Genomic DNA, 115343 nt, shown 5'->3' with positions numbered 1-115343 from the left:
TTATGTCTTGGTTACTGGTTTGATATAACGCAAATTTGCCGCCACTGTTACGAGCAATTGCTGTTAAGCGGCTGATATTAAGAGTGGGAATGACGATTTGCCCCTGTGAGTCTTTCAAAAAGCCGCCTTCAGGTAACTTAATGGGGGCGCCTTGTTCAGTGCCAACGCCGTAGACATTTAAGCGGTAGCTCGATTGAGCAGTAAAGCGACTAATGTCATCGTGATCGAGTTGATCAATGCCATCGGTTACCAAAATAATGTCACCGTCTAAATACCCAGCTTGCTTTAGTAAATCATCGGCTTTTTCAAGGCCATCAATCACGTTTGACCCTTTGCTTGGCATAATATCTGGACTCAAACTTGGAATTAGATTCGCTAACGTGCTGGCATCATTAGTTAAAGGCGAAATAGTAAATGCTGACCCTGCATAGGCCACAAGTGCAGTATCACCCTCTTTAAATAGCTCAATCATATCAAGTGCTTTAAAACGCGCTTGTACTAATCGGCTGGGGGCTATGTCGGTACTGAACATTGAGTACGACATATCCATGACGATAACGCGTGCATTTTTTGCTTGAAACACGGGCACCTGTTTTTTCTCAAAGCTTGGACCGGCCGAAAAAACAATCGCAAGCAGGGTAAATAGCGCCACCAACCAGAGTGGTTGTTTTTGTTTGTTGTGACTTTCGCTCATAACAAATTGTGCAAGGTGCGGTGCAATTAAATCAGCTGGAGCATGCTTTTTATTTCGTACAAATAGCACGCTAAAAATAATCAATGCAGGCAGCAATAACCAAAGTAGGGTAGGGCGAATAAACTCAAAATCCATGCTTAGACCTCCCGTTTAAATTGGCGAATAAAATTAACAAGCAAGGCAAGTGCAATAATGCCCAACGCTGCAAGTAAGGGTAAATAAAACAAGGAGACTTGCGGGCGGAATGTTTGTTCATCACTGCTGATAGGCTCCAGTTTATCGAGCTCTTTATAGATTTGCTGAAGCCCTGCGACATCCTTCGCTCTAAAGTAGAGACCACCGGTTTGTTCTGCAATGCGTTTTAGTAAGCCTTCATCTAGATTACCACCACTCATTCCGCCCATGTTAAATAAGCTAAAACCGCGAGGGTTATCGGAACCTACGCCTATGGTGTAGACTTTTATTCCCTCTTCACGGGCAAGTAACAGCGCGTCATCAGGGTCAAGGTTGCCAGCAGTGTTTTGGCCATCTGTTAACAACACCACAATACGGTTACTTTCGTCTTTATTGGCAAACCGTTTTACCGACAGCCCTAAAGCATCACCAATCGCTGTGGCACGGCCAACTAACCCAATTTGGGCTTCGCTGAGCATTTGGCTTACTGTTTTTACATCGCGGGTTAGTGGGGTTTGTAAAAAGGCGGTATCACCAAATAAGATCAGTCCTAAGCGGTCGCCTTGGCGTTGCTCTATAAAGTCACTGAGTACCGCTTTTACCATGGTCAGTCGATCAACATATTGTCCTTGATACGCCATATCTTGCTCTGTCATCGAACCTGATAAATCAACTGCCAGCATGATATCGCGGCCTTCATTTGGTAAGGTAATTGGTTCATCAAGCCATGTTGGATTGGCAATAGCGATAACCAATAGCGCCCAAATTATCCACTCGACAATCGATACCTTGCGGCCGTGGTCTTGTACGGCTTGATTATTAAGGCCTAACTTAGCAAATCCAGGGATACGCAAACGCAAGTTACCTTGTTGCTTTAGCGGCTTTAAGCGGCTTAATAACCAAGGTAAAGGTAATAAAATAAAGCACCATGGCCAGCTAAACTCAAACATTAATAGGCTCCTTGAGTTTAAAGTTATTGATGGCATGGCGTAATTTTACACCCAGCTTGGCATGGTTATTGTTTGGTTGATAAAGTTGCATTAATTCATCATAGCTAAAGGTGTCGCCGCTAAGCTGTGACAAACTCTGTGACCATTGTGCCACAGGCTGAGCAGCTAATTGTTCTGTGTAGTAGTGACGTGTTAAGCGTTTTAAAATGATATGCAGCGCTTGAACGTCGTCATCTTCGAGTGTGCGACTTAGTTCAATAGCCTGTTTTTTGGCTTTTTTAAATTGGTTATTTTTATATAACTGCACCAAGCCAATAATCAAAAGCACACAGACTATTGAGATTATTAGCCACCAAATAGGCGCAAGTGGCCACCACGCAACCTCTGCGGGTGCAATGACATCATGTAAGCCATCGAGCGGATTTGTTTGCATTGTTACTTTCTCACTAATTGCAGCTCAAGCGGTGTGGCTGCACTGAATGAAATTAAACTCAGCCCCGATTTCTGTAAGCGTTTTAGTCTTTGAGTAAAAGAGTGCTCGGCTGATTTTGCGAAGCGTTCACGGAATTGTTTGTCCATTAATGGTAGGGCTAAATCTTGGCCATTAGCAGACACGGTGACGGTTTGCTTAAATGCTGGCAGCTGATGCTCAAACGGGTCACTGATATGACAACCAATTAGTTCGCAGTGTCTACTGAGCATTTCAAGCTGTTTAAAGCTTGCTTCATCAAGAGCATTAAAGTCTGAGACAATATACACAAGGCTTCCTGGCTTTGCTAAGTGATTTAATCGTTTGAGATTATCGCTGAATAAGCTGGAAGCTGTTTTGTCGATATTGTTAAGTGCGTTGCTGTGAATATCGCATAAATTATGGCAAAGCTTTAATACTGCTTTTTCACGTGATGTAGGTTTTAGCTCATGATGACTGTGTTGGTTGAACACCAAACCACCTATGCGGTCACCTCGTTGGCAGGCCGACCATGCTACCAGCGCACTGATATGCGCAGCTTGCACCGACTTTAATAATAACCGAGAGCCAAATAGCATCGAGTTTGAAAAGTCAGTAAAGACAAAAACAGGACGCTCTTTTTCTTCTTGAAACAGCTTTGTGTGGGTTTCGCCAGTACGTGCTGTTACACGCCAGTCGATAGAGCGTATATCATCACCAGCTTGGTAATGGCGCACTTCGGCAAATTCCATCCCACGCCCCTTATGAGGCGCAAGATATTGCCCAGCTAAGCTGTTTTTGATTTTTACTTTGGGCGCAAGTTCAAGCAAGCGAGCCTTAGCTTTGTAATACATCAACTCTTTGAGTGATAAATTAACGCCTTGACTATGACTTGCAGCTAACCACGCCGCTGTATCAAATTGGCTCGACATAGTTTATGGCACTGCAACCAATTCTAGGATGCGACTGATAACGTCATCCTTACTAATACCATCGGCTTGGGCTTCGTAGCTCAAAATGATGCGATGACGTAACACATTGTGAAGAACCGCTTGGATATCATCGGGGGCAACAAAGTCGCGACCTTCAAGCCATGCATGTGCACGGGCACATTTATCAAGCGCGATTGTGGCACGCGGACTGGCACCGTATTCAATCCAGCGGCCAAGTTGTTCATCAAGTTCTGATGCTTCACGGGTTGCAACAATTAATTGCACTAAGTACTTTTCAAGCGGTTCAGCAAGGTATAAGCCTAAAATTGCTTTTCGGGCGGCAAATAATTCGCTTTGGCTAATTTGCTCTGTACCCGCTTGTTGTTCAGAAATTGCTTCGCCACGCGTCAGACGCAAAATATCAAGCTCATGCTCAGCGCCCGGGTAATCAATGCTTAAGTGTAATAAAAAGCGGTCTAGTTGTGCTTCTGGCAGAGGGTAAGTCCCTTCTTGCTCTAATGGGTTTTGCGTTGCCATCACCATAAACAAGTCTGACAACGGGTAAGTGTTTTTGCCAACGGTTACTTGGCGTTCTGCCATCGCTTCGAGCAATGCAGACTGCACTTTTGCAGGAGCACGGTTAATTTCATCAGCCAAAATCAGGTTATGGAATAACGGCCCTTTTTCAAAGACGAATTCGCTTGTTTGCTGACGATAGATATCGGTGCCTGTGACATCTGCTGGTAACAAGTCAGGGGTAAATTGAACCCGTTGGAAACTGCCTTCAACGCCTTTAGCTAGCGCGTTAACAGCACGCGTTTTAGCAAGTCCTGGCGGGCCTTCAACCAATAAATGACCATCCGCTAAAATAGCGATTAACAGTGCTTGAGTTAATTGAGGTTGGCCGATAATTTGCGTGTCTAAGTATGATTTTAATTGTGAAAATGCGTTAACTGCCATAATAAAAAGACTGTCCTAAAAGCGTGAGTCAAAGTTCATTTTTGTGAAGCGCCAATAAACACTATTCAGTGCCGATAAATTATCCAAGCGATACTGTGATTGGGGCGCTATCAACAAGTTATAAGGATTCAAAAGTCATAACACAAGTGTTAGACAGAAAATCCTAAAATAGTTCGTTATTTTTTAAGGATTTTTAGCCTAGCATATAAATGGTGCTATTTTTTGTAAATAGGTCGAAAAAAGCCTATGGTTGGTAACTTACTATTGGCATTCATACACGGGTTGTTTTAGAATCAGGAAAAACAAACAGGTCAGACCTGTCAGCGGGAGAGCATAAATGTCTGAGCAAAACATACTTAAAACAGCAAAGGGCGATCGTATCGCTATCGTTAGCGGCTTACGAACGCCATTCGCAAAACAAGCCACAGCATTCCATCATGTACCAGCCCTTGATATGGGCAAGTTAGTTGTCAACGAAATGCTTGAGCGCCTTAACTTCGATAAATCTGAAATTGATCAATTGGTATTTGGGCAAGTAGTGCAAATGCCAGAAGCCCCTAATATTGCCCGCGAAATAGTGCTTGGTACCGGTATGCCTGTCTCTGTTGATGCGTATTCGGTATCACGTGCGTGTGCAACAAGTTTCCAAGCAATTGCCAACGTAGCCGAGTCAATTATGGCGGGGTCTGTGCAGGTTGGTATTGCTGGCGGTGCTGATTCATCGTCTGTATTACCAATCGGTGTGAGCAAAAAATTAGCGGGCAGCTTAGTTGATTTAAACAAGGCGCGTACGTTCGGGCAGCGTTTAAAAATATTCTCTAAATTGCGTTTAAAAGACTTAATGCCGGTACCGCCAGCCGTTGCGGAATACTCTACAGGTTTATCTATGGGTCAAACAGCTGAGCAAATGGCTAAAACGCATAACATTAGCCGTGCTGACCAAGATGCACTTGCACACCGTTCACACACGCTTGCGAGCCAAGCATGGGCCGACGGTAAATTAAAAGACGAAGTGATGACGGCACACGTTGCACCGTATAAGAGTTTCATCGAGCAAGATAACAATATTCGTCATAACTCAAGTATTGAAGGTTACGCTAAATTAAAACCAGCCTTCGATCGCCAACACGGTTCAGTGACGGCGGCAAACTCAACGCCATTAACTGATGGGGCCGCTGCGGTGCTTATGATGAGCGAAAGCAAAGCAAAAGCACTGGGTTACAATATTTTAGGCTATGTCCGTAGCTTTGCGTTTTCGGCAATCGGTGTGCACGAAGACATGCTTATGGGCCCAGCCCATTCAACACCCATCGCGCTTGACCGTGCGGGCATCACATTAGCTGATTTAGATTTAATTGAAATGCACGAAGCATTTGCAGCGCAAACACTGGCAAATATGAAAATGTTTGCATCAGATAAGTTTGCCCAAGAAAAGCTGGGTCGCAGCAAAGCGATCGGCGAAATTAACATGGACAAGTTCAATGTGTTAGGTGGCTCACTTGCTTACGGTCACCCATTTGCGGCAACAGGTGCGCGCCTGATCACGCAAAGCTTACATGAACTTAATCGTCGCGGTGGCGGCCTTGCTTTAACGACTGCCTGTGCAGCGGGTGGCTTAGGTGCAGCCTTTGTATTGGAGAGTGCGTAATGACAGATTCAGTATTTAGTTTATCGGTAGGTGATGACGGTGTTGGCGTTGTGACAATTGATGTGCCGGGTGAAAAAATGAACACCCTGCGCAGTAGTTTCGCAGAAGATTTAAAAACACTATTAAAAGACGCACAACAACAAGCTGTTAAAGGCATGGTATTTATTAGTGGTAAAAGCGATAACTTTATTGCCGGTGCCGACATTAAAATGCTTGATAGTGCAAACAGTCGTGAAGATGCATTAGCGCTGAGCGAGATGTGTCAGCAAGCGTTTTTCGATATGAAAAAACTACCATTCCCAACAGTCAGTGCCATTCATGGTGCGGCGCTTGGTGGGGGATTAGAGTTTGCATTAGCGTGTGATTATCGTGTCTGTTCAGACAGCGACATCACGAAGCTGGGTTTACCCGAAGTACAACTAGGCTTATTACCTGGGGGTGGGGGTACTCAGCGCTTACCTAAATTAGTTGGCCTGCAAAAAGCGCTCGAATGGATGCTAACAGGTAAACAAGTACGTGCAAAACAAGCGAAAAAAACAGGCTTGGTAAATGATTGTGTACCGCACAGTGTATTACTTGAAGTTGCAAAAGAGTTTGCCCTTAAAGGGAAAGCGAAAGTAAGCAAGCCTAAATTAGACCGTTTGAGCCAATTGTTAGAGTCAAACCCGTTTGGCCGCAATATTATTTTCAAAAAAGCCCAAGAAAATGTGCTTAAGAAAACAGGCGGTCATTACCCTGCGCCTTTAGCAATTATTAAAGCCGTGCGTGCGAGTGTTGAACTTGATCAATTAAAAGCATACAAAACAGAAGCAGAAGGCTTTGCAACGCTTGTTATGAGCGACGAGTCTAAAGCGTTGCGTGGTATTTTCTTTGCAACCACTGAAATGAAAAAAGAGTGGCGTAATGATGACGCACCAGCCATTAGTAAAGCCGCAGTTCTTGGCGGCGGATTGATGGGCGCGGGTATTGCCCACGTAAGTGCTGTTAAAGCGGGTGTGCCTGTGCGTATTAAAGATGTGGCTGAAAAGGGCATTAGTAATGCAATGAACTACAGCTACAAGATTTTAGACAAAAAGCAAAAGCGCCGTATTTTATCAAAAGCCGAGCTGCAACAAACCATGAGCCGTATTACAGGCACGACAGATTACAGCGGCTTTAAACACATTGATATTGTTATTGAAGCTGTGTTTGAAGATTTGGCACTTAAGCAAGGTATGGTGGCCGATGTTGAGCGTGAGTGCCAAGACACCACGATTTTTGCAAGTAATACATCGTCATTACCGATTGCACATATTGCCGCTAATGCTGCACGCCCAGAGAATGTAATAGGATTGCACTACTTCTCACCTGTAGAAAAAATGCCATTGGTTGAAATAATTCCTCACGCTGGCACGTCTGAAGACACCATTGCGCGCGTTGTTAATTTTGCTCGTAAGCAAGGTAAAACGCCGATTGTGGTGAAAGACATGGCGGGTTTTTACGTAAACCGTATTTTAGCGCCGTATGTAAACGAAGCGGCTAATTTACTGCTTGCGGGTGAACCTATTGAGAAGATTGACCAAGCGCTTGTTGAGTTTGGTTTCCCTGTGGGTCCATTAGCTTTACTTGATGAAGTTGGCATTGATATTGGCTCTAAAATTGCGCCAATTTTAGAAAAAGAATTGGGTGAGCGTTTTAAAGCCCCTGATGCCTTTAATCGTTTAATCGATTCTAAACGTTTAGGTCGTAAAACGGGACGTGGTTTTTATCTTTACGACAAGAAAGATAAAAAAGTGGATGAGTCAGTTTACGAGTTATTGGGTGTGACTCCTTCGCCACGTCTAAATAAAAGCGAAATAGCCAAACGCTGTGTGGCACAAATGCTAAATGAAGCGGTGCGTTGTTTAGATGATGGCATTATTGCCAGCCCACGTGACGGGGATATTGGGGCTATTTTTGGTATCGGCTTCCCACCGTTCTTAGGCGGCCCATTTAGCTATATGGATAAGCTAGGGGCGGCGCAAGTGAGCTCTGAAATGGCAACATTTGCAAACTATAACCCTATTTTTACGCCATGCGATACATTAAAGGCAATGGCTGAGAATAAGGGGCGTTTTTATCAAAGTGCTGAAGAGTCTGTTGTTGAACAACAGGAATCACACCTAGACCCTGTCGAAGTAACGAAAGAAGTGGTTGAAGATGAGCAAGCCTCAGAAGAGCCAAATGCTGAAACAACTAAAAGTTAAGCTGCGTAGTTAACGAGTGACTTTATACTAAAAGTCCTGTTCCTATTGAACAGGGCTTTTTTGTTGCTGTATTGGCTATAAGTTGTATTTAAAGTAGGGGAGTGATTTGCTATAACAGACTTTATTTAGCAAACGACTAATCACCATGACTCTCACCACTGCGCGATTAACTTTAAGACCTTTAAATGCCGATGACTGGCCATTATTTTATGCATTACACAACGATATTGATGTGATTGAAAAGTGCTTTGATAAACCCTCTGAAGCACACGTACGCGCTAAGTTTAATGAACGCTTAAAGCCTTGGTCACCAGGTGGCAATACGCCGTTGTGTTTGGTGATAGTCGAAACCTGCACGGGCAAAGAAGTCGGGGTGACAGGGTTTACGTCATCCACTGTGCCAAATCGCCAAGAAGTAGGCTATTTGCTACTGCCAAACTTTCATGGCCGTGGTTATGCTACTGAGTCATTAAAAGCGGTGCTTGATTATGCTATTCGCGAACACCGCGTTTGTGAATTTAAAGCCGTGGTCACTGAGGGCAATGTCGGTTCAGAAAAAGTGCTGGAGAAATGTGGTTTTCAGTTAATTGAAAAACAGCCTGATGCTTATATGATAGGGGGTATTTTGTATACCGATCATCATTTTTATTTGAATCGCACTGATCACACCCTGTGATCAGTGCTGATGTAACTAGCGAAGAGGTTAAAGGTGCAACTCAATCGCTTTTCTGTCTTTTTCAGGCATGTTTGCGACCACTAGATTAAACGAATTATCAATCATACGTTCAATCTCCCCTTGTGGTACTGTGCCATCTAAAATAACGGTATTCCATAAACGTTTATTCATGTGATAACCCGGGACCACGGATGGGAAAATATCTCGCAATGCTTGGGCTTCATCAGGATCGCATTTTAAATTTAACCACCAAACAAGGTTACCTTCATCGTCAATTTGGCCTTCTTTTCCCTCTACGAGAGTGGCAAACATTTTATGGTTAACCTTATAAACATCGACATCTTGGCCAAATGGTTGGGTGATCATCACCAATGGCTTTTTCATTAAATATTCGTGTACTGTGTGTTGATTCATGATCCAATCCTTGAAGTCATTTTTCGTAGTTATAAACATAGCAGAATTTTTAAGTTTGGAGATATCTATTTTTATAATTTGCTGAAAACTAGGATAAATAATGCGGGTGATGGAAAACTGCAAATTTTTATTGAACAAAAGCCATTACGTGGTAAATTTCTGTCATCAAAAAACGATAGGAATACACCCATGCCTAAGGCAAGTGAAGTAAAAAAAGGCGCAGCGATTGAATACAATGGCCGTGTTTTAGTAGTAAAAGATATCCAGCGTTCTGTGCCGCAAGGTCGAGCTGGTGGTAGCTTATACCGTATGCGTTTATACGATGTTGTTACTGGCGGTAAAGTCGATGAGACGTTTAAAGACAGTGACATGTTAAAGCTTGCTGATTTGACGCGTCGTGAAGCAATGTTTTCTTATATTGATGGCGAAGAATATGTGTTCATGGACAATGAAGATTACACGCCTTATAACCTTAATAAAGACGCAATTAGCGAAGAAATTTTATTCGTTAACGAAGAAACACAAGGTGTGCATGTCATTGTGATTGATGGCGCGCCTGTTGGTATCGATTTACCTTCAAGTGTAGAACTTGTTGTTGAAGAAACTGACCCTTCGATTAAAGGTGCCTCTGCGAGTGCACGCTCGAAGCCTGCGCGTTTAACTACTGGGTTAACGATTCAAGTACCAGAGCACATTTCAACGGGCGATCGTATTCGTATTAATACTGCTGAACATAAGTTTATGGGTCGAGCAGAAAAATAATTATCAGATCATCTGTAAAAGCCGACGTTATGTCGGCTTTTTTGTTAAGTTAAAATTAGGGCTAAGTTCACTTTAAACATCAGCCTATGTTCCTTTTTTTAGGCTAAAAGGCATTGAAAAAAGACAGGAAAACGCGCATCATGGTTTACTTAACTTATTGCTTTTTAAGGTTCTGCCCTAATAAGCAAAGACGATAATAACGACTAGTAGTAGATTGCATGTTAAACCACGGATTGGAAAACAGAGAGTACGTTAAACTCCCAGAAGGTGTTGATATTGCTATAACACCAGCAGGTGTTGTGGCGCGTAGTTACGCTTATATTATCGATCTTATTATTCGTGGCTTGATCCTGCTTGCCATAGCAACGCTCTTTTCTTTTTTTGGAGACGCAGGCGAAGGCCTTGTTCTTATTGCCTACTTTCTTATATCTTGGGGATACAACATCCTTTTTGAAATGGAAAATGGTCAGACCCCCGGTAAAAAACGCCTCAAAATACGTGTAGTACAAGACAACGGTTTGCCAGCGAGCTTTTCGCAAATAGTGGTACGCAACTTATTACGTCCTGCAGATATGCTGCCTATTGGTTATTTTTTAGGACTCATCGTGATGATGTTTAATACGCGATTCAAACGGATCGGCGATTGGGCAGCAGGCACCTTAGTTATTTATGATGATGAGCTGCAAGAGCGCCCATTACTGCCCAAAGGTGATGTGAGCATTCCTGCTGTCAGCTTGACGACCGAAGAGCAATTAGCGGTGCTTGCTTTTGCTGAACGACACAATGAGTTATCCGCTGCCAGACACCTGGAGATTGCCACTATACTTGCTGAGCCTTTAGCCAGTAATGAAACCGATATTGAGGAGCAATTAGCCAGTTATGCCCGTTATTTTGCTGGGCAACTACACGATAATCATGACCACTCACACGTGGAGAGTCAGCAATGAAACAAACCCAATTTGTAAAATCGAACACACAAAGCTGGGATGAATTCAAAGCGTTATGTGAAATGGAACGTTCAGAGTCGTTGCCCATTCATTTTCCAAATCTGTATCGCAAGATCTGTAATGATTTAGCCATCGCTCAAAGCCGTCAATACAGCCCCATACTCGTTGAACAAATAAATCGTTTAGTGCAGTTAGGCCAAAAACGTTTGTATTTGTCTCGTAGCAATCAGTTTTCTGAGCTATGGCATGTCGCACGAACAGCGTTTCCTCGGGCTCTGTATGAAAACCGTGTGATGTTAGCTGTTAATTTGCTGGCTTTTTGGGGCTTAGCTTTAATTGCCTTTATTTGGGTAAGACTGGACCCAGATGCAGCGTATACTTTTCTAGGGCAAGGTACGTTGCTAAACATAGAAAAAATGTATGACCCAAGTGGAAGTGTGCAATCTGCTGAGCGGGGGGCATCACAAGATTTATTAATGTTTGGGGTGTATATCTACAACAATATAGGGATCGCATTTCAAATGTTTGCAGGGGGAGTGTTGTTTTGTGTAGGAGCTGCATTTTTCTTGTTATTCAACAGTTTTTATTTCGGGGCCATTGCCGCACATATTGTAAATGTTGGGTTTGAAGGACCGTTTTTCTCGTTTGTTATCACCCATGGCTCTTTTGAACTGACAGCGATTATCATTGCCTCTGCAGCAGGGTGCCGAATTGGCTACGCACTCCTTAACCCTGGCCAATTCACGCGTGCTTATGCCATAAAACAAGCCGCACAAAAAGCTTTGCCCTTAATTGTAGGGGCCTTTTTAATGCTGGTGATAGCTGCTTTCATAGAAGCGTTTTGGTCTCCGCGCGATATTGCGAATGAAATAAAATATACAGTGGGCAGTGGGTGTTGGGCTTATGTGCTGTATCGTCTCTATAAGGGAATGCGTTATGGAGCTTAATCGCCTGAGTTTTAACCCTCGTAAACGTGATGCTTACGAAACCTTTGATTTAACAGTGTTATTAGTTAAATCGCACTTTTTTTCTTTGTTTTTTATGTATTTATGCATGGCCTTACCACTATTTATAATTGTGGGCGTGTTACTTAATTGGAGCTGGAGTGCTTTTTTAATATGGTGGCTTAAACCTTTATTCGAGCGCCCGATACTCGATTACATGTCAAAGGCGGTTTTTAATCAACCGGTCTCGATTAGCCACAGTTTAAAGTCGTTAAAGCAATTAAAGTTGGCAGAGATGCTAGTGCATTTAAGTGTCTTAAGGTTCAGTCCTAATCGTGCTTTCTTAGCGCCAGTTGAACAACTAGAGCAACTGTCTAAAGAACGAAAAGCGAAGCGTAAACAGCTGTTGTTCGCTTCAACAAAACCCAAACAAACACTTTGGATGCTATTTTGTGTCCACTTTGAATTTATTTTGTTGATGGGGTTTTCTGCATTAACGATTGCATTAGTGCCGTATTCATTTACTGCTGAAGAAGCGATGTATCAGATTTTTGAGGCCCCTGAGTGGTTAGAAATTGCCTTTAATGCTTTATATATAGTAAGTATTGCACTCGTTGCGCCTTTATTTGTCACGGGGGGCTTTTTAGCTTATTTACATCGTCGAGTTGAGCTTGAAGGGTGGGATATTGAGCTTGCTTTTAAAAATATTCGCGCACGTCTAAGCGGTGTATTGTGTTCACTGGCACTGCTTTTCTTATCCAGTGTTACTATTGCACCGTCCGCCAGTTACGCCGATGAAATTGATAAACAACTGGTAAAAGAGCAAGTCACAGCGCTTTATAATGAACCTAATGTGATAGAGACAGAAACAACGTGGACGCCTATTTTTGAACCCAAAAAAGCCTCATCGAGTGACTTATCATGGTTATTTAATATTTTTAAAGCCATAGGGCAGGTTTTTGGTGTGTTGGGATGGGTGTTAGTGGCGTTATTAGTCATTTGGTTAGTCTATTACTTAATGAAAAAACGCGGTTTTTTTGCCAATTTAAGCCTGCCTGAACGTGCCAGACATAAAGAAGAGCCCGTGATCCCCAGTTTGTTTGCTGAAATTAAAGCACAGGATTTACCTACAGATTTAATTGCCTCGGCATTGCGTTGTTTTAATGCAGGGCAACACCGTTTAGCGCTGGCTTATTTGTTACATTACTCGCTTAGTTGGGCGCAGCAGCAACATCAAGTGAGATTACATCGCTCAATGACTGAGCGTGAATGTAAGCGTGCGATAGATGCCAAAGTACCGACGCATATACACGATATTTTTACGCGCTTGTTTACAGCATGGGTGAGTGTTGCTTGGGGGCACCAAACACCCGATCTTGATTTTATTGCTCTTACAGAGGAAATAAAAGCAATGACAGCCAGCAAGGAGGAAAGTACTCATGAAGCTTAAATATGTACTGATTGCTGGTTTGGTATTGCTTGGTTTTATTATTGTTGCGGGGGTTGCGTCGCTGGAGTGGGAGAAAAAAGAATTCGAAATAGGTTTTCACTCTGATGTGGCTAAAGATAATTTCACCATGGCGCAGCGATTGTTAAACGCAAATGGCATTAAATGGCTTAAAGATAAACACCTCGCTGCACATGCCGATAGCGAACAAATACGCATTGACCCACACACTATTTTAATTGTCGATGAAGCGGTGCTTGCCGATTCGTATCAATTAGATCAGCAGCTCGCTGAATGGGTGGCTGAAGGTGGGCGATTGGTGTATGTATTAAATCGACAGCGCGATGAGTTGGCACTTGATAATACATTGTTTTTTAATCAACTAGGGATCACCGTTTCAGCGAAAGACAGTGCCTTTGACTATGACTTTGCAATGCTTAAAGAAGGGTCTAAAAACAGCACCTTGGCTATAAATGAAGACACCGTGTTAGCGCTTGAACTAAGCCGTGCATTTACGATTGAACATTGCCCAGGTGTCAGCACAAACACAGAACAGGGCGATACTGTTATGTGTGACCTCGCTTTTGGGCAAGGCCGCGTTATTGTAATGCCGTCATTGGCACCATTTACAAACTATCGATTACGCCACCTTGACCATGGCAGCCTCCTACTTTGGCTTAGCAAAGGGGCTGATAAAATGACGTATGTTCCTTATTTAACATACCCTAATTGGCTGGCAAAAATATGGCACTGGAGCTGGCAGTTTGTTGTGAGCCTTTTATTATTGGTTGTGTTTACAGTGTGGCATATCAGTAGTCGAATTGGTCGAGCCTATGCCCCTGACTTCGATATTAAAACCAGTTTTAATGCGCATATTCGTGCAGTGGCTAATTTCTACATGCAACACGGACACGAAGCGTATTTATGGACAGCGCTTCGTAAAGACTTTAATGCCAAAGTAGAGATGCGAGTCCCTAATTTTAAAATGTTAAGTGATGATAAACAGGCACAAATTATTGCTAATTTAACGCACTTCGACAAACAACAAGTGACTCAGCTGCTTGTAAGTGAATTACCCACGTCACGCGAGCAACGATTAGAATATATCAAACGATTTAAACAATTAAGGAATGCATTATGAGCACGGAACTGGAAAATAAACGCATGAGCTTGATAGATGCCGCGGAGGCTGTAAAACAAGTAAAGCAAAACATTTCACGTGTCCTCGTTGGTCAAGATGCCATTGTTGAAGATGTGCTAACCGTTTTATTTGCAGGTGGTCACGTACTGCTTGAAGGTGTGCCTGGGCTTGGCAAAACGTTACTGGTTAGGGCATTGGCAAAAAGCTTAAACGTGGATTTTTCGCGCGTACAGTTTACGCCTGATTTAATGCCATCAGATGTTGTTGGTCATAGCTTATATGATATGAAATCGGGTGAATTCAATATTAAAAAAGGACCCGCCTTTACCAATATTTTATTGGCAGACGAAATTAACCGTGCACCCGCAAAAACCCAGTCTTCATTACTTGAAGTAATGCAGGAGCAACAAATAACGATTGATGGTGAATCGCTTTCTATCGATTCTCCTTTTATGGTTTTAGCAACACAAAACCCGCTCGATCAAGAAGGGACTTACCCGTTGCCTGAAGCGGAATTAGACCGATTTATGATGAAAGTTGAATTGGGTTTTCCTTCGCATGAAGCGGAAGTGGAGTTGTTAAAACTTAACACCAAAGTGGTGTCGAATGAATCAACGGTTGAGCAACTGCCAGCAGTACTTGATGCCGCGCGTATTAGTGATATTAAGCAGCTATGTGCAGATAGGCTAGTTGACGAAAAAATTCTTAACTATGCTGTCGATATTGTTCGTAATTCACGAACTTGGCAAGGTGTATTGCACGGCGCAGGTTTACGAGCATCAATAAACCTGATTAAGGCTGCAAAAGTAATGGCATTGATGAATGGGCGCGATTTTGTGATCCCAGATGATGTAAAATCAGTCGCCCCTAATATTTTAAGACACCGTTTGATCTTATCGGCTGATTTAGAGTTAGAAGGGGTGTCGTACGACGAAGTGATCAATGCCATATTAGCCAGTGTTGAAGCACCTCGATCATGATTCGAATTAAGCTTAGACCTGCCAAACGCCTTGTTTTACTGCTATGTGCAGTCGTGCTGATGGTGCTTGTCTGTGCTATAGCTGAGCTTGGAAGCGTAATAATGACGGCGTTATTATTGGTGCCTGTCGTGATTATATGGATTGACTTAATGGTGTCAAAGTCGCAGCCGCTGTTATCAACAGAATTGTCGACGAGCCAAAATATGGCATTGTATCGTTGGCAGCCAGTTCAGCTTACTATCAATAACACCGCTAAGCAGCCCCAGCTTCTCGATGCTAGTCTGCATTTAAGTCAGGCCATAGAGCTTGCTGAGCCGCAACAGACGGTATTTTTAAAAGCGATGCAGCAAGCACAGCTGAGCTTTAATATTCGTGCTCATAAACGCGGTGACGCTGACATAACCGCTATTGAGCTCAGAGTTGGCTCGTCTTTTGGGCTGTGGCAATCTAGCTGGTTAGTCAAGCAAGAGACTCGGTTAAAAGTGTACCCTGATTTTAGTCGTGTAACCTCAAAGCAACACCTTAATGGCGTAACCAATAAGCCAATTAATGGCTTAAAGTTAACCAAAAAGCGGGGTGAAGGTATTGAGTTTCATCAATTAAGGGAATACCGGCAAGGTGATAGTGTTAGGCAAATTGACTGGCAAGCGACCAGTAAACGTCGTAAATTAATTTCTCGTGAATACCAAGAAGAGCAGAATCAGCATGTGATTGTGATGCTTGATGCATCTAAAAAGATGGCGATTGAAGCAAACGAAGGCACTCACTTTGATCATGCATTAAATGCACTTTTATTGCTCGCTCACACCGTTTTAAAACAAGGTGACTGGTTCAGTATGCAAAGTTTCAATCAAGCCTTGCGTTGGTTACCAGATGTTAAAGGGGCGCAGAATGTCTCGCGGGTGATGAATCATTTTTATGATTTATACCCCGATAATAGCAGCAGTGACTATTTAGTCGCGGTTAATCAACTTATTGCTAAGCGAACTAAACGCTCTTTAGTGCTCTTGGTGACAACGTTAGATGAGCAGAGTATTGATGAATTGCTCCCAGCCATAAAAATGCTGCAAAAGCACCACCTTGTAGCGCTTATCAATATAAATAACCGTGCAGTGGCTGAGGTACTCGATGAGCCAATCGAGAAGTATGAAGATGCAACTAGTTATTGTGCGGCACTTGCTTTACTTAATGCACACAAAGCCAATATGGCAAAGCTTAAAAAGCAAGGTGTCATCGCTATTGATTGTAAGCCTACGCAACTACTGCCACATGTGTTGAATACGTATTTAAATGTGAAGCACTCAGGTGCTCTCTAGCAGGTAATAAAAAAGGCATTGAATTCAATGCCTTTTTTACGTTTGTAACGATTATTTTTGCTTGTCTATTGCTTCGTTGATTTTATATTGAAAGTAAATCACGTTGAAGAAAAAGGTTAAAATACCATTTAGTTTGACAGGCTCATCACTGCTTTCGTTAATTAACTCAGTTAAAGAAGTACGCAGTGAAAAGATAAGAATGATCGCGACAACAAAAGAAATAAGCGACACAACCCCCCCAAGTTCGGGGCTAACTCCCGCAATCGATAAAATAATATTCACCGCGTATAAACCAACATAGCCGTAAATTAAACCTTGGCTAACTTGATGTTTAGCGAGTGAATTTGCAAGATTTGTGCGATTTACTAGCCAATAAACACTGTAAATGCCCAGTGTAAAAACACTTAAAAAGAACACGCCCCAGGCAGAGAAACGGTCAAAGTTTAAGATTGGTTTATTACCACTGCTGTTTGCATCTGTTAGGGTAGCTTCGGGCGCTTGGTATAGATTGCTGGTTTCATTAGACATAATATATCCTCATATTTTATTGTTTTTTCCTTAGGTGCCACAGGCACGTTCCTATATTATATCCTCGACTTTATTCTGTATATCATTTCACGCATTTTTTAGCGCTTTGCAATTGATAGTAATAGAATATAACCCGTCTTTATAGTGGCTATTACAGCTTCATGGTTTAAACCTGTGCTTAAATTATATACACTGCGCGCTGTTTTTAATGAGGTGCTGTGTGCTGCTAATTCTACTGAGTTGTTTATTTGTATTGGTGATGTATTTAGAGTCGCTTTCGAAGGGAATGCCTGTAAAACGTTGGATGTTTTTAGGGGGCGTACTTGGGCCCATTGCTTGGTGTTTGTTTAATGTGCACTACCACCGTGCTTTTGTTCGCCATGTTGGCCGTCAGGCATGTGGTTGGCGCCCTTAATTAACGTTTACACTCCTGATTAAACTTGGAGCTGACTTAGTGAGTTGGCTTTTCAAAAATGCCGTAAATTCAGGGTGTGACAATGGTTTTGAGTAATAATAACCTTGCACCGTTTGACACTTTAATTCTTTTAACATATCTACTTGTTTAGCTTGTTCAACCCCTTCGGCAACAACATGTAACTCTAGGTTGTGTGCGATCGTAACGATTGAGTCAACCATGTTCCGACCCCGCTCAGTTTGCATATCATCAATAAATGCTTTATCAACTTTAAGCGTGTTTAGTGGAAACTGTTTTAGATAGGCGAGGGATGAATAACCGGTGCCAAAGTCATCCATCGCTAAGTGAATGCCTCTGGCACTTAATGAGCGCATGACTGCAATGGCTTCTTGCGGATCATCCATTACGGTGCCTTCGGTAATTTCGAGTTCGAGAAAATAAGAGGGCAACTCGTTCTTTTGTAATATTAAATCAATGCGAGTGGTTAAGTCGGGTAAACTAAACTGCTTTGCGGATAAGTTCACCGCCACACGGCCATTAAAGAGGCCTTGATCTATCCAGTTTTTCACATCGCGACAGGCTTTATTTAAGACCACTTCACCAATTTCAATAATTTGCCCTGTTTCTTCGGCAATCGGAATAAAGACGCCCGGGCTTATAATCCCCTTTTTAGGAGTGATAAAGCGGACGAGTGCTTCCATGCCATCGAGTTTACCGGTGTGAATATTCATTTTCGGTTGGTAATAGACTTCGAAATGATCCTCTTTTAATCCGTAGCGCATTAAGTTTTCAATTTGTAAGCGCTTTACCGCCTCACGGTTCATTGTGTCATTAAAGAATAAGTAGCTGTTGCCTTTTTTCTTTGCGTGATACATCGCAGTATCGGCATTTTTTAGCAATAGCTCGGGGGTATTACCGTCTTCTGGAAACAGCACGATTCCGACACTTGAGGTAATTACCAGCTCATGGCCTGCCATATTAAAAGGGGTGGCAATTGCGGCTAAAAATAGTTTAGCCATCCGTGTGATGGTATGAATGTCGTTAGTGCCCGACATAACCAGTGCAAATTCATCACCACCCAATCGATAAAACACATCTTTCTCGCGAGTGAGTTTATTTAAACGCATTGCCAGTTTTGCTAGGAGACTGTCACCTAGTTGATGACCTAATGAGTCATTAATTTTTTTAAAGTTGTCTAGGTCAAACACTAAAAGAGCATGGTGATTGTCTTGCTTTGCGAGTTTTTTTAAATTGGTGAAAAATAAGTTTCGGTTAGGCAAGCCGGTCGTCCGGTCTCTGTTTGATAGGTTATGTAATTGAGACTCCGCTTTTTTACGCTCGGTTTGATCAGAATAAACAACCACGTAATTACAAATTTGATTATGCTCATTTTTAATTTCATCAATTGAAATTTCAATGGGTAATAATTGACGTTGAGCATTTTTAAGTTTGACTTCTTGTTGCCAATGTTCGGTGGCTTTTACGGTGGCTTTAATTTCGTCGACATAACTTTGGTCGTAGCCAAGCAGTGCAAAATCTTTCTTTAAATACTGTTCACGGCTGCCGCCAAACAGAGTTAAAAAGCTCGGGTTTAAATCAACAAGCTTAAAGTTTTTGTCGTAGATAGCAATTGCATCAGTCAGCGATTCAACACATTTAGCAAATAGGTTTAAACGGGCTTCTGTTGATTTTAGCTGTGAAATATCTCTGACAGTGCCTGTCATTCGTAAGGGGTTTAGATTGGTATCTTTTTCGATAATTTTTCCACGGTCTAATACCCAGTGCCAGCGATCAAAACTATCTTTAATTCGGTAACTAGCCTCGAAAAATGCAGTGTGTTCTGCAAAATGTCTTTTGAGTGCATTTTCAACGTGTGGTAAATCATGTGGGTGAATAAGGTCTCGATTAGGAGGGAAGCCGTTGGCGTTATTCGTATCTGTGGTGTATTTATCGTTGATACGTATTACTTCGCCCGTTTTTATGTTCCAGTCCCATAGGGTATCACCACTGCCTTCTACGGTACTTTTTAGTCGATGTTCAGAGATTCGCAGCTGATGTCGAGAACGCTTTAGTTTGTAAATGACAAATAGCAAATATGGCAGCAAGAGCATCATAATTGTGCTTGGGATCAGCAACAGTGTACTTTGCTCAAGCTCTATCGGGCTTGCAGAAGCAGAAAAAACATCCGCCATACTCATTATTAAAAAAGTAGAAATCATTTTTATTATTTTTATCATTAATGAAATACCTTAATTCGCACCAGATAATTTAATCTAAGCTCACGAACGAGTCAAAGAGAATGAGAAAAAAGGTTGGCTTTTGCTGGTTTTTTGAGCTTTGGCTCACTTAAAAGTTCGATTCTAGGCCGATTTTCAGAAAAGATCTCAATAATATATTGCTGCATATCCTCAAGACTCAGCGCATCAAGCTCAGCGATCAGTTGTTGCTGCATATTAAACTCAGTATCGCGGTTACCAATTGCCAGCCATAAACGTTGTGAGCGAAGTCGTAAGTTTTTGTCTTTTTCTGCAATATGTGTGACGAGTCCCGCTTTTGTTTGAAGCCATTGCTGCTCATCAACAGTGGGGATCTGTGCGACAAAATTACTAATAAATTGCTGGTGGCGTTTGAGTATCTCATCAGCGTTGTGTTTAGGCGATTGCACATAAAACGCAATGCCAGCGCGTGTGTTGAATGGGGCATAACCAGCACCCACTAAATAGCCAAGCTGCTGTTTTGTTCTTAGCTCGTTAAAGTAGTCTTGATTGATAAGATGATTAAGCACCATCATTTTAACTTTTTCTGTGGTGTCATCGGTTAATGCTTGGTAATAAAGCACCATCGCGTGGTCGTTGCAATTGAGTGTGATACGTTGGTGTTCTACTTCGGTAACATCGTTTAGTGGCCGTGTTAAATCGATAATAGTGGTACTGCCAGCGAGGTGATCAACGATTTGCTTTTGAAATTTAAGTGCATCGCTTCGCTGCCAATTGCCATGTAAAAATGACTCAACATGCAAGGCTTTAAAAAACTCAGTTCTAAAGCAGTTGAATTGGTGGAAACTGGTATCTTTTAGCGCCTGAGCAAGTGCATTGGGCTCAGGGTTCCACGGCATAATTTGCGCACCTAAAATACTGAATAGCTCACTGACGGGTTTGTTTTGATTACTGTTACGCCAATGCCTAACAAGCTGTTTTTTATACTCGGCAAAGCGTTTTGCGCAAATATCGACATTAAACAGTGCTTCGAGTAATTCGTTAACTAAGGTGAGCTGACTTGAAGATAAACCGGCGGTGTGCAGTGTAAGCCCACCCTGATGCGAGGTTAAATGATAGCTCAGCCCAGCCAGTTCGGCTGGATAAAACTGCTCTGCCACACTGTCCATAAAAAGGTCTGCAAACAGGCGCGTTAGCGCCATGTGTTTTACGTCTTTAATTGCGTAGTGAGAATCCATCGCTAAATAAAAATGCCCTTTAGCAACGCGGAAAGTCGCGTCTTGCTTAAACCAAAAATCAAACCCTTCTTGTTTCACAAGTAGTTCAGGCGCTTTTTTGGGAGTGTCTAGCGGTAACAGTTCAACCTCTTTGGTTAAATAAGGGTTAGCGCAAGGCAGACACATTTCAGGTAAGGGCGTGTTTATTTCACTTAATGCTTCTAACCAGCATGGCGATATATCTTCGATTTTATAAGGTGTATTGTACCAAGCGGTAGTATGTTCTGGCTCAACATCGGGGTGAATGAGCACCAATCGCATATTATCTGGGGTTAACCATTGCATCGCAATTTCATGGGCGCAACGATTAAAGCCTTCCATTAAATAATCGCCTTGTACGTAATTTTCTTCATCGTAATGCTGCATGTTAATGCTTAAATTACTAACCCAGTCGATGAGGCGTGCTTTTTCTTGGTTATCAAAGGCAATTTGTAACAGGTTCTTTTTATCTTGATAAAGCCTGGGAAGTTTGGCGCAGTTTTGATTAATTAAACAGATATACTCAAATACCATTTCGACAATATCTTCATAGTATTCAATACCTTCATCTGTAAGAGCTACGCTGATATTAAAATCTTTAAAGTTACTGCCATTAATACCGCCACCAGCAGAAAGAGCATTGATCCAACCTTGTTCTTTTAAAATTGAATACAACGAGCCCTTGCCCTCATAGCCAAGCAAGTGAGCAATAAAACTAACCGTTTTATGGCGATAAAAATCATCAATGTTGGGCATAGCAAAACTGATGATGAGCTTTTGCATATGTTTGTGCGGTTCAATGTGTAAAACTTTGCCCAAATCTTGTTTGCGATAAAGGGGAGGCTCGATGATCTCTTTACTCTTTGCTTGCCCTTTAATATCGCTAAAATACTGCTTAACCCAGTCAGTCATCGTGGCAATATCGGCGTTACTGCAAATAACTAAAGTCATCCATTGTGCTTGGTAATGACGGTTGAAAAATGCGCGCAGTTCTTCGCTAATACAGCCCTCACGGTCTGCTAATGTGTGTTGATTACCCACCGAAAACTTAGCAAAAGGGTGTGCTGGGTTTACCGTTTCTTTATGCGCTTGATAAATACGGCGTCCGTCGTCTTTAATTTTTAATTTAAATTCAGCGTCAATTGCATTGCGCTCTTTGGTGGTTTCTTTTGGACTGAGTAAGGGGGCAATAAAAAAACGACTAAATTGCGCGAGTGCATCTGAAAACTGTTGATTATTGATGTCAAAAAAGTAGCAAGAATGCTCGGTGCCAGTCCAGGCGTTCGTGCTGCCACCTGATTGTGAAACAAAGTTCGAAAAGGCACCAGACTCGGGATATAAATCAGTCCCTAAAAAAAGCATATGCTCTAAAAAATGAGCCAGACCTTGCCTATCAAGGGGATCGTCGAAGTGACCCGCATTAACAGCCATAGAAGCCGCTGATTTTGTTGACTCTAAGTCTTGCACTAAAAGCACTTTTAGACCATTGTCCAGTGTTAGGGGCTGGTATGTTCTGTTATCATTGCGGCTGATATTCAAAAGATTCTCCTGAAAGAATGCGTTAATGTCCTAACAACAGATGATAATCTCAGGAACGCTAAAGGCACAGCAACGAAAATCTACCTGAATATCATAAGCGGATGTTTAATCTATCTTGTGATGATATTCTAATATAGCTAACAATCAAGCAAACTGGCTACTGTTTTATATTCTTTAATTGGTTGATTTTTTATGAAAACAATCTTAATCATGCGCCATGGCGAAGCAACGCCTATGCAAGCAGATGATGCAGCAAGACAATTGACGCCAACGGGTCAACAAGAAGCCAGTAGGATGGGGAAGTGGTTAGCATGTCATTATAAACCAGACGCTTTGTTGGTAAGTCCGTACTTACGTGCCCAGCAAACGGCTGAGAATGCAACACACAATATTCCGTTACTCTACAAAGAAACGTGTCGCGACATTACTCCCGACGGTGTACCACAAGTGGCTACTGATTATTTAGAAACGTTAATCGCGATGCATCCACAGTGTAATACTTGGCTAGTCGTCGCTCACATGCCGATCGTGAGTTATTTAGTTGATCAATTGAGCCCTGGTAATATGCCTATTTTTAATACGGGTGCTGTAGCGGTCATTGAATATGATGAAACGAAACAGCGAAGCCACTACTTAAGTATTCACTCGCCAAATAACGTCGTAATATAGCAGTATGTCTGTTAAATTACTGTCACTGTTAACTATTTAATACATACTATGACAATTGAACGATTACAAACAGGTGCGCGAATGAGCCGCATCGTTAAGCATAACGGCACGGTGTACTTATGTGGGCAGGTGTGCGCTGATGCAGAAAAAGGCATTGCTGAACAAACGCAAACTATGCTCGATAAAGTTGAAACTCTGCTAATTGAAGCCGGTAGCAGCAAAGAGCATATGTTAAGCGCCACCCTCTATCTTAAAAGCATGGAATACTTTGCCGATATGAATGCTGTGTGGGATGCATGGGTACCTGAAGGCCATGCCCCCGCGCGTGCCTGTGTTGAAGCTAAAATGGCGCGTGACGCGCTACTTGTTGAGATTTCAGTTGTTGCAGCCGTTAAGTAACGAGCAACGAATCAACAAGATGATTGCTGATTTTAACCAGCAGTCATCTCGTCAAATTAGTACTTTGCCTGCTTGGCATTTTTGTGATAATGAGGTGGATGCCAATGAATGCGCTGACCTTGTTCTGCAAGGAGTCAAGCGAGCGACCACCTCATCACTGTATTGGTTTGAAGCTAATAACGAGGCGCTCCCTCGGGTTGGTGACTTGGCTATTTTTACGAACTGGCAAGGGCGGCCGCTTGGCATTATTGAAACCACCTCTGTTGTTATCACCCCTTATAATCAAATTACCGAAGCGTATGCCGCGTTAGAAGGCGAGGGCGATAAAAGCCTTCGTTATTGGCAACAAGTGCATTGGCCATACTACCAGCGAGAATTACACGGCACAGCTTATTCACGTCATCCTGAGATGCCCTTAGTGTGCGAGCAATTTCAGTTAGTTTTTAAGGAGTCATCATGAGTTCAAATCCCGTTGTGCTTATTACTGGTGGTGGGCGTGGTATTGGCGCAGCAACAGCTAAACTATTTGCCAAGCATGGCTATGATGTGTGCATTAACTATAAATCAGACCAACAAAGCGCCGAACAAGTTGCCAAAGAAATCGAAAAGCAAGGGGTTAAAGCGCACACCTTTCAGGCAGATGTGGCTGATGAGCAACAAGTAATGGCTATGTTTGCTGCACTTGATAGCACGGTGTCACGCTTAGATATACTGGTTAACAATGCTGCGATGATGAAGCCACAAATGTCACTTTTAGAAATGGACGCGGCGCGTATTAATGCTATTTTGAGCTGTAATGTGACAGGGGCATTTTTATGTGCGCGAGAAGCTATAAAGCGAATGCACAAAGGCAGTATTGTTAATGTGTCATCGGGGGCTTCACGGACAGGTTCAGCGAATGAGTATTTAGATTATGCTGCCTCAAAAGGCGCACTTGATACCTTTACCATAGGCCTTGCAAAAGAAGTCGCCAGTATGGGAATTCGTGTTAATGCTGTAAGGCCCGGCTTAATTTACACTGACATGCACCGTGATGGTGGTGAAGCTAATCGCGTAGACCGCTTAAAAAGTAAATTACCACTCGGGCGAGGCGGTGAGGCTGATGAGGTCGCCAAAGCCATTTATTTTTTGGCCTCAGAGCATGCATCGTTTACCACAGGCAGTTTTGTGGATGTATCTGGTGGGCTGTAGTGAGTCCCTTATTGTTTAATAAGGGACTGTATTCAGTAACACGTTATGTGGTTTTTGGACAGGACGGTTGTTAAACCGCTAAGGTGTGCAGGTAGTCAATGTTTTTAGGTTGCTGTCTTTTTGATTAAAGACGTGGCAAGTTCGAAAACTATCCTTAACCGTAATGTGCAAAGTTGAACCATCGCCACCTGGAGGTGGATTACCACCGTAGTGGGGCCCTTTTGAAATAGCACAGTTACTATTATCCCAAAACATGGCTAATGAGGTGTCACTCGAATTACGGATTAAATTTTGCCAAAATTGAACGTTGCCATGTTTAGCAGGAAACTGCACACCTTCTTCAAGTATACATGCCCCAAAGCCATTTATAGAAAACAATAATACAGCCATAGCGAATATGTTTTTTAGTCGATTGATTGTCAGATATTTCATGTTTGAACTCCATTAGCTAAATGTTGCATAGTCACTTTTGCACTGGCCTAAGGCAGAGTTTTCTCGCAAGCTTTTATTCACACTTTGCAATTGCGCTCTATCTTCGGCAGCTAAACTGATAACAGTGTTACAAAGGTGACAACTAAACCGCTGGCCTTGGCATAGTGCATCTAGTTGAATCGTGATCTTTGCGCTATGACAATGCGGACAGTTGATGGTATTAATGAGCAGCATAATATTTCCTTTGTAAGTAGCGCCTTAATGTTAAGGCGCTAGCAGTGATTATTTCTTTTCCTTATCGCTACTATCCGTAACCATAATTGGCTGAATTGCAGCGGTATAAGCTTGAATAATTGTCGTCACGCCTTCTGGAAGAGGCAGTTGTCCAGCATTGACTGCTACTGTGTACTTTGCTGAATTAGATTTCTCATAGTGTTCTTTATCGGATGATGCAGATTCACTTGTTGATTTTATTGATCCTTCAACGGATGCTGTGAAGCCCATGTAATTAAACCCAGCTGTCACTTTGGCACCAGCTTCATTGCTGGAGCTACTCGTTGCCTCAGTATCGTGTGAGTAGGAGCTTTTAACTTCCATCTCAAAGTTCACATCAACATTTTTAACGGCTAACGAATTTAACGGTAAAATAGTTAATAACGGCAGGTTCAATACTGAAGTTGCTGGGTCTTTTGCTTCCCCTGTATTTTCGTCAATAACAGGTCGCGTTACTTCAAGTTTAACCATAATAGGCTTTCGGATACCTGTGTCTTTATCGGCCTCACTTACAGGTTGAAAACAGGTTTCAAGCAAAAAGCGGGTCTGTGATATTGCCATATTTGCGTTGGCATCTGCTGCTGCGTTTAAAGGAGCCCCAATCAGCGACTTCATTGGTAGTCCAGAAAACTGTTGTGCCATACTTACTAATGCATTTTCCATAATACTATCCTTTTATAAGTATTCATTTATCCGGGGATTTGCGCTCTTAGTGAACGCTCGTAACCTTCAATGAGTTTTTGAAGGCCTTCAGGAGTTTCATCTCCTTGAAGCTTGATTTCGATTTCCACATTGGCGTTATGTTTCTCTTTTGATTTTGAGAAAATATTGCCACTCGACTGTGCTGGAAATGCGACAAATAATTCATTCTGATCGTTAGCAGTAACTTCGAGGCTGGCTTTAATATTGACTTCTTGGACTCGGGTGGAGCTGATAGGTGTAAGTGTGATTAGTGGGACATCGACATAACTAATTTTAGGACCATTTTGGTCTTTATCAGGAAATGCCATTTGCATTGTTTTTGGCTTTAATACCCGTTTAACTTCACTATTCGAAGTTAGATTCTCATTGTGATTTTTTAAAATATTGATAGCTGATTCAGTATCATCAGAATCAATAAAGCTTTTAATTTTTTGAATAGACTCATCATCAAGATCAGTCGTGTTACTGGTAGGAATTTCAATTATTTCAAAAAACTTATTGATGTGCTTTATGCCCTGAGCTTCAACTTCATTTGTGGCTTGTTTAATGCTTGAATGTAGCTCGTGGATTAGCGATCTAAATTTAATCATTTTTTATATTCCGTTAGTGACTGACTGTGTTACAACAGTTATAGGCACTAAAGGAAAATAAATTAATAGGAGCTGATCTTATGACTGTTTTGAAATGGCGATTCGTTTTCGGACCGTCGAAATTGTCCGTTGGCTTATACCAAACAATCTGATCAGTTCGTCATTGTCCATACCATTTTTTATTGAATCTTCGTATGCGATTTTCCGTAGGAGACTAAATATTCCCCAGCGATTTGGAATTTCAATATAACCTGATGAATCAGCTAAAGAACATAGCTTTTCATAGCGCGCATCAGTTAGCTGTATCGCTAGGTTTTCCTCTAATTTAGATTTATGTTTACCTAAATAAATCTTTCTACCACCGTATTCTCCAATAAATTCATAGAATTCCTTGGCAGTAAATGACTCAACTAGTTCGGAAAGGAAAAACGGTAATCTAGCCAGTATTTCAATTTTATACTCTTCATAAAAAGTGTATAACTCGCTCATATGATTAAGTTTATTTGTATATATCACACCAAAAATTTCGTAATGCATCCTTTGCAACTCCAGCTAATTAGGCGTACTTGAGAGAAGTAAGCTTTGAATTTATTGGTTTTTCTATTTGTAGTTATCAATCAGTCAGAAGCACATAAGAACAATTCATATGGAATTTTAACATTTAATTAATATTATTTACTCTTTTTGTTTACTTTTAGTGTAGTAGATGCAGTATTAAACGATGCTGAAAATGCAATTAGCGAGGAGTAAAGGGCTTTCCCCAGTTGATTCTAGTAGTGTAATAATAACGAGAGTTAGACATGGACTAGTTTAGAAGGATGCTTAACCAAACAGTAAAACTTATAACGCTCAGTGTGGTTGATATGACGACAGCACTTGCGAGCGTTGCTTGATGTTGTTTTATTTGGTTAGCTATTAAATACGCATTCACTCCTAATGGCGACGCACTGAGCAATACCAGTACAGTCATCAAAGAGTGTTCAAGGTTGAAAACCTGAGTTGCAAAAAAGTACACACTACACGGTAAGACTACGAGCTTAATGATGGTTGCGATAAGGGATGCTTGCCAGTTATCTGCCACCTTATAAAACGCTAAATTTGCGCCTAACACAAACAGTGCGCAGGCAATAGCTGGCTTGGCAAGTAAGCTCAAACCATTCACCAAATCGTGATAAAGCGTTACACCCAATAAGTTAATCGCAAGGCCGCTGCTTATACTTAGAACCACAGGATTCAGTAACATATTTTTCGCGAAGGCTCGCCATGAAAAGGTTTGCTGCGATTTTGCACTCAATAGAAAAGTCAGTGTAAACAGTAAAGCGCTGTGAAAGGTAATGATCATAAACACAATCCCAACCATTTGCTGCCCAAGTGCGGCGATAATAATTGGTAGCCCGACTAGTACGGTATTAGAGTAGCTACTACCAAGCGCAAACACGGCATGGCGAGATGCGGCTGATTGCTTATAAATTACATAGCGATCAAGCAAATACCCGAGTGCGTAGATTGCTAATACAGGAATATAAAAGCTTAAAAATCCAGCAATACTAACGCTACTATGTAAATCTGCTTGCGCCATATTGACAAATAAAAATGCAGGAACGCTAATATAAAAAGTAAATTTACTGAGGCCTGCGATGTGTTCTTTCGATAAAAATCGGCTACGACTACTAATGTAGCCACTTAGCACGATAAAAATCAGTGGAAAGATGATCGAAAAAATATGCACTTGTGGCCTTATTAAAAGTGACGTTAACGTCGGAATTCGTCACTTTGTGGAAGGTTAATTAAAATAAGTACTGCGCCTTTACCGCCAAATTCAAGCGGGGCTTGGTGCATAGCAATAACATCGGGATGTTGCACTAAATACTGCGGTACTTTGTGTTTTAAAATACGCTCACCAATCCCATGCACGATACACGCGCAGTAGTAATGTTGTTTTTTACATTCGTGAATCAGTCCTGCAAGCTCATCTTTGGCAAGTTCTTTATTTAACCCATGTAAATCAAGGGTTAGCTCAGGTACGTAGTCACCACGACGCAGTTGTTTTGCCAAGTAGGAATCATGTCCTGGTTTGACATAGCTTACAGTGCCGTGCGTATCAATATCTGGCACATATTCGTCTGAAAAGAAAAATTCTGACTGATGTTGCTTTTTTTGCTGGGAAAATTGCTTCGCTTGTGACACTTTAGGCTTGTTAGTAAATCGGATAGTGTCTTGTTTAAATGCTTTGGCACCACTGATACTCTGACGAAATAAGTCTATATCGTCAGTGCTGATGTGATTGTTGTCGTGGGGATCTTTTTTCATGGCGGCAGTCTAAACAAAAAAACGCTAAAAATCGAGTAAAAAGCAATTGAAAAGACGGTACAATACGCGTCAGAACAGACTTTGAAAGTTAAGGAACATACATGAACCATTTCCAAATAGAAGACGCAATTTTAGACGAGGCAATTGCTGAACTTTCAACGTTGCACGATTGGTTACGTTGGACAACCAGTCAATTCGCGAGCAGTGGTATTTTCTTTGGCCACGGCACAGATAACGCATGGGATGAAGCTGTCAGCTTATTGCTACCAGCACTAAGTTTACCTGTTGATGCACCTAAAGAGCTAATGCATGCGCGTTTAACGAGCACTGAAAAAAATCGTTTAGCTGCATTAATCGCTGAACGTATTAACGATTGCACGCCAGTGCCTTATTTAACAAATATTGCCTGGTTTGCCGGCATGCCATTTTATGTTGATGAGCGTGTATTGATTCCGCGTTCACCTTTTGCTGAGCTAATTAACAACCGGTTTGCTCCTTGGCTTGAAGAGCCTGAGTCGGTAACCCGCATTCTTGATTTATGCACAGGCTCTGCATGTATCGCCATTGCGCTTGCACAAGCTTTTGAAGACGCGCAAGTTGATGCCGTCGATATTTCGTATGAAGCCTTAGAAGTTGCTGATATTAATATTAGTGATTACATGCTTAATGAGCGTGTATTACCTATTCAGTCAGACGTATTTAGCGGTGTGCCAGGACAAAAATATGACCTGATCGTTGCCAACCCGCCTTATGTTGATGCTGAAGACATGGCCGACTTACCGCGCGAATTCCACCATGAGCCAGAGCTTGGTTTAGCATCGGGCCATGATGGCCTTGACGTCACTCGTACCATTTTAGCTGAAGCAGCAGAGCATCTAACTGATAACGGTTTGTTATTTGTCGAAGTTGGTAACTCTATGGTACATATGGATGCACTGTACCCAGGCGCGCCGTTTGAATGGATTGAATTCGAACAAGGTGGCTTAGGCGTATTTGTGATAAGCAAACAACAGCTTGTTAATTATTTCGCCGATTAATAGCGAATTTAAAAGCCGAGCCTTAGGGCTCGGTCTCAGTAGCCAGGAATGAGGAAAGTTAATGGCAGGTAATAGCATAGGACAGTTATTTAAGGTGTCCACCTTTGGTGAGAGCCACGGCGTTGCATTAGGCGGCGTTGTTGATGGCACACCAGCAGGCCTCGAAATTAGTGAGGCCGATTTACAAATTGACTTAGATCGTCGTAAACCAGGGCAAAGTCGTTATACAACACAGCGCCGTGAAAGTGACGAAGTCAAAATTCTTTCAGGTGTATTTGAAGGTAAAACCACAGGCACAAGTATTGGTTTACTGATTGAAAACACCGATCAACGTTCAAAAGACTACGGTAAAATCGCTGACGTATTTCGCCCAGGTCATGGTGATTACACCTACTGGCATAAATACGGTATCCGCGATTATCGTGGCGGTGGTCGCTCATCAGCTCGAGAAACCGCGATTCGAGTGGCGGCAGGAGCGATTGCTAAAAAATATTTAAAGCAATTTCATGGTATTGAAGTACGTGCATGTTTAAGTCAGCTTGGGCCTATTAAAGCCGAAAACTATAACTGGGATGAAGTAGAAAACAATGCGTTTTTCTTCCCCGATACCAGTAAATTAGACGCGCTTGATGAGTACATGCGTGAGCTTAAAAAGCAGGGTGATTCGGTAGGCGCTAAAGTGAAAGTAGTCGCTAAGAATGTGCCTGTTGGCTTAGGTGAGCCAGTATTTGATCGTCTTGATGCTGAGCTTGCGCACTCACTAATGAGCATCAACGCGGTAAAAGGTGTTGAGATTGGTGATGGCTTTGATGTCGTTGAGCAAAAAGGCTCAGAGCACCGTGATGAGCTGACCCCAGATGGTTTTACATCAAATCACGCGGGGGGAGTGCTTGCGGGTATCTCGACAGGACAAGATATTATTGCGTCTATCGCGCTTAAACCAACGTCAAGTATTACGATTCCGGGTAACAGTATAAATACTAGCAACGAAGCCGTTGAAATGATCACCAAAGGTCGTCACGACCCGTGTGTGGGTATTCGTGCAATCCCCATCGCCGAGGCGATGATGGCGATTACCTTAATGGACCATTTATTACGCCAGCGTGGCCAAAACCCCCATGTTAGCCACGAGCACGGGCCAATCAAAGGCTCAATCTAAAAGTATCTATTTAGAAAAAGTAATGAGCGCGATAGCTTTCAAGCCATCGCGCTTTTTTGTGTTTTAATTTAAAATTTTAACAGAGGCAATAAGCTGTTTTTTTGATCAGTCCATTCTGCAAGTTGATAATTCCCGTAGTGCTTTATAGGCGATAAGTCACTAATAGAAACATCATTTAAAAAAGTGTGATTACTGGTTAATACCACCCAGTCAGAGCCCAGAGGTTTTAAGCCACGCCCTTGATAGCTGTACTTTATTAACGTTTTATCAAAATGCTGGCTGTGGGCTTGTAATACGGGCAATAAATCGATGTGGTTATTGGAAATATGCACGATCAGCACGCCATTCTCATTGAGTCTTTGCCAATAGAGCGACATAGCTTCTCGAGTGAGTAAGTGCGCGGGAATAACATCACTTGAAAAAGCATCAATGATTAACACATCAAATGTTTCTTGATGATTTTTTTGAAGCGCAATTCGACCATCACCTATGGTTACTCTCACATTGGCTTTACTGCTATTTAAATAAGAAAAATAATTCTTTGCCATGTCATGCACTGCAGGATTGAGTTCAAAAAAATGGAGGCGGTCACCTTGACCCACAAACTTTGCGAGTACACCAGCTCCTAAACCAATGACACCTATGTTTAATGCGCCCTGTTGTTTTAAAATCGTGAGAGATTTAGCAACACCCGTATGTTGATGATAATAACTTTGACCAAGGAATTGATTATTATCAAGTGGCTCTGCGCCATGGATGGTTGTGCCATCTATTAAGCGCCTTTCTTTTATTGTATTGGTATGAATATCTTTTACTGTGAGGTAACCGTAAAAATTGCGGCTCGTAGCAACATTATACTGATTAAAGTTTACGGCTAAGAAACAATAGCATGAGAGCCATACAACAGCGGTTGCAACGAGGGTGTACTTAATGTGTTTATTACCTGTTTGGGTTTTAAATTGGCAATAGCAAATAAAGCTAAAAATAACAGCTAACCCCAGTAGATACTCATCAAGTTGCACGAAAAGTAAAGGAGCAATCATGGTACTGCTAAGTGAACCTAGCACACCTCCTAGGGCAATATAAAAGTAAAAAGTGGTTAATTGAGCGTTATCAGGGGCTGTACTTCTTAGTTCACCATGACACACCATGCAGGCGGTTAATAAGATAGCGCAATACATAATGAGTTGAGCTAGTGCGCTAAATTGGCTGCCAAAATAAAACATTAACAGTCCAGCAAACACTGCAAATACAAACGTATACGCCCACACATAACGCTGATAATTTACTTTATTGGCAAACGTATAACTAAAAGTGAGTAAGTAAATCACCAGTGGCAAGGACCAAAGTAATGGCATTGGTGGAATATTAGTACTGATCATATGTGTTGTTGACACTAACATCGCGGTACTTAAGGCACTCAAAATAATCCAGATTGATTTTCCTTGTGATAGCTTTGCACGATTCGCTAACTGAGCTTTTCGGGCTACTTTAAGGTCTTTTTTTAGCAAAAACGCCATTATTAATAGTAATAAGGCACAGTAGCAGAGTAGCCCAAAAAGCCAATATGACTTTTGCTGCTCTAGCGAAAACAGTAATTCAAATATAAATGGGTAACTCATTAACGCCATTAAAGAGCCTAGGTTTGAAATAGAATACCAATGGTACGGAACATGTCTTGCAAAGGCTTGGATATACCAACGCTGTAAAAGCACACTGGTTGCGCTAAGTAGCATAAAAATAGGGCCTATTTCTCGCAATAAATGCACAAATACAGCGAGAGTTGGAGGCCAATCAGTGAAGTGAAAAATTTCGTTTTGTAAGTAAATAACCAGTGTTGCAATGATAACCAATAACAGGTGAGTAACTACTTGTAATGTAATCGTGTACCGACTGATATAGTGTGCATAAAAATAACCAAGCAATAGCATTGTTTGATAAAACACTAAGCTGGCTGACCAGACAGAGGCACCTCCACCAAAGTGAGGTAAAAGTTGCTTTGAGAGCAGAGGCTGAATTTGAAAAAGTAAAAAAGCACTGATGAAAATAGTGGCGATTGATAAAAGTTTATACATTGTTTTTGTTACCTATTGAAAGATGAAAAAACAATCTATGAGTTTGAGTAAAGCCACAATGGAGTAATGCTTGAGTTTCTCTTAAGAAAACCTTAACCTTTGATTCGTCAATATTTATTGGAGCAGTAAGTGGCGAGTTATCGAGTCGGTAAATTTGTGATTGATGAAAGCAGATGTTTAATTTCATCGCAAGAATATGAGCAAGTTGTCGAGCCCAAAGTCATGGATGTATTACATACCCTTTATATTCATCAGGGGAAGGTCGTAAGCCAAGAAATGATCTTCGCTGCGGTTTGGCCTAATTCAATATTTAATCCAAGCTCAGTACAGCGTTGTATTGCGTTATTACGAAAAGCCTTAAAAGAAGATGCCAAGAACCCTCAATTTATAATTACTCATCCAAAACGGGGTTATAGCTTGGAGCAGGTTGAATTGAGCCAATCAACTAAAGCAACTAAAGCAAAAACGCAATGGTTGCCGTTGCTACTCGTGGTACTCGTTTTTACAGGCGTTGTAGTTTGGCAAATGATTGCTGATAAGCAAGCGCATCCAAGTTTTAGTCAATTAATGCCACTGACGTCAAGCGAACTGAATGAATCTAATTTATCTTTATCGCATAATGGTAACCACTTAGCCTTTGTTCGAGGTGATAAAGGCAACCAACATATCTGGTTAAAGGAATTAGCTACAGGTCGAGAAGCAAGGCTCACGAAGTTTGCTGCAAGTTATTTTGCCTTAGGGTGGTCTTCACAAGACAATGCGTTGGCGTTTGTCGAAGCGAGTGAGCATAATCAGTCACTCCAAACTTTATCGCTTGATTTATCGTCATTTGTGGCACGTGAGAAAACGACTGTCAATCGCTTTACCGAGACGACACTGACGAGCCATCATATTTATTGGGGAGCTGGAGAAGTACTCTATTTTATCGAGAAAAATAAACAAAGTAATGACACCCAACTGGTTTCACTGGATATAAACAGTAAACAAAAAAAGCGCTTACTAGCGGCTTCTGAGCAAGATTGGTTACTTGTTCATGCGTTATCAAATGATGGTAGTAAAGTCGCGTTAGGTTTTGAGGCAGGACAAAATAAATACCGTATCGATGTGCTTGAGCTTGCTAGTAATACAGTGAAAACCATTGCAGTAATAGAAAACGGTATTCAAGGTTTGAGTTGGCATCCAAACAATCAAGCGTTATTAATAAGCCAACGTAACCAACTTATAAGTTTAGGTCTTGAAGGTGAGCTGCAGCTTATTCCGTTTAATAATTATCAAATAATTCGCGATGCCCAGTACACTTCATCTGCTGAGTCAATTTTAATGGAATTAGTGAATGTGGATGTTGATATTGTCAGTCAAACACGAACAGATCCAAATACACTTACAAAGCGGGTGGATACTTCCTCGGTTGACTTTCTGCCAGTGTTTTCACCTGATTCAACAAAATTTGTATTTGAGTCACATCGCTTTGGACTAAAACAATTATTTTTGTATGAAAATGAAAAACAGAAATTAGTCTTCGCAAATCCAGATAACGAAGAGCTGTTTGGTACTGTATGGCATAAAAATGGTCAGCAAGTATTCACTGCAAGCAAAGATACCTTATATAAAATTGATATTGTCAGTGGGACCTATGAAGCTATTCCACATCCTCATCACTCATTTTATTTACGCGAAATGTATCATAATGAAGAATCCATTTTAGTCTCTTACCGCGCAAAAGATGGGGTTACATTTCACCCAGCTAAGTTTGATTTAAATGATCTATCGCTGACGCCATTTTCTGGTTCTGGTAAACGCTTGAGTTGCTACGGTATGGACTTAGATGATAAAGACCAGATTTATTTTTCAAATAGTAATGAAGTTTTTCGCGTAAATTCTGACGGTGATATTGAGTTAATATGGCAGTCTCAACAAGATGAAATTATTGGAATTGCAGTTGAAAAGCAGCAATTAGCTATCACCTTAGAACAGCCGCATAGTATCAAATATCAAACGATTGATTTAGTTTCATCTGATATTGAAAGTTGGCAATTAACAGCCCCAAAACAGCATATGCTGATTAATGCGTCACACGATTTGAATGAGTTTTTATACTTAACCGACCCTAAACGTACGCGCAAATTAGTCAAACTACTTTAATATGTTCTATCAGAGACTTAAGTTGCTCAAGGCTGACGGGGTTATGAGCATGATTACCATGCAAAAGCACTATATCAATCACTGGTAAGAGGGGGAGTGTTTCATCGGTGATTTCTTCTACGCTCTTTTGCATACTAATGCGTGCCATGCTCCCTATTGCGAGATTTTGCTCAATTAAACCATGTAAAGCCCCCACAGAGCCGCAGCAGGCGATAATATTAAAGTGTCGCTCTGCTTTCAGTAGACCTTCGATGCTGGCTTGGTGAAATTTACAGTCGCGTTGAAATAAGGCCAGTGGTAAGGGGGTTGCAGGGTTTAATTTAAAAGACGGACTTTTCACCCACACTCCTTGGCTTGATTGTATTAGGTAACCTTCCTCTGAGTTCGGTGAACGGGTCGCAATCACTAAATCAAGTTGACCTTGGTCAAGCTTAGCCCTTAACTCACTGCTAGGTGCGCAGCTAATTTGTATATCCAGCGCAGTATTTAACGTGCGCAGTGAATTCACGAGTCGCGGTAAAATTGAATGGGCGTAATCATCAGGGCAGCCAATACGAATTCGACGGTTTCCAGTGCCTGCTTGAAGTTGCTTAAAGGCCTCATCGTGAAGATTGATTAACTGCTTTGCATAACTTGCTAATTGATGACCTTGTTGGGTAAGCACTAACTGGCGTCCTTGCTTCTCAAATAAAGAACTCCCTGTGTCTTGTTCTAGTTTTTTCATCTGCATACTTACCGCAGATTGGGTTCGGCAAATCTGTGCGGCTGCGCGGGTAAAACTGCCCGTGTCTACAAAAGCACAAAAAGTTCGTAAGGCATCAATATCCATGATGTATCAGTTTCTCTTATGGGTTGTATAAAAACAATTGGCGAGTAATTCGCCTTTTGCTGCTCTATAGTGGGGTTATACCATTTTGCAAAAATACTTAATCATTTAGAGTGATTAAACCAGTCGCTACCTGCGTTAAAAATTTCTGATTTAGAACAACTAAATAACTAAATTTTTGCCTTGTTATCAACGCGGTTTTATTGCCTCAAAATAGACTACTTAATTAAGCAGAATGGTATTAATCTAATCGTTAAGGGATGAAAAATGCAATTATTTATTGGTAATAAAAATTATTCGAGTTGGTCATTAAGAGCGTGGTATTTATTAAGTAAATTCAATATATCATTTACCGAGCAGCAACTTGTTTTAGATACTCCAGACTTTTATGACAGATTAAAAACGAAATTTCCTGTACAAAAAGTCCCTGCATTAATCGACGGTGATATAGCTGTGTGGGATTCACTCGCGATTTGTGAATACATCAACGATGCTTATCTAAATGGCAGAGCATGGCCTGAAAACTTAAATAAAAGAGCTCACGCAAGAAGTGTGGCTGCAGAAATGCATAGTGGCTTTCTCGCACTCAGAAATGAAATGCCCATGAATATTCGAGCTAAAAGACATGTTGAGCTGTCAGAACACGCAAAGAAAGACATTGCGCGCATTGATGAGATATTTTCGATGCGACCACAATCGTCGTCCAATACATGGCTGTATGGTGAGTTTTCAATTGTTGATGCGATGTTTGCGCCCGTGGTACTGCGCTTTAAAACTTACCAAGTAACATTATCAAGCCCTGCACAAGCTTATTGTGACCAGGTACTATCGTGTCCTGTTTTGAATAATTGGATTGCACACGCACTGCAAGAAACAGATATTGTTACAAGTGATGAGGCAGGAGAGGATATTATTTAATCACCGCGCACAAAGCGATAATTTTATGCTTTGTGCCTTTTTCGCAACTTTGTGTTGGTGCATGTGTGTAATTTATATACAAAAGAACGAGTTTAATTGTAAGCTCTTCACTCTATAATGGAACGGTTGCTCTTTATTTAAACACCTCATTACTCGCCTTTTTCCGTTCCTGCGTAGGTATATAATTATGAGCACATTCGGTGCAAAGTTATTAAATCAAGATATGTCAATTGCACGCTACTTTTGTCGGTTCAACTCTATGCAAGTTGAGCAAGCATTTACTCAAAGTAAGCTTGAGCAAGATAAAAAAACTGCACAGTTTCTTGCCTGTATCACCGCCATTATGATTATGCTGGTGACCTATTCCGATAAAATGATAATTCAACCCAGCTTTTGGCCCGGTATTGCATTATTTAGCCGGACTATTTCTGTTGCAGTTTGTGTGATCACTGCACTTGGGGTGTGCTATATCCGGACGCCACAGCAATTATCGCAAGCGGTGGCTGCGTTTATGACATTCTTATTTTTTAGTATGCAATTTATGGTGTTCACCTTTGAGCGCCATTATGTCCTGCATATGTTTTTTGATGTGATTATTTTGATCACTATGTATTTCTCTACTTTATTGTCATTAAAGAATGCCACCTTAATCGGTGTGTCTTACAGTGCATTTGCAATTACCGTTATTTATTTTAATAAAGATGTAAGTAGCCATACTTTTTATATGGTTGGGTTGGCACATGTATCCGCTAATTTTGCAGGGGTCGTTATGTCGGCTCATGAGCATTTAATGCGTCGGCAGCTTTTTGTTCGTAACACTCAGCTAAGTCAACTTGCAGATGAAATGAAAAGACAGGCATTTAAAGATGCGCTCACACAGCTGCCTAACCGGCGTGCGTTTGATAACAATTATGAGGGATATCAAAAATTAATTAAGCAGCAAAATAAAACGAAACATGTGTGTGTCGTTTTAGCTGATATTGATTACTTTAAACGCGTAAACGATACCCATGGACATGAAATGGGGGATACCGTGCTTAAGCACTTTTCGACTTTTTTAACGAACTCTCTGCGCAGTGCTGATGATGTCTATCGATTTGGTGGTGAAGAGTTTGTCATTGTACTGCCGCTTTGTTCATTAAAAGATGCCACTGCGCTTATAAACGGCATGATAGCAAGGTTAAATGCCGAGGAGTTTAAATTAGGTAGTTGCTCTTTATCGATACAAGCAAGTTTTGGTCTGACCATCATGCGTGAGGAGCAGCAAAAATCAGTGATATCACGAGCTGATTTGGCTTTGTATCAAGCTAAGGAAGGCGGAAGAAATCAATTGGTTATTAAAATTTAATCGATACCAAGGTGCGTTTAATTTAGTCAATAAATTGTAATTATCCAAAGATACTTGTATATATTATCTGTACTTCTTTTTTCTTATATTCATTCAATAAAGAGAGCATGCAAGGAGATGCATAATGCTATCACGCCATAAAAAAGGCTATAAAATATCAATTAGAGCGAGTGTTCTCTTAGTCTTTGCGCTTGCCAGTCTTTTAACGGGAATTGTGGCGATTAGCTTGCATTATTACTTCAGTGAAAAGTTAGTATTGCACACCAAAGCTCAGCAATTTAAGCAAACAAGCCAGCAGATTGCTGATCATATCACACGTATAAATCAGCGTGCAGATAACACCCTCAGCGTGATGGTTCATGACACACGCCTATTTTCACAAAGCCAAGGTAACTATGAGATTTTTCGAAATGTACTCATAGAGGTGCTGAGCCGCCACACAGATTTTTATTCACTTATTTTAGGGCGTGCGAATGGTGATTTTCTCCAAGTTATTAATCTAAAAGGGTATGCAAATTTACCCGCCAGCTTGAATATAAAAGATGAGTATAAATGGCTGGTCATTAAAGTATCGGGGGAAGGTGAAGAGCGTCGTAAGTCGATGTTATTTTTAGACTCACAACTGACAGTCCGTAAAGCAGAAGAACAACAAACCGATTTTGATCCACGAACGCGAATATGGTTTCAAGACGCAGAAAGTGGGGTTGTTACCAAATCTGAACCGTACATGTTTAATGTTTACCACGTACCGGGTTATACCTATTCGATTAAGTCAGATGATACCGGCGATGTGCTTGCGGTGGATATAGCAAGTTCGAGTTTAAGTGCGTATTTAACTGAGCAACAGACTAAAATGCAGTTTTTGGTTTCCGCCGAAATGTATGTCTATCAGGGTAGTGGTGACATTATTGCCAGCAGTAGAACGCAAAGCCATCAGCATACCTTTGACGATTTATCAGCGCTTATTAAGCTTGATGACCAAAAAACAGGCCTTGCAAATAAGCGTCATCAGTTTGGCAAAATGCTGGATGTACACGAAAATGGGATAGAAAAATACATGTTTGTCGTGCCCTTACCATTAAGCGGTGACATGCAAGCTGACAATGAAGATTTCTTCACTGTATTGGTAGCAAAAGAAGATGTACTTGCGGTCATTCGCGAGAAAATTCGGATTTCTATTTTAATAACGAGTTTATGTTTATTACTGCTACTGCCAATATCGTGGTTTTTTGCATCATCAATTGTGAATCCAATTTTAAAGCTTGTTGGTGAGAACAAAAAAATTCAGCAGCGCGAGTATAAAAATGTGTCGACTCTGTCAAGTAGCATTCTCGAAATTCATTATTTAGCCAATTCAATGGTTGATATGAGCCGCTCTATAGAGAAACACGAAAACTCACAAAAAGCACTCATGGAATCGTTTGTTGAACTTATAGCCCAAGCGATTGATGATAAATCACCTTATACAGCAGGGCATTGTGAGCGTGTTCCTGAGCTTGGCATTTGGCTTGCGAATGCTGCATCTGATTCAACAGATCCCGCCTTTGCAGAGTTTGCATTTGAAAACGAAGATGAAAAACGTGAGTTTAGACTGGCAGCGTGGTTACATGACTGTGGTAAAATTACTACGCCAGAACACATTGTAGACAAAGGCACCAAACTAGAAACCATTTATAATCGTATTCATGAAATCCGTACACGTTTTGAAGTGTTACTGCGCGACGCTAAAATAAACTACTACGAAAAGCTGCTTGAAAACCCAACACACAGGGAGACACTGCAACAGCAGTTAGACGCTGAAACAGACAAATTACATGCTGACTTTGCTTTCATTGCTACTTGCAATGTGGGAAGTGAGTTTATGGATGATGAGCAACTTGAACGCTTAAAAGACGTTGCGTGTATTAAGTGGCATCGGCATTTCGATGCAACGCTCGGTTTATCGCCTCTAGAAGAAATGCGCTTTGCAGATTTAAAGGGACAATCTTTACCTGTTGAAGAAACGCTGTTAAGTGATAAACCCAGTGACCTAATTACGCACCACAAGGCTGTGGAATACGATGCTAATTTAGGTATAAAAATGTCGGTTCCTGAATACAAGTATAATTTAGGTGAGTTATATAACTTACAAATTAGAAGTGGAACACTTACCGCAGAAGACCGATTTAAAATTAATGAACACGTTATCAGCACGATTCGTATGCTTAATAATGTGCCATTCCCCGAAGAGCTAGCCCGTGTGCCGCGCTATGCATCGACCCACCACGAAACCTTAAAAGGCACGGGGTATCCGCGTAAATTATCAGCGGATGACTTATCGATACCTGAACGAGTGTTAGTACTTGCTGATATTTTTGAAGCACTCACTGCAGCAGATAGGCCATATAAAAAGGCCAAACCATTGAGTGTTGCTATTGATATTTTAGCTAAAATGGTCGATGACGATCATATTGATCGTGACGTATTTAAACTGTTTTTAAGTTCAGGTATTTACCTTGAATACGCAAAACGCTATTTGAGCCCTGAACAAATAGATAACGTCGATATCGCAAAATACCTCTAACCGAGAGGGGTTGTTTTTACTTTAGGCTGAAAAGTCCGTACAATTCGCCTCGTTTTTGGTGCGTTGTTGTAACGCTTTTAACGAGATGAATGTAAGCCAGTATGCATCAGATTGCCGATTTAATCGCTATTTTTGACAGCACTTTTTATCAAAGCCATAACACGCGCTTAATTAAAGGTGCTGACGAGCCTATTTACCTGCCTGCAGATGAGCAAACGACTTATCATCAAATTGTCTTTGCGCATGGTTTTTACGCCAGTGCACTCCACGAAATTGCCCATTGGCTGGTGGCAGGTGAAAAACGCCGCTTACTTGAAGATTATGGCTATTGGTATTGTCCTGATGGTCGTGATAAACATCAGCAAGCTGAGTTTGAAGCGGTAGAAGTTAAACCCCAAGCAATAGAATGGGCGCTTAGCGCTGCGGCAGGGTTTGACTTTAATGTTTCGGTCGATAATTTAAATGGCGAACAAACGTGTCGTTTTGCTTTTCAGCAGCGTGTTCACCAGCACCTATTAAGTTTACTAGCGTCTGGTTTTAATCAACGAACTTACGCACTACTAAAAGCACTCAGTGATTTTTATAAGACCCCGTGGCCACTGACAAGTGCACAATTTGTATGGCAACATCCAGGAGAGTTATCTGATGCAGTTTAAGTTAGGTTTAATTGTAAACCCTGTTGCAGGGCTTGGTGGCAGTGTAGCTCTTAAAGGCAGTGATGGTGCTGATACAGCAGCGAAAGCCATGGCACTCGGCGCAGAACCCAAAGCAAATTTACGCACCCGTGCAGCACTTGAAGCATTACTTGCGTATCAAGACTCGCTCATTATATACACCGTTAATGGTGAAATGGGGGAGCGAACAGCCACCCAATTAGGCTTTAATACCCAGGTTATTTATCACAGTGGCGACGTTACGACGCCGGATGACACCGAGCAAGCTGCAAAGCGTCTCGTAGAACAAGGCGTAGACCTTATTTTATTTGCAGGCGGTGACGGAACAGCCCGAAATATTTGTCATGCTGTTGGTGACACTACACCCGTGTTGGGCATTCCCGCAGGCTGTAAAATTCATTCAGGTGTGTATGCTATTACCCCAAAAGCTGCGGGCCGAGTGGTTGAAATGCTTGTAAAAGGTGAGTTGGTGAGCTTAGGCGATGCAGACGTGATGGATATCGACGAAGCCGCATTTCGCGAAGGCACCGTAAAAGCAAAACGGTATGGTGAAATGCAAGTGCCAAGCGAAGTACGTTACGTGCAAGCGGTTAAAAATGGGGGTAAAGAAACCGACGAGTTAGTGCTTGCTGATATTGCGGCTTATGTGGTGTCTGACATGGATGAAGAGACTTTATACGTCATGGGCAGCGGCTCAACAGTTGCTGCCATTATGGAAGAAATGGGCCTAGAGAATACCTTACTCGGTGTTGATTTAGTGGCAGACCAAGCGCTGATTGCTCAGGATTTAACTGCACAGCAATTACTGGAGCTAACACACGGTAAACCGACTAAATTAGTGATCACCCTGATCGGTGGTCAGGGCCATATTTTTGGTCGTGGAAATCAACAGCTCAGTCCAGCACTTATTCGTGCTATCGGTCGCGATAATATTATTGTGGTCGCAACCAAAACAAAATTACAGGCCTTGAATGGCCGCCCATTGATTGCCGATACTGGCGACAGTGAGTTAGACGATGAATTAAGTGGTTATATTCGAGTAACCACAGGTTTTAATGACCATATAATGTATGCAGTAGGTCATCAAGATGGGCTGCACCCAGAGGAGAGATAACCATGAGTTTAGTAAATTATATTGATGCAGCGCAGCAATATTTTGATGATTTAGTTGATAAAGCAACCGATGATGAGTTATTTGCTGGTGGCTATTTACGAGGCCATTTTGATTTGGCGGTAGGGTATGCGCAAGTTGAAGAATTAAACTTATCAACCGACGAGCTTAATAATCAAGTCGAGTCGAGCCTGGTTAAAGCATACCGTAATGGTGAGCTTAACGAAGATGATAAAGCATTAGTGGTTCGTTTATGGGATGAAGTAAAAGCATTAGCCTAATCGGTGTTGATGTTATTTAAATAAGCGGCTTTGGCCGCTTTTTTTATATAGTTGAAGTACCCAAATCAGATAGCTTAGTTAACTTAAAATTTACCTCTTAACGCGGATGCGATAAGGTAAGCAAGAAATTTTTCTAGGGAATTCGAAAATGAATAATAACAATGATGTGCAGGCACCAAGCGGAGCAATCGCACGTTTTTTAAATACCATTGAAAGGGTAGGCAATAAGCTTCCTGATCCGGCCATTATCTTTTTAGTGGCCATGTTACTTATTTGGCTGCTGTCGTGGCTTTTTTCGGGCATGACATTTGACGCCATAGACCCACGAACAGGCGAGGCCATTGTTGTCCATAATTTGTTGGCGGGTGATTCCTTAGCCACCTTTTTATCGTCGATGGTAAAAACCTTTACAGGCTTTGCTCCTTTAGGTGTTGTGCTTGTTGCAATGTTAGGTGTTGGGGTTGCTGAGCATTCAGGCTTTATCAATACGGGCTTAAAGCTAATGCTAAAAGTCACTCCTAAGCAGCTATTGACCCCGTCTATTATTTTAGTGGCGATTGTTAGCCACACCGCAACTGATGCTGGCTACGTGTTAGTTATCCCGCTTGCGGGGGTTATTTTTTATGCGATGGGTCGTCATCCTCTTGCGGGTATTGCTGCGGCTTTTGCGGGCGTGAGTGGGGGCTTTAGTGCCAATTTCATTCCATCAGGTATCGATCCATTACTGCAAAGCTTTACCCAAAGTGCTGCCCAAATTATTAACCCTGATATGGCGATTAACCCGTTAAATAACTGGTTTTTCACCTCGGCTTCAAGCTTATTCATTATTTTATTAGGCTGGTACATTACCGATAAAATTATTGAACCACGTTTACAAAATACCCCACTTGATGGTGACACCGAAGACTTACCCGCTTTTGATGAAGCGCGTAGCGATGAAAAGCGTGCGTTTTATATTGCAAGCACAGTGATGGTAGCAGGCCTTGCTTTACTTTGGTTTGTATCCGCTCCCGCAGACTCAGCTATGCGCAGCCCCGATGGCTCGCTGACTAACTTCCGTTCACCTTTGATGCAGTCTATCGTGCCACTAATTTTCCTACTGTTCTGGATACCTGGTGCAGTTTATGGCTTTGTGGTTGGCACGTTCAAAAGCTCTAAAGACATGATTGATGCGATGAGTAAAGCAATGGGCGGCATGGCGTATTACATAGTAATGGCGTTTTTCTGTGCGCTATTTATCGCGGCCTTTAGTAAATCAAACCTAGGGGCATTACTGGCAATTGAAGGTGCACAGCTGTTAAAAGCCATGCAATTACCCAGTTCTGTAACCGTGATTGGTATTATTTTCTTAACTGCGTTCGTAAACTTGTTTGTGGGTTCAAGCTCGGCAAAATGGGCATTACTTGGGCCTATTTTTGTGCCTATGTTAATGCAATTAGGCATATCGCCAGACTTAACCCAAGCAGCGTACCGTGTGGGTGATTCAAGCTCAAACATTATCACCCCGTTAATGCCTTACTTCCCATTGGTTGTCGTGTACTGCCAGAAGTATGTTAAAGGCACAGGTATCGGCACCTTAATTGCCATGATGCTGCCGTACTCTATCGCGTTCCTAATCGGCTGGAGTATCTTCTTACTAGCATATTGGGGCTTAGGCATCCCACTCGGCCTACAGTCAAGCTACGTGTACCCAGCGGGATCATAACCATAAAAATAACAAAGCCTCAGCCATCCAACTGAGGCTTTTTTGATGTAACCTATTAGTAGAGGAAATCGTGTGAAATTTAATGTTGAGTGGCAATAGCTTTGGAAAAAACTTACTAAGACTTTTTAATTTTAATACCTGTTATTTTTATGTTTATCATCCGCTACTTCCAAAGTGGGATGAGTATTGAGATCACATTTGAACACATTACTGTTTATCAATTACCCTTTTTCTTCTTTTGCATTTTTTTAGGTTCGCTTTTCTTGGCATTTTTAGTATCAACCTTAATTAAATATACAGCGGTTGAAATCGGTGATGGTTACCTCAAGGGAAGGAATTATTGGTTTATTAAAAAACGTATTCCAATCAAGTTTATATCGAAGCTTTACTTATTTCGAGACAACGGTATTGAAGCCGTCGTGGCAGATGCAGGGCAGTATGGCAAAGTTTATATTTCTACCCATACCGAAAATTAGATGAATTGATTAAATACCTTGAAGATAACAGTGAATTGATGGCAGGTAGTTAAGCCGTGATTTTAAAAACTGAATGGTGATAGCTGACAGCTTTACTTCAGACACAAAAAAACCTTGTCACTCTCATGACAAGGTTTTTTTAGTCGTTAGCTTTAAACGCTTAGTTTGCTGTGAAGCTTACTGGACGACGCTCTTTACGAGGGCCGCTACGTTTTTCACCACGGTCTTTGTCTTTGAAGCTACGCTTTTTATCACTGCGCTCACCTGCTGGGCGTTCGCTGCGCTCTGGGCGCTCAGAAGCGGCTTCAGCTTTGGTGAGTGTCATTCCCATTGGGCGTTTACAAATAAACACTTTTTGGAAGTGATCAAGCACATCTTTAGGCATGTTTTGCGGTAATTGTACCGTACTGTGACTGTCGTGCAGACGAATGTCACCAATAAACTTGCTTGAGATATCGGCTTCGTTAGCAATCGCACCAACGATATTTTTAACTTGTACACCGTGCTCACGACCTACTTCGATACGGTATGTATCCATAGGACCCATGCTGCGGCTGTTACGTTCACGCGGCTCACGCGGTTTACGTTCGCGAGCAGGGCGATCACCACGGTCAGCACGTTCGTTACGACGGCGATCACCACCGCGTTCTGTACGTTCGCCACGCGGTTGAACTTTAACTTCTTCAACCTTGATTGGTGATTGTTGCTGCGCTAAACACAGTAAGGCACCTGCTAAGTCTTCGAAGCTTAGTTCAAGCTTTTCAGCCATGTTGGCCGCTACTTGGTTAAAGAACGTGATGTCTTTATTTTCAAGTGCAATAGTCAACTTGTCTTGCAATGCTTTGATGCGTTTTTCTTCAACAACTTTCGCTGTTGGTAAATCTACTTGTGCAATTTCAGACTTCGTATGACGAATGATATTTTTAAGTAAATAACGCTCGTTGTGTTTTACGAAAAGAATCGCTTTACCTGAACGACCCGCACGACCTGTACGGCCAATACGGTGAACGTAGGCTTCAGAGTCTTGTGGAATATCGTAGTTAATTACCAAGCTTAAACGGTCAACATCTAGACCACGTGCTGCAACGTCGGTTGCAATTACGATATCAAGTAAACCACTTTTCAAACGCTCTACAGTGCGTTCACGTGCTTGTTGGTTCATGTCACCATTAAGTGGTGCGGCAGAGAAACCTTCGCGCTCAAGTAATTCAGCTAATTGTACTGTGTCATTACGTGTACGTACGAAAACAATCGCACCATCGTATTCTTCAGCTTCTAAGAAGCGCACGATCGCTTTGTTTTTGTGTACGTGTGCATTCCAAAATACTTGTTCAACAGTCGATACTGTTGAGTTACGCGCTGAAATATGAACTTGCTCAGGCTCGTTCATGTATTTGCTGCTGATATTTTGGATTTGCTTAGGCATGGTTGCAGAGAAAAGACATGTTTGCTTTTCACGCGGTGTTTTTTCCATGATGCTTTCTACATCATCAATGAAACCCATGCGTAACATTTCGTCCGCTTCATCAAGAACAAGGGCTTGTAAGCTCTCGAATTTGATTGTGCCACGGTTAATGTGGTCGATTAAGCGGCCTGGCGTTGCAACAATGATTTGCGCGCCACGACGAAGTGCACTTAATTGGATGCTGTAGCTTTGGCCACCATAAAGGGCTAAAACTTCTACACCACGAGTATGCTTAGCATATTGTTCGAATGCCTCAGCTACTTGGATCGCAAGTTCACGCGTAGGCGTTAGAACAAGGATCTGTGGCTGTTTCACAGACGGGTCAATATTATTTAGTAATGGCAGTGCAAATGCTGCTGTTTTACCTGTACCCGTTTGCGCTAGTCCCAGTACGTCCTTTCTTTCTAGCAATAACGGTATACATTGAGCTTGGATTTCAGATGGAGTCTTGTAACCTAGCTCTTCAACTGCTTTTAAAATTGCAGGAGAAAGATTTAAAGATTCAAACGTGACTGGTTCTGACATTAATACGCCTCAACGAATTTAAAGAGGCGCGCATTGTATAGGAAATACAATGCAATTGCTTGTATAAATTACAACTAATTTGTATGTGGTTGATGTTGGTCATAATTTAATCAGTTGTAATTTGCCAAAATCAACCATGTTTACAATTTATTGATATAACCCTAAATTTTCTTTAGCGTATGCTTCGAATTCTGTGAAGCCACCAATGTGAGTTTGGTCAATAAAAATTTGTGGAACGGTTGGGCAAGGTTTGCCAGCAGACTTTTCTAAATCTGCTTTGCTGATACCTTCTTTAATGATATCGATGTAGCGAAATTTAAAATCCTCACGCTCGTTCGCTAGTTTTTCTGCTACGTCTTTTGCGCGTACACAGTATGGGCAGCCCTCACGGCCAAAAATTACAGTCAACATATCGCTCTCCTCGATGTAAGTGTGTTGGTCTGGTTATCATATTAACGAATTAGATTCATAAAAACAGTGCATAAAATCGATTACTCTATTCTGTTTTTTCTCTGAGTGCCTCTTAAGTCACTTTCGTGTTCGTATGCGCAGCCCAAGTTCTGTGGAATACCCCATAGAATGAGCTGTAATCGCGAGTTGCTCATTAATAACATAATACGTTGGGTAGGCACTGACTTTGTAATCTTGTCCTGTATACCGTGTCCCTAATAAAACGGGCATCGTTAAGTCTAGTGAATCTGTAAACTGCGTTATCTCGTCAATATTTTCATAATCAAGGGCAATGGCAATCGCATTCAGTTCGCCTTGTTGATAGGCTTTTTCGAGATTAGGCATACTGTAGCGACAAATACTGCACCAAGGGGCAAAAAAATACAGCACTGTGTTTGTGCCTTTTAAATCGGCAATGGTGACGCGTTGCTGTGGATTGTCGAGTGTCGCTAAATTGAAATAGGGGGCGGGAGTGTGGTCTGTTGGTAATAAATTTCGTTGCTGAAATAGCGTAACGACATACAAGATGATAGCCATCAACAGCAAGTTTTTAGTCAAAGCGACTATTTTTTTTAAAACTGAGGGTATTTTTTTCATTTTTATTTTGTACGTGCTTAGCCCTTTAAAATCAACTTATTCAGACCAGAATAAGCCTCAATAAATTTCAAAAATAGAAAAAAATTGCAATTTTTTTTGTAAAAAATCTTGAAAAGATTTTGCTTGCCCATAAATCGTTTAGTGAGGACGCCTGATGGGTCCCAAACAAACCAAAGTAATTGAAATTTATATAATTAATTTAACTTTGTTAGCACTTGTTCAAAAGAAGAGTACTAACAAAATATCGCTTAAATATGAGGATATTATTATGCGTACAGTAGACTTATCACCACTTTATCGTTCATTCATTGGCTTCGATCATTTAGCATCATTAATGGATGCGGCAGCACGCACAGACAAGCAGCCAAGTTTTCCTCCATACAACATCGAAGCATTAGATAAAGACAAATACCGTATCACTATGGCCGTTGCCGGTTTTAGTGAAAGTGAACTGACCATTGAGTCAGAAAACAATACATTAAAAGTCAGCGGCACAAAAGCTGACAAAGAAGACAATGCAGAGCGTAAGTTTATCCATCAAGGAATTGCTGAGCGCAACTTTGAACGTAAGTTCCAACTAGGTGACCACGTTAAAGTACTCGGTGCAGACCTTGAAAATGGACTTTTAAGCATTGATTTACAGCGTGAAATTCCTGAAGCACTCAAACCACGTAAAATTGAAATTGGCAGTGGTAAATTGCTTGAGAATAAGTAATTAAGCTGTAATCAGCATTGTTTCCCCTTGTTATTTGTTAGAAGTAGGCCGCCTCATTTGAGGCGGCCTTTTTTATAATTTCTCTAAATTATCGACGCACCACTTTGCGCGTTTGAGAGTGGCTTGTTGCTGCGATTCGTCTTGTTTATACCAGGTGTTATAAATCATGCCTATACGCGGATTTTTGCTAAGCAATTGTTCGTGCTCTAGCATGAAGTTCCAATATAAACTATTGAAAGGGCACGCATCATCGGTGGCTTTTTCTTTCACGTTGTAATGGCAATCCTTACAATAGTCACTCATTTTATTAATGTAATTACCGCTTGCGGCATACGGTTTAGTGGCAATTAAGCCGCCGTCTGCAAATTGACTCATGCCGCGAGTGTTGGGCATTTCAACCCATTCGATAGCATCAATATAAATACCTAAATACCAAGCATCGACTTCATTTGGGTTTATGGCTGTAAGCAAACAAAAGTTACCCGTTATCATCAAACGTTGAATATGATGAGCATAGGCGGTGTCTAAACTTTGCTTAATTGCATGGTGCATACATTTCATTTTAGTGTTTGCGTGCCAAAAATAGTCGGGCAGGGCACGCTTTGCGTCAAGGGCATTTTTGTTGGCGTAGTCAGGCATATTTTGCCAGTAAATACCACGCACATATTCGCGCCAGCCCAGAATTTGTCTAATGAACCCTTCAACTTGGGCAATATCAATTTTTTGCTGCTGTTTTTCAAAAGCCTCAATCACGCGCTTAATAACCTGCATTGGGTGCAGCATTTTAGTGTTGAGAGCAAACGACAAGCGGCTGTGATATAACGACCATTGGTGCTCAGATTGACAGGTCATCGCATCTTGAAATTGCCCAAAGTGAACTAACAAATGATCGCAAAAAAAATCAAGAAGCTGCTTTGCTTCATAACGTGTTGTTGGCCAAAGTATCGAATGATCGCACTCTCCAAATGTCGTTATGTTATGTTTTTTTATGCGTGAAAGAATATCCTTAACATCGTGCCCAAAGCACAGTGGTTCAGGAATTGCGTTGAGATCATGTTGTTTTAACTTGTTTCTATTTTGTTGATCAAAGTTCCACTTGCCTCCGACCGGTTCATTGTTTTCGTCCATTAATATATTGAATCGTTTACGCATTGCGCGATAAAAGAATTCCATTTTTACATGCTTGTCTTTTTTAAAGTGTTGGCATATATCATTAAAGGGAAGTAAAAAATGCTCTGTGTCGTATGCGGTAATCGCACACTCACTGTTTTCTGAGAATGCCTGTAATTGCTGTTTGAGTCGGTATTCATCGGGATACTGGTATTCAATGCGTTTACATTGGTAGTGTTTCGCTAAACGGGTAAGAAGGGCGGGTAATGATTCGTCATCTTCTGTGTCATCTAAGGTAAGATGTAGCACATTAAACCCCGCGCTTTTTAGCGCCTTTGCAAAGTGTTCCATTGCTAAGAAAAAGGCGGCAATTTTTTGTGTATGATGTTTTACGTAATCGGTTTCTTGTTTTAGCTCAGCGATGACATAAAGAGTGGTGTGCTGGTCTTCGTCTTTATACCAGCTGTGGCTAGCATTGAGTTGATCGCCAAAAATAAATCGCAAAGTAGAGTAATGCACAATAGTAAACCCATGATAATTGATTTAAATTACTACGTAATACCGCTGAATTTAGATCGTGTTGGCCCACAACATGCTTACAGAAACACAGGATAAACAACAGGGACGATATTATGAAACCACGCTTCTTTACTTTATTTACACTGGTTTGTTTAGGGGTCACTTTGAGCAAGGCGGCCAACGCGGCAATTTATCAATGTGAAAAAAATGGCATTGTTGAGTTTAGCCAACAACCTTGCGGCAAAGATGCAAAGTTGATCACCGTTAAAGAGCAAAACCCCACATTATTAGGCTCGCCAAAACCTGTTTCTGAATCAAGCGATGTAACAGCAGAGATTGATAACTATATTCGATTAAAGCAAATAGACGCCAAAATTGCAGAACACAATAATAAAATAGACTCTTACTCAGAACGGATGAACAATGAAATTGCGGCATTAAGCAGTCAAGCCGATGCGCAACTGCACAATTTGGTCGGAGCAAAAAAAGAAGCCGCCATAGCTAAACAGATGTCTGCCGTTTCAGAACGTTATAATTTATTGATCAACAATGAGCAGCGTAATATAGACAGGTTAAGCACAGAAAAAAGCCAGTTAGTTTTGCAAAGTAACGATACAGAAAAGAATGAAATTGACCATTTTATTCGTAGTGAACAGATTAAACGTGAAATCGCAGAGCACAAAGACAAAATTGACCGTTATCATGTTGAACTAAATCAACAAATTAAGCGCCTTGAGCAACAAGCCTCTACCAGACCGACTAATCTAGTCGATGCGAGTAGCGACCAGGCTTTATCAGACAAAATGTCTGCGGTGACCAGTAAATTTAATACACTCATTGCTGTTGAGCAGCGCCAAATCGATAGACTGAATAATGAACTTACTCAACATTAATTAGTGTCAGCCCTCAACTACGAACTAAGTCGAGTAGCGCAACGTGTATTGATTGAAATTACATTACTGTAAGCAAACAAATAGCTTTTAACAATGTTGGAAAATATACGAATTGCCTGTGACCACGCTTGTTTTAGGTGGCTGTTTAAGCCTCTTTGATGGGACTCCAGCGTGTCGAAAAATGCGTCACACAAATGGTCTATATCGTGACTTGATACATTCAAAAAGCTTAGGTTATTTGCTATATATTGAATGAAAGGCATCACCAAAGGTAAGTCATCAAGGTGTGACACAACCTTGTTAAGCGCACAAAATAGTATATAGCTTCGTTTGCTAACACTCTCTTCGCTTGGCATCGTCATTGTTAGATTACGCTGGCTCAAATTGTGGTAAAAGGTGTGCGTAAATTGATGGAAATCAGGTTTTAGCAGTTCAACATTCTGTTGTAAAAGCCTTTTTTGAAAAATAGATAGACTCATAGGAAAATCGCTTAATAGCCAACACTATAGTTTGTTCTTCTTATAGTGTTAACTATAGACCTATTTTTTCGGAAATAGGAAATTTTATGACAAGGTTGTCATTATTTTTTTTCGTAAAAAATTGTCCAACTAATTCATGCCCGAAGGTTGCTAATTGAGCGCTACATGCTTATAATAGCCGCCATTGACTTGATGTGCTTGCCACTCAAGCAAACGATATTAAGTAATTTACTTGATATCCATTGGCGCGGGATGGAGCAGCCTGGTAGCTCGTCGGGCTCATAACCCGAAGGTCGTCGGTTCAAATCCGGCTCCCGCAACCAAATTCATGTTAAAACATCGTAAGTTGTCTTTAACATGCACAGTAATTTTTTACTGTATGAAGTCGCGCATTCTGGGTAATGCGCGTTTTGCGTTTAGGCTATTTAGTTTAATTTAGTTAGGTAATTGACCGCAACCAAGCTTGGCCCTAGGCCACACAGTTTTATGCTTTAGGTGTGACGCCCCGCTTGGTTCGGGGCGTTGTTGTATCTGATCTAGCATGATTTTATGAATCATTATTAAACTCAGTATTTCAGGGCTATATGCCCTTTTTTTGTTTGTATGGAGGATTTTCGTGACAAAACTTGAGCAAGATTTAGTAGCCATGCTCTCACCAGCCGTTGAAATGTTAGGCTTTGAGTTACATGGTCTTGAGTTTGTGCAAGCTGGTCGCCACTCTACATTACGTGTTTACATCGATCATGATGCAGGGATCACGGTAGACAATTGTGCCGACGTAAGTCGTCAAGTTAGCGCAATCTTAGATGTCGAAGACCCAATTACAAACGAATACGATTTGGAAGTGTCGTCTCCTGGTGTTGATCGTCCATTATTCAAACAAGATCACTACGAGAAGGCACAAGGAGAAGAAGTACGCGTGCGTACTAAGCTTCCACAAGATGGTCGCCGTAATTTTAAAGGCGATTTAGTATCAGTTAGCAGTGATATGATCACACTTTCAGCAGATGGGACTGAGCATATGATTATGCTAAGTAACATTGAACGTGCGAACATCATCGCAAAGTTTTAATTCGAGTGCGAAGGAATAGGGCAAGCGAGGCATAACCCATGGCAAAAGAAATATTATTGGTTGCTGAAGCCGTCTCCAATGAGAAAGCGGTTCCAAAAGAAAAGATTTTTGAAGCGTTAGAGTTCGCATTAGCGACTGCAACAAAGAAAAAACACGATGGTGAAATTGACGTTCGCGTATCAATTGACCGTAAAACAGGTAATTACGATACATTCCGTCGCTGGAAAATCGCTCCTGTGCAAGAAGATGGTTCACTTGAGCACCCATATAGCGAAATCACGCTTGAAGCGGCACAAGTTGAAGACCCTGAATTGCAAATGGGTGATTACGTAGAAGAACAAATTGAGTCAATTAAGTTTGACCGTATTACAACACAAATGGCTAAGCAAGTTATCGTACAAAAAGTACGTGAAGCTGAGCGTGCACTTGTTGTTGAAGAATACAAAGACCAACAAGGTGAGTTAGTAACGGGTGTTGTTAAAAAAGCAACGCGTGATGCTATCGTACTTGACCTTGGTAACAATGCAGAAGCGGTTATTTACCGTGACGACATGCTACCGCGTGAAAACTTCCGTCCGGGCGACCGTATTCGTGGTCTTCTTTACGAAGTTAAACCTGAAGCGCGTGGCGCACAGTTATTCGTAACGCGTTCTAAGCCTGAAATGCTCATGGAGCTATTCCGCATTGAGGTGCCAGAAATTGGCGAAGAAATGATTGAATTACGTGCAGCAGCGCGTGATCCAGGTTCACGTGCGAAAATCGCTGTTAAGTCAAATGACAAACGTATTGACCCAGTAGGTGCCTGTGTAGGTATGCGTGGTGCGCGTGTTCAAGCGGTGTCTACTGAACTTGGTGGTGAGCGTGTTGATATCGTACTTTACGATGATAACCCAGCGCAATTCGTAATTAACGCGATGGCACCTGCTGAGGTAGCATCTATCGTGATGGACGAAGACACACACTCAATGGATATCGCTGTTGAAGCTGATAACCTAGCGCAAGCAATTGGTCGAAATGGTCAAAACGTTCGTCTTGCTAGCCAGTTAACTGGCTGGGAATTAAACGTAATGACGGTTGATGAAATGCGTGCGAAAAATGAAGCTGAGTCAGACAAGTTAATCAACTTATTTACTGAGTACCTAGATATCGATGATGAGTTTGCAACATTATTAATCAACGAAGGTTTCTCAACCCTTGAAGAAGTTGCTTACGTACCAGCATCAGAGTTTTTAGAAATTGATGGCTTAGACGAAGAAACAGTTGATGTTTTACGTTCACGTGCGAAAGACGCACTGACAACCAAAGCACTTAAAACTGAAGAAAGCCTAGAAGGTGCAGAACCTGCAGAGGACTTATTAGCCCTTGAAGGTTTAGAGCGTCACCTTGCATTCGTTATGGCAAGTAAAGGTGTTATAACATTAGAAGATTTAGCCGAGCAAGGTATCGACGAGTTAGTTGATATCACTGAGCTTTCAGAAGAAGAAGCTGGCAAACTAATTATGGCTGCGCGTAACATTTGTTGGTTCGCAGACGAGTAATTTATTAACGGAGGTATTACACACTATGGCAGAAGTAAATGTTGAAAAACTAGCCGGAGATATTGGTACAACTGTTGATAAGTTACTACAGCAGCTTGAGCAAGCCGGTATTTCTAAAAAAGCAGGTGATATGGTGAGCGAGGCTGAAAAGTCAACGTTACTTGATCACCTTAGCAAGCAGCATGGCGGCACGGGCTCGGAAGGCCCTGCTCGCATGACTTTGCAACGTAAAAGCAAGAGCACACTGAGTGTGACTGGTTCTACAGGTAAAGCAAAGTCTGTACAAGTAGAAGTACGTAAAACACGTACTTATGTTAAGAAAAGCGCCATTGAGCAACAGCAAGAAGAAGAGCGTTTAGCTGCAGAAGAAGCTGCACGTAAAGCAGCAGAGCTTAAAGCCCAGCAAGAAGCTGAGGAGCTAAAAGCGAAACAAGAGGCAGAACGTAAAGCGAAAGAAGAAGCTGAGCGTAAAGCCAAAGAAGAGGCTAAACGCAAAGCTGAAGCTGAGCGTAAAGCGAAACAGAAGCAGATGACCCCAGAACAAAGTGCTAAGTCTGAAAAAGATCGCGCCGAAGCTGAGCGTCTGCAAAAAGAAGCAGAAGAGGCCGCATTGAGAAAAGCTGAAGAAGAAGCGAAACGTCAAGCAGAAGAGGCAAGAAAGCTAGCTGAAGAAAATGAAGCTCGCTGGAAGAAAGAAGAAGAAGAGCGTAAGCAGCGTGAAGAAAGCGCTGATCACCACCTTACGACTTCAACTTATGCACGTGAAGCAGAAGATGAGTCTGATGCTCGTGAAGAGCAAACTGCTCGCCGTGCTAAGAAAAAGAAAAAAGGTCCAGCAAAAGAAAAATTTGTTGCACCTAAAGGTAAAAAAGGCAAGCTTAAAGCGCCTACATCGTTACAGCATGGTTTCCAAAAACCAACCGCAGACGTTAAAAATGAAGTTCGTATCAGTGAAACTATCACTGTTGCTGAACTTGCATCGCGTATGGCTGTTAAAGGTGCCGAAGTTGTTAAAACAATGATGAAAATGGGTGACATGGTTACCATCAACCAAGTGATCGACCAAGAAACAGCACAGCTTGTTGCTGAAGAAATGGGACACAAGGTTATCATTGTTAAAGAAAATGAATTAGAAGAGAAAGTGCTAAACGACCGTAACGAAGAAGGCAAAGCGCTTCCTCGTGCACCGGTTGTGACAGTAATGGGTCACGTTGACCATGGTAAAACGTCAACACTTGACTACATTCGTTCAGCGAAAGTGGCATCAGGTGAAGCGGGTGGTATCACTCAGCACATTGGTGCTTATCATGTTGAAACAAATGGCAACATGATCACGTTCTTAGACACACCAGGTCACGCCGCATTTACCTCAATGCGTGCTCGTGGTGCAAAAGCCACTGATATCGTAATCCTTGTTGTTGCAGCAGATGATGGTGTAATGCCACAAACTAAAGAAGCGGTTCAGCATGCGCGTGCAGCTGGCGTGCCTCTAATCATCGCTGTAAACAAAATGGACAAAGAAGGCGCAGATCCAGATCGCGTTAAAAACGAATTAGCACAGCTAGACGTTATTCCTGAAGAGTGGGGTGGCGACACGCAATTCGTCCATATCTCTGCAAAAACAGGTTTAGGCATTGATGACTTACTTGAAGCGGTATTAATGCAAGCTGAGATCTTAGAACTAACTGCACCATCAGAAGGGATGGCTGCGGGTGTTGTAATCGAATCACGCTTAGATAAAGGCCGTGGTCCAGTTGCATCTATCTTAGTTCAATCTGGTACGCTTAACCAAGGCGATATCGTACTATGTGGCCTTGAATACGGCCGTGTACGTGCAATGAAAGATGAGAACGGTAAAGACATTAAGTCTGCGGGCCCATCTATTCCTGTAGAGATTCTAGGTCTTTCTGGTATCCCTGCTGCAGGTGATGAAGCAACGGTGGTTAAAGACGAGCGTAAAGCCCGTGAAGTTGCTTTATATCGTCAAGGTAAGTTCCGTGAAGTGAAACTAGCGCGTCAACAAAAAGCGAAGCTTGAAAACATGTTTACTAACATGACTGAAGGCGATGTTTCTGAAGTTAACGTGGTACTTAAAGCGGACGTACAAGGTTCAATTGAAGCAATTGCTGATTCATTAACTAAACTATCTACTGATGAAGTTAAAGTGAAGATTGTTGGTTCAGGCGTAGGTGGTATCACCGAAACTGACGCAACACTTGCAGCAGCCTCTAATGCAATCGTTGTAGGCTTTAACGTTCGTGCCGATGCATCAGCACGTAAAGTGATTGAATCAGAAAACCTAGACCTACGTTACTACAGCGTAATCTACAGCCTGATCGAAGAAGTTAAACAAGCCATGTCTGGTATGCTTGCACCAGAATTTAAGCAAGAGATCATTGGTCTTGCTGAAGTTCGTGACGTGTTTAAGTCACCTAAGATTGGTGCTATCGCTGGTTGTATGGTGACCGAAGGTATCGTTAAGCGTAGCGCACCTATCCGTGTACTTCGTGATAACGTGGTTATCTATGAAGGTGAGCTTGAATCATTACGTCGCTTTAAAGATGACGTAGCGGAGGTTCGTAACGGTATGGAATGTGGTATCGGCGTTAAGAACTATAACGATGTTAAAGTTGGCGACCAAATCGAGGTGTTCGAGACGGTTGAAGTACAACGTTCACTTTAATTTCGTCTAAGTCACTATTATAAATGGGGGCTAAGCCCCCATTTGTGTATTCGTAATTAAATTAACTTATTTATATATATCAATAAGTTAAAATTTTAGAGTGAAGTATAATGAGAGAATTTTCTCGCACTGATCGTGTTGCACAGCAAATTCAAAAAGAGATTGCTGTTATTCTTCAACGCGAAATTAAAGACCCGCGCTTAGGTATGGTAACGGTGTCTGCAGTTGAGGTATCTCGCGATCTTTCGTACGCAAAAGTATTTATTACAGTATTCAATACTGATGATGAAGATAAAGCCAAGCAGAGCGCTAAAATCCTGAATGAAGCAACGGGTTATATTCGTTCTTTATTAGGTAAACGCATTCGTGCGCGCATTATGCCAGAGTTACGTTTTGTCATTGATAACTCACTGATGGAAGGTATGCGTATTTCAAATTTAGTGGACTCGGTTATTCGTGAAGATAATGCAAAGCATGTCAACGAAGATGATAGCGAAGAAGGTACTAAAGACTAATGGCTAGACGCAGTAAAGGCCGTGCAATTGACGGCATTTTATTACTTAACAAGCCGCAAGGTATCTCGTCTAATAAAGCATTGCAGCAAGCAAAGGGCATTTACTTTGCACAGAAGGCTGGGCACACCGGCGCGCTCGATCCGCTTGCAACAGGCATGCTGCCGATTTGTTTTGGTGAAGCAACTAAGTTTACCCAGTTTTTGTTAGACACGGACAAAACGTATGTCGTACGCGCTAAACTTGGGGAACGTACAACCACCTCAGATTCGGATGGCGAAGTTGTTGAAACGCGTCCAGTAGCGGTAACTCGTGCTCAACTCGAGCAAGAGATCGCAAGTTTTTTAGGTGAGTCGGACCAATACCCATCAATGTACTCAGCATTAAAATATCAAGGCCAGCCTTTATATAAATATGCACGCGAGGGCATTGAGGTACCGCGTAAATGCCGAAAAATTAATGTGTTTAGTTTAACGCTTGATGAGTTTGATGAAGCAAATAACGAAGTGCAAATGACCGCCCATGTATCGAAAGGGACGTATATTCGCACTATTGTGGATGACCTTGGTGAAAAGTTAGGGTGTGGCGCACACGTTATTATGTTGCACCGAAGTGCTGTTGGTCATTATCCGAGTGATAAAATGGTGACGCTTGAGCAACTTGAAGAAAAATTGCAACAAGCTAAAGCCGATGACGTTGCACCGTCTACTTATTTAGATGCGCTTTTGTTACCCATGGATACCGCGTTGGTTGACTTACCTGTGATTGAAATTAGTAAAGAACAAGGTATGGCATTTAGCCATGGTCAAACCGTGGTGATTGGTAAGCCCGTGCCTGATGGTGTGGTGAAAGTAATGGCTGATGGTATATTCATTGGCACAGGCGAGCGTCATAAAGACGGTCACCTAAAATCAAAGCGTGGTTTATCGAATCAACTGCCTGAGTAAAGATTACCTTGTAGTTATTGCTAAAGCTGGTAGAATACGCCCGCTCAATCGTTTTGGCTGAATTAGTGATCGGCTAAGACACAATTTAAATTAATTTTTGGAGTTACTATGTCACTAAGCAATCAAGAAAAAGTTGAAATCATTGCTAAATTTGCACGCGCTGAAGGCGACACTGGTTCACCTGAAGTACAAGTTGCACTTCTAACGTTCGATATCAACAAGCTTCAAGGTCACTTTGCTGATCACAAGCACGATTTCCACTCACGTCGTGGTCTTCTTCGCAAAGTAAGCCAACGCCGTAAACTGCTTGATTACCTTAAAGGTAAAGACATTGCACGTTACACTGCGTTAATCCAAGAGCTTGGCCTACGTCGCTAAGAACTAGATTACAAGAAAAGGGGCTATATAGCCCCTTTTTTTGTGCGCGTATGAAAGGTATACTAGCGCACAACTTAGTAGCACAGGTTGCTAAGTGTTTGAAAAATCATCATTGCCAATTGTAGTACTTAATTGATTTTACTTAAGGTTAATTAAGTACTGTAATTGGTACTTTGATGGACTATTTTTACCAATTCAGAGATGCAGCCTACGGGCTAATTTTTCTGAGTTGCTTCTACATTTAAAGGACATTTTTAAGTGCAAGCAATAATTAAAGAATTTCAACTAGGTCAACACACTGTGACACTAGAAACAGGTGCTATCGCTCGTCAAGCTGACGGCGCTGTACTTGCAAGCATTGGCGACACTTCAGTACTTGTTACTGTTGTTGGTAAGCGTGATGCACAACCAGGTCAAGACTTTTTCCCACTAACAGTTAACTACCAAGAGCGTATGTACGCTGCGGGTCGTATCCCTGGTGGTTTCCTTAAGCGTGAAGGTCGTCCTAACGATGGCGAAACACTTATTGCACGTTTAATTGACCGTCCAATTCGTCCACTTTTCCCGAATGGCTTCGTAAATGAAGTACAAGTTATCGCGACAGTTGTTTCTGTAAACCCTGAAATCCAACCTGATATGGTTGCAATGATTGGTACATCAGCAGCGCTTGCAATTTCTGGTATTCCATTTAATGGTCCTATCGGTGCATCACGTGTTGGTTTCATCAACGGCGAATACGTTCTAAACCCAACGTTAAAAGAACTTGAAGAAAGCCAACTTGATTTAGTGGTTGCGGGCACAGACAACGCGGTATTAATGGTTGAGTCTGAAGCGAACGTGCTATCTGAAGATGTTATGTTAGGCGCTGTTGTATATGGTCATGAGCAATCTCAAGCTATCATCAATGCAATCAATGAGTTCAAAGCAGAAGCGGGCAAGCCTACATGGGATTGGACTGCACCAGAAAAGAACGTTGCACTTGAAGAGAAAGTGGCTGAACTTGCTGCTGATAAAGTGGGTGAAGCATACCGCATCACTGACAAAGTAGCGCGTAAAGAAGCGTTAGGCGCAGCTAAAGACGCTGTTATTGAAGCGCTTTCTGCTGAGCTTGCTGAAGACGAAACACTTGATACTCAAGAAGTAAGTAAAGTATTTGGTTCTTTAGAGAAGAAAATTGTTCGTGGCCGTATCACTGCCGGTGAAAAACGTATCGATGGTCGTGAACCAGATATGATCCGTGCACTAGACGTAATGACGGGTGTATTACCGCGTACTCACGGTTCTGCTATCTTCACACGTGGTGAAACACAAGCACTTGTTACTGCAACGCTTGGTACAGAACGTGATTCACAGTTAATTGATGATTTAACGGGCACGCACAAAAACCACTTTATGCTTAACTACAATTTCCCTCCGTTCTGCGTAGGTGAAACAGGTTTTGTTGGTTCACCTAAGCGTCGTGAAATCGGCCACGGTAACCTAGCTAAGCGTGGTATCCAAGCTGTAATGCCAACACTAACTGAGTTCCCTTACTCAATCCGTGTTGTATCTGAGATCACCGAGTCTAACGGTTCATCTTCAATGGCGTCTGTATGTGGTACTTCTCTTGCGTTAATGAACGCGGGTGTGCCTATTAAAGCCTCTGTTGCAGGTATTGCGATGGGTCTTGTTAAAGAAGAAGAAAACTTTGTTGTTCTTTCTGACATCTTAGGTGATGAAGATCACTTAGGTGACATGGACTTTAAAGTTGCGGGTACTTCAGACGGTATCACTGCACTTCAAATGGATATCAAAATCGAAGGTATCACACAAGAAATCATGCAAATCGCGCTTAAACAAGCAAAAGCTGCACGTTTACACATCTTAGGTGTAATGGACGAAGCGATTTCTGCTCCTTCTGAAGAGTTATCTCAGTTCGCTCCGCGTATCTACACGATGCAAATTCCGGCGAAGAAAATTGCTGAAGTAATTGGTAAAGGTGGCGCAACGATTCGTCAACTTACTGAAGAAACAGGCACAACGATTGAAATCGAAGACGATGGTACAATCAAAATTGCAGCAACTGACGGCATTAGCGCAAATAATGCAATCAAGCGCATTGAGCAATTAACAGCAGAACTTGAAGTAGGCACAATCTACACAGGTAAAGTTGTTCGTATCGTTGATTTTGGTGCATTCGTTAATATCCTTCCGGGTAAAGATGGCCTAGTGCATATTTCTCAAATCAGCACTGAGCGCGTAAACAACGTTACTGATCACTTAAGCGAAGGCCAAGAAGTACAAGTAAAAGTACTTGAGGTTGACCGCCAAGGTCGCGTACGTTTAAGTATCAAAGAAGCGATGGCACCGGCTGCTGAAGAAACAGCAGAAGCGCCTAAAGACGCTGAATAAGGTTTGATTTTCCAGTAATTTACTGGATACAAGAAAAAGGGGCTGTTTAGCCCCTTTTTTTATGCTTTAATGAAACTCAATCGCTTCAACTTTGTCTACAGAGAATTCAGGTATTAAGGACTTTAATGATTTTTAAACACTTAGCATTGACAGCTGTGGCTATTTTTTCTTTAAGTGCATGTCAAACAACTTCTCAGCCTGAGTCAGTCCCTATTGTTAATGTGCCGTTCACCGCACCATTAGCGTCTGATTTTCGAAATGAAATTACCATAGCCCGTTATTCAGAGCTGCTTAATCGCACCGATTTAAGTGCAGAACAACAAGCAAAACTTTATTATGATCGCGGTGTGTTATTTGACAGTTTGGGCATGTCGACATTAGCGCGTATAGACTTTAATCGGGCCATTAAACTAAAGCCTGATTTAGCAGAAGTGTATAACTTTTTAGGTATTCATCACACGCTTATGCAACAGTATGAGCAGGCGTATGAGCTTTTTGACTCGGCGCTGGAACTCAATGAACAGCATGAATATGCTTATTTAAACCGCGGAATTGCGTTGTATTATGGAAATCGTCCATTATTAGCGCAAGACGACTTACAGCAGTTTTTAGACCGCTCACCCAGTGACCCTTATCGTGTTTTATGGCTTTACCTAGCACAAGCAGACGCTGACAAGCAGCAAGCGCTGATTGATTTAAAAGCCAATTCACAAGGGGTTGACGAATCCCAATGGGGTTATCAATTACTTGCATTGTATTTAGGCGAAATCAGTGAGTTTGAATTCTTATCAGGTATTATTGAAGGGGTTACTTCTGAGCAAGAGTACGCGCATCGTTTGTGCGAGGCGTATTTCTATTTAGCTAAATTACATCAAGCAGCAGGTAATGATTACATTGCGGCTGATTATTTTAGGCTTGCCCTTGCAACAAATGTGCATGAGTTTGTTGAATATAAATATGCGCGTCTAGAGCTTGAGTTAATGGCTGGTGAAGACGCGAGCTAATGTTTACCTGATAGGCGGGTTATTACTGAGCTTGAGCACTCTCTCAAGCTCGGTATCTGACTTCACGCCTTCGTATCTTTATTATTTTAATAAAACCCCAACACGTGCTGTGGCCATTTACTATTTGGCTCCCACTGTTGTAAGTTCAAACCTTACCCTTGTTGATAATGTTCAATTACGGCAACTCGCTGAACTAGGTGAGTTAGATGCTCACTACCAACTTGCATTACGCTTTCTACAACAAGGTAACCCTGCGGCAGCTAAGCTGTGGTGGCAATCCGAGTTTGATAATTATGCTGTGAACCAACAACAAGCCTTAGCAGACAACTTGATTGCTCAGCAGCAGTGGCAGTCAATTGAGTGGTTGTGGCAAACGAATCGTTTGCCACAAGGCGATGCGAGGCAAGCTTGGTTGTTACGCCAGCGCTCGGATGCAGAGTATATAAAGGCCGATTTTGCAAAACGTCACGATTTTTCACTGTCATTACACACAGTGAGTGTCATGCCACAGTGTAAATTTAATGTGTTGATGTTGACTGATCATCATGCAGGAATTAATGCACTGAAATCATTTAAACGTTTTTACCAAGCTAAACCAGAGCCAGAGAAGAATAGTTTTTGCTTTAGTGAAATTGTCTACGTTGGCGATCAGTTTTCTTGCCGTAATCATGATATGGCACTTCAGTGTAATTGGGAAAACGCTGTTGCATACAATTGGCCTGCAGGCTTTGACTTTATCGTAATGATGTCAGAGTCGGGCGCGGCAAATGTGGTTGGGGGGATTATGCATATTAATTCTCAACAGAGCTATAAAGTGTTTTTGCATGAGCTAATGCACTTTAATGGTTTTGAGGATGAATACCCACTTCCAGAGAAAAAACAGCAGTGGTTGTGTAAACTGCAGGGTAAAGTAGCGCCTAATTTATTCATTGCCAATGATGTATTGCCACCAAGTGGTTGGCAGAAGAGCCGCGCATGCCAGAATTCAATGGCGTATAAACCCAGCCCTAATTGGTCAATTATGCAATACCAAACAATGGCGTTATCACAGCAATACAGACAACTTTGGCAAAAACAAATTAACCAGCCCTTAACAAAGCCGATAAGGTTTATTGATTACTTCACGTTTTTAGGTGTAAAGCCAACGATAACAACAGCTTCAAGCTTGGATAAATTTTCTGACTAATCGTAGAATTATTGCTATTTTAACATACAAAGCGGTTAAAAAATGTGCGAATAGGCTGCTCTCCTATAGACAAAATAGCACCTGATCAGTATAACTATACGCACTGTAAGCTTTTTTTGAAGCCAACTTTTAACCATCCAAATGAACAGTACGCACCTAACTATAACTAGCAGCGGTATTGATATTCTTATGACACAAAAAGGCTCCTTATTATGACTTTGCTCTGGATACCCCTGTTATCCTTAATCGGCAGTGTTATTTCATCCTGCACTTCAAAACTAACGCGAAATCAAAGTACGGCTTTGACCATGTTAGCGCCTTTGATTGCCCTTGGAATTGTATTCTCGTTTACGCCTGCAGTTTTTTCTGGCGAAATAATCCGTTATAGCGCGGACTGGATCCCGCTACTCAACATGCAAGTTTCATTTAGGCTTGACGGCCTAACCTTGCTGTTTCTGTATATGATATTAGGCATTGGTGTCTTGGTCATATTCTATGCTCGCTATTACCTGAGCAAAGATGACTCTTTACCGAAGTTGTACTGCTATCTAATGCTATTCATGACAGCCATGGTTGGCATTGTCATGTCAAATAACGTGATTCAATTATGGCTATTTTGGGAGCTAACCAGCATTAGCTCGTTTTTACTAATTAGCTATTGGTGGGATAAGTCAGAAGCACGTAAAGGTGCGCGCATGGCATTGGCAATTACTGGTGCAGGTGGTTTAGCGTTATTAGCGGGTTTATTACTCATCGGCGATATTGTTGGTAGTTATAATTTAGATGTTATTTTAGCCAGTAAGACACTGATTCAATCGCATGATTTATATGAAGTGGCATTGGTACTTGTGCTGTTGGGGGCGTTTACTAAATCGGCGCAATTCCCATTCCATTTTTGGTTACCGCATGCCATGGCAGCGCCAACACCTGTGAGTGCGTATTTACACTCGGCAACCATGGTTAAAGCAGGGATCTTTTTACTCGCCCGTTTTTATCCTGCCTTATCAGGAACCGATACGTGGTTTATTTTGGTTGCTATGACAGGGTTATCAACGTTGCTTGTTGGTGCTTACGTTGCGCTCTTTAAGCATGATCTAAAAGGGCTGCTTGCCTACTCAACAATTAGTCATTTGGGCCTTATTACCTTATTGCTTGGTTTAGATACAGAGCTTGCGACTGTGGCCGCTATTTTTCATATTATTAACCATGCGACATTTAAAGCGTCTTTATTTATGGCCACCGGTATTATTGACCATGAAACGGGCACGCGCGATATGCGTAAACTCAATGGTATGTGGCGTTTTATGCCATATACCGCCACATTAGCAATGGTCGCAGCAGCGGCAATGGCGGGTGTGCCACTACTGAACGGCTTTTTATCGAAAGAGATGTTTTTTGCAGAAACACTGCATCAACAAGTGCTTGGTTCAATGTCATGGTTAATCCCTGTTTTAGCGACCGTTGCAGGTGCGCTCTCAGTCGCTTATTCGGCGCGATTTATTCATGATGTCTTTTTTAATGGTGACCCAATTGATTTGCCAAAAACGCCTCATGAACCGCCGCGCTATATGCGAGTACCAATCGAAATATTAGTCGTAGTGTGCATATTAGTCGGTATGTTCCCGCATTTTGCGGTCAGCGATATTTTGGCTTCAGCGTCATTTGCAGTTTTAGGTGATGCGGCGCCAGCCTATAAGCTGTCTGTTTGGCATGGTTTAAACCTTCCGCTGTTAATGAGCTTTATTGCGACCTGTTGCGGTATCATCATTTATGTGCAGCGCAAACACCTGTTCCATTTCCAAGCATCGCTCCCCACGCTGAATGCTAAAAAAGGATTCGACCTTGGCTTGTACAGTGTTATTAAGTGGTCGCAACAGAAAGTTAATCGTATCGAAAATGGCTCGCTGCAACGCTATGCTTTTGTGATGATTGCGGTGGTTCTTTTATGTGCAGGTTGGCCACTGTTTGAAATGCGCCAACTAGCAGGGGCAAGTGAACTAACGCCGATTGATTTTCATAATGCGATAGGGGCTGGCTTATTAATTATTGGTGCGCTGGCAACTGTTATTTGGCATCGCTCTCGTATGATTTCACTGATCATGATTTCAATCGTGGGCTTAATGGTATCGGTCGCATTTACTCGATTCTCGGCACCTGACTTAGCATTAACTCAATTAACGGTTGAAGTAGTGACTGTTATTCTACTGATGCTTGCGCTGTTTTTCTTACCACAGCGCACACCAAAAGAATCAAGCTCATTACGCATGTTACGTGACCTAGGTATATCCTCTGCATTTGGTGTTGTTATAGCGAGTATCTGTTATGCACTCCTAACTAGACCGCTTGAGTCTATTTCAGACTTTTTTGTGGCAAATGCAAAAACAGGCGGTGGGGGAACCAACGTTGTAAATGTGATCCTTGTTGATTTTAGGGGATTCGATACATTAGGTGAAATCACCGTGTTAGGTATCGCTGCACTGGGTATTTATAAACTATTAATTAACTTGCCATTATTTATGCCAGCAAGTGATAGTGAAGGGCGACCTTGGGCACGTGAACGATACCCCATTTTACTTGCCAGTATTTCACAAAGCTTATTACCGCTTGCGTTATTGGTGTCTGCGTACATTTTCTTGCGTGGTCATAACTTACCAGGAGGCGGTTTTATAGCGGGGTTAGTGACTGCGATTGCCTTTATTTTGCAATATATGGCTAACGGTTCTAACTGGATTGCGGCACGTTTTGATGTGAATTACCGTAAGATTATCGCTTCCGGTATTGCCATTGCCTTATTCACGGGGTTAGGAAGTTGGGTGTTTGGGCGTCCATTCTTAACAACATGGTTTGATTATTTTGATATACCGCTAGTCGGCAAGACAGAACTTGCCAGTGCTATCATGTTTGATTTAGGTGTGTATTTAACTGTTGTAGGTGCAACGCTGATGATTTTAGCAAGTTTAGGAAAACTCACTGCTGATACACCCAAGCAAGAGGTAAATATTTAATGGAAGTATTGTACGCATCATGCGTGGGCGTGCTTGTCGCGTGTGGAATTTACTTAATTTTAAGAGCACGAACCTTTCCGGTGGTGCTTGGTTTAACCATGTTATCGTACGCGGTAAACCTATTTTTATTCTCATCAGGCCGTTTAACCATCAATAGAGCGGCTGTGCTTGGCAGTGGCAGTGAATATGCCGATCCGTTACCGCAAGCGTTAGTATTAACGGCCATTGTTATTGGCTTTGCAATGACGGCCTTTGTGGTGATTTTATCTATTCGTGGTCGCGCAGATTTAGGTAACGACCATGTAGACGGACACCTGGTTAAATCGTCGAAGGAGCAAAAATGATCCAGCATTTAGCTTCATTGCCTATTTTAATCCCTATGCTAACAGGCGTTATACTTTTAATGCCGCCCTGTGGGAAAAACCTCTATATTCGCCGTGTTATGTCGGTGATTATGGCTGTGATCACCGTGCTCATTAGCGCTGGTTTATTAGTGTATGTGAATGATACTACGCCACTTGTGTATGCTATTGGCGATTGGTCAGCACCGTTTGGCATTGTATTAGTGGCCGACAGATTAGCGACATTGTTAGTGCTTTTAACCAGTTTACTGGGGGCTGTTGTTGTACTTTATAGCTGTGCCGGAGATGACAAAAAAGGCAGTTTTTTCCACCCATTAGTGCACTTTTTGATCTTAGGTGTGAATGGCGCGTTCTTAACGGGAGATGTCTTTAACCTGTTCGTCTTTTTTGAAGTATTGCTCATCGCTTCATACTCATTATTAATGCATGCTGGCGACAAACACAACACCCGAGCTGCGTTGCAATATGTGAGTTTAAATTTAATTGGTTCAAGCGTGTTCCTGATAGCATTAGGCGTGCTCTACGGTGTACTAGGCACATTGAATATTGCTGATTTAGCCCAAAAAGTGCCTTTGCTTACAGGGGATGATGTTTATTTAGCAAAAATAGGTGGTTTGTTGCTTATTGTCGTGTTTGCGTTAAAAGGTGCGTTATTACCGCTGCACCTATGGCTGCCGAACACCTACGCAAGCGCATTACCGGTTGTGGCTGCACTCTTTGCTATTATGACTAAAGTGGGTGTATACGCCATGCTGCGTGTATACACCGTTATTTTTGGTGATAATGCAGGCGAGCTTGCGCACATGGCTCAACCTTGGTTATGGGGTTTAGCACTTGCTACCATTGTAATGGGGGCCATTGGTGTCCTTGCCAGCCAAGATTTTAGAAAACTGGTGGCTAACTTAGTCATCGTATCAGTCGGTACGTTAGTGGCACTTGTTGCGCTTCAAAATGTAGCGGCAACTGCGGCATTACTGTATTACTTAGTGCATTCGACTATCGTGTGCGCCGTGTTGTTTTTACTTGCTGACTTGGTCGCGCTTCAGCGTGGTAAAGTTGCAGACCGTTTAGTTGCAGGACGCGCTGTCGCTCAGCCATTTTTGTTGGGGATTAGTTTTGTGATAGCCGCGCTTACTGTTGTGGGTATGCCACCGCTGTCGGGCTTTGTGGGTAAAATTTGGATTTTAAAGAGTACCCTAGATAGCGAAAAAGCCATGTTATTTTGGCCTATTTACCTTTTAGCGAGTTTGGCTGTTTTGGTGGCTATTTCTCGTGCAGGTACAAGCTTGTTTTGGGATCATAAACACAAAGACAGCGATGCAATAAAAGGCGTCAATGCACACCCACTGAAAGTGATTGCATTAATGACGCTATTAATTTGCTCGCCGTTGATGGTTATTTTTGCTGGGCCAGTGTCTGAATTTATGTTGGCGACCTCAGAGCAACTGTTCGACATAAACAGTGGTATCAATGATGTTTTACATGGAGGCCAGTAAATGCGGTTAGAAGCTCGTTTTCGTTGGCTACCTACGCCATTTCGCAGCGTATTATTATTTATTGTGTGGCTGCTATTAAATAATAGCGTGTCACCTGGGCACCTATTGTTGGCTGCTTTCTTTGCTATCACGATCCCGTGGATTACTTTTCCATTTCGTGACCCGCAACCGTTAATTGTAAGACCGGGGCTGGCATTTAGACATTTATTGTTAGTTTTATACGATATTGTCACAGCCAATTTGCAAGTTGCACTTTTAATTTTGGGACCAACTAAAAAGTTGCGTCCGGGGTTTGTTAAAGTGCCTCTCGATTTAAGTCATGAAATGCCAATCACAATTTTGGCAAGCACCGTGTCGCTAACCCCAGGTACGGTAAGTGCTGAGGTGTATCCTATTCCTGAATCACTTGCGGAAGGGGAAGAAGTACAGCAACGCTATTTGTTAATTCATGTCTTGGACTTAGCAGATGAACAGGTGTTAATTAATACGATTAAGCAGCGCTACGAAGCACCGCTTAAGGAGATTTTTCGATGCTAGATACGGTTTTTTTAATTGTTTACGCCATGATCGCAATATCGTTATTGCTTAACTTGTGGCGTTTGATTGCGGGGCCATCAGTGCCTGATCGCATTTTGGCTCTTGATACTATGTTTATCAACACCATCGCATTGATCATTCTGTATGGGATGAGCATGGATACAGGGCTTTATTTTGAAGCGGCTTTACTTATCGCCATGTTGGGCTTTGTGAGCACCGTAGCTGTATGTAAGTACCTGCTACGCGGCGATATTATTGAATAAGGTAACAGATGATGAGTGAGTGGATTGTATCAATCTTATTATTAATTGGTGGTTGCTTTATTTTAATAGGCTCAATAGGGTTAGTTAAAATGCCTGATTTCTTCATGCGTTTACATGGGCCAACGAAAGCAACAACATTAGGTATGGCATCGTTACTCATTGCTGCCATGGTTTATTTTACTTACACCCACGATGGCGTGAGCGTAAAAGAAATTTTAATTTCTATCTTTTTATTAATTACTGCACCTATCAGTGGCTACATGCTCATTAAGTCGGCAATACATCACAAGCTACGGGCTAAAGAAGGCACGAAGGGCTTAGATAATATTGAAGACGATTAATATCTGAGCACACAGCATTGTGTGATCTGCGATGGTGGCTTTTATTGCGCTCGTAGATCGCATAAAATGCCCCGTCATTAAGCACACTAGGTAAATATGTCATTATGCGAGTAGCACTTGGAGTAGAGTACAACGGCGCACGTTATAGTGGTTGGCAGCGCCAGTCACATGTTAATAGCGTACAACAAGAAGTAGAAACTGCGTTGTCGCGCATTTGTAATCACCCCGTTGAAATAGTCTGTGCTGGCCGAACTGATGCTGGAGTGCATGGCACTGGGCAAGTCGTGCACTTTGATACACACGCAGAACGTGAAATGGTCGCGTTTACGATGGGCATGAATACCTTACTGCCTAAAGATATTTCGATACGTTTTGCAAAGCCTGTTGATGAAGATTTTCATGCTCGCTTTAGTGCGACGGCGCGTCGATATCGTTATGTGATTTACAATTACACTTATCGTGGCGCAATTATGAGCGAAGGGGTGACGCACTTTCATCACCCACTAGATGAAACTAAAATGCAAGCAGCCTGTCAGTATTTAATAGGTGAGCATGACTTTACTTCGTTTCGCGCACTGCATTGCCAAGCGAATACGGCAAATAGAACGATTCATCACTTGTCTGTAAAACGTCAGGGTGACTATGTCGTTATTGACATTAAAGCCAATGCATTTTTGCACCATATGGTGAGAAATATCACGGGCTGTTTAATGGATATTGGCTTACATAAGCATGAGCCAGTGTGGTTAAAAGAATTACTTGATTTAAAAGAGCGTGCAAAGGCAAGTGCCACTGCAAAAGCGGCGGGACTGTATTTAGTGGACGTGGATTACCCTGAGCATTTTGGTATTCCTAAAACCCCATTAGGACCTTTGTTCTTACCTGATTCAGATAGTTAACTGCGAATGGCTCACTACTAAGACCAGTTTTTTATATCGTCTGCGGGTAATTCATGTTTTAATTGAAAAAATCTGTCTGCTTATTTCTTGTGTAAATTACTAAGTGGTATTTCACTTTAGCAGACTGCGACACAGAACAGTATTAAGAGAGTTGCAAATGAGTTGGTTAGAAAAAATCTTACCTAAAACGACTAAATCGTCAGGTCGTAAAGAAATCCCTGAAGGGGTTTGGGCTAAGTGTACAGACTGTGATTCAATTTTATATAAAGCAGAATTAGAAAAAGCACTCAATGTATGCCCTAAATGCGATCACCACATGCGTTTAAGTGGTCGTAAGCGTCTTGAAAACTTTTTAGATGACGCTGACCGCCAAGAAATTGGTGCACAGCATGAACCAAAGGACGTTTTAAAGTTTAAAGACTCTAAAAAGTATTCAGATCGTATCACGCAGGCGCAAAAAGTAAGCGGTGAAAAAGACGCACTTGTTGCAATGAAAGGCCGTTTAAAAGGTATTCCAGTCGCTGCTGTTGCATTTGAGTTCTCATTTATGGGTGGTTCAATGGCGTCGGTTGTAGGTGCACGCTTTGTTGATGCTGTTGACCAATGTTTAGAGCACAACATGCCGCTTATCTGTTTCTCTGCATCGGGCGGTGCGCGTATGCAAGAAGCATTAATGTCATTAATGCAAATGGCTAAAACAAGTGCAGCTTTAGCTAAAATGAGCGAAAAAGGCTTGCCATTTATTTCAGTATTAACAGACCCAACGATGGGCGGTGTATCTGCATCACTTGCCATGTTAGGTGACGTTAATGTCGCTGAGCCAAAAGCATTAATTGGTTTTGCAGGCCCGCGCGTTATTGAGCAAACAGTACGTGAAACGCTTCCTGAAGGTTTCCAACGCAGTGAATTCTTGTTAGAGCACGGTGCAATTGACATGATAGTTGACCGCCGTGAAATGCGTGACACCCTTGCTCGCATCCTCGCAAAATTTATGAACTTGCCTTCTACCGAACAAGAGCATAGAGTAGCGTAAATTTCAGCTTAACTGATTACACGCTATGACAGAAATCCTTCCTAGCCAATCATCGAGCCTTGATGATTGGCTTTGTTATTTAGAAAGTATCCACCCTGCAAATATTGAGATGGGCTTAGAGCGCGTTGCACGCGTTGCTAATCAAGTCGATTTACTCAATAGCCCTAGTAAAATTATCCTTATCGCAGGTACGAATGGTAAAGGCACGACTGCGCGTTGTCTTGAAAGCCTTCTTCTGGCGCAAGGCTTTAGTGTTGGTACGTATGCTTCTCCTCATTTAATTCGATATAACGAGCGAGTGCGTATTAACGGACAAGAGCTGGACGATCAATTTCATGTTGATGCGTTTGATATGCTCGAAAAAGGCCGAGGTGACACGTCACTGACTTATTTTGAATATGGCACCTTAGGCGCGTTAGCTATCTTTAAACGCCATGCTGTTGATTACGTGCTGTTAGAAGTCGGGTTAGGTGGACGATACGATGCAACAAATATTGTTACACCGCATGCCTGTGTGATTACAACCATCGACCTTGATCATAAAGAATACCTAGGTGATACACGTGAGCTTGTCGGTTACGATAAAGCCGGTATTTTTCGTAACAATACTCCCGCAGTTGTTGGCGATTTAAATATACCTCATACGGTTACCGATTACGGTAATGAAATTAACGCGGATATGGTGTTATCTGGCCGTGATTTTACTTTTGCCGAGGACGCAGACGGGTTTAATTGGCAGTATCAGGGAAATAACTGGCGCTTTGCAAAGCCTGCCATCCCTTGTCAAAACGCTGCAACTGCACTGACGTTATTAAGCAAGCTTGCACTTTTACCACGTGAGCAGCAGGTGCGTGAGTGCTTGGCAAATTTAACGGTAGAAGGGCGCTTTCAACAATTAAGCGACACACCACGTGTTTTTACCGATGTTGCACATAATCCTGAGTCAGCACGTTATTTAGCGCGCAAATTAAGCGTGTATAAAGATCAAGGGTTTAAAATTCATGCATTAGTCGCTATGCTTGCAGATAAAGATAAAGTGGCTGCGATGTCGGCCGTGGCAGATGTGGTTGATGAGTGGTCATTAGCGAGCTTAGATTGTTTTCGTGGAGACACAGTTGAAAATCTAGCGAAGGCACTGGCTGAGACACCATCGACAGCACCAAGCACGCATTACCCCAATGTAGAAGCTGCGCTGGATAAAATAGTGCAAACAGTCGATGCGAACACCTTAGTGATTGTGTTTGGTTCGTTTATCACTGTGGCTGCAGCCATTAACTACTTTAAAAAATAGAGAGGAATTCGGTGAACGCAGGGTTTATTAATCGCTTAGTAGGGACCACCATTGTGGTTGTAGCGGCTATTGTCTTTATTCCAAATATTTTGGATGGAGAGAAGGTTCATTACACAGACGGCTTTAAAGCGATCCCTGAACGCCCAGAGTTCACGACGATTGACTTACAAGAGGCGATTGATAATAAGGTCGCCTCAACAGAGCAGCCCTTAGCAGCGCCGGTAGAAGATATTCAGGCCGATGACGCAAAGCTTGCTTCAGACCACGTTAAACAAATCGATGAACCCGCCAAAATGGTCGAAGCATCGACAGACGACACCGTGACTATTGCTAAAATAGAGCCTAAAGCGGAAGTTAAAACGCAAGTTAAAGCGCAGCCTAAGCCTGCTGAAAAAACAGCAGAACCGGCACGCAAAGCCGAAGAAAACTTGACGCAAATGGCTTATGTGATTCAACTCGGTAGCTTTTCGCACGCTCCAAACGTTAAATCACTGCAAGAAAAGCTAAAAGCAAACGGCTTTAAAACCTTCACTCGTCCAATTAAGACCCCTAATGGCACTTTAACAAAAGTCTTTGTGGGTCCGTCACTGAATAAGAAAGAGCTTGAGAGTAAACTGCCCGAGTTAAAACAGCTAACCAAGTTAAATGGCAAAGTTACTCAGTTTGAAGTAACAAAGTGATCTGACCTAAGTTGCACGCTTTCATACCAATGCGCTTATTTAGTCCATTAAAGTGATTTAGTCTAATTGCGGATTGGTATAACCCCTTAACCCCCTACCGAATCCTGTAACAGCGACAAGGGGGCTTTCACCGAACGGGTGGCGATACAGCTCAAGTATCATTTAAGTTGCCACAACACCGTACAGCCCCCCTTGTAACGTGCCAAAGGGCATGGCTAAAACATGTTTTTACTGCCTTGTTGATTTAGCCAAGATATCACTATTGCCTGCAATCAATGCCTTGTCTAAATACGTTTTATATCATGCTGAAATCTTGCATCTACAGGTGGTTTGGGTATAGAATGCGCCCCAAATTAACGACTAGTTGGTTATTATGATCTGGGTTGATTACGCCATACTTGGCATCATTGCACTGTCTACCATCATTGGCTTAATACGTGGCTTTGTAAAAGAAGCAATGTCATTGGCTGTATGGGCTGGCGCATTTATCATCTCTAGCTTGTTTTACCAATATTTAGCATCCTTCCTAACAAGTATTTCAGAACCCCTTTTAAGAAATGCTGCCGCAATAGCCATATTATTTTTTGCGACACTCCTGTTAGGTGGATTACTAAACTATATTTTAGGTGAGCTTGTACAACGTACCGGTTTATCTGGCACCGACCGTGTTTTTGGCATAGTGTTTGGTGCGCTTCGAGGCGTGTTGGTCGTGAGCGCGTTACTCTTCTTTCTTGATGCTTTTACCGGTGCGCCTAATACGCATTGGTGGGGCAACTCTATTTTGATTCCAGAATTTGGCTTTGTTGTTGAGTGGTTCTTTTCGTACCTCGAAAACAACTCAAGTTTTTTAAATTCTGTAAACCGTTAATCGGCGAGGATAAATTTAATGTGTGGTATCGTTGGCATAGTCGGAACTTCTCCTGTTAATCAGGCGATATATGATGGCTTAACTGTTTTGCAACACCGCGGTCAAGATGCAGCTGGCATCATTACCATTGAAAACAACACGTTTAGCTTACGTAAAGCCAATGGCCTAGTTAAAGATGTATTTCATACCCGTCATATGAAGCGTCTACAAGGAACGATTGGTATTGGCCATGTTCGCTACCCGACAGCTGGTTCATCTAGCTCGTCTGAAGCGCAACCTTTCTATGTTAACTCGCCATTTGGTATTGCACTTGCGCACAATGGTAACTTAACAAATGCAGAAGCATTAAAGCAGCAATTATTTTCAGAAGCTCGCCGTCATGTTAATACAACATCAGACTCTGAAATCTTACTTAATATCATGGCGCATGAGTTAAGTAAGCCAAATAAATTAAAGCTTGAAGCACAAGACATTTTTGATGCTGTCACTGAAGTAATCAATAAAGTAAATGGTGGCTATGCAACAATTGCAATGATCATCGGCCACGGTATTGTTGCTTTTCGTGACCCGAATGGTATTCGTCCGTTAGTATTTGGTAAGCGTGAAACGGCAAACGGCACAGAATATATGTTTGCATCAGAAAGCGTCGCATTAAAAACAGACGGTTTTGAGTTTGTACGTGATGTTGCGCCAGGCGAAGCGATTTATGTGACTGAAGACGGTCAGCTTTTCTCTCAACCTTGTGCTGAAAAAACGAGTTACTCGCCTTGTATTTTTGAGTTTGTTTACTTTGCACGCCCAGATTCAAACATTGACCGTATGTCAGTGTATGCAACGCGTGTCAACATGGGTACCAAGCTCGGTGAAAAAATTGCACGTGAATGGGCTGATAAAGACATTGACGTTGTGATCCCTATTCCTGAAACATCATGTGATGTCGCACTGGAAATTGCTTCTGTACTTAACTTGCCATACCGCCAAGGTTTCGTTAAAAACCGTTATATTGGTCGTACATTTATCATGCCTGGCCAAGAAATGCGTAAAAAGTCAGTTCGCCAGAAATTAAATGCGATTGACCGTGAGTTCAAAGGTAAGAATGTACTGCTTGTAGATGACTCAATTGTACGTGGCACTACCTCAGCGCAAATCGTTGAGATGGCACGTGAGTCAGGTGCTAAAAATGTATACTTTGCTTCAGCAGCGCCTGAAATACGCTTCCCGAACGTGTACGGTATTGACATGCCTTCGGCTGCTGAGCTGATTGCGCATGGCCGTGAAGTAGAAGACATTAATGCAAGTATTGGTGCAGATGGCCTAATCTATCAGTCACTTGATGACTTAATCTCGGCAGTAAGCCAAGAGAACCCTGAAATCACACGTTTTGAAACATCGGTATTTGATGGTCAGTATATTACGGGTGATATTGATCAGGATTATCTAAACCGCATTGACCGCTTACGTAATGATTCAGCGAAATCAACGCGTGAAAATGCAATGTCGTCAGGTTTAGAGTTACACAATCAAGAAGAGAATGGTGCTGATTAATTAGCAACTCGCTTGAATAATAAAAAAGGAGCTTGCGGGCTCCTTTTTTGTTTATGGAAAGAAAGGATTTAATTCCCGTTAGGTAAACATAGGATGGACAATGCCGTTAGTCCACAAAATAGCGGTTGCAGCTAAAATAATGACCAATAAAATCAGTCCGCATGTGACCACTGAACTGGCATAAATAAAACCTCGCTCCTCAGGGATATGCATTAAAATGGGCACCCCTGTGTAGAGTAAATATACCGAGTAAGCAAGCGCGACCAAGCCTACACACACGACAAACCACAGCTCGGGTAGAAATGCAGCAAGCGATGACATAAACACCGGTGTTGCCGTATACGCAGCAAGTTCCAAAGTTTGTGTAAAGGTCGGTTTTGCTCCAAACGTAACGGCCATCCAATGCGCAAGGTAGGCCAGCGCAAATACGCCTACTATTAGTGCAAAATACATCGCAACCGCGATAAGCAATGCACTATCATGGGTCAAAAAGACTGCCTCACCTGAGCCAATGCTCCAACCCAAATGAACTGAAGAGTAATACCCCATAATAGAGGGGATACACGCGATAAGTAAGATATGTGATAAGCTGTAACGCAAGCTTTCATGCCGGTTATCAATGGTTTGCCACTCTTCGAGTGGATGAGCATATAAGCCCCATAGATGGTTTAGAATCATAATTGTTGCCCCTGTAAAAAAGGAATATGAGCTGTTTTATTTTTGTACAGCTTTGATTAAGTTATGGTTCACTTATTAAATCTTGTCAAGAAGCTGAAATAATCGAATACTCAGTTAAGATGTAACTCTTTAGTGCATATAAGAAATTACTTTTGCCCTGATTTGGGTCATGGAGTGAAACGATATTTATGTGGTAAAATGCACGCTTGTTTGACGATGAGAATAGAATCAGTGCCTTACTCTGCATTATTAGCCCCGATACAGTCATTTTTGCAATGCGAAACACCCGATGAGTGGATTGTTGCGGCAACCAAAAAAGAAAACTTAGATATCGTATTAATCGATCACTTAATTTGTGAATTAAAAGCGGCACAGAGTGCGATGTTTTTAATTCGTAAGTATGCGGTTGATAAAGAAAGTGCGGATGCGTTACTTGAGTGGTTAAAGCCCTTTGAAACACTTATTTATAAGCGCGACGGCGATTGGCGTGAGCTTGCAGATAAAAACAAGCTGACTAAGTCGATGATCCCAAAGTCGGATTCACCTTATGGGCAAGATCTCATTGATAAAATGGTGATGCTGATTAAAGAAGAGCTGCATCATTTTTATCAAGTGCTTGAGATTATGGATGAATATGGCATTGAGTATAAAAGTATTACCCCATGTCGTTATGCCAAAGGGATGCTGCGCCACGTAAAAACTTACGAGCCAGATGCCTTAGTTGATAAGTTAATTATTGGTGCCTATATTGAAGCACGCTCGTGTGAGCGTTTTGCTAAATTAGCGCCGCATGTTGATAAACGCTTAGGTGATTTTTATATTTCATTGCTGCGCTCAGAAGCGCGTCATTACCAAGACTATTTAACACTTGCGCAAGAGATCAGTGAGTTCGATATCAGCGAGCGTGTCGAATTTTTTGCGCACATTGAAGCTGAGTTAATTTCAACGCCTGATGACGATTTTAAATTTCACAGTGGGGTGCCTGCTTAAGGCATCTCAGTGCGAAGAAATGGTGAGTAGAAGGCTTGTTTTTCTTTGTCACTTAGTTGATAACGATTAAGGATTATTTCTGCTTGGCCATTGTTAATTATTTCGACCAAGCCTTTTTCTAATTCGTTTTGAAATTCAATTGATTGAGGATGGCTTTTAGCTGAAATGATATAGAGTTGATGCGTTGCAAGATTGGGTTTTAACGCGGTAACAACCACATCGCTGTTTTGTAATTTACTATTATGTGCGAGCCAGTATTCAGCCACTTCTTTCGTACCTGCTACGAGGTCAACCCGTTCTTGCTGAAGCAAGTAAAGGCTTTCAACTAAATCACGTGTGGTTGTAATACCTAATGTTGTGTTGTTCGTAAATTCTTCACTACTCACATAATCTTCCCCCATACTAATGGTATAAGGTTTCAGAGAATCAACAGAGCCATTGTAACGAATTACGGCATCTTGGCGCTTAAACAAGACAACATTGGCAAAGCCGAGAGGTTTTGAATAATAAAATACTTTGGCTCGATCTTCTGAGTAAAAAGCACCTAGAACAGCAATGTGCTTATGTCGTTTGGCTAATTTAAGTGCCCGAGCCCACTGTGTATATTCAATGACGGCTTTTTTATTTTGACTTTTTAAAGCGGCAATAACCACCTCATGAACCCAACCCGGTTTTTCACTATTATCGATTAAAAAAGGTGGGAAAGGCTCTGTGACTAACCGCCAAGTTTGGCTATTGAGTGTAAAGCAAACTAGTAAGCAGCACAGGCATGTTAATCGTGTAATCATAAAACGGCACGCTTTAAACGGAGACTCTGTTCAAGCATAGCTAAAATTCTTACGATTTAAAGGGGGTGTGGACGAGTTCTTGATTGTTGGGGGTTACTCTTAAATATGAGCCTTGTTCATACCAGTCACCTAACACAGTACGAATTAACGTTTTACCATTAACAGTGTAATGATGAACATTTGGGCGGTGTGTATGACCGTGGATCATATTTGCAACGTGGTGCTTTTTGAACATGGCAAGTACAGCTTCTTCGGTTACATCAAGAATTTCGAGAGCTTTACCTGCTTGGCTTTGTTTTGACTTTTCGCGGGCGTTACGGGCAATTTTCTTTCTGTACCATAGTGGCATCGCTAACATGAGCTTAGGCCACCACCAACCACGACTTTTTTTACGAAACTTTTGATATTCAATATCTTGAGTACACATTTCATCGCCATGCAGTAGCACCGTCGGCGTGCCATATAAATCAATAACAACCTGTTCAGGCAGCAACGTCATATTGGCGCTGTTGGCATAGCCGTCACGCATAATAAAGTCTCGATTGCCGTGTATGAAAAAAAGCTCAGTACCACTTTCAGCTGCTTGTCTTAAGTGTGCAGCGACACGTTCTGAAAGTGTCGTTTGATAGTCATCACCAACCCAAACTTCAAAAAAATCACCCAGAATATATAACGCATCTACGTCATCATTAATAATCTTCTCATCAAGAAAATCAAAGAATGCCGCAGTGATATCAGGGCGGTTTTCTGTTAAATGGAGGTCGGCAATAAAATAGCTCTGTTTCATAGTCACTCGCAAAAAAGCGGGCTTAAGCCCGCTTATAAAGACTCACCGCTAGCTTAGCTAACAGTTACTTTTTCGATAATTACATCTTCAAGTGGTACGTCTTGGTGGAAGCCTGCGCTGCCAGTCGCAACACCTTTGATTTTGTTTACGATGTCCATACCTTCAACTACTTCTGCAAATACACAATAGCCCCAACCTTGTGAGGTTTCGCTGCTGAAGTTTAAGAAATCATTGTCGTTCACGTTAATGAAGAACTGTGCAGTCGCTGAGTGTGGATCAGGCGTACGTGCCATGGCTAATGTACCAACTTTGTTTGCTAGGCCATTGTTTGCTTCATTTTGAATAGGGTTATTAACTTCTTTTTGAACCATACCTGGCTCAAAACCACCACCTTGAACCATGAAACCATCAATTACACGGTGGAAAATAGTACCGTTGTAAAAGCCTGCGTTTGCATACTCTAAAAAGTTTTTAACAGTGTTTGGTGCATCGCTTTCGTGCATTTTGATGGTGATATCACCAAAGTTTGTGTGTAGAACAACCATGAGGTTTCCTATATCTGGTTTAATAATGCCGTTATTTTATAGCACTTAGCTAAGATTAACAAAGTGCTTGTTGAGAAGATTAACAAAGTGCTTGTTCAATTGATAAAGCGCTAGAGCAGTGGCTTTGCAAGTGTTACCATAGAGAATCTCGAAACACCGTTAAGGACATTTTATAAATGGTACAAATTTACAACACACTTACACGACAAAAAGAACAGTTTAAACCCCTTGTTGATGGCAAAATCGACATGTATGTGTGTGGTATCACTATTTATGATTACTGTCACATTGGACATGCGCGTACTTTTGTTGGCTTCGACGTTATTGTCCGTTACCTGCGTCACATTGGTTACGACTTAAAATATGTCCGCAATATTACGGACGTTGATGATAAAATAATCAAGCGTGCTCATGAAAACGGTGAGTCTATAAATGACTTAACAGTCCGTATGACTAAAGCGATGCACGAAGACTTTGATAGTTTAAACATGCTTCGTCCTGATGTTGAGCCAACGGTAACCAACCACATGGATGAAATCATCGCCATGGTTGAGCGTTTAATAGCGAAAGGTCATGCTTACGTAGCAGCTGACGGCGATGTATTGTTTGATGTATCTACATTTGAGCAATACGGTGCACTTTCACAGCAAGACTTAACTATGTTGCAAGCGGGTTCGCGTGTTGAAGTTGCGCAAGATAAGCAAGATCCGCTTGATTTCGTACTTTGGAAAAGAGCCAAGCCAGGTGAGCCTTCGTGGTCATCGCCATGGGGTGAGGGTCGTCCTGGTTGGCATATTGAGTGTTCGGCAATGAGCTCTAAACATTTAGGTGAGCATTTTGATATTCATGGGGGAGGATCAGATTTACAGTTCCCACACCACGAAAACGAAATTGCTCAATCATGCTGTGCAAACAACGGTAAGTACGTAAATACCTGGATCCACACAGGCATGGTGCAGGTAAATAAAGAGAAGATGTCTAAGTCATTGAACAACTTCTTTACCGTACGTGACGTACTAACAGAGTACGATGCTGAGTCGGTTCGTTATTTCTTAATTTCGGGTCATTACCGCAGCCAACTTAATTACTCGCAAGAGAACCTTGAGCAAGCACGCTCTTCATTAGAGCGCATTTACACGGCATTACGCGGTGTAACACCTGTTGAGTGTGAATTAGCCGACAATGAATACGTTATAAAATTCAGAAAAGCAATGGACGATGACTTCAATACACCTGAAGCTTTACCTGTGTTATTTGAATTAGCAAAAGAGCTTAACCGTGTGAAAGACAGCGATGCAGAGCAAGCTGGAAAATTAGCTTTTGTGCTTCGTAGTATTGCCGAAGTATTAGGTGTTGCGCAGCAAGACCCAGAAGCCTTCCTGCAAGGCGGTCAAGACGATGACGAAGTAGCACAGATTGAGGCCTTAATCATGCAACGTAATGAAGCCCGCGCTAACAAAGATTGGGCCGCTGCTGATGAAGCACGTGATGCGCTAAATGCGTTAGGTGTGGTGCTTGAAGACTCTGCTGGAAAAACAACGTGGCGTAAAGCGTAAACACGAAGCTAAAATTGAAACCGACAAAAGGTTGCCATATTGGCAGCCTTTTTTGTTTTTAGTTTTTTATTTTTAAGTATTGACCTCAATAAAGGTTGAGGTTTTATTTTATCGCTATTGTGCATTTACAAGGACTTACATTGAATATTTTTCTTGCCATGATCCCCGCTTTTTTATGGGGTACAACTTATGCGGTGACAAAATATGCGACCCCTGATTGGCCGCCGTTATTATTAGGTGCGTTACGCGCATTACCCGCAGGGTTACTTTTATTATTAATAAAACCAAGCTTTCCTCGCGCGCGTCAATGGCCCAGCTTACTCGTTTTAGGCGCTATAAACATCGCCCTGTTTTTTGCGTTTATCTTTATTATGGCGATTAATCTTCCTGCAGCAATTGCAGGTGTTGGCATGGTGTCGGTCCCCGTGGTCGCACTTTTATATGCATGGATAGCAAAAGGACAGCGACCTGCAAAGCCTCAAGCTATTAGTGCGGCCGTATTAGTCGTGCTTGCATGGTTATTGTTCGACCCCGCTTATGTCGCTTTAAATGCACTGGGTGTCGGTGCTTTATTGGGGGCATTACTGACGATTGTGATTGGCAGTACCCTTGTACAAACCTTATCAGTCAGTATTCATTGGTGGGTGGTGCTTACATGGCAGTTAATTATTGGCGGTACTATTTTATTACTCGCTGCGGTTATAGACGGCAGCTTCATTAATCCAACAAATTACCACAGCGTTTTTGAACCTATTTCAACGCTACAATACAGTGCATTATTTTGGCTCATTGTGCCCAATACAGCGATTGCCTATATTTTATATGTATGGTTACTTGGGCGTATGAGTGTGGCTGAATTTTCATTTGGCACGATTGCGAATCCAATTGCAGGGATCATCTGTGCAATTATTTTATTAAATGAGCAATACCAACCATGGCAGTATTTGATTATGTTTACGATGATTATTTTTTCGGTGTTGCCGCAAATGCTAAAACTTAAACGCGTGTAAACGTATTCGTTTCACAATAAAAAAGGGTTGCCATGTGGCAACCCTTTTTACAATCAATCATTATTAGCTGTGATATTTTTCACATGCTTCAAGGGTGTTCTCAATGAGGCTTGCAACAGTCATCGGGCCGACACCACCTGGCACAGGCGTGATGAAGTGCGCTTTTTGTTCGGCAATATCATATTGAACATCACCCACAAGTTTGCCAGATTCAAGGCGGTTAATACCTACATCAATGACGATAGCGCCTTCTTTAACCCAGTCACCAGGAATAAATTCGGGTTTACCTACAGCCACCACCAATAAGTCTGCACGACGCACATGAGTTTCTAAATCTTGCGTGAATTTATGACACACCGTTGTTGTACAACCGGCAAGCAGTAACTCAAGTGACATAGGACGACCAACAATGTTCGATGCACCAACCACAACCGCATGCATACCTTTGTAACGCACACCCGTAGAGTCGAGTAGGGTAATAATCCCTTTAGGTGTACAGGGACGAAGTGCCGGCATACGCTGTGCTAAACGGCCAATGTTATAAGGATGGAAACCATCAACATCTTTATGAGGGGTAATACGTTCAAGAATCTTCTCTGCATCAAGACCTTGCGGCAAAGGAAGTTGAACTAAAATGCCGTCTACTTCTTTGTCTTCATTAAGTTGATCAATTAATGCGAGTAAGTCTTGCTCTGTCGTGTCGCCAGGTAAATCGTAAGATTTAGAAACAAAGCCGACTTCTTCACAGGCTTTGCGTTTTGAACCTACATATACTTGGCTTGCTGGATCTTGACCAACTAACACGACTGCGAGTCCTGGAGCACGTAAACCGTTTGCAACACGCGCTGCAACTCGTTCTGCCACATTACTGCGTACTTGTTTAGCTATTGCCTTACCATCGATGATGTTTGCCGTCATGGGTGACCTTTCATTGGGGTTAGTTAACTTGATACTGATACATCAAAATATGATCATCCGAATAAGGGGCATGGATATAACAAACACGTTTGTTTGATCATATTTTATTATGCTGCGTATTTTCGCAGAAAAGCTGCATAGCGCCAAGATGCAATATGATATAAAGCGTCTATTTATAAAAAAGAGTTCAAATTTTAGCTTATATTTGCAATATTTAACCATTATGAACTAAAAGTGACCGATTGAATTATTTTCTTAAAAAAATGTTTGACCTGACTCGGCCAAATCACTATTATGCACCCCGTTGTTAACGAGGTCACTCGCAAACAATAGTAAGCATCGGCGATTAGCGCAGTTTGGTAGCGCACTTGGTTTGGGTCCAAGGGGTCGCAGGTTCAAATCCTGCATCGCCGACCACTTCTTCTTTAAGAAGCGGTTGCTTACAGGCAAACTTTTGAAGTTTTCGATGCGCCCGTAGCTCAGCTGGATAGAGCAACGCCCTTCTAAGGCGTTGGTCGAAGGTTCGAATCCTTCCGGGTGCGCCATTTGAAAATATGTAAATGCCGTGGTGATTGTAGCTCAGTTGGTAGAGCCCCGGATTGTGATTCCGGTTGTCGTGGGTTCGAGCCCCATCAGTCACCCCAATTTACACACAGTATCGGCGATTAGCGCAGTTTGGTAGCGCACTTGGTTTGGGTCCAAGGGGTCGCAGGTTCAAATCCTGCATCGCCGACCACTTTCTCTGTGGTTGTATTTTCAAAACTTCTCTTTATATCGGCGATTAGCGCAGTTTGGTAGCGCACTTGGTTTGGGTCCAAGGGGTCGCAGGTTCAAATCCTGCATCGCCGACCACTGTCTATTAGTATATTCATCTTGGTAATCTGAGCGTTTCATGCGCTAAATTAATACCGCTTAGTCATTCCCTTTTTAAACATTCTGATTTAATTAATCACCTTACTTTGCTGATAATTTTACGTTCGTTTTTTGTTCGTTTAAACGCAGATTGCCGCTATATAGACCAAATAATTGCCCCCTAGACTCGACTATCAAAAATATTAGGTTATAATGCCGCGTCTATTGTTTAACATAGTGCCCATAGGGGCAGAGCAGCAATGGTATCTCATGGTTACAATGCGCCGTTTTAAGTTGAATTTTTCAGCGTTAAAACTTGCTATCACTCATGGAGATCACCTTGTTTGTAAGGAAGGCGAACAGTCGCCAAAATTGAAGATTGAGGTAAATCATGCAAGTTTCTGTTGAGACGACTCAAGGCCTTGAGCGCCGTCTGACCATCACCGTTCCTGCAGAGAACGTTGAGACTGAAGTAAAAAAACGCTTACAACAACTGTCTAAAACCCAGCGTATCGATGGTTTCCGTCCTGGTAAAGTTCCAGCGTCTATCATCAACAAACGTTACGGTGCTGCAGTACGTCAAGAAGTTGCGGGCGAATTAATGCAACGCAACTACATCGAAGCAATCGTTTCTGAAAAAATCAACCCAGCGGGTGCACCAACTTTCGCACCAAAAGCGTTAGAAGCAGGTAAAGATTTAGAATTCGATGCAACGTTTGAAGTGTACCCTGAAGTTGAAATTCAAGGTCTAGATAAAATTAACGTTGAAAAACCAGCTGTTTCTGTTACTGACGAAGACCTAGCTAACATGCTAGAAACGTTACGTAAGCAACACGCATCGTGGACTGAAGTTGACGCTGCTGCGGGTGAAAAAGATCGTGTAACTATCGACTTCGTTGGTTCTATCGATGGTGAAGAGTTTGAAGGCGGTAAAGCTGAAGACTTCCCTCTAGAACTTGGTCAAGGTCGTATGATCCCAGGTTTCGAAGACAACATCGTTGGCAAAAAAGCGGGCGAAGAAGTTGTTGCTGAAGTAACATTCCCTGAAGAATATCACGCTGAAAACCTAAAAGGTAAAGCGGCTTCTTTCACTATTACTGTGAAGAAAGTTGAAACTCAAGAGCTTCCTGAGCTTAACGAAGAGTTCGCAACTAAATTCGGTGTTGCTGAAGGCGGCGTTGATGCACTGAAAGAAGAAGTTAAGAAAAACATGTCACGTGAGCTTGACCAAGCGGTTAAAGCTAACGTGAAAGACCAAGCTATCAAAGGTCTTTTAGCGAACAACGAAATCGACGTGCCAAAAGCACTAGTAGATCAAGAAATTGATGCTCTACGTCAACAAGCGGCACAACGTTTTGGCGGCAACGCTCAAAACATGCCTGAGCTTCCAGCTGAGTTATTCCACGAGCAAGCTGTAACTCGCGTTAAAACTGGCCTATTACTAGGTGAAGTGATTAAAGCGAACGAGCTTAAAGTTGATGAGGCAAAAGTTGAAGAGTTAATTGCAACAGTGGCTTCTGCATACGAAGACCCAACTGAAGTAGTAGAATACTACAAAGCAAATGATCAACTAATGCAGCAAATGCGCAACGTAGCGATGGAAGAGCAAGCAGTTGAAGCTATCCTAGCTAAAGCAAACGTGACTGACGTTGAAAAAGCATTCGACGACATCATGAATCCACAGCAAGGTGCTTAATAAGTCATTGACTTAAGCTCTCGCTAGCGATTAAATGGCTCGTGTTACACTGTATTTATACAGCGTACTCGGGCCATTTTAGTTTGTGGTAGCCAGTTTCACCAAAACCAACAATACTTATGTTAATGCGCAACATTAAACATAAAGGATTGAAAATACATCTTTGTGTTCGCATATACTTAAATAGATTGAAAATACGCGTAAATTAACATTAGTATAAATGTGCTTTCCTTATAGTAAGGATGAGTCGCAGCGGATAAGGAATTAAATAAGAATGAACAGCGGTATGATAGACCCTCTAAACGCATTAGTCCCTATGGTTGTTGAGCAAACAGCAAAGGGTGAGCGCTCATATGATATTTACTCACGTCTTTTAAAAGAGCGCATTATTTTCTTAACAGGCCAAGTTGAAGATAACATGGCAAACTTGATTCTTGCGCAAATGCTGTTTTTAGAGTCAGAAAATCCAGAAAAAGATATTTATCTTTATATCAACTCGCCAGGTGGCTCGGTCACTGCAGGCATGGCGATTTACGATACAATGAATTTCATTAAGCCAGATGTCAGTACTATTTGTGTTGGCCAAGCGGCGAGCATGGGAGCCTTCTTGCTATCAGGTGGCGCTAAAGGCAAACGTTTTTGTTTACCTAACTCGCGTGTGATGATTCACCAACCACTTGGTGGTTTCCAAGGGCAGGCGTCTGATTTCGAAATTCATGCCCGTGAAATTTTATCAATTAAAGATAAACTAAATCGCTTGATGGCTGAGCATACGGGTCAGCCGTTAGACGTGGTATCGCGCGATACCGACCGTGACAACTTTATGAGTGCAAGCGAAGCGGTTGAATACGGTCTCGTTGATTCAGTATTTTCTAGTCGCGAAACAAAGTAATCTGAATAGCTAATGATATCGTATTATTAGCTATCACCCTTTACTATGCGAAAACTTATATTCTTTGATATAGTTAACCATAGTGAATTAGCAGCAGTTGCGTGCTGCTGCCAACGTAAAAAATGAGGTAGCTGAATGTCTGACACTCCTACAGACGGCGACAAAAGTAATAAATTGTTATACTGCTCTTTTTGTGGCAAAAGCCAGCATGAAGTTCGCAAATTAATTGCAGGCCCTTCAGTATACATTTGTGATGAATGTGTTGAGCTGTGTAACGATATAATCAGGGAAGAGATCAAAGACATTGCGCCGAAACATAGCGCGTCTGATAAACTGCCTGTGCCGAAAGAAATTCGTAATCACTTAGATGATTATGTGATTGGCCAAGACCACGCGAAAAAAGTACTGTCGGTTGCGGTATACAATCACTATAAACGTCTTCGTAATCAAACCATCAACGCTGATATTGAACTTGGTAAAAGTAATATCTTGTTAATTGGTCCTACAGGTAGTGGTAAAACATTACTTGCAGAAACGATGGCTCGTTTACTTGATGTGCCATTCACTATGGCTGATGCCACAACACTAACCGAAGCCGGTTATGTGGGTGAAGACGTCGAAAATATTATTCAAAAATTACTGCAAAAATGTGATTACGACGTCGAAAAAGCGCAACGTGGTATTGTTTATATTGATGAAATTGACAAGATTTCTCGTAAATCAGACAACCCATCAATCACCCGCGATGTATCAGGCGAAGGTGTGCAACAAGCACTTTTAAAACTGATTGAAGGCACGGTTGCCTCTGTACCACCGCAAGGCGGTCGTAAGCATCCGCAGCAAGAGTTTTTACAAGTTGATACGTCGAAAATCTTATTTATCTGTGGGGGTGCATTCGCAGGCCTAGATAAAGTGATTGAGCAGCGTAGTCACAAAAATACGGGTATTGGCTTTGGTGCTGAAGTTAAACAATCATCTGGCAGCCGCAGCTTAAGTGAGACATTTAAAGATGTTGAGCCTGAAGATCTGGTGAAGTACGGTTTAATTCCTGAGTTCATTGGTCGTCTACCGGTTGTTGCAACGTTAACAGAGCTGGATGAAGCCGCACTGATTCAAATTCTAAGTGAACCTAAAAATGCTTTAACTAAACAGTTCTCTGCATTGTTCGCAATGGAAGATGTTGAGCTTGAGTTCCGTGAAGATGCTTTATCAGCGATTGCGCACAAAGCAATGGAGCGTAAAACAGGTGCACGTGGCTTACGTTCAATCGTAGAAGGTGTATTACTTGATACCATGTATGAACTTCCTTCGATGGATGATGTAAGCAAAGTGGTAATTGACGAAACGGTTATTAAAGGTGAGTCAGACCCGATTTTGATTTACCAAAGTGGTAATCAAGACAAAGCGGCATCTGAATAAATTTGAAATAGTTCAAAATTTAAGCAGTTAAACATAAAAAAGGAGCCAATGGCTCCTTTTTTTATAAATATGTTGAACTTTCCCTTACATATCCCCATATACTTGAGTAATCTTTAAAATAAATGAAGTGCGAAGAGAATATAATGACGCTTGAGAGAACAGATCGAGTTGAAATCCCCGTGTTGGCACTGCGCGATGTAGTGGTATACCCGCACATGGTGATCCCGCTATTTGTTGGTCGTGAAAAATCAATAAAATGCTTAGAAGCGGCGATGGACAAAGACAAACAAATTTTCCTAGTGGCGCAAAAAGACGCCTCTGTTGATGATCCGCAACAAGATGATATCTACCGTGTTGGTACCATAGCCACAGTACTTCAGTTATTAAAGCTACCTGATGGCACCGTTAAAGTGCTTGTAGAAGGCACGCAGCGTGCGAGCGTCGAAACGTTTTTAGATAACGATGATTTCTTCGTTGCTGAGGCGCAGTTCATTGAATCAAGCCACATTGATGAGCAAGAGCAAGATATCTTTATTCGTAGCGCTATTAGCCAATTTGAAGGCTATGTGAAACTCAATAAGAAAATCCCACCTGAAGTACTTACTTCTGTGTCGGGAATCGATGAGGCTGCACGTTTAGCTGATACGATGGCAGCGCATATGCCACTTAAAGTGCCAGAAAAACAAAAAGTACTTGAGATTTCTAATGTAACAGAACGTCTTGAGTACTTAATGGCCTTAATGGAAGGTGAGATAGACTTACTGCAAGTTGAGAAGAAAATTCGTACCCGCGTTAAAAAGCAGATGGAAAAATCGCAGCGTGAGTACTACCTCAACGAGCAAATGAAAGCGATTCAAAAAGAGCTTGGCGAGCTGGATGATGTACCAGATGAATTCGAAGCAATTAAAAAGCGTATCGAAGAATCGGGCATGCCAAAAGAAGCGCAAGAGAAAGCAAGTGCTGAACTTGCGAAGCTGAAAATGATGTCGCCTATGTCGGCAGAAGCCACCGTGGTTCGTTCATATATTGATACGCTTATCAATGTGCCATGGAAAAAACGCTCTAAAGTGAAAAAAGACTTAGCGGGTGCGCAAAAAATTCTTGATACCGACCATTACGGTTTAGACAAAGTTAAAGAACGTATTATTGAGTATCTTGCAGTACAACAGCGTACTAATAAATTAAAAGGGCCAATTTTGTGCCTCGTCGGTCCACCGGGTGTGGGTAAAACATCACTAGGACAGTCTATTGCGCGCTCTACGGGTCGTAAATATGTTCGTATGGCTTTAGGTGGCGTACGCGATGAAGCTGAAATACGTGGTCATCGTCGTACTTACATTGGTTCAATGCCAGGTAAGTTGATTCAGAACATGACCAAAGTTGGGGTTAAAAACCCACTGTTCTTATTAGATGAAATCGACAAGATGTCTTCTGATATGCGTGGTGACCCAGCCTCAGCATTGCTTGAGGTATTAGATCCAGAACAAAACAGCCATTTTGCTGATCACTATTTAGAAGTCGATTACGATTTATCTGATGTAATGTTTGTTGCTACATCAAATAGCTTTAATATTCCGGGTCCATTATTAGACCGTATGGAAGTAATTCGTTTATCGGGCTACACCGAAGATGAGAAGCTAAATATTGCCAAGCAGCATTTAATTCCAAAGCAAGTTAAGCGTAATGGTCTTAAAGATAGCGAAGTTGAGATTGAAGATAGCGCCATCATTGGCATTATTCGCTACTACACCCGCGAAGCTGGTGTGCGTAATCTTGAACGTGAAGTGTCTAAGCTGTGTCGTAAAGCAGTGAAAAATATTTTGCTTAATAAAGACATTAAGAAAGTCACCATTGACGAAGACAACCTAGAAGAATTCCTAGGTGTGCAGCGCTTTGATTACGGTAAAGCAGAAGATGGCGATCGTATAGGCCAAGTAACGGGTTTAGCGTGGACTGAAGTAGGCGGTGACTTATTAACGATTGAGTCAGCCGCAGTGCCTGGTAAAGGCAAACTAACCTACACGGGATCGCTGGGCGATGTGATGCAAGAGTCAATTCAAGCAGCAATGACTGTGGTGCGTAATCGCGCGGATAAATTGCGTATCAATAGTGACTTTTACGAAAAACGTGACATACATGTCCACGTGCCTGAAGGTGCAACACCCAAAGATGGGCCAAGTGCGGGTATTGCCATGGTGACAGGTTTAGTATCGAGCTTAACGGGTAACCCGGTACGTTCTGATGTTGCCATGACGGGTGAAATCACTTTACGTGGTGAAGTACTTCCAATTGGTGGCTTAAAAGAGAAACTTTTAGCTGCCCACCGTGGCGGTATTAAAACCGTTATTATTCCAAAAATTAACGAACGTGACTTAAAAGAGATCCCTGATAACGTTTTAGAGGGTCTTGAAATTCACCCAGTTACATGGATTGATGACGTTTTAAAGATAGCTTTGAAGCACCCAGTAGAGAGTTTTTCAGTCGAAACTGAAAAAAACCAGTAAAAAACAGCAAAAAAGTGCTTTTAGGGGCTTTTCAAATACAAAGGGTATGATAAGTTAAGCACTAGTTTTCAAGCCTAGGCCTTATGTGGCCTAGGGTTGAGAAAAATATAATAACCTGAGCATAAACTTAACTTGCTCATAAATTTTCAAAACAGTGATGTTAATTAAAAAAACAATCGCTCTTGATAATAACAATGAAAGAGGATGATATTGTGAATAAATCTCAATTAATCGATCAAATCGCAGCTGATGCTGACATTTCTAAAGCGGCTGCTGGTCGTGCACTAGATTCATTCATCGAGGCTGTTTCAGGCGCTCTTAAAGATGGCGATTCAGTGGCGCTAGTTGGCTTTGGTACTTTCTCAGTACGTGAGCGTGCAGCGCGTTCAGGTCGTAACCCACAAACTGGTGAAGCTATCCAGATTGCAGCAGCAAACATTCCTTCTTTCAAAGCAGGTAAAGCGCTGAAAGACGCAGTAAACTAATCAACAAAAGATTAGTAAGGTGAGAGATACCTAATCACACTTAAATTGAATTAGGTAACTTAGCACCAGTTACTTCAAGTGAAAAAGCGTATCTGGTAAGATACGCTTTTTTTACATGAGCAGGGTTAATTTGTACCTGATCAGAATAGAGATAGATAAATGCTTGAGAAAATCAGAGAAGGTTCGCAGGGACCTGCAGCCAAAATTATTTTAGGCGCGGTGATTTTATCTTTTGCTTTAGCTGGGATCGGTGGTTATTTAGGACAAACCACAGAGCAACCCGTTGCAGAAGTAAATGGAGTTAAAATTAGCCAAACCGAATTCAGCCGTGCTTATCAAAATGAGCGTAATCGTTTAGAGCAACAATTTGGTGAATATTTTGCGCAAATCGCAGCCGATCCAAATTACATGGCACAAATCCGCCAAGGCGTAATTGACCGTTTAGTACAACAAGAATTGCAAACTCAACTAGCGGCAGAATTAGGTCTTCGTGTTAGTGACGAAAGTGTTCGTAAAGCTATTTTAGAAATGCCTTACTTTCAAGTGGGTGGCCAGTTTAATAACGACCGCTATCTACAAGTACTTCGTCAAATGAACTTTCAACCAGATACTTTTAGAGAGTATCTACGTGAAGATATGACGCGTAGCCAACTTGTGGGTGCTGTTGCAGGAACTGATTTCGTATTAGAAAACGAATTAAACAACAGTGTTGCACTTCAACAACAAACGCGCAGTATCGATTACCTTGTTGTTACTAAAGAGTCGTTACAAGAAGGCGTTGAAGTAAGCGAACAAGAAATTGCTGATTACTATGACCTAAATCAACCGCAGTTTTTAGCACCTGAGCAAGTATCAGTGAGCTACATTGATTTAAATGCGGCGAATCTGAGCCTAGATTCAAGCGTGTCAGAAGAAGATGTAAAAGCGTATTACGATCAAAATAGCGCGCAATATATTGAGCCAGAAAAACGCCGTGTTTCACATATCTTAATTGATAATAGTGAAGACGATGATGCTGCAAAAGCGAAAGCAGAAGAGTTACTTGCACAACTTAAAAATGGTGCAGACTTTGCTCAGCTTGCAGAGTCGTCATCAGACGATGTCGTGAGTGCTGAGATGGGCGGTGATCTTGATTGGATAGAACGCGACATGATGGACCCTGCGTTTGAAGAGGCAACATATGCACTTGCAAACAAAGGTGACATTTCTGATGTTGTAGAATCTGAGTTTGGTTATCACATCATCAAACTGACAGATATTCAAACACAGCAAGTAAAACCTTATGCTGACGTAAAAGGCGAGCTACGTGCTGAGCTGGAGCGTTCTAAGAAAGTGAATGCTTTCTATGAGAAGCAAACAGAAATGGGTGAATTAGCGTTTGAAATCTCTGACACATTAAACGATGCAGCAGAAGCGGCAGGTGTTGAAGTTCAAAAAACAGAGCTAGTAACGCGTAACGCATTACCAGAGCCACTTAATAATCCACAAGTTATTGCAGCAATTTTCTCACCAGAAGTGTTAGAAGATCGCATGAACTCAGAAGTGATTGAAGTGGGTGATGAGCATGCTGTTGTTGTTCGAGTGAATGATCACAAACCAGCAACGACGAAGCCACTTGCAGATGTTTCAGAACAAATCAAAGCGACGTTAGTTGCGCAGAAAGCATCTGAACTTGCTAAAGATAAAGCACGTACTCTGTATGCAGATATTGAAGCAGGTAAAAGCTTAAGCGATATTGCGGCAGCTGAAGGCTTAGAAGTTCGCCAAGAAGCGGCGTTAGCACGTCAAGCGTACACCGTTTCACCCGCTATTGTTCAACAGGCATTTAGAATGGCACACCCACAAGGTGCACCAGTGACAGATGTTGTTGATTTAAATAATGGTGACTCTGCGATTGTTGCGCTTAAAGCGGTGAATGAAGCTCAAAGCAGTGATATTAATGAGCAACAAAAACAAAACATCACGATGGCGCAAGTAAATAAAAACTATATGGTATTTATTGCTGCACTCAAAGCGCAAGCTGATGTAAAAGTACCTAAAGCTGCTCAACCTACAGAGTAAGCTATTAGTTAGCTAAATGAAGAGGCGCCTTATGGCGCCTTTTTTGTCGTTTAAAAATACCAATAACAAACGCTTTGCTATGAAATACAGTCTTTAGAGTAGGGCGTATACCCATGAGATTGATGGCCAAGTCCACACTCTCTGCGCACAGCAAGGTTTACATGTCAGCGCAGGCAAAGTTCATCAATTAAGTAATCAAGGCTCTGAAGCGCTTCATTTTATTGTCACTTCAACACCCCCCAGTCACGGTGATAGAGTTGAAGTGTCGCTCAGATGAGGCTTGCGCTGTTACTTAGCCTTGATGGGCCAGGATTGCGCGCTTTTTTTTATACCAAAGTGCATTAGCGGATGCTGCATTCATGGCTAAAGCCATTCCTACCTCGATATGAAATCGTGCCGAGTGTAGGAGGCGTTTTAACGCTGAATAGCAACTTCTACGTGGCTCACGCCATTCCTACCTCGATTTGAAATCGTGCCAAGTGTAGGAGGCGTTTTAACGCCGAATAGCAACTTCTTCATGGCTAAAGCTATTCCTACCTCGATATGAAATCGTGCAGAGTGTAGGAGGCGTTTTAACGCCGAATAGCAACTTCTTCGTGGCTAAAGCCATTCCTACCTCAATATGAAGTCGTGCCGAGTGTAGGAGGCGTTTTAACGCTGAATAGCAACTTCTACGTGGCTAAAGCCATTCTGACCCCGATTTGAAATCGTGCCGAGTGTAGGAGGCGTTTTAACGCCAAATAGCAACTTCTTCATGGCTCACGCCATTCCTACCTCGATTTGAAATCGTGCCGAGTGTAGGAGGCGTTTTAACGCCGAATAGCAACTTCTTCGTGGCTAAAGCCATTCCTACCTCAATATGAAGTCGTGCCGAGTGTAGGAGGCGTTTTAACGCCGAATAGCAACTTCTACGTGGCTAAAGCCATTCTGACCCCGATTTGAAATCGTGCCGAGTGTAGGAGGCGTTTTAACGCCGAATAGCAACTTCTTCATGGCTCACGCCATTCCTACCTCGATATGAAGTCGTGCCGAGTGTAGGAGGCTTTTAACGCCAAATTAAGCATAAAGCGTTAAGGTAAATCAACAACTCAGCAATTTCTGTGTTACGGATGATTGCGGGTTTTGGAAAATCGTTTCAGTTTGGCCGTATTCGACAATCTCGCCGTGATCAAGCACCACAAGTTGATCGCTAATATGGCGCACTAAACTTAAATGGTGAGTGATCAGGACATAGCTAAGGCCCGTTTCTTTTTGTAAACGTAGTAATAAGTTTACCGTTTGAGCACGCACAGAGGGGTCTAGGGACGATAAAGCCTCATCAAGCACCACAACCTTAGGATCTAGAATTAAAGCGCGTGCAAGCGCTATACGTTGCAATTGACCACTACTGAACATATGCGGGTAATAATGACGATGGTCTAACAAGAGCCCGACTTTTGCTAACGTTTGTTTAATTTTCTCTTCGCGAGCGGCTTTGTCTAGATCAGTATTATATTGTAAGCAGTCGTTTAGCATGTCACCAATAGTGAGGCCGGGGTTGAGTGAGGCTTCAGAATCTTGGAATATAAGGCGAATATGACGACAGTCATTATCGCGAAGCCCATCATTTTCAATGATATTACCATCGAGTAAAATTTGCCCTTTATCTGCGTTGTCTGCACCTGCTAATAGTTTTGCAAGGGTGCTTTTACCTGAGCCTGTTTCACCAATAATGGCGATAGTTTCACCTTGGCCTAAACAAAATGAAATGTCTTTCAGCACCGTAAAACGCTTGCGTGAAAAGAGTCCTGCACGCAAATTAAAACTTTTCGATAGGGCTTGCACTTTTAGCAGTGGTTGCATTATTTCATCGCCTTAATTAATGGGAAGTGACACGCATAACTATGACCATGATGTTTCGTCAATTTAGGCGTTACCACACACGCTTTTTGTGCTTGTGGGCAACGGGGGCCAAGTCGGCAACCTATCGGCAAATGTTGCAAGGTTGGAATCGTGCCTTTGAGCGCATAAAAGGGTTCTTTATGTGCCAAGCCTTGCTCGTAGTCAGGTAAGCTCTTTAATAATGCTTGTGTATAAGGGTGGTGTGGCTGACTAAATATGCGGCTTGTAGGGCCTGCTTCAACCATTTGTCCGCAGTATAAAACATGCATCCCATGCGACCAGTCTATGATCTCTTCAAGCTCATGAGAGATCATTAAAATTGACATGTTTTTTAACAGGTTCAAACTTTTTAATAATCTAAAAACTTGTGCACGAGTCGTGCTCTCAAGGGCTGTGGTTGGTTCATCGGCGATAAGTAATTTAGGAGTACGAGCAATCGCCATCGCTATCATCACTTTTTGGCAGATACCTTCTGAAAGCTCATGAGGATAGCTGTCGAGCACTTTTTTGTGATCTTTAATTCCCACTTTATGAATAAGTGCTTTTACGCGGTCTTTACGTTGGCGATTTCGTTTTAAGAAAAAGCCACTGGTTGCTTCAACGGGTAAGGTTTCGGCAATTTGATCAAATATTTTTGCTGTGGGGTCCAAACAGCGGCTTGGATCTTGGTAAATCATGGCAATATCTTGACCAACTAATTTACGGCGTTGCTCATTGGATAGACGCATTAAGTCAACACCGCGCCAGTGCATTCTGTCAGCAGTGATATGCCAGCGCTTATTCAACACCCCAACAATGGCTTTCGCGATTAAGCTTTTGCCAGAGCCTGACTCACCAACCAGCGCATGAACCTCACCTTCTTTAAGGGTGAGGCTCACTTTATCAACCGCACGAATTACCGTATCAGAGGTGCGTAACTCTATCGTGAGATTGCGAATATCGAGTAATTGCATAACTAGTCGGCCTTACGTTCTTTAAGCACTTGGCGTAAACCATCACCCACTAAATTGGTAGACAGCACAGCTAAAAATAATAATACGCCGGGTAAACCCACAGTCCAAGGGGCAAGGTAAATTAAACCAAGGTTTTCGGCCAAAATCGCACCCCATTCTGTGGTTGGCGGCTGTGCACCGAGCTTTAAAAAGCCCAGTGCTGAGATATCTAATATTGCTGTAGAAAGTGCCATTGTGAATATAACGACGATATGTTCGTAGATATTCGGGAAAATTCCTCGGGCTAATATGTGCCAGTTAGACGCACCATCTAGTTTAAAGGCGGTGATATAATCTTTATTGAGCTCTTCAACAATCAGGTTTCGAACAGAGTGAATAAACTGTGGCAAAAGAGCAAGGATAATTGCCCACACGGTATTCATTAAGCCAGGACCAAGAATCGCGATAATAATTATGGCTAAAAGTAACGAGGGAATCGACAAGGTAATGTCGAGTAAGTGATTTAAAAAGCTTGAACGAATACCACGACTAATGCCCGCAAAAGTGCCTACCAAAACCCCAATAACCGTGGTGATAAGGGCTGCTACAACAGATAAGCCAAATGTGTAAGTTGCGCCATTCATTAATCGCGACAACACATCGCGACCCAAATCATCGGTGCCTAATAGAAACCGAACATCACCGGCATCATGCCATGACGGCGGCAATAATAACGCATCGCTGTGCTGCTGGTTTACGCCATAAGGGGCAAGTAAAGGGGCTGATGCAGCCAGTAAAGCAAAGGCAATAAATAACCATAAGCCAACGAGTGCAGGGTGGTTGGTTTTAAATTTACGCCAAAATCGCGCTAACGGCGATTTATTCGACTCTTCTGAGAATAAATTAAACTTTGCCATGAGCTTGGTTCCGCGAGAGTGGGTCGAATAGAGTGTAAGTGAGCTCTGCGACAATCGTTGCTAAAATTACGAACATAGACACAGCCAATAAGCCGCCTTGAATAGCGGGGTAATCGCGTTGATAAATACTGTCAATTAACCATCGGCCTATGCCGGGCCATGAGAAAATGACCTCGGTGATCATCGCAAGGGTGATCAGCGTACTAAATTGTAAGCCGATTTGCTTTATCACAGGCAATAACGCATTTCTAAGGGCATGATGAATAATGAGCTGGGCGCGGTTTAACCCTTTAGCACGTGCTGTTTTAATGTAACTTTGATCAAGCACTTTGAGCATTGAATCGCGCGTAAAGCGCACCAACACGGTTGTTGGGTACATAGCCAAAACGATAGTTGGCAATGTTAGGTGGTGCAATGCATCCACAAAAGCCATGCCATGATACGGAAAGTCTCCCGCAATGATATCTATCAAAATGAACCCTGTGACAGGTTCAATCTCGTAAAGTAACCCCATACGGCCCGACATCGGAAACCAGCCTAACTGCAGTGAAAACACCATTATTAACAGCAGTGCTAACCAAAATACGGGCATTGAATAGCCAATGAGTGTGCCTGAGTTAATGAATTTATCGGGCCAACGTCTGTAATAAGCTGCGGCTAAAATACCGCTTGGCACGCCGACGACCACTGACACGATAAGCGCATAGGTACTCAGCTCGAGTGTGGCAGGAAATAAGTCAACAATATGCTGAAATACACTTTCACCAGAGGCGAACGATACTCCCCAATCTCCTTGGACAATGCGCTCTAAAAACGCGAAGTATTGCACGGCATAATTTTCAGTAAAGTGGAACTTTTCTTCAAGCACGCTGGTTTGCGAAAAAGTGCTGTTGGTAATACCACTTAAATTGGTTAAGGCATCACCGGGGAATAAATAGCTTAACGAAAAAGTAAAAATACTTAATGTCAGCATCATAAACATTAACAGCGCTAAGCGACGAAGAATATAATCAAGTATCATTATTCTTTCCTCGCATTAGCCAGTGAAATACCGCCAAACGGGCTTAAACTTATCCCTTTCACATCGCTGCTAGATGCTTGAAAACGCATGCCGTGGGCAATTGGCAGAATCGGCAACTCTTGTACAATAATGCGCTGAGCTTGATTGTAAAATTGCTTCCGTTTTTCTAAATCGGTGGTGTCGAGCGCTTGAGTGAGTAATAAATCAAATTCAGGGTTACACCAGTTTGCCGGATTTTTACCACTAAAAGTTGCTGTGCAACTTAGCAATGGGCTCATAAAGTTGTCGGGATCGGGCGTATCGGCTGCCCAGCCGAGTAACACGCTATCGTGGCGGTGTTCACCAACGCGTTGTAAAAAGGTATTCCATTCGTATTCCACAATACTCACGTTAACCCCGATTTTGCGCAGATCACTTTGCATCAGCTCCGCCATTTTACGGGCATTCGGGTTGTAAATTCGGCTGACTGGCATGGCCCAGATATTCATATCAAAGCCATTTTTATAGCCGGCCTCTGCAAGCAGTGTTTTCGCAAGTTCAGGATTGAATTCAGGCATCGCTTTTTGTGCTTCAAAAGCCCAAGAGGCAGGGGGCAGTAACGATTGCGCCTTAATACCATTACCGTAGTAAACTGCTTGCATGATTTTGTCGACATCAATCGCGCTGGCCAGTGCTTGGCGCACACGAATATCATCAAACGGTGGACGCTCAGTATTAAATGCCCAATAACCAATATTAAGGTTTTGCTCTTTTTGAACGTTAATATCGTCTCGTTCAGCTAAAATACTTAATTGTGCGCTGCTAGGGTGAGCGGTTACATCGCATTCTTTGGTCAGCATTTTGGCGACACGGGTGGTGCCATTTGGCGTTATGTCGTAAACCAATTGCTCAAGCACCACAGGGTGTTTCCAATAATCAGGATTACGGTAATAGCGAATTAAGCGATCGCGACGGTATTCTCTGTACACATAAGGGCCCGTGCCAACGGGGTACTGGTCAAAGAGGTTTTCTTGCTTTCGCTCTTTTAATTGCATGGCGTATTCTTTTGATAGCACCACGGCAAAATCGGTTGCAAGGTTCGCTAAAAAGCTGCTTTCAGCATTATAAAGTTCAAAGCGCACCTGGTAGTCAGAAACACGCACAATGCGGCGAATTAATTGATCAATACCGACACTTTGAAAATACGGGTAATTGGCATCACCGACAAAATGATAGGGATTGTATACATCAAATAAGCGACTAAAGGTAAAAATGACGTCATCGGCATTAAAATCACGGCTCGGTGTGAAGTACTTGGTAGTATGAAATTTCACCCCTTTTCGTAAAGTAAAAGTGATGGACTTGCCGTCTGGACTGATTTTCCAATCGGTGGCAAGTTCCGCCTGAAATTCAGCAGACACAGGGTCGATACTCAATAGGCGGTCATAAAGCTGATTAGCAATAATATCAATGGTTGAGCCCGTGGTCGTTACTTGTGGATTAAACGACACCGGGTTAGCCTCAGCGCAATACACTAAGCCCTGATTTTTTTGTTCAGTGGTTTTTTCTTCGCTATCTAGGCAGCCTACTAAGCATACCAAAGACAAAGCAAGTAACGGTTTATACACCTGATTAGCCTCTAACTATTGCTGCTGGTCTAATAAATTGTATTTTTTCAAATAGCCACGTAATTGATGATACGTTAATTCGAGCTGTTCTGCAGTTTTCTTTTGATTAAATTGACTGTGTTCCAATGCTTTTTTTATGACATCAATTTCAAAGTCATTGGAAAGTTGTTTCAAGTTACAAGGAAACTGAATTTCAGGTTTGCTTAGTGATACTGACTCTTGCGCCTGTGAAGGGGGTGTAACCGCATGTTCTATATGTGCAATTGGTGCACTGTTACTACTGCCTTTAATACGTTGCTTAGGTCTGAATTTGCTGGCAAATGGGTCTAAAATAATCTGGTGAACGGGAATATGTTCATTGCCGTGACGATACAAACTTCGTTCAACAACATTTTTTAATTCACGAATATTACCCGGCCAGTCGTATGACTGCAGTGTTTCGGTAGCGCTGCGAGTAAAGCCACTAAATAGCTCCCACTCAAGATCACGCGCCATATTAATCGCAAACTGTTCTGCAAGTAACATAATATCTTCTTGGCGTTCACGAAGCGGGGGCAGGGTAATAACATCAAAAGCGAGACGATCAAGTAGGTCGCTTCTAAACTCACCTTGCTCTGCAAGACTTGGTAGGTCTTCATTTGTTGCGCACACAAGGCGAGTATCTACTTTAACGGTTTGCTTACCGCCGACACGCTCAAACTCACCATATTCAATAACGCGTAACAGTTTTTCTTGCACCATCGCTGAGGTGTTGGCTAATTCATCTAAAAACAGCGTGCCACTGTTGGCGCGTTCAAAGCGACCTTCATGGCGCTTACTTGCTCCGGTAAAAGCCCCGCTTTCATGGCCAAATAATTCACTCTCGAGTAGGTTCTCGTTAAGCGCCGCACAGTTGAGCTTGATATAGTTCTGTTCCCAGCGTTTCGATAAAAAATGTAAACGCGCTGCAATCAGTTCTTTACCTGTACCGCGTTCACCAATAATAAGCACTGGTTTATCTAAACTAGCCAGCTGTGATACTTGATCCAGCACGCTTAAAAAGCTGTCAGATTGGCCGAGTAAATTATCCTGTTGGCGAAATTGGCTCATATTCCCTAACTCTTAGTCATTTTTACTAAGATCTAGTGTATTTCATTATCTGAGAGAACTAAAGAAATTTATAAATTTAGTTTAACTGTTTGAATATATTAAGTTATTCTAGCTTTATAAAAGTTGGCAAGCATATTGATACTAGATATACCAACTGATTAAGTTAAAACACCAAAGAGGTAAATGTTATGGGAATTTTTTCACGTTTTGCAGACATCGTTAATTCTAATATCAATGCCATCTTAGATAAAGCAGAAGACCCAGAAAAAATGGTTCGTCTGATCATCCAAGAGATGGAAGATACATTAGTAGAAGTACGCTCTACGTCAGCAAAAACACTTGCTGAGAAAAAAGAATTAGTACGTCGCGTTGATACATTAAAAGTACAGGTTGCTGATTGGCAAGAAAAAGCGGAGTTAGCACTAAGCAAAGACCGTGATGACTTAGCGCGTGCAGCACTGATTGAAAAGCAAAAGTCTGCGGATGCTGTGGCTGCTGTTGAATCTGAGCTTGAGCATGTTGAATCTCATATTGCAAAGCTTCAGCAAGAAGTAAGTACGTTACAAGAGAAGCTGGCTGATGCTAAATCACGTCAAAAAGCGATTATCTTACGTCAACGTTCAGCTGAGTCACGTTTAGAAGTTAAAAAAGCGCTTGATAGCTCAAAAGTGGAAGATGCGCTAAACCGCTTCGAACGTTACGAAAACAAGATCGATGGTCTAGAATCTCAAATAGAGTCTTATGATCTTGGTAAAAAATCATTAGCTGACGAAATTGCGGGTCTACAGCAAGACGAAAAGATTGATGATGAGCTTGCTGAGCTTAAGAAAAAACTGGCAGATAAAAAATAAAAAATGGGGGCAAGTCCCCCAATGCTTACACACATAACGGATTGACAGGAGAGAATCATGTTCGACGCAGAAGTTTTGATGGCACCCATTATTGTATTTATGGTGGTTGTTGCCCCACTTTGGCTTATTTTACACTACCGTAGTAAAAAGCAAGTGAGTCAAGGTTTAAGTGAACACGAACATCGCCAGCTGTTAGAGCTTGCACAAAAAGCAGACAAAATGGCAGAGCGAGTTGAAACATTAGAAGCCTTACTTGATCAAGAGGCTCCACAGTGGAGACGTAAAGTATGAGTACCAAACGCGAATTATTCAGAGACGCAGAGCGCGGTAAAATAGCCGGTGTGTGCGCGGGTATCAGCGACTACTTTAATATGGAGCTTTGGCTCGTACGCATTCTTGTCGTCACCGCAGTGTTGTTATCGGGTGGGCCATTTATTGTTGTTGCTTACATTGCTGCGTGGTTTATTTTAGATAAGAAACCATCAGAGAAAACAATGAAAACTGGCGACAGTATTCACCAAGACCCGCTTGAAGTGAAATTTAAAGTATGGCAAAAAGGGGAACCACCTCGCCGTGCACTGCAAGATTTAAAAGAGCGTCTTGCGCGAGTTGATGGTCGTTTACAAGAGATGGAACGCTATGTCACCTCAACTGAATTTACGGTTAGCCGTGAAATTAACAAACTTTAAAGGATTTTAAAGCACCTTGTTTGCAATGTGAAACCAAGCGCAAATAGGGTGCTAGACACTGTATGAGCCAATCATTTGCAAAGAACACCTTTAATAAATTAAAAAACAAAGCCGAAAAAGCGCTGCATCGTGGTTTAGATCAACACGTGAAACTTGCTGTAACAGGATTAAGTGGCAGTGGTAAAACGGCGTTTATAACCGCACTTGTTAAGCATTTAACCAGTCAAGCTGATGATAAAAACCTACCATTTTTTAATGTAATGCGTGAAAAACGCCATATTGCAACCAAAGTGGTGCCTCAGCAAGCTCTCACCATTCCAACGTTTGAATATAATCAGGCTTTGTCATCATTATTGCCCCTGGAAGGTGAACCGGCATGGCCGGCATCAACTGAGCGTATCAACACACTGCGACTGGCAATCAAGTATCAAAGTAATTCAGGGCTTCGTGGTCATTTTGCACCGCAATCCACTTTGTATTTAGACATCATTGATTACCCAGGTGAATGGTTACTCGACTTGCCAATGCTTGAGCAGTCATTTGCTGATTGGTGTGAGTTACAATATTCATTGCTTATGCAAACGGCGCGCAATGAAAAAGCTCAGCCATTTTTATCTGCACTTGCAGAGCTCGATTTATCGTCCAGTGTTGATGAAAGTTTACTTGCTGAGGTGGCAGCACTGTACCAGCAGTTACTCGTCAGTTTAAAGCAAGATACCAAACTTGCCATGTTACAACCCGGGCGAATGTTGATGCCGGGTGAACTTAAAGGTGCCCCCTTACTGCAGTTTTTCCCGGTCGCAAACGTACCAGAGGAAATCGCTGAAGGGTCAAATTTAGCGCACCTTAAAAAGCGCTATAAGGCCTACGTAAAAGAAGTTGTGAAGCCATTTTATGAGCAACATTTTCGCCATTTTGACCGACAAATTGTGCTAGTGGATGTCTTGAGTGCATTGAACGAAGGGGCCGAAACGTTACATGAGCAAAGTCGTGTAATAAACCAATTGCTTGCACATTTTAATTACGGTGAAGCCAGTTTCTTTAAACGTTTGTTTAAACCTAACATCGACAAGCTGTTGTTTGCTGCAAATAAATCAGACCATATTAGCGCGCAGTATCATAAAGATTTAGCATTATTGCTTGATTCAATCGTGCATGATCAAAGCAACCATTTAAAGTTTGAAGGCGTACAAATTGAAACCATGGCTATGTCGTCAATTTGTGCGACAGAGCCGCGCCAAGTTGTAGAAAAAGGCCAGCAATTAGCCTGTATTTACGGTAAACCATTGGGCGAACATGAGTGGGTCACTTATTTACCCCCCCAGCCACCTTCACGACTATTGAATAAACACGAGTGGCCAGCACAAGGCTTTGAGTTTTTGTCGTTTTCGCCATTACCATGCCCTGATAAACGGTTAAAGCATATTCGTTTAGATCATGTCATGCAGTATCTGATAGGAGATAAACTAACATGAGTAAACAGCCGAACGAGGTTGATTTTCAAGCTGGGCGCCGTATTGCGAGCTCTGCAGCAAATGAAGCACCGACTGAGGAGCTTACAGCTGCAAAGGTAATTGAAAATGCAGAGTTTATTGAAAACGATGACGAATTAACTGACGACATAGAACTGGCACCGGTATACAGAAAGTCAAAATGGCAAACATTAAAAAGCCTTTTTGTAGTGAGCTTTTTAGTCTTGGTCTTGCTTGAATTTGGTATGTCGCTGTATGTGGCGTTTCAGCAATCGATTATTGTCGGTTCAGTGTATTTAACAGCGGTACTAAGTGGCGTGCTCTTGATTAGCCGTGTTATTTGGCGTGAGTATCGCATGCTGCGCAGCTTAAAGCGCAATCAGCTACATCGTACAGAGGCTGATCGATTACTTAATAGTGAGCAAGTAGGTGAAGCGCTGCCTTGGCTTGAAAAACTCAATAAACATCAAGCACTCACAGGCTTTGATGACTTTAAAACACAAATAGCCAGTCATCATACCGACAAAGAAATCATGACGTTATATGCAGACAGCTTATTAGTCAGCCAAGATCAGCAAGCAAAGAAACTGATTAATCGGTTTGCCACAGAATCGGGCTTATTGGTGGCATTAAGCCCACTTGCACTGGTTGATATGATGGCGGTACTTTGGCGTGGCACTAAATTAATTGAGCAAATTGGTCGTATTTATGGCATTGGTTTTGGTTATGCAAGTCGCATAAAATTGTATCGCTTGTTGATCAAACAAGTGCTTTTTGTAGGCAGTGCTGAACTGGTGTCCGATCTGGCTGCAACGGCACTCAGCGCAGAGCTGTTGGGTAAATTGTCGGGCCGTGCCGCGCAAGGGCTTAGCGCCGGTATTTTTACTGCTCGCATTGGCTATAAAGCCATGGAGTTAAGTAGGCCATTGCCACGTTTAGAGCACAAACGTAGCCTATTAAAAGAAACGGCTAATAGTATTGCGCGAAAAATAGCCTCGCGCAGCAGCGATAAAGACACCGAAAAGACTCAATGACAACATTTGTGTACAGTTAATAAAAACGGTTGAGTGATATTTAGCCATCTGAGCATCCGGCATGCTTGTGGTTAGGCTGTATGTGCGTTTTATTTATGAGTATGAAGTACTGATAATAAAAACGAGAACAGACAATGACTAAGCATCACTTACATACACAATGTATCCATGGTCCAGAAAAGCCAAATGATCCTCACGGCGCACTGAGTGCGCCACTTTATCAAACCTCAACATTTGCGTTCACGAGTGCAGCACAAGGGGCTGCTCGTTTTGCTGGTGAAGAGCAGGGGTTTATTTACACTCGCTTAGGTAACCCAACCACGCAAGAGTTAGAGCAAAAAGTTGCACAACTTGAAAATTGTGAAGCGGCTGCAGCAACAGCAACGGGAATGGGCGCAGTATCAGCCTCAGTATTAAGCTTTTTACAGCATGGTGACCACCTTGTGGCATCAAGTGCACTCTACGGTTGTACTTTTGCTTTTTTTGCTCACATGCTGCCTCGCTTCGGTATAGAAGTCAGTTTTGTTGATATGAGCGATGAAGCCGCGTTACGTGCTGCTGTTAAACCAAACAGTAAAATGATTTTTGCTGAGACGCCGATAAACCCAACTATGACGGTGCTTGATTTAAGCTTAATTGCAGAAGTCGCGAAACAACATAAGTTGCTCAGTGTTATTGATAATACTTTTTTAACGCCTTTACTTCAGCAACCCACTTCATATGGCATCGATATTGTTATTCACAGTGCGACTAAATACTTGAACGGACATGGCGATGTGGTTGCTGGGATTGTGTGTGGTTCTAATGAGCACATTAATTTAATAAAAATGACCGTGCTTAAAGATATTGGCGCAACGATTAGTCCGCATGATGCCTGGTTAATAAACAGAGGGTTAAAAACGCTTGCAGTACGAATGGAGCGCCATTGTGCGAGTGCCCAAGTGGTTGCTGAGTTTTTAGAGCAGCACCCGTTGGTGAGCAAGGTTTATTATCCTGGCCTTAAATCACATCAAGGTCATAAGTTTATAGGTACACAAATGAAAGCAGCGGGTGGTGTGATCGCGTTCGAAATTAAAGGCACCCTAGAACAAGGTGAAACCTTCATTAATAATACCCGGCTTTGTACGTTAGCAGTGAGTTTAGGTGACGCTGAAACCCTCATTCAGCATCCCGCGTCTATGACTCACTCTCCCTATACACCAGAAGAACGGGCTGCGGCTGGCATTAGTGATGGATTAATTCGCTTATCAGTCGGTTTAGAGGATGTTAACGACATAATTAACGATCTTAAAACTGCATTTACATCTATTGGGTAGGGTGTGTATTTAAGTTTACACTAAAATGCTGTTGTATCCCTTTTTTAACGGGGTGTGTAAATATTTAGATCTTTTGGTGTAATTTTTTATTTACAGTGGGGGTGTTTCTGCAAACAGTAGAAACACCCAAAACTATTAAAATCTCGCTTACTTTTACATAGTATCGACTTAACAAGTTAAAGTGATTCTTATCGTGCTGATCAAGATTTAACGAAGAAGGTTATTATGGCTAAAGCAAGTAATTACACCTCCAAGCAACCCGATGAAAATGGGGTGATCCATTGGAGCGAAGACGAAAACAAAATATGGTCTGAGCTGGTTGCTCGCCAACTCGCTTGCATTGAAGGCAAAGCCTGCAATGAATACCTTGAGGGTTTAAAAAAAATAAACCTTCCTTCAGATCGTATTCCCCAATTAAGTGAATTAAACGAAGTACTGGAAAAAACCACTGGCTGGCAAGTTGCGCCTGTGCCTGCGTTAATTGATTTTGACGAGTTTTTCCGTTTGTTAGCTAATAAGCAATTCCCCGTGGCCACGTTTATTCGCACCCGTGAAGAGTTTGACTACTTACAAGAGCCAGATATTTTCCACGAAATTTTTGGTCACTGTGCAATGTTAACAAACCCTGCATTTGCTGAGTTTACGCATAAATACGGTCAATTAGGGTATGCAGCAGAGAAAAAAGATCGTGTGTATCTGGCACGTTTATATTGGTTTACTGTTGAGTTTGGTTTAATGCAAACAGACCAAGGCTTGCGTATTTATGGTGGCGGTATTTTATCAAGCCCAGGTGAAACGCAGTACGTGTACTCTGATAAACCAGAAATCAATGCAATGAATGTACTGGATGTGCTTCGCACACCGTACCGTATTGATATAATGCAGCCTGTGTACTACACCATTAATTCGATTAATGACTTATTTGATATCTCACAAATGGATATCATGTCATTGGTGAGTAAAGCAAAAGAATTAGGGCTTCATGAGCCAAAGTTTCCACCTAAAGAAAAATTAGCAAGTTAAGGATTTATAATGTCTTCATTAAGCACACAAAAGTGTGAAGCGTGTCGTGCTGATGCGCCGAAAGTATCTGATGCTGAGTTAGCAGAATTAATTAAAATGATCCCTGATTGGGTACCAGAAGTGCGCGACGGCATTATGCAATTAGAGCGTGTGTATAAGTTTAAAAACTTTAAACAAGCACTTGAATTTACAAATAAAGTAGGTGATATGGCTGAAGAAGAAGGCCATCACCCAGGTTTACTTACAGAGTGGGGCAAAGTCACTGTTACGTGGTGGAGCCACTCAATTAAAGGCTTACATAAAAACGATTTTATTTGTGCTGCAAAAACTGACGATGTCTTTGCTGCATTATAAAACGCAATAAGTTCTGCCCAGAAGGCGTGACCCAAGGTCGCGCCTTTTTATTTTTGTTAAAAAGAAAAAGCCTATATAGTGTATTTGCGTTATGAAACAACACGGTAGAAAACAATGAAGAATAAAAGCCTAATCATAGCCTCATTACTTATTTTATTGCCGCTAATCGACAGCCTTTTTGTACCTCCTGTATTTGGCATTCAATGGCATAGCCCAAAAATGATGTATCAAATAGGCGTTGCGTTACTCATTATTAAGCTGTTTATGGTCATAACGGGCATTTATTTATTACTCAAAAATAACAGGTGTGACACAGGCAGAGCAGCACTAGAGACTCAGCCAACTGCTAGACGACATCTTTTATTATTCATTGTCGCAGGGCTTCAACTTGTGGTTATGGTGAGTCTGTGTTTTTGGTACCTTGTTGCAGGGACACAGGCAAAGTATTTTAAGCAGCAACAGCATATTAGTGTATTTACAGCTGACTATGGCGTTTTTACTGATGTTTACCATCATATTTCATATATTTGCTATGACCGTTATGGTTTTTATCGCCAAATCCCGGTTGCTTCATTACCGTGGGCAGGTGAATTTAGTTTTAAAGTTCATCAAGATAGTTTACAAATCTATCAAAAAAGTAATGTCGATGAGCAAACTAAACAGATTTCCTTAGAGGGGTTTAATTGTTTATAAAACTGGAATAATTAGGGCGATTTTTACTTACATATCAGATATTTCTTAAATTCCCCCTATTTCCCCTCATAACATATCATTCTCACTGTTGTTTCCTATACTTAACGAGATTTTTAGTAAGGAAGCCATCATGCATAGGGTACTGCAATTAAACAGAGAGAACATTATGTTTACGAAGTTCAGGTTAAATACACAGCTGTATCTTGCATTTGGTGCAATGATTGTCCTGCTAGGGGTAGTCAGTATAGTCGCCTTGTTAGCCCTTAACTCAGGCTATGATAATTTTGTTGATTATCGCGTAAATGCACGCGATAGCAATATCACGGGACGAGTCCAATCAAACGTATTAACTCTACGCTTAAATGCACTCAAATATTTGAAAGATCAAGAACCTCAAGCCATTTCCGATTTTAACGAGCGTCATAATTTACTCAGTGAATTAATCACTCAGAGCAAAAAACAGTTTACTGATGCCGAGAAAGTAAAAGCAATGACAGTAATAGAAAAAGGAGCAAGTAATTATAAAAATGGTTTTGAAGACATCGTTAAGTTAGTAGAAAAACGCGATGATGTAGTCGAAAATAAGCTCGATGGAAATGGGCAGTTTATGCGTGAGGCCTTAACTGAAATTATGGTGCTGAGTAAAAACAAAGAAAACAGCGCAGCATTATTTTTAAGTGCACAATTGCAAGAGTCGTTATTACTTGGGCGATTGTATGCTGCAAAGTTTTTAGTCAGCAACTCACTGGTCGATTTTGACAGAACAATAAAAGAATTTAAGGGCGTTCAAGCTAAAACTCAGCAATTGTCAGCGGGCCTTTTTGATGCAAAAGAGCAGGGATTATTGTCTGATTTCAAAACCAGAACGAATGACTATATTACAGGGCTTGAGCAAGTAAAGTCCTTGATTACAGAGCGTAATAATATAATTGGGACACTTGATAAAATAGGCCCGCAAATAGCTGAGGAAATTGAACGTATTAAACTCGCCAGCCAAAACCGCCAAGATGAAATTGGCCCCATGATACAAGCCAGCAGTGAAAATGCGATTACCACCATTTTAGTCTTTGCCATCATAATTATTACTGTGGGTATCTTCTTAAGTATCTTTATCTCGCGTTTAATAAAAGCGCCTATTGGCGGGGAGCCGAGCGAAATAGCGACCATTGTGCAATCGATAGCTGAAGGTGATTTAACATATCGTTTTAGTCAGCATGGAAATGAAACAGGAATTTACTTAGCGATGCGCGAAATGGTGTCAAAGCTTAACGAAATGCTGACTCAGATCAGTGAATCTACCACGCAAGTTTCGCGCACATCACAAGATTTAACAACGATAACGGCGAGTTCTAAAACAGGTGCAGAACATCAATCTGACCAATTAACACAAACAGCCACTGCAATGCATGAAATGTCAGCAACCATTAATGAGATTACGCAAAGTGCACAAATGGCTGCCGAGGCAGCAACAAAAGCCGATAATGAAGTACTGACGGGCACGCAAGTAGTTTCACAAACGCATCACGCAATGGGCGAGTTGGTTGAGACCATGTTGAACGTGAGCAAAACGATTGAAAACTTAGAAGCAGAAACTGAGTCAGTGGGCTTCATTTTAGATGTGATAAGAGGTATTGCTGACCAAACTAACTTATTAGCTTTAAATGCGGCCATCGAAGCTGCTAGGGCTGGAGAGCAAGGACGCGGTTTTGCAGTGGTTGCAGATGAAGTGCGCTCTTTAGCAAGTCGGACACAACAAAGTACTGAAGAAATTCAAGTGATGATTTCTAATTTGCAGAATGAAGCGAAGCGCTCAGTCGATTCGATGAAAATGAATATGCAAAATGTGGAGCAAACCGCAGAGAAAACTGAGCAAACCGGTGAAGTCCTCGAGCAAATTTCACAATCGGTAGGCACAATTAAAGATATGAATGTACAAATTGCCAGTGCGTCTGAAGAGCAAAATGTCGTGAGTATGCAAATAAGTGAAAGTGTTCAACATGTTAACGAAAAAGCACATGAGACGATGGATGGTGCAGAGCGCGCAGCAGCGATTGCTGATGGCTTAGCGCAAACAGCGCTTGAGCTAGACCAAATTGTGAAGCAATTTAAAGTCAGTTAAAAGCCTAGGAATATAAAGCCAGTGACACTGGCTTTATACTTTACTCATTTTTTATTCGGGCTTTATTTGTACATCAACCTTTTGGCCCGTTTGCAACTGTTCAGCTCCCCTTATTGCCACTTTATCGCCGGCACTAAGAGACGCAGGAGTGAGGGGACTTACCTCAACAAGCTGACCCTTGCCACTGCCAACGATAACGGGAATTTGTGCTGCTGTACTGGCGTTATCAATCTTTACGATATGCGTGCCATTTTTACGTAAAATGAGGGCATCTCGGTTCACTAATAACACATCGCCTTTACTTGTTAATGGAACAGTAACATCGACAAGTTGACCTATCGCCCATACTTGCTCTTGAGATACGTGCAATGCGGCACGTACTTCGACTGTTTGTGAACGCGGATCTGTAGATGGGATCACTGCTGTAATTTTAGCGGTTGTTGTTTCAGGTGCTGATAAATCGCCTGCTTTGACCTGCAGTGCAATGTCTTTATGTAAAAACTTAAGGTATTTAACAGGGACATATAAACGCACTTCTAAATGAGTGATATCGAGTAAGGTGACTAATTCATCGGCGCGGTTTATTTCACGTCCAGCACGTTTATAGCGCTCGCTGATAACACCTGAAAAGGGGGCGCTGATGGTCGCACGGGATAGTTTATCGTCGATCACCTTTAACTCTACCTCAGCAAGGGCAATATCAGACAAAGCGAGGTCATGTTTATTTTGCATTCCATCAACTTGGCTTGCCGCTGCACTGCTCGCTTTTGCGAGTTTTTGTAAACGGGCTAACTCTTGTTCGTATAAACGCAGGTTTATTTTTGCACGGTTGAGCATTTCTTGCTGACGGGCTTTTTCAAGTTCCAGTGGTAAAGTGTCCATGCGCACTAGCGTATCACCTTGGTTGACTAAAGTGCCTGGCTCTACCACATAGAGTAAACGTCCACTAATTCCTGCGGTAAGCGTGACATCGTCTTTACCGTATAAAGTGCCACTTACTTCAATTTCACTGGTTAGCTGTGCTTTACTCACTGTATCGACCGTGACAGGGACGACCGCGAAAGCATGAAAGGCGAAGGCACATAATACCGCGGTTACAATACGTATATTTTTTATCATCGTTTTATCACTCATTGATTCGATACCAAGCTTAAAGGCATTTTTTCGGGTTGTTGATTATTGTTTATTGGTGGTAATTGCCTGCCAAGCTGCAATAAACTCGGCATTAAAATAAGCGTAAATAGCGCGCTAATAGCCATGCCGCCTACAATGACGGTCGCAAGACCGCGATAAATCTCTGAGCCAACACCGGGCATTAACATCAGCGGTAACATGCCAAATAAACTCGTTAAGGTACTTAAATAAACGGGGCGTGCTCTAAGTAGCACTGCTTGGCGAACTGCAGCCTCTCGGTTAAGCCCTGCAGACATCGCAACACGCGTTTGGTCGACCAATAAAATCGCATTATTGACCACTAATCCCAGCAAAATGATAAAGCCAATCATGGTCAATAAATCGAGTGATTGGAAAGTGAATAAATTCAGCACAAACAAGGCCAGTACCCCGCCAGCTATCGCCAGCGGCATAACTAGCAGTACCAAGACACTGTCTTTTGCAGATTTAAATAATGCTGTCATCAGCAGGAATAAAATAAACAAGGCTAGTAAAAAGTTGAGAGTCATCTCTTGCATAGCTGAATTCATTTTTTGTGCGTTGCCAGCCAAAATCGCGCCAGCACTTTCGGGTAAGCTGGCACGTACTTTTGGCATAACGTGTTCTGCTAAAATAGCTTGTGCTTGTTGCAAACTCATATCGGCAGGTGGTGTGACGACAATACTCACTGTGCGACGTCCGTTAACACGGCGTAATTGTGTAGGGCCAACAGTGCGTTTAATTTGGGCAAGCTCGCCCAGCGTTTGAATGCCCGAGAGCGGTGTAACAATGGGCAAGGCTTTTAGTTCTTCAGGGGTTTGCCATGGAGTGCCTCGCAAAATTACATTCATGCGCTCGTTGCCGTCAAAGTATTCGTTAACAAATAAGCCGCCTGTATAAGCCTGTACCGCTTGTGAAACGTCACGGCGAGTTAGCCCTGCTTGAGTAATACGGCGGTCGTTAGGTGTAAGCCTGAGCTCTGGTTCGGCCATATCTAAACGCGGTTGTGGTCTTGCTGTGGCATTTGGCATTGCTTCTGTGACTGCTTGCAAGGCGACATTAGCACCTGAAATCAGGTCATCCATGTTCGGACCGGTTAGATCAATATTGATATCTCGGCCATCTCCCCCATTCGCGACTTGGATCATAGAACCTCGAAAGAAGAATACCTGCGTGTCGGGTAAGTCGATGAAAATTTCTTCTCGAGCAACTTTCATCAATTCTTCAACGCGTTGTGGATCAGCCGAATAAATAAATCCGCCAGCGTTGGAACCAAATGCATAAAAGTTAAAGTCTTTTATTCCTGGCTCTTTCTCACCAGTGTAGTAAGGCATTAAGCGTTTTTTGATACGCATTAATAACTCTTCTTCCATAAATTGCACATTGCCACCCGGTGGGGTATTCAAGTTAAAGAAAAAGCCATCAGTTGGCGCTCTGGGCATAAAGTCAGTTTTTGGCAGCATAGTCATGGTGGCAATTAATGAGCCACCTAATAACGAGGCAATCCAGAGCAGTTGCTTAGTGCGGGTGTTAGTGAGTGCCATGATGAAGTTAGTTAGTTTTTGCCAATAAGCACGATAAGGATCGGGTTTTAGTTCAGTGTCAGGCCAAACATGGTTCGCTAATGGAATGAGTGTAATGGCACAGACCATTGAGGCAATGACCGCAATAGAGAGGGTGAGTGCAAGGTCTGAAAACAGCTGACCTTCAATGCCTGCCATAAAGAGAATAGGGAGAAAAATAGCAACGCTGGTGGTGGTTGACGCAAATAAGGCACCGGTGACTTGCGCTGCTCCTTTTAATGCCGCTTTTTTAGTATCAAAGCCTTCGCTTCTGAGTCGGGCTATATTTTCTTGGACTATGATAGCAGCATCTAAAACTAAGCCGACAGCAAAGGCTAGGCCGGCAAGGGAAATAACATTTAAGCTGCGTTCAAAAATATTAAGGGCTAAAAACGCCACCATCAACGACACCGGGATTGTAGCGGCAATCACAAACGTGGCTTTTAACCCGCGGAAAAACAACCATAAGATCAAGCATGATAAAAGTACACCTAATCCTAAGTTGCTTTTCACTAATGATAAGGCGTTACGAATATGCACTGAGGCATCAAAGCTTAACTCAATCGATAAGCCATTTTCAGCAAGAGGACCTTCGTTTAGCTCTTTAATCGCTAAATTTATGTCATCAAGAAGTGCGACAGTATTGGCTTCGTTGGCGCGCGAAATTCGAATGTAATACGCCGGTTTACCATTTCGGCCACTCATGCCTAAACGGTCAGAAAAAGTGCGTTCTACGCGTGCAATATCGCCAAGGTAAATTGGCCTGTCGCCAGAATAACCAACGCGCATTTGTGCCATGCTCGACAAATCATACTGACCCGTAAAGCGCACGGTATATTGACGGCGTCCGACATTAGCAAGGCCTCCTGAGGTATCGCGTGAACTAGCTAATACGTTACTTATTTGGTCAAGGCTTACGCCAAGGGCTGCGGCTTTGTGAGGATCAAAGGTGATGCGCAACTCTTTTGGTCGTTCACTAGCTAAATCAACGCGGGCAACACCGGGAATACGGGCTAAACGTGGCTCAACAAATTCGTCGATTTGTTTTTGAAACTGTGCCATATCAAGATCTAAGCTATCGGCGTTGTAGTGCGTGGGAGTCACTAATAAAGTGGCAGCGGCTTCGCCATTATTGCCGCCTGCAAATACCACAGGGTCGAATGCATCTAAGGGGAGTGGCGGTGCTTGGTTTAGACTTGTGAGTACATCGAGCATGGCTTGCTGCATATTTTGCCCGACTGCAAAAGTAAGGGTGATAGAGCCATTACCTCGGTTGATATTGGTATTTACCTCTAAAGCGCCAGGCGTGTTTTTTACTGCGTTTTCGAGCGGCTCAATAATCACGGATTCTATTTCTTCTGGTGCGGCTTGGCGCCAACCTGAAAAAATAGTGATTTGCGGTTGTTCAATATCGGGTGTAAGTTGAATTGGCAGCTTGAAAATACTCAACATGCCAAACAACATAATCAGTACTAAGATGACAATAACACTCGCTGGGTTCTTCAGTGAACTGCGCGTCAAATTCATTGTATGTGTTCCAAAATCAATTTGTGTGCATTGTAATGCGACGTAAAAAAAGTGCCAGTAAGTTTAATGGAATGTATGTCAAAGTAGACGCTGGGTTGCTGTAAATACGCGATAAAGTGTGTTTTTGAAATAAGATGTAACAATTTAATAAAGTTGATGAAAATTAACAGGTATAAAAAAAGCGCTATTCCTCATTAAGGAAAGCGCTTTTTAGTCATAACAGACTGTGTAAAATCACTGATTACTCATCAATCGAGCGAAGTAGTGCATTAATGCCTACTTTTTCGCGCGTTTGTTGATCTACTTTTTTTACGATGATGGCAGCGTATAGGCTGTGCGAACCATCTTTAGAAGGCAGTGAACCCGGTACAACAACGGCACCCGCTGGTACACGGCCGTAGTGAACCTCGCCGGTTTCACGGTCATAAATGCGCGTACTTTGGCTGATGTATACACCCATTGAAATAACGGCGCCTTCTTCAACAACAACGCCTTCAACAATTTCAGAGCGTGCGCCAATAAAGCAGTTGTCTTCGATAATGGTTGGGTTTGCTTGAAGTGGCTCAAGTACACCACCAATGCCTACGCCCCCTGATAAATGAACGTTTTTACCAATTTGTGCGCACGAGCCAACGGTTGCCCAAGT

At 42.1% G+C, this 115343-nt stretch carries 103 protein-coding genes, 6 tRNA genes and 1 pseudogene (2 of these 110 running past the window's edge); 74 read left to right on the top strand and 36 right to left on the bottom strand.

The features are described 5' to 3' along the window. The 5 genes in view from ACSSVW_RS07740 to ACSSVW_RS07720 are tightly spaced (at most 3 nt apart) and all read right to left on the bottom strand, a layout consistent with a single transcriptional unit that may run on beyond the window. A protein-coding gene (locus tag ACSSVW_RS07740; RefSeq protein WP_182396194.1) for a VWA domain-containing protein crosses the window boundary here: on the bottom strand, positions 1–829 show its beginning. 1040 nt of this gene lie to the left of the window's left edge; the window shows 829 of its 1869 coding nt (coding positions 1–829); its start codon is at positions 827–829; its stop codon lies off the left edge, out of view. A gap of 2 nt (positions 830–831) precedes the next feature. Beyond that, positions 832–1818 (bottom strand): vWA domain-containing protein, encoded by a 987-nt coding sequence (locus tag ACSSVW_RS07735; protein WP_036969987.1) that lies wholly within the window; start codon positions 1816–1818, stop codon positions 832–834. Continuing rightward, positions 1811–2251 carry a DUF4381 domain-containing protein gene (locus tag ACSSVW_RS07730; protein WP_454179106.1) on the bottom strand — a complete coding sequence of 147 codons (441 nt, stop codon included), beginning with the start codon at positions 2249–2251 and terminating at the stop codon, positions 1811–1813. The genes ACSSVW_RS07735 and ACSSVW_RS07730 overlap by 8 nt, the downstream gene beginning before the upstream one ends. A 2-nt stretch (positions 2252–2253) precedes the next feature. Next, positions 2254–3198 (bottom strand): DUF58 domain-containing protein, encoded by a 945-nt coding sequence (locus ACSSVW_RS07725; protein ID WP_036969983.1) that lies wholly within the window; start codon positions 3196–3198, stop codon positions 2254–2256. 3 nt (positions 3199–3201) lie between these two features. Continuing rightward, entirely contained in the window at positions 3202–4158 is a 957-nt protein-coding gene (locus ACSSVW_RS07720; protein ID WP_454179105.1) for an AAA family ATPase, read from the bottom strand. A gap of 337 nt (positions 4159–4495) precedes the next feature. Here ACSSVW_RS07720 and fadI point away from each other — a divergent pair, with 337 nt between their 5' ends. From fadI to ACSSVW_RS07705, 3 genes are all read left to right on the top strand, one after another. Then, on the top strand, positions 4496–5806 hold the full coding sequence (gene fadI, locus ACSSVW_RS07715) for an acetyl-CoA C-acyltransferase FadI (RefSeq protein WP_036969977.1): 1311 nt from the start codon (positions 4496–4498) through the stop codon (positions 5804–5806). Continuing rightward, positions 5806–8031, top strand: coding sequence for a fatty acid oxidation complex subunit alpha FadJ (fadJ, locus tag ACSSVW_RS07710; RefSeq protein WP_065978771.1), 2226 nt, complete (start codon positions 5806–5808; stop codon positions 8029–8031). Before fadI ends, fadJ begins: the two co-directional genes overlap by 1 nt. A 145-nt stretch (positions 8032–8176) precedes the next feature. Then, the gene (locus tag ACSSVW_RS07705) at positions 8177–8707 is read left to right on the top strand and encodes a GNAT family N-acetyltransferase (protein WP_454179104.1); all 531 of its coding nucleotides are present in this window, start codon (positions 8177–8179) and stop codon (positions 8705–8707) included. A gap of 27 nt (positions 8708–8734) precedes the next feature. Here ACSSVW_RS07705 and ACSSVW_RS07700 read toward each other — a convergent pair whose 3' ends face one another. Continuing rightward, a complete protein-coding gene (locus ACSSVW_RS07700) occupies positions 8735–9121 on the bottom strand; it encodes an MmcQ/YjbR family DNA-binding protein (RefSeq protein ID WP_036969971.1) in 387 nt (128 codons plus the stop codon). Positions 9122–9310: 189 nt separating this feature from the next. On the opposite strand from ACSSVW_RS07700, the gene efpL reads away from it, so the two are divergent. The 7 genes from efpL to ACSSVW_RS07665 all read left to right on the top strand — a co-directional run bounded on the left by efpL (position 9311) and on the right by ACSSVW_RS07665 (position 16658). After that, complete coding sequence (efpL, locus tag ACSSVW_RS07695; protein WP_036969970.1) at positions 9311–9883, top strand: elongation factor P-like protein EfpL; 573 nt, start codon at positions 9311–9313, stop codon at positions 9881–9883. 218 nt (positions 9884–10101) lie between these two features. After that, entirely contained in the window at positions 10102–10830 is a 729-nt protein-coding gene (locus ACSSVW_RS07690; RefSeq protein WP_074988658.1) for an RDD family protein, read from the top strand. Beyond that, positions 10827–11777: a stage II sporulation protein M gene (locus tag ACSSVW_RS07685; RefSeq protein WP_074988657.1), complete on the top strand. Its 951-nt coding sequence runs from the start codon at positions 10827–10829 to the stop codon at positions 11775–11777. The genes ACSSVW_RS07690 and ACSSVW_RS07685 overlap by 4 nt, the downstream gene beginning before the upstream one ends. Continuing rightward, positions 11767–13224, top strand: a complete 1458-nt coding sequence (locus tag ACSSVW_RS07680; protein ID WP_454179103.1) for a hypothetical protein — start codon at positions 11767–11769, stop codon at positions 13222–13224. The genes ACSSVW_RS07685 and ACSSVW_RS07680 overlap by 11 nt, the downstream gene beginning before the upstream one ends. After that, positions 13214–14362: a DUF4350 domain-containing protein gene (locus tag ACSSVW_RS07675; protein WP_454179102.1), complete on the top strand. Its 1149-nt coding sequence runs from the start codon at positions 13214–13216 to the stop codon at positions 14360–14362. The genes ACSSVW_RS07680 and ACSSVW_RS07675 overlap by 11 nt, the downstream gene beginning before the upstream one ends. Beyond that, complete coding sequence (locus tag ACSSVW_RS07670; protein ID WP_454179101.1) at positions 14359–15342, top strand: AAA family ATPase; 984 nt, start codon at positions 14359–14361, stop codon at positions 15340–15342. Before ACSSVW_RS07675 ends, ACSSVW_RS07670 begins: the two co-directional genes overlap by 4 nt. After that, positions 15339–16658, top strand: coding sequence for a DUF58 domain-containing protein (locus ACSSVW_RS07665; protein ID WP_454179100.1), 1320 nt, complete (start codon positions 15339–15341; stop codon positions 16656–16658). The genes ACSSVW_RS07670 and ACSSVW_RS07665 overlap by 4 nt, the downstream gene beginning before the upstream one ends. A gap of 51 nt (positions 16659–16709) precedes the next feature. Here the strand turns inward: ACSSVW_RS07665 and ACSSVW_RS07660 are convergent, their stop codons facing one another. Then, complete coding sequence (locus ACSSVW_RS07660) at positions 16710–17186, bottom strand: DUF4234 domain-containing protein (protein WP_074988653.1); 477 nt, start codon at positions 17184–17186, stop codon at positions 16710–16712. 220 nt (positions 17187–17406) lie between these two features. Between ACSSVW_RS07660 and ACSSVW_RS07655 the strand changes: the two genes are divergently transcribed. Next, on the top strand, positions 17407–17601 hold the full coding sequence (locus tag ACSSVW_RS07655) for a hypothetical protein (protein WP_454179099.1): 195 nt from the start codon (positions 17407–17409) through the stop codon (positions 17599–17601). Here the strand turns inward: ACSSVW_RS07655 and ACSSVW_RS07650 are convergent. Together ACSSVW_RS07650 and ACSSVW_RS07645 are read right to left on the bottom strand one after the other, a co-directional pair. Beyond that, complete coding sequence (locus ACSSVW_RS07650) at positions 17598–19715, bottom strand: putative bifunctional diguanylate cyclase/phosphodiesterase (protein WP_425312278.1); 2118 nt, start codon at positions 19713–19715, stop codon at positions 17598–17600. The two genes, ACSSVW_RS07655 and ACSSVW_RS07650, sit on opposite strands and share 4 nt — an antisense overlap. 176 nt (positions 19716–19891) lie before the next feature. Then, positions 19892–22612, bottom strand: a complete 2721-nt coding sequence (locus tag ACSSVW_RS07645) for an insulinase family protein (RefSeq protein ID WP_454179098.1) — start codon at positions 22610–22612, stop codon at positions 19892–19894. Positions 22613–22804: 192 nt separating this feature from the next. Between ACSSVW_RS07645 and sixA the strand changes: the two genes are divergently transcribed. The 4 genes from sixA to ACSSVW_RS07625 are packed head-to-tail and all read left to right on the top strand — an operon-like array spanning position 22805 to position 24871. Then, the gene (gene sixA / locus ACSSVW_RS07640; protein WP_454179097.1) at positions 22805–23281 is read left to right on the top strand and encodes a phosphohistidine phosphatase SixA; all 477 of its coding nucleotides are present in this window, start codon (positions 22805–22807) and stop codon (positions 23279–23281) included. A 48-nt stretch (positions 23282–23329) separates the two neighbouring features. After that, positions 23330–23680, top strand: coding sequence for a RidA family protein (locus ACSSVW_RS07635; RefSeq protein ID WP_065978777.1), 351 nt, complete (start codon positions 23330–23332; stop codon positions 23678–23680). 19 nt (positions 23681–23699) lie between these two features. Further along, a complete protein-coding gene (locus ACSSVW_RS07630; protein ID WP_075593883.1) occupies positions 23700–24140 on the top strand; it encodes an ASCH domain-containing protein in 441 nt (146 codons plus the stop codon). After that, positions 24137–24871 carry an SDR family oxidoreductase gene (locus ACSSVW_RS07625; protein WP_065978779.1) on the top strand — a complete coding sequence of 245 codons (735 nt, stop codon included), beginning with the start codon at positions 24137–24139 and terminating at the stop codon, positions 24869–24871. Before ACSSVW_RS07630 ends, ACSSVW_RS07625 begins: the two co-directional genes overlap by 4 nt. Positions 24872–24949: 78 nt before the next feature. Here the strand turns inward: ACSSVW_RS07625 and ACSSVW_RS07620 are convergent, their stop codons facing one another. The 7 genes from ACSSVW_RS07620 to smrB form a co-directional block, all read right to left on the bottom strand. Continuing rightward, entirely contained in the window at positions 24950–25303 is a 354-nt protein-coding gene (locus ACSSVW_RS07620; RefSeq protein ID WP_454179096.1) for a hypothetical protein, read from the bottom strand. A 12-nt stretch (positions 25304–25315) separates the two neighbouring features. After that, entirely contained in the window at positions 25316–25537 is a 222-nt protein-coding gene (locus ACSSVW_RS07615) for a hypothetical protein (protein ID WP_454179095.1), read from the bottom strand. Positions 25538–25585: 48 nt separating this feature from the next. Then, positions 25586–26239 carry a DUF2589 domain-containing protein gene (locus ACSSVW_RS07610; RefSeq protein ID WP_454179094.1) on the bottom strand — a complete coding sequence of 218 codons (654 nt, stop codon included), beginning with the start codon at positions 26237–26239 and terminating at the stop codon, positions 25586–25588. Positions 26240–26265: 26 nt separating this feature from the next. Then, positions 26266–26868 (bottom strand): DUF2589 domain-containing protein, encoded by a 603-nt coding sequence (locus ACSSVW_RS07605; RefSeq protein WP_454179093.1) that lies wholly within the window; start codon positions 26866–26868, stop codon positions 26266–26268. A 78-nt stretch (positions 26869–26946) separates the two neighbouring features. Then, entirely contained in the window at positions 26947–27405 is a 459-nt protein-coding gene (locus ACSSVW_RS07600; protein ID WP_454179092.1) for a hypothetical protein, read from the bottom strand. Positions 27406–27673: 268 nt separating this feature from the next. Then, positions 27674–28597: an AEC family transporter gene (locus ACSSVW_RS07595; RefSeq protein ID WP_454179091.1), complete on the bottom strand. Its 924-nt coding sequence runs from the start codon at positions 28595–28597 to the stop codon at positions 27674–27676. A gap of 23 nt (positions 28598–28620) precedes the next feature. After that, positions 28621–29178 carry an endonuclease SmrB gene (gene smrB / locus ACSSVW_RS07590; RefSeq protein WP_036969939.1) on the bottom strand — a complete coding sequence of 186 codons (558 nt, stop codon included), beginning with the start codon at positions 29176–29178 and terminating at the stop codon, positions 28621–28623. A 101-nt stretch (positions 29179–29279) separates the two neighbouring features. Between smrB and prmB the strand changes: the two genes are divergently transcribed. Both prmB and aroC read left to right on the top strand, forming a co-directional pair. After that, a complete protein-coding gene (prmB, locus tag ACSSVW_RS07585; RefSeq protein ID WP_065978781.1) occupies positions 29280–30215 on the top strand; it encodes a 50S ribosomal protein L3 N(5)-glutamine methyltransferase in 936 nt (311 codons plus the stop codon). 61 nt (positions 30216–30276) lie between these two features. Continuing rightward, the gene (aroC, locus tag ACSSVW_RS07580; RefSeq protein ID WP_036969935.1) at positions 30277–31374 is read left to right on the top strand and encodes a chorismate synthase; all 1098 of its coding nucleotides are present in this window, start codon (positions 30277–30279) and stop codon (positions 31372–31374) included. Positions 31375–31442: 68 nt separating this feature from the next. Here aroC and ACSSVW_RS07575 read toward each other — a convergent pair whose 3' ends face one another. After that, entirely contained in the window at positions 31443–33449 is a 2007-nt protein-coding gene (locus ACSSVW_RS07575; protein ID WP_454179090.1) for a spermidine synthase, read from the bottom strand. A gap of 129 nt (positions 33450–33578) precedes the next feature. Here ACSSVW_RS07575 and ACSSVW_RS07570 point away from each other — a divergent pair, with 129 nt between their 5' ends. Beyond that, positions 33579–35591: a winged helix-turn-helix domain-containing protein gene (locus tag ACSSVW_RS07570; RefSeq protein WP_454179089.1), complete on the top strand. Its 2013-nt coding sequence runs from the start codon at positions 33579–33581 to the stop codon at positions 35589–35591. On the opposite strand, the gene ACSSVW_RS07565 is transcribed toward ACSSVW_RS07570, so the two are convergent. Then, positions 35578–36420, bottom strand: a complete 843-nt coding sequence (locus ACSSVW_RS07565) for a LysR family transcriptional regulator (RefSeq protein WP_278368775.1) — start codon at positions 36418–36420, stop codon at positions 35578–35580. The genes ACSSVW_RS07570 and ACSSVW_RS07565 overlap by 14 nt on opposite strands. A gap of 264 nt (positions 36421–36684) precedes the next feature. Between ACSSVW_RS07565 and ACSSVW_RS07560 the strand changes: the two genes are divergently transcribed. The 8 genes and pseudogenes from ACSSVW_RS07560 (at position 36685) to ACSSVW_RS07525 (ending at position 45493) form a co-directional block, all read left to right on the top strand. Beyond that, on the top strand, positions 36685–37335 hold the full coding sequence (locus ACSSVW_RS07560; protein ID WP_454179088.1) for a glutathione S-transferase family protein: 651 nt from the start codon (positions 36685–36687) through the stop codon (positions 37333–37335). 187 nt (positions 37336–37522) lie between these two features. After that, entirely contained in the window at positions 37523–38683 is a 1161-nt protein-coding gene (locus ACSSVW_RS07555; protein ID WP_051501806.1) for a GGDEF domain-containing protein, read from the top strand. A gap of 973 nt (positions 38684–39656) precedes the next feature. Continuing rightward, a pseudogene (locus ACSSVW_RS07550) lies at positions 39657–41246 on the top strand (HD-GYP domain-containing protein); the annotation flags it as partial. A gap of 101 nt (positions 41247–41347) precedes the next feature. Next, on the top strand, positions 41348–41902 hold the full coding sequence (locus tag ACSSVW_RS07545) for an elongation factor P hydroxylase (protein ID WP_036969921.1): 555 nt from the start codon (positions 41348–41350) through the stop codon (positions 41900–41902). Next, positions 41892–43034 (top strand): ATP-NAD kinase family protein, encoded by a 1143-nt coding sequence (locus ACSSVW_RS07540; RefSeq protein WP_182396205.1) that lies wholly within the window; start codon positions 41892–41894, stop codon positions 43032–43034. Before ACSSVW_RS07545 ends, ACSSVW_RS07540 begins: the two co-directional genes overlap by 11 nt. 2 nt (positions 43035–43036) lie before the next feature. Next, positions 43037–43312, top strand: a complete 276-nt coding sequence (locus ACSSVW_RS07535) for a YfcL family protein (RefSeq protein ID WP_036969913.1) — start codon at positions 43037–43039, stop codon at positions 43310–43312. Positions 43313–43460: 148 nt separating this feature from the next. Beyond that, the gene (locus tag ACSSVW_RS07530; protein WP_065978787.1) at positions 43461–45017 is read left to right on the top strand and encodes an AbgT family transporter; all 1557 of its coding nucleotides are present in this window, start codon (positions 43461–43463) and stop codon (positions 45015–45017) included. 179 nt (positions 45018–45196) lie between these two features. Beyond that, positions 45197–45493, top strand: coding sequence for a hypothetical protein (locus tag ACSSVW_RS07525; RefSeq protein WP_454179087.1), 297 nt, complete (start codon positions 45197–45199; stop codon positions 45491–45493). A 160-nt stretch (positions 45494–45653) separates the two neighbouring features. Here the strand turns inward: ACSSVW_RS07525 and ACSSVW_RS07520 are convergent, their stop codons facing one another. From ACSSVW_RS07520 to ACSSVW_RS07510, 3 genes are all read right to left on the bottom strand, one after another. Beyond that, a complete protein-coding gene (locus tag ACSSVW_RS07520) occupies positions 45654–47483 on the bottom strand; it encodes a DEAD/DEAH box helicase (protein WP_036969910.1) in 1830 nt (609 codons plus the stop codon). A 147-nt stretch (positions 47484–47630) separates the two neighbouring features. Then, the gene (locus ACSSVW_RS07515) at positions 47631–47894 is read right to left on the bottom strand and encodes a GrxA family glutaredoxin (RefSeq protein ID WP_036969909.1); all 264 of its coding nucleotides are present in this window, start codon (positions 47892–47894) and stop codon (positions 47631–47633) included. Between the two features lie 117 nt (positions 47895–48011). Further along, entirely contained in the window at positions 48012–48491 is a 480-nt protein-coding gene (locus ACSSVW_RS07510; RefSeq protein ID WP_454179086.1) for a TlpA family protein disulfide reductase, read from the bottom strand. A 307-nt stretch (positions 48492–48798) separates the two neighbouring features. Here ACSSVW_RS07510 and ACSSVW_RS07505 point away from each other — a divergent pair, with 307 nt between their 5' ends. Further along, complete coding sequence (locus ACSSVW_RS07505) at positions 48799–49245, top strand: Hsp20 family protein (RefSeq protein WP_036971655.1); 447 nt, start codon at positions 48799–48801, stop codon at positions 49243–49245. Between the two features lie 72 nt (positions 49246–49317). On the opposite strand, the gene ACSSVW_RS07500 is transcribed toward ACSSVW_RS07505, so the two are convergent. Then, entirely contained in the window at positions 49318–50877 is a 1560-nt protein-coding gene (locus tag ACSSVW_RS07500) for a cryptochrome/photolyase family protein (RefSeq protein ID WP_454179126.1), read from the bottom strand. A 110-nt stretch (positions 50878–50987) separates the two neighbouring features. Here ACSSVW_RS07500 and ACSSVW_RS07495 point away from each other — a divergent pair, with 110 nt between their 5' ends. The 23 genes from ACSSVW_RS07495 to purF all read left to right on the top strand — a co-directional run bounded on the left by ACSSVW_RS07495 (position 50988) and on the right by purF (position 76277). Beyond that, the gene (locus tag ACSSVW_RS07495; protein ID WP_182396211.1) at positions 50988–51767 is read left to right on the top strand and encodes a hypothetical protein; all 780 of its coding nucleotides are present in this window, start codon (positions 50988–50990) and stop codon (positions 51765–51767) included. Between the two features lie 725 nt (positions 51768–52492). Continuing rightward, a tRNA-Met gene (locus tag ACSSVW_RS07490) sits at positions 52493–52569 on the top strand. 293 nt (positions 52570–52862) lie between these two features. Then, the gene (rimP, locus tag ACSSVW_RS07485) at positions 52863–53318 is read left to right on the top strand and encodes a ribosome maturation factor RimP (RefSeq protein WP_036969905.1); all 456 of its coding nucleotides are present in this window, start codon (positions 52863–52865) and stop codon (positions 53316–53318) included. Positions 53319–53356: 38 nt separating this feature from the next. Continuing rightward, positions 53357–54856, top strand: a complete 1500-nt coding sequence (gene nusA, locus ACSSVW_RS07480) for a transcription termination factor NusA (RefSeq protein ID WP_065978792.1) — start codon at positions 53357–53359, stop codon at positions 54854–54856. Between the two features lie 25 nt (positions 54857–54881). Then, a complete protein-coding gene (gene infB / locus ACSSVW_RS07475) occupies positions 54882–57539 on the top strand; it encodes a translation initiation factor IF-2 (protein ID WP_065978793.1) in 2658 nt (885 codons plus the stop codon). Between the two features lie 110 nt (positions 57540–57649). Next, on the top strand, positions 57650–58054 hold the full coding sequence (gene rbfA / locus ACSSVW_RS07470; RefSeq protein ID WP_036969898.1) for a 30S ribosome-binding factor RbfA: 405 nt from the start codon (positions 57650–57652) through the stop codon (positions 58052–58054). Further along, positions 58054–58998 (top strand): tRNA pseudouridine(55) synthase TruB, encoded by a 945-nt coding sequence (truB, locus tag ACSSVW_RS07465; protein ID WP_065978794.1) that lies wholly within the window; start codon positions 58054–58056, stop codon positions 58996–58998. Before rbfA ends, truB begins: the two co-directional genes overlap by 1 nt. 108 nt (positions 58999–59106) lie before the next feature. Further along, on the top strand, positions 59107–59376 hold the full coding sequence (gene rpsO, locus ACSSVW_RS07460; protein WP_036969894.1) for a 30S ribosomal protein S15: 270 nt from the start codon (positions 59107–59109) through the stop codon (positions 59374–59376). A gap of 258 nt (positions 59377–59634) precedes the next feature. After that, complete coding sequence (gene pnp / locus ACSSVW_RS07455) at positions 59635–61767, top strand: polyribonucleotide nucleotidyltransferase (protein WP_036969884.1); 2133 nt, start codon at positions 59635–59637, stop codon at positions 61765–61767. A gap of 125 nt (positions 61768–61892) precedes the next feature. After that, positions 61893–62771 (top strand): lipoprotein NlpI, encoded by an 879-nt coding sequence (nlpI, locus tag ACSSVW_RS07450; RefSeq protein ID WP_036969883.1) that lies wholly within the window; start codon positions 61893–61895, stop codon positions 62769–62771. 31 nt (positions 62772–62802) lie between these two features. Further along, the gene (locus tag ACSSVW_RS07445; RefSeq protein ID WP_454179085.1) at positions 62803–63957 is read left to right on the top strand and encodes a hypothetical protein; all 1155 of its coding nucleotides are present in this window, start codon (positions 62803–62805) and stop codon (positions 63955–63957) included. A gap of 212 nt (positions 63958–64169) precedes the next feature. After that, the gene (locus ACSSVW_RS07440; protein WP_036969881.1) at positions 64170–66962 is read left to right on the top strand and encodes a monovalent cation/H+ antiporter subunit A; all 2793 of its coding nucleotides are present in this window, start codon (positions 64170–64172) and stop codon (positions 66960–66962) included. Further along, positions 66962–67306, top strand: a complete 345-nt coding sequence (locus ACSSVW_RS07435; RefSeq protein WP_065978797.1) for a Na+/H+ antiporter subunit C — start codon at positions 66962–66964, stop codon at positions 67304–67306. The genes ACSSVW_RS07440 and ACSSVW_RS07435 overlap by 1 nt, the downstream gene beginning before the upstream one ends. Then, complete coding sequence (locus tag ACSSVW_RS07430) at positions 67303–68820, top strand: monovalent cation/H+ antiporter subunit D (RefSeq protein ID WP_454179084.1); 1518 nt, start codon at positions 67303–67305, stop codon at positions 68818–68820. Before ACSSVW_RS07435 ends, ACSSVW_RS07430 begins: the two co-directional genes overlap by 4 nt. Then, positions 68821–69357 carry a Na+/H+ antiporter subunit E gene (locus ACSSVW_RS07425; protein WP_036969871.1) on the top strand — a complete coding sequence of 179 codons (537 nt, stop codon included), beginning with the start codon at positions 68821–68823 and terminating at the stop codon, positions 69355–69357. Beyond that, entirely contained in the window at positions 69351–69620 is a 270-nt protein-coding gene (locus tag ACSSVW_RS07420; protein ID WP_036969869.1) for a K+/H+ antiporter subunit F, read from the top strand. The genes ACSSVW_RS07425 and ACSSVW_RS07420 overlap by 7 nt, the downstream gene beginning before the upstream one ends. Before the next feature lie 8 nt (positions 69621–69628). Further along, positions 69629–69961: a Na+/H+ antiporter subunit G gene (locus ACSSVW_RS07415; protein WP_036969868.1), complete on the top strand. Its 333-nt coding sequence runs from the start codon at positions 69629–69631 to the stop codon at positions 69959–69961. 104 nt (positions 69962–70065) lie between these two features. Continuing rightward, positions 70066–70860, top strand: coding sequence for a tRNA pseudouridine(38-40) synthase TruA (gene truA, locus ACSSVW_RS07410; protein ID WP_036969860.1), 795 nt, complete (start codon positions 70066–70068; stop codon positions 70858–70860). A gap of 157 nt (positions 70861–71017) precedes the next feature. Next, the gene (gene accD / locus ACSSVW_RS07405) at positions 71018–71893 is read left to right on the top strand and encodes an acetyl-CoA carboxylase, carboxyltransferase subunit beta (RefSeq protein ID WP_036969857.1); all 876 of its coding nucleotides are present in this window, start codon (positions 71018–71020) and stop codon (positions 71891–71893) included. Between the two features lie 25 nt (positions 71894–71918). Beyond that, positions 71919–73184, top strand: coding sequence for a bifunctional tetrahydrofolate synthase/dihydrofolate synthase (gene folC / locus ACSSVW_RS07400; RefSeq protein WP_065978798.1), 1266 nt, complete (start codon positions 71919–71921; stop codon positions 73182–73184). Positions 73185–73195: 11 nt separating this feature from the next. Then, positions 73196–73864, top strand: a complete 669-nt coding sequence (locus tag ACSSVW_RS07395; RefSeq protein WP_065978799.1) for an SPOR domain-containing protein — start codon at positions 73196–73198, stop codon at positions 73862–73864. A gap of 373 nt (positions 73865–74237) precedes the next feature. Continuing rightward, entirely contained in the window at positions 74238–74732 is a 495-nt protein-coding gene (locus ACSSVW_RS07390; RefSeq protein ID WP_036969851.1) for a CvpA family protein, read from the top strand. 18 nt (positions 74733–74750) lie between these two features. Further along, the gene (gene purF, locus ACSSVW_RS07385) at positions 74751–76277 is read left to right on the top strand and encodes an amidophosphoribosyltransferase (protein ID WP_065978800.1); all 1527 of its coding nucleotides are present in this window, start codon (positions 74751–74753) and stop codon (positions 76275–76277) included. A 78-nt stretch (positions 76278–76355) separates the two neighbouring features. Here purF and ACSSVW_RS07380 read toward each other — a convergent pair whose 3' ends face one another. Beyond that, positions 76356–76955: a Yip1 family protein gene (locus ACSSVW_RS07380; protein WP_036969848.1), complete on the bottom strand. Its 600-nt coding sequence runs from the start codon at positions 76953–76955 to the stop codon at positions 76356–76358. A 231-nt stretch (positions 76956–77186) separates the two neighbouring features. Here ACSSVW_RS07380 and miaE point away from each other — a divergent pair, with 231 nt between their 5' ends. After that, on the top strand, positions 77187–77945 hold the full coding sequence (gene miaE, locus ACSSVW_RS07375; protein ID WP_036971653.1) for a tRNA isopentenyl-2-thiomethyl-A-37 hydroxylase MiaE: 759 nt from the start codon (positions 77187–77189) through the stop codon (positions 77943–77945). On the opposite strand, the gene ACSSVW_RS07370 is transcribed toward miaE, so the two are convergent. Genes ACSSVW_RS07370 through ACSSVW_RS07360 form a run of 3 tightly spaced genes read right to left on the bottom strand, consistent with a single transcriptional unit; the run spans position 77942 to position 80065 of the window. Further along, positions 77942–78733, bottom strand: coding sequence for a substrate-binding periplasmic protein (locus ACSSVW_RS07370; protein WP_454179083.1), 792 nt, complete (start codon positions 78731–78733; stop codon positions 77942–77944). The genes miaE and ACSSVW_RS07370 overlap by 4 nt on opposite strands. A gap of 49 nt (positions 78734–78782) precedes the next feature. Continuing rightward, a complete protein-coding gene (locus ACSSVW_RS07365) occupies positions 78783–79520 on the bottom strand; it encodes a UDP-2,3-diacylglucosamine diphosphatase (RefSeq protein ID WP_074988632.1) in 738 nt (245 codons plus the stop codon). 53 nt (positions 79521–79573) lie between these two features. Next, positions 79574–80065: a peptidylprolyl isomerase gene (locus ACSSVW_RS07360; protein ID WP_036969841.1), complete on the bottom strand. Its 492-nt coding sequence runs from the start codon at positions 80063–80065 to the stop codon at positions 79574–79576. Positions 80066–80241: 176 nt separating this feature from the next. Between ACSSVW_RS07360 and cysS the strand changes: the two genes are divergently transcribed. Further along, positions 80242–81621, top strand: coding sequence for a cysteine--tRNA ligase (cysS, locus tag ACSSVW_RS07355; protein ID WP_454179082.1), 1380 nt, complete (start codon positions 80242–80244; stop codon positions 81619–81621). 140 nt (positions 81622–81761) lie between these two features. Then, a complete protein-coding gene (locus ACSSVW_RS07350) occupies positions 81762–82631 on the top strand; it encodes a DMT family transporter (RefSeq protein WP_036969839.1) in 870 nt (289 codons plus the stop codon). A gap of 63 nt (positions 82632–82694) precedes the next feature. On the opposite strand, the gene folD is transcribed toward ACSSVW_RS07350, so the two are convergent. Next, positions 82695–83549, bottom strand: coding sequence for a bifunctional methylenetetrahydrofolate dehydrogenase/methenyltetrahydrofolate cyclohydrolase FolD (gene folD / locus ACSSVW_RS07345; protein ID WP_036969836.1), 855 nt, complete (start codon positions 83547–83549; stop codon positions 82695–82697). A gap of 340 nt (positions 83550–83889) precedes the next feature. Here folD and ACSSVW_RS07340 point away from each other — a divergent pair. The 11 genes from ACSSVW_RS07340 (at position 83890) to ppiD (ending at position 93458) form a co-directional block, all read left to right on the top strand. Then, positions 83890–83966, top strand: a tRNA-Pro gene (locus tag ACSSVW_RS07340). A 51-nt stretch (positions 83967–84017) separates the two neighbouring features. Further along, positions 84018–84094: transfer RNA gene (locus tag ACSSVW_RS07335), tRNA-Arg, on the top strand. Positions 84095–84117: 23 nt separating this feature from the next. After that, a tRNA-His gene (locus ACSSVW_RS07330) sits at positions 84118–84193 on the top strand. Between the two features lie 15 nt (positions 84194–84208). Next, a tRNA-Pro gene (locus ACSSVW_RS07325) sits at positions 84209–84285 on the top strand. Positions 84286–84324: 39 nt separating this feature from the next. Beyond that, positions 84325–84401, top strand: a tRNA-Pro gene (locus ACSSVW_RS07320). A 391-nt stretch (positions 84402–84792) separates the two neighbouring features. Further along, the gene (tig, locus tag ACSSVW_RS07315; RefSeq protein WP_454179081.1) at positions 84793–86097 is read left to right on the top strand and encodes a trigger factor; all 1305 of its coding nucleotides are present in this window, start codon (positions 84793–84795) and stop codon (positions 86095–86097) included. Positions 86098–86371: 274 nt separating this feature from the next. Beyond that, positions 86372–86989 carry an ATP-dependent Clp endopeptidase proteolytic subunit ClpP gene (clpP, locus tag ACSSVW_RS07310; RefSeq protein ID WP_036969828.1) on the top strand — a complete coding sequence of 206 codons (618 nt, stop codon included), beginning with the start codon at positions 86372–86374 and terminating at the stop codon, positions 86987–86989. Positions 86990–87124: 135 nt separating this feature from the next. Further along, positions 87125–88408, top strand: a complete 1284-nt coding sequence (clpX, locus tag ACSSVW_RS07305) for an ATP-dependent protease ATP-binding subunit ClpX (RefSeq protein WP_036969827.1) — start codon at positions 87125–87127, stop codon at positions 88406–88408. Between the two features lie 143 nt (positions 88409–88551). Next, on the top strand, positions 88552–90912 hold the full coding sequence (gene lon, locus ACSSVW_RS07300; protein ID WP_036969826.1) for an endopeptidase La: 2361 nt from the start codon (positions 88552–88554) through the stop codon (positions 90910–90912). 188 nt (positions 90913–91100) lie between these two features. Then, positions 91101–91397 (top strand): HU family DNA-binding protein, encoded by a 297-nt coding sequence (locus ACSSVW_RS07295; RefSeq protein WP_256213542.1) that lies wholly within the window; start codon positions 91101–91103, stop codon positions 91395–91397. Between the two features lie 159 nt (positions 91398–91556). Continuing rightward, positions 91557–93458 (top strand): peptidylprolyl isomerase, encoded by a 1902-nt coding sequence (gene ppiD / locus ACSSVW_RS07290; protein WP_075593898.1) that lies wholly within the window; start codon positions 91557–91559, stop codon positions 93456–93458. A 1080-nt stretch (positions 93459–94538) separates the two neighbouring features. Here ppiD and ACSSVW_RS07285 read toward each other — a convergent pair. Genes ACSSVW_RS07285 through pspF form a run of 6 tightly spaced genes read right to left on the bottom strand, consistent with a single transcriptional unit; the run spans position 94539 to position 100905 of the window. Then, positions 94539–95300, bottom strand: coding sequence for an ATP-binding cassette domain-containing protein (locus ACSSVW_RS07285; RefSeq protein WP_036969818.1), 762 nt, complete (start codon positions 95298–95300; stop codon positions 94539–94541). Then, positions 95300–96292, bottom strand: a complete 993-nt coding sequence (locus ACSSVW_RS07280) for a peptide ABC transporter ATP-binding protein (RefSeq protein ID WP_036969815.1) — start codon at positions 96290–96292, stop codon at positions 95300–95302. The genes ACSSVW_RS07285 and ACSSVW_RS07280 overlap by 1 nt, the downstream gene beginning before the upstream one ends. 2 nt (positions 96293–96294) lie before the next feature. Continuing rightward, the gene (locus ACSSVW_RS07275; protein ID WP_036969812.1) at positions 96295–97188 is read right to left on the bottom strand and encodes an ABC transporter permease subunit; all 894 of its coding nucleotides are present in this window, start codon (positions 97186–97188) and stop codon (positions 96295–96297) included. Further along, positions 97175–98209, bottom strand: a complete 1035-nt coding sequence (locus tag ACSSVW_RS07270; protein ID WP_036969807.1) for an ABC transporter permease — start codon at positions 98207–98209, stop codon at positions 97175–97177. Before ACSSVW_RS07270 ends, ACSSVW_RS07275 begins: the two co-directional genes overlap by 14 nt. After that, complete coding sequence (locus tag ACSSVW_RS07265) at positions 98209–99816, bottom strand: ABC transporter substrate-binding protein (RefSeq protein ID WP_036969802.1); 1608 nt, start codon at positions 99814–99816, stop codon at positions 98209–98211. The genes ACSSVW_RS07270 and ACSSVW_RS07265 overlap by 1 nt, the downstream gene beginning before the upstream one ends. A 15-nt stretch (positions 99817–99831) precedes the next feature. Further along, a complete protein-coding gene (pspF, locus tag ACSSVW_RS07260; protein ID WP_036969799.1) occupies positions 99832–100905 on the bottom strand; it encodes a phage shock protein operon transcriptional activator in 1074 nt (357 codons plus the stop codon). Positions 100906–101093: 188 nt separating this feature from the next. Between pspF and pspA the strand changes: the two genes are divergently transcribed. The 10 genes from pspA to ACSSVW_RS07210 all read left to right on the top strand — a co-directional run bounded on the left by pspA (position 101094) and on the right by ACSSVW_RS07210 (position 110456). Beyond that, on the top strand, positions 101094–101756 hold the full coding sequence (gene pspA / locus ACSSVW_RS07255; RefSeq protein ID WP_036969796.1) for a phage shock protein PspA: 663 nt from the start codon (positions 101094–101096) through the stop codon (positions 101754–101756). A gap of 57 nt (positions 101757–101813) precedes the next feature. After that, the gene (gene pspB / locus ACSSVW_RS07250) at positions 101814–102047 is read left to right on the top strand and encodes an envelope stress response membrane protein PspB (protein WP_036969793.1); all 234 of its coding nucleotides are present in this window, start codon (positions 101814–101816) and stop codon (positions 102045–102047) included. Beyond that, positions 102044–102445: an envelope stress response membrane protein PspC gene (pspC, locus tag ACSSVW_RS07245; protein ID WP_036969787.1), complete on the top strand. Its 402-nt coding sequence runs from the start codon at positions 102044–102046 to the stop codon at positions 102443–102445. Before pspB ends, pspC begins: the two co-directional genes overlap by 4 nt. 62 nt (positions 102446–102507) lie before the next feature. Beyond that, on the top strand, positions 102508–103920 hold the full coding sequence (locus tag ACSSVW_RS07240) for a YcjX family GTP-binding protein (protein WP_065979749.1): 1413 nt from the start codon (positions 102508–102510) through the stop codon (positions 103918–103920). Then, positions 103917–104951, top strand: a complete 1035-nt coding sequence (locus ACSSVW_RS07235; RefSeq protein ID WP_036969781.1) for a YcjF family protein — start codon at positions 103917–103919, stop codon at positions 104949–104951. The genes ACSSVW_RS07240 and ACSSVW_RS07235 overlap by 4 nt, the downstream gene beginning before the upstream one ends. Positions 104952–105085: 134 nt before the next feature. Continuing rightward, entirely contained in the window at positions 105086–106267 is a 1182-nt protein-coding gene (gene megL / locus ACSSVW_RS07230; RefSeq protein ID WP_454179080.1) for a methionine gamma-lyase, read from the top strand. A gap of 225 nt (positions 106268–106492) precedes the next feature. Next, positions 106493–107290, top strand: a complete 798-nt coding sequence (phhA, locus tag ACSSVW_RS07225; protein ID WP_036969774.1) for a phenylalanine 4-monooxygenase — start codon at positions 106493–106495, stop codon at positions 107288–107290. A 9-nt stretch (positions 107291–107299) separates the two neighbouring features. Continuing rightward, entirely contained in the window at positions 107300–107644 is a 345-nt protein-coding gene (locus ACSSVW_RS07220; RefSeq protein ID WP_036969771.1) for a 4a-hydroxytetrahydrobiopterin dehydratase, read from the top strand. A gap of 114 nt (positions 107645–107758) precedes the next feature. Next, positions 107759–108337, top strand: a complete 579-nt coding sequence (locus tag ACSSVW_RS07215) for a hypothetical protein (RefSeq protein WP_182396220.1) — start codon at positions 107759–107761, stop codon at positions 108335–108337. Between the two features lie 130 nt (positions 108338–108467). Next, on the top strand, positions 108468–110456 hold the full coding sequence (locus ACSSVW_RS07210) for a HAMP domain-containing methyl-accepting chemotaxis protein (protein ID WP_454179079.1): 1989 nt from the start codon (positions 108468–108470) through the stop codon (positions 110454–110456). A 51-nt stretch (positions 110457–110507) separates the two neighbouring features. Here the strand turns inward: ACSSVW_RS07210 and ACSSVW_RS07205 are convergent, their stop codons facing one another. The 3 genes from ACSSVW_RS07205 to dapD all read right to left on the bottom strand — a co-directional run. After that, positions 110508–111590, bottom strand: coding sequence for an efflux RND transporter periplasmic adaptor subunit (locus ACSSVW_RS07205; RefSeq protein ID WP_454179078.1), 1083 nt, complete (start codon positions 111588–111590; stop codon positions 110508–110510). Then, positions 111587–114697, bottom strand: a complete 3111-nt coding sequence (locus ACSSVW_RS07200) for an efflux RND transporter permease subunit (RefSeq protein WP_454179077.1) — start codon at positions 114695–114697, stop codon at positions 111587–111589. The genes ACSSVW_RS07205 and ACSSVW_RS07200 overlap by 4 nt, the downstream gene beginning before the upstream one ends. A 241-nt stretch (positions 114698–114938) precedes the next feature. Continuing rightward, positions 114939–115343 carry the end of a 2,3,4,5-tetrahydropyridine-2,6-dicarboxylate N-succinyltransferase gene (gene dapD, locus ACSSVW_RS07195; RefSeq protein WP_036969760.1) on the bottom strand. The gene runs 423 nt beyond the window's last position, so 405 of the gene's 828 nt are visible here — the last part of the coding sequence; the start codon falls outside the window, past its right edge; it ends in the stop codon at positions 114939–114941.

Source organism: Pseudoalteromonas sp. MBR-15, from assembly GCF_053628915.1.
Note: the sequence above shows the minus strand (reverse complement) of the source record. Positions and strands in the feature narration are given on the sequence as shown.

What these genes read in the sequence shown, in the direction of transcription:
- ACSSVW_RS07735 (WP_036969987.1), bottom strand. Translation starts at nt 1,818, where the DNA reads ATGTTTGAGTTTAGCTGGCCATGGTGCTTTATTTTATTACCTTTACCT.
- ACSSVW_RS07730 (WP_454179106.1), bottom strand. Translation starts at nt 2,251, where the DNA reads ATGCAAACAAATCCGCTCGATGGCTTACATGATGTCATTGCACCCGCA.
- ACSSVW_RS07725 (WP_036969983.1), bottom strand. Translation starts at nt 3,198, where the DNA reads ATGTCGAGCCAATTTGATACAGCGGCGTGGTTAGCTGCAAGTCATAGT.
- ACSSVW_RS07720 (WP_454179105.1), bottom strand. Translation starts at nt 4,158, where the DNA reads ATGGCAGTTAACGCATTTTCACAATTAAAATCATACTTAGACACGCAA.
- fadI (WP_036969977.1), top strand. Translation starts at nt 4,496, where the DNA reads ATGTCTGAGCAAAACATACTTAAAACAGCAAAGGGCGATCGTATCGCT.
- fadJ (WP_065978771.1), top strand. Translation starts at nt 5,806, where the DNA reads ATGACAGATTCAGTATTTAGTTTATCGGTAGGTGATGACGGTGTTGGC.
- ACSSVW_RS07705 (WP_454179104.1), top strand. Translation starts at nt 8,177, where the DNA reads ATGACTCTCACCACTGCGCGATTAACTTTAAGACCTTTAAATGCCGAT.
- ACSSVW_RS07700 (WP_036969971.1), bottom strand. Translation starts at nt 9,121, where the DNA reads ATGAATCAACACACAGTACACGAATATTTAATGAAAAAGCCATTGGTG.
- efpL (WP_036969970.1), top strand. Translation starts at nt 9,311, where the DNA reads ATGCCTAAGGCAAGTGAAGTAAAAAAAGGCGCAGCGATTGAATACAAT.
- ACSSVW_RS07690 (WP_074988658.1), top strand. Translation starts at nt 10,102, where the DNA reads ATGTTAAACCACGGATTGGAAAACAGAGAGTACGTTAAACTCCCAGAA.
- ACSSVW_RS07685 (WP_074988657.1), top strand. Translation starts at nt 10,827, where the DNA reads ATGAAACAAACCCAATTTGTAAAATCGAACACACAAAGCTGGGATGAA.
- ACSSVW_RS07680 (WP_454179103.1), top strand. Translation starts at nt 11,767, where the DNA reads ATGGAGCTTAATCGCCTGAGTTTTAACCCTCGTAAACGTGATGCTTAC.
- ACSSVW_RS07675 (WP_454179102.1), top strand. Translation starts at nt 13,214, where the DNA reads ATGAAGCTTAAATATGTACTGATTGCTGGTTTGGTATTGCTTGGTTTT.
- ACSSVW_RS07670 (WP_454179101.1), top strand. Translation starts at nt 14,359, where the DNA reads ATGAGCACGGAACTGGAAAATAAACGCATGAGCTTGATAGATGCCGCG.
- ACSSVW_RS07665 (WP_454179100.1), top strand. Translation starts at nt 15,339, where the DNA reads ATGATTCGAATTAAGCTTAGACCTGCCAAACGCCTTGTTTTACTGCTA.
- ACSSVW_RS07660 (WP_074988653.1), bottom strand. Translation starts at nt 17,186, where the DNA reads ATGTCTAATGAAACCAGCAATCTATACCAAGCGCCCGAAGCTACCCTA.
- ACSSVW_RS07650 (WP_425312278.1), bottom strand. Translation starts at nt 19,715, where the DNA reads ATGATGCTCTTGCTGCCATATTTGCTATTTGTCATTTACAAACTAAAG.
- sixA (WP_454179097.1), top strand. Translation starts at nt 22,805, where the DNA reads ATGAAAACAATCTTAATCATGCGCCATGGCGAAGCAACGCCTATGCAA.
- ACSSVW_RS07635 (WP_065978777.1), top strand. Translation starts at nt 23,330, where the DNA reads ATGACAATTGAACGATTACAAACAGGTGCGCGAATGAGCCGCATCGTT.
- ACSSVW_RS07630 (WP_075593883.1), top strand. Translation starts at nt 23,700, where the DNA reads ATGATTGCTGATTTTAACCAGCAGTCATCTCGTCAAATTAGTACTTTG.
- ACSSVW_RS07625 (WP_065978779.1), top strand. Translation starts at nt 24,137, where the DNA reads ATGAGTTCAAATCCCGTTGTGCTTATTACTGGTGGTGGGCGTGGTATT.
- ACSSVW_RS07620 (WP_454179096.1), bottom strand. Translation starts at nt 25,303, where the DNA reads ATGAAATATCTGACAATCAATCGACTAAAAAACATATTCGCTATGGCT.
- ACSSVW_RS07615 (WP_454179095.1), bottom strand. Translation starts at nt 25,537, where the DNA reads ATGCTGCTCATTAATACCATCAACTGTCCGCATTGTCATAGCGCAAAG.
- ACSSVW_RS07610 (WP_454179094.1), bottom strand. Translation starts at nt 26,239, where the DNA reads ATGGAAAATGCATTAGTAAGTATGGCACAACAGTTTTCTGGACTACCA.
- ACSSVW_RS07605 (WP_454179093.1), bottom strand. Translation starts at nt 26,868, where the DNA reads ATGATTAAATTTAGATCGCTAATCCACGAGCTACATTCAAGCATTAAA.
- ACSSVW_RS07600 (WP_454179092.1), bottom strand. Translation starts at nt 27,405, where the DNA reads ATGCATTACGAAATTTTTGGTGTGATATATACAAATAAACTTAATCAT.
- smrB (WP_036969939.1), bottom strand. Translation starts at nt 29,178, where the DNA reads ATGAAAAAAGATCCCCACGACAACAATCACATCAGCACTGACGATATA.
- prmB (WP_065978781.1), top strand. Translation starts at nt 29,280, where the DNA reads ATGAACCATTTCCAAATAGAAGACGCAATTTTAGACGAGGCAATTGCT.
- aroC (WP_036969935.1), top strand. Translation starts at nt 30,277, where the DNA reads ATGGCAGGTAATAGCATAGGACAGTTATTTAAGGTGTCCACCTTTGGT.
- ACSSVW_RS07575 (WP_454179090.1), bottom strand. Translation starts at nt 33,449, where the DNA reads ATGTATAAACTTTTATCAATCGCCACTATTTTCATCAGTGCTTTTTTA.
- ACSSVW_RS07565 (WP_278368775.1), bottom strand. Translation starts at nt 36,420, where the DNA reads ATGGATATTGATGCCTTACGAACTTTTTGTGCTTTTGTAGACACGGGC.
- ACSSVW_RS07560 (WP_454179088.1), top strand. Translation starts at nt 36,685, where the DNA reads ATGCAATTATTTATTGGTAATAAAAATTATTCGAGTTGGTCATTAAGA.
- ACSSVW_RS07555 (WP_051501806.1), top strand. Translation starts at nt 37,523, where the DNA reads ATGAGCACATTCGGTGCAAAGTTATTAAATCAAGATATGTCAATTGCA.
- ACSSVW_RS07545 (WP_036969921.1), top strand. Translation starts at nt 41,348, where the DNA reads ATGCATCAGATTGCCGATTTAATCGCTATTTTTGACAGCACTTTTTAT.
- ACSSVW_RS07540 (WP_182396205.1), top strand. Translation starts at nt 41,892, where the DNA reads ATGCAGTTTAAGTTAGGTTTAATTGTAAACCCTGTTGCAGGGCTTGGT.
- ACSSVW_RS07535 (WP_036969913.1), top strand. Translation starts at nt 43,037, where the DNA reads ATGAGTTTAGTAAATTATATTGATGCAGCGCAGCAATATTTTGATGAT.
- ACSSVW_RS07530 (WP_065978787.1), top strand. Translation starts at nt 43,461, where the DNA reads ATGAATAATAACAATGATGTGCAGGCACCAAGCGGAGCAATCGCACGT.
- ACSSVW_RS07525 (WP_454179087.1), top strand. Translation starts at nt 45,197, where the DNA reads ATGAGTATTGAGATCACATTTGAACACATTACTGTTTATCAATTACCC.
- ACSSVW_RS07520 (WP_036969910.1), bottom strand. Translation starts at nt 47,483, where the DNA reads ATGTCAGAACCAGTCACGTTTGAATCTTTAAATCTTTCTCCTGCAATT.
- ACSSVW_RS07515 (WP_036969909.1), bottom strand. Translation starts at nt 47,894, where the DNA reads ATGTTGACTGTAATTTTTGGCCGTGAGGGCTGCCCATACTGTGTACGC.
- ACSSVW_RS07505 (WP_036971655.1), top strand. Translation starts at nt 48,799, where the DNA reads ATGCGTACAGTAGACTTATCACCACTTTATCGTTCATTCATTGGCTTC.
- ACSSVW_RS07495 (WP_182396211.1), top strand. Translation starts at nt 50,988, where the DNA reads ATGAAACCACGCTTCTTTACTTTATTTACACTGGTTTGTTTAGGGGTC.
- nusA (WP_065978792.1), top strand. Translation starts at nt 53,357, where the DNA reads ATGGCAAAAGAAATATTATTGGTTGCTGAAGCCGTCTCCAATGAGAAA.
- infB (WP_065978793.1), top strand. Translation starts at nt 54,882, where the DNA reads ATGGCAGAAGTAAATGTTGAAAAACTAGCCGGAGATATTGGTACAACT.
- rbfA (WP_036969898.1), top strand. Translation starts at nt 57,650, where the DNA reads ATGAGAGAATTTTCTCGCACTGATCGTGTTGCACAGCAAATTCAAAAA.
- truB (WP_065978794.1), top strand. Translation starts at nt 58,054, where the DNA reads ATGGCTAGACGCAGTAAAGGCCGTGCAATTGACGGCATTTTATTACTT.
- rpsO (WP_036969894.1), top strand. Translation starts at nt 59,107, where the DNA reads ATGTCACTAAGCAATCAAGAAAAAGTTGAAATCATTGCTAAATTTGCA.
- nlpI (WP_036969883.1), top strand. Translation starts at nt 61,893, where the DNA reads ATGATTTTTAAACACTTAGCATTGACAGCTGTGGCTATTTTTTCTTTA.
- ACSSVW_RS07440 (WP_036969881.1), top strand. Translation starts at nt 64,170, where the DNA reads ATGACTTTGCTCTGGATACCCCTGTTATCCTTAATCGGCAGTGTTATT.
- ACSSVW_RS07435 (WP_065978797.1), top strand. Translation starts at nt 66,962, where the DNA reads ATGGAAGTATTGTACGCATCATGCGTGGGCGTGCTTGTCGCGTGTGGA.
- ACSSVW_RS07430 (WP_454179084.1), top strand. Translation starts at nt 67,303, where the DNA reads ATGATCCAGCATTTAGCTTCATTGCCTATTTTAATCCCTATGCTAACA.
- ACSSVW_RS07425 (WP_036969871.1), top strand. Translation starts at nt 68,821, where the DNA reads ATGCGGTTAGAAGCTCGTTTTCGTTGGCTACCTACGCCATTTCGCAGC.
- ACSSVW_RS07420 (WP_036969869.1), top strand. Translation starts at nt 69,351, where the DNA reads ATGCTAGATACGGTTTTTTTAATTGTTTACGCCATGATCGCAATATCG.
- ACSSVW_RS07415 (WP_036969868.1), top strand. Translation starts at nt 69,629, where the DNA reads ATGATGAGTGAGTGGATTGTATCAATCTTATTATTAATTGGTGGTTGC.
- truA (WP_036969860.1), top strand. Translation starts at nt 70,066, where the DNA reads ATGCGAGTAGCACTTGGAGTAGAGTACAACGGCGCACGTTATAGTGGT.
- accD (WP_036969857.1), top strand. Translation starts at nt 71,018, where the DNA reads ATGAGTTGGTTAGAAAAAATCTTACCTAAAACGACTAAATCGTCAGGT.
- folC (WP_065978798.1), top strand. Translation starts at nt 71,919, where the DNA reads ATGACAGAAATCCTTCCTAGCCAATCATCGAGCCTTGATGATTGGCTT.
- ACSSVW_RS07390 (WP_036969851.1), top strand. Translation starts at nt 74,238, where the DNA reads ATGATCTGGGTTGATTACGCCATACTTGGCATCATTGCACTGTCTACC.
- purF (WP_065978800.1), top strand. Translation starts at nt 74,751, where the DNA reads ATGTGTGGTATCGTTGGCATAGTCGGAACTTCTCCTGTTAATCAGGCG.
- ACSSVW_RS07380 (WP_036969848.1), bottom strand. Translation starts at nt 76,955, where the DNA reads ATGATTCTAAACCATCTATGGGGCTTATATGCTCATCCACTCGAAGAG.
- ACSSVW_RS07370 (WP_454179083.1), bottom strand. Translation starts at nt 78,733, where the DNA reads ATGATTACACGATTAACATGCCTGTGCTGCTTACTAGTTTGCTTTACA.
- ACSSVW_RS07365 (WP_074988632.1), bottom strand. Translation starts at nt 79,520, where the DNA reads ATGAAACAGAGCTATTTTATTGCCGACCTCCATTTAACAGAAAACCGC.
- ACSSVW_RS07360 (WP_036969841.1), bottom strand. Translation starts at nt 80,065, where the DNA reads ATGGTTGTTCTACACACAAACTTTGGTGATATCACCATCAAAATGCAC.
- cysS (WP_454179082.1), top strand. Translation starts at nt 80,242, where the DNA reads ATGGTACAAATTTACAACACACTTACACGACAAAAAGAACAGTTTAAA.
- folD (WP_036969836.1), bottom strand. Translation starts at nt 83,549, where the DNA reads ATGACGGCAAACATCATCGATGGTAAGGCAATAGCTAAACAAGTACGC.
- tig (WP_454179081.1), top strand. Translation starts at nt 84,793, where the DNA reads ATGCAAGTTTCTGTTGAGACGACTCAAGGCCTTGAGCGCCGTCTGACC.
- clpP (WP_036969828.1), top strand. Translation starts at nt 86,372, where the DNA reads ATGAACAGCGGTATGATAGACCCTCTAAACGCATTAGTCCCTATGGTT.
- clpX (WP_036969827.1), top strand. Translation starts at nt 87,125, where the DNA reads ATGTCTGACACTCCTACAGACGGCGACAAAAGTAATAAATTGTTATAC.
- lon (WP_036969826.1), top strand. Translation starts at nt 88,552, where the DNA reads ATGACGCTTGAGAGAACAGATCGAGTTGAAATCCCCGTGTTGGCACTG.
- ppiD (WP_075593898.1), top strand. Translation starts at nt 91,557, where the DNA reads ATGCTTGAGAAAATCAGAGAAGGTTCGCAGGGACCTGCAGCCAAAATT.
- ACSSVW_RS07285 (WP_036969818.1), bottom strand. Translation starts at nt 95,300, where the DNA reads ATGCAACCACTGCTAAAAGTGCAAGCCCTATCGAAAAGTTTTAATTTG.
- ACSSVW_RS07280 (WP_036969815.1), bottom strand. Translation starts at nt 96,292, where the DNA reads ATGCAATTACTCGATATTCGCAATCTCACGATAGAGTTACGCACCTCT.
- ACSSVW_RS07275 (WP_036969812.1), bottom strand. Translation starts at nt 97,188, where the DNA reads ATGGCAAAGTTTAATTTATTCTCAGAAGAGTCGAATAAATCGCCGTTA.
- ACSSVW_RS07270 (WP_036969807.1), bottom strand. Translation starts at nt 98,209, where the DNA reads ATGATACTTGATTATATTCTTCGTCGCTTAGCGCTGTTAATGTTTATG.
- pspF (WP_036969799.1), bottom strand. Translation starts at nt 100,905, where the DNA reads ATGAGCCAATTTCGCCAACAGGATAATTTACTCGGCCAATCTGACAGC.
- pspA (WP_036969796.1), top strand. Translation starts at nt 101,094, where the DNA reads ATGGGAATTTTTTCACGTTTTGCAGACATCGTTAATTCTAATATCAAT.
- pspB (WP_036969793.1), top strand. Translation starts at nt 101,814, where the DNA reads ATGTTCGACGCAGAAGTTTTGATGGCACCCATTATTGTATTTATGGTG.
- pspC (WP_036969787.1), top strand. Translation starts at nt 102,044, where the DNA reads ATGAGTACCAAACGCGAATTATTCAGAGACGCAGAGCGCGGTAAAATA.
- ACSSVW_RS07240 (WP_065979749.1), top strand. Translation starts at nt 102,508, where the DNA reads ATGAGCCAATCATTTGCAAAGAACACCTTTAATAAATTAAAAAACAAA.
- ACSSVW_RS07235 (WP_036969781.1), top strand. Translation starts at nt 103,917, where the DNA reads ATGAGTAAACAGCCGAACGAGGTTGATTTTCAAGCTGGGCGCCGTATT.
- megL (WP_454179080.1), top strand. Translation starts at nt 105,086, where the DNA reads ATGACTAAGCATCACTTACATACACAATGTATCCATGGTCCAGAAAAG.
- phhA (WP_036969774.1), top strand. Translation starts at nt 106,493, where the DNA reads ATGGCTAAAGCAAGTAATTACACCTCCAAGCAACCCGATGAAAATGGG.
- ACSSVW_RS07220 (WP_036969771.1), top strand. Translation starts at nt 107,300, where the DNA reads ATGTCTTCATTAAGCACACAAAAGTGTGAAGCGTGTCGTGCTGATGCG.
- ACSSVW_RS07215 (WP_182396220.1), top strand. Translation starts at nt 107,759, where the DNA reads ATGAAGAATAAAAGCCTAATCATAGCCTCATTACTTATTTTATTGCCG.
- ACSSVW_RS07210 (WP_454179079.1), top strand. Translation starts at nt 108,468, where the DNA reads ATGCATAGGGTACTGCAATTAAACAGAGAGAACATTATGTTTACGAAG.
- ACSSVW_RS07205 (WP_454179078.1), bottom strand. Translation starts at nt 111,590, where the DNA reads ATGAGTGATAAAACGATGATAAAAAATATACGTATTGTAACCGCGGTA.
- ACSSVW_RS07200 (WP_454179077.1), bottom strand. Translation starts at nt 114,697, where the DNA reads ATGAATTTGACGCGCAGTTCACTGAAGAACCCAGCGAGTGTTATTGTC.